Here is a 115,343-nt window from a genome sequence, read left to right as displayed (position 1 = left end):
GACGGTAACAAATGAAAAATTGACTGACTGAATGGAGAGTAAACCGGAACCCACGATGCCATAACGGTTTACCTGTAACCATGTTCCAATGCCGGAGGCGATCATTGCCATTGAAACCAGATAGGCGGTTGTTTCTGCGGAAAGTTGTAAGGCCGCACCCACAATTAATGCGGGAGTCACCATCGGAACGAAAATTGCTAACAGATGGGTAATTGCGCCAACAATAGCCTGATGAAAGGGAGGACGATCCTCCAGTTCAAATATAAGGTCGGAACCTGCATGGTTTATATCAGACATCCCTTCACTCCTTTTAAAGTAAATTTGATCATCTGAATCAGTAAAATAAATACCCACGAATTTGGGGCGCAGGACGCCTTGAGAACGGCTTATCTCATTTTCGCAGTTACTATTTAGTCATCGTTCAAACAGAGAAACAGGCCGCTGAAGCGGTAACAGATTGTTGATAAATCGCGCTTTGTTCATGCCGGATGCGGCGTGAACGCCTTATCCGCCTACCAAATCATGCTAACTCAATATATTGCAGTCGACATGTAGGTCTGATAAGCGCAGCGCATCAGGCCATTTCGCGTTTGTCAGCAATCCAGGCCGCCGAAGCGGCCATTTATTACTTATATTTTTTCCAGCGCGGTGAGTATTTTCTCCGGCGTGAAATGCCATTCGCGTAACCAGATGCCGCAGGCATCGTGAATTGCGGTAGCTATTGCTGGTGCTGCGCCATTTACGCCAATTTCCGAGATAGACTTCGCCCCGAACGGGCCGACTTTATCGTCGCTCGGTACTAGTACGGCACGGAAATCACGCGGGATGTCACCAATTTTCGGTGCGCCGTAACTGCGTAAATCGCGGGTTAACGGGTGACCTTCGGCGTCATAAATGATTTCTTCGCTCATACTGTGTCCGATAGCACGCAGGGTAGCGCCGTAGATTTGTCCCAACGCTAACTCCGGATTGACCGGCGTACCGCAATCCAGCAGGGCGTAGAATTTGTCCAGGCGGATTTCACCGGTACGCGTGTTAACGGCAACTTCGGCAAAGTTTGCGCCATACGGGAAGGCGAAATCAGGCGTGATGTAACTGGCTGTTCCCACCAGTGAACCAAAGCCAGTACCGGTTTCGCCTTTATGGGCAATATCCCCGAAACTCACTTCGCCTTTCTTACCGCGCACGACGCCCGGCGTTGCCAGTTGAACATCTTCCAGTGGCTCACCCAACATTTGTGCACCGTGGAACAGGATTTTCTCCCGCAGATTTTCCGCTGCCATACGCGCCGCGTTGCCTGAGAAGCAAGTACCGGATGAGGCATACGCGCCTTTATCAAACAGCGCATGGTCGGTGTCACCGGAGATAACATGCACGTCCTGCGGCGGGCAATGCAGCACTTCTGCCGCCAGTTTGGTCACCACAGTATCCAGGCCGGTTCCGATATCTGCACCACCGGAGTGAACGATAAAGGTGCCGTCTGATTCCAGTTTGATCATGCAGTTAGCCTGATCGATATCCGGGATCCCTGATTTCTGCATGATAATGGCAACGCCACGACCGATGCGCCAGTCACCATTTTGCGGTTTCGGTGAAGACCATTGAATCATCTCGCGACCCTGACGCAGGATCTCTTCCAGCGCGCAGCTGGCGGCGGATGGAACGGATGTCGGTGCTTTACCTTCACCGATTGCACCGAGGATTTTCAGCTCTTGTCCTTCGTGTACCCGGTTTCGTTCGATAATTTCCAGTTGGTCGATCTGTAACTGTTCAGCCAGCTCCGCTAATGCCATGGTGATCGCGAAGTTACCTTTCGGTGCGCCATAACCTTGATAAGCACCATTTGGGCAAATGTTGCTGTAGTAGGTGGTGACCTGGAAATCGACGTTATCGCACGGATATAACGGCAGCGACAGCGCCGGTCCGTTACAGGGTACAGTGAGTGAATGGTTGCCGTAAGGACCCGTGTTAGCACGGAAATCCATCTTCACTGCCGTCAGGCGACCATCTTTTTTCGCTCCCAGTTTGACAGTGACTTTCGCGACGTGACGAGAAGTGTTGGCAATAAACTCTTCTTCACGGGTGTAGCGAAACAGCACCGGGCGCCCGGTTACGCAGGTTGCCCATGCGCACACTTCTTCCAACAGAATGTCTTGTTTAGAGCCGAAACCGCCGCCAACGCGCTCTTTAATGACATGAACTTTATGTTGTTTCATACCTACAAGGCGCGCAACCTGGCGGCGTAAGTGCCACGGTACTTGAGTGGAGGCGTGAATAACCAGCCGATCGCCATCCATACGGGTAAAGCAGATATGTGTTTCAGTCGGGCATTGCTGCGCCTGAGTTGAGTTATAGGTTCGCTCAATGATCACATCGGCATCGGCGAAGCCTTTATCCATATCGCCAATATGTCCATGAATACTGGCGGCGATATTTTTGCGTGGGCGAGAACCGATAGGGAAGTTAATGATCATATGCTCGCCGCGCTGGGCTGCATGGCTGTTATCATCTTCCAGAGTATCTGGCGCACCAGCCACATACACCACCGGTTCATCGTGTACGACAGGCGCATCTTCCGCCATTGCCTCGTCAATCGACATTACCGGTTTAAGCACTTCATATTCAACGTCAATGAGCTTCAGTGCTTCGAGCGCAATTTCTTCACTTTCAGCAACGACCGCAGCAACGCGATCGCCGACGTGACGCATTTTCTTGCCGAACATGCGGCGGTCAAGTGGTGACGGTTCCGGCGCGCTCTGACCACCAGGGGTGTAATAGATGTCCGGGCAATTCAGGTGAGTAATAACGTGAACGACGCCCGGTAAAGCTTCGGCTTTGCTGACATCCAGATGGGTAATCAGTGCGTGAGCGTGTGGGCTACGTAACATTTTAATGACGCAGGCGTCAGCCGTTACGCGGTCTTCAACATAGCAGGGTTTCGCCTGCACCATTTTCGCGGCATCAGTTTTAGGATAGTGCTTACCAATGACTTCAAGGTCGTCGCGGAAAGTCGGGGCGATATCAATCGTGGCTTGTGGGTTATTTTTACGCGCAACCGCCAGTTCGACGACCTGGTAGTATTGTTGCCAGCCTGCATCGCGGCTGAACAGACCAGAAAGCGCGTCGTCGATCTCTTCACGGGTAGGTGCGGCGATGCGATCAAGAAGATCGGTAATAATCAGAGCCGCAGCCGGATCGTTATAACCGGACTGCACCACGCCGACATCAACCATTGCCTGCTGAACCAGACTTAACTCGTTCCATTTGCCCAGCGATTCTGCGGTACGAATGTCTGCTTTTTCTAACTGTGCGGCAATAAGCAGGGATGCGTTGACGATATTACCGTTAAAGATAATTGCGTCAGAACCGGCAAAACCGAAACCATCATCACTGTTACGTACAGAGTGCATTCCCATGTTAAACAACAGCTTTTGCACGTTTTCGCCAGGATTAACGGTTAGCGCCTGGGGCGCGCCATTTAAAGTAAAGTGGATAATCATACGGCTTCCTCCCCAGCCTGTTGGCAGTCGGCATACAGGTCGGCTACCAGAACTCCCGTGATATAGCGTTTATAGGCCACGCTGCCCCGCAAATCTTCCTGCGGGAAAATGGCGTTGGCGACGGCCTGCTCCAGTACATTACCTTCCAGATTTTGTTTTTCGACATCGTGCAAACGCAGTGCTTTACTGGCGACGCCATCCAGCGCAATTCGCATACCGTCGTGGTCGGTTAACGCAACGGCCGCAGTCACCACCGTTAACCCAGCCTGGGAACGGCTAATTTTGCGAGTCGCGCAGGTGCGATACGGATCTTTAATGATGATTTCCGTCAGCAGACGATCGCATGGGCAGGACAGGTAGTCCTCAATTGACAGCGTTTCACCATTGCCAAAAACCAGTTCAGCATCCAGTGCCAGCAAGACGGGAAGCAACACCGACTCTTCCTGCCGGGCGGCGATTTCGCCACCAATGGTCGACTGATTACGAACATGGCGAGAGTAGACAAAGCCGAGGGCCTCGCGCAAAGCTGCAGGAATAAATCGCGCATCACGCAGTGGCTGCAAGCGAGACATTGCGCCAATACGCAGTGCGCCGTTATCCCAGTCAACCCAGTCCAGCTCCAGATCCTGCAAGGAAATGGCAATCTTTTTATCGGTACGGGTTGGTGTGGCGTTGAGTTTGCTGCCCCCGGCAAACCAGACTGCTTCATCCTGGTAGCGGCGCTTCAGTTCCAGCGCCTGTTCGACAGAGTCGGGTCTGAAAAATTGTTCAATCATCTTCTTTCCTTATTTAACCCTCTTCCCTGAAGGAAGAGGGTATCTGTCATTTATGCCAGCGCATCCATCCGACGCCACATACCGGCGGCGGCTTTTCTGGCTTGCGCATAAATGGAATCGCAATCGAAGTTAAACTGACGGTCTTCATAGACCATCACACCGTTGACCATCACGCTGTGAACGCTGCCTGAACCCATGCCGAAAGCGATATGACCGGCGATATTGTCCGCCAGCAACGGCGTTGGCGAGTTGTAATCGCAAATGGTTAAATCGGCTTTATAACCGGCTTCCAGCAGGCCGAATTTCGCACCAAAGTTGCGACTCATTAGTTCGTTGCCGTTAGTCAGGGCTTTGGCAAAACTGTCAGGCCACAGCGGACCACCAGCGTCACGATGTTTAAAGAAGGCGAATTTCATCTCTTCAAACATGTCTGAACCGATGCCGTCGGTTCCCAGCGCCAGATTGCGGATATCGCTAAGATGATGGTTGTAACCAACATGGTTATTCATGTTGGAGCGGGCGTTATGTACCAGGAACGCGTCACGCTGATTAAGCAGGGCGATATCCTCTTTCGACAGATACAGGCCGTGGGCGACCAGCGTTTTGCTATCGATAAGATCGAATTGCGCCAGCCGTGCCAGCAGATCTTTGCCGTACCAGTGGTGACTGTGAGAAACGTCGTAAAGATCTTCAGCAGCGTGAATGTGTAAACCACGCCCGGTGGCTTTTACGGCTTCGCGCAGCATTTCCAGACCTGCATCCGGCACAGTAAACGGCGCGTGAGCACCAATATGCGCTTCGACCAGATATGGCTCGGTAGCCGCTTTCTTCGCGTCGTCAATCTGACGGGCGAAACGGATGTTTTCTTCTACACCTTCCTGTAACTCTGTGATGCCGTTGTTACGGTCAGTGGTTTCAAAACAGGTCATCGCACGCAGGCCAACTTTTAAAAATGCGTTGCGCAGCGTCGAGAGCGACCCGCCGATATAAGCCGGGGAAGCATGGTGATCGATAACCGACGTGCATCCGCTCTTGATTGCTTCGAGTGAACAAATCAGCCCGCTGTAATAGAGCGACTCTTCATCAAGGGCACGATCGAGCCGCCACCAGAGATTTTTCAGCGTTGAGATGAAATCCGGGCAGGGGGCGATGTTCGCCATAATTCCGCGCGAAAGTCCCGAGTAAAAATGGTTGTGCGAGCAGACAATCCCAGGCATCACAATCCGGCCATGCATCTCTTTGTAGCTGGCGTCAGGATAACGCTGCGTCAGAGTATCGCCGATCGCGACAATCACATCATTTTCGATGGCGATATCGACGCCTTCCTGCACTTTTGCCGGGTGTAACTGCACTGCGGTGACATTCTTCAGAATCAACATGATTACACCTCCACGCGGCCCAGCAGATAATGATGATGCTGGTGGACATGGCTGATAATGCGGCACATATCGTTCAGCTCTGGCGGTACGTTGTCGAACTGACCTTCGCTATTGATGTTCAACACCCAACTCTGGTTATTCAGACGGACACGTACACGCTCATCTTCCACCAGGAAGCCTGGATTGCTGCTGTTATCAAAGTCTTGCGACAGACTAAAGATGGTGATTTTGTCTTTGTACGGTTTACCGTTCCACGGGCAGAACTGGGCGCAGTTGCCGCATTCGTTGCAGTAAGCGTCAAGGTGCAGCGTCTGGAAACGGTTCTGGAAGCCAGGGACGGCAATTGAGACGTTGGCGCGGTTCGGGCAGACATCTACACACTTGCTGCAAACGTAGTTACATTCAAGGCAGCGAGCGGCTTCCTGGGCGACAAACGCGTCGCGATCGTCGCTGTTCACCAGGGTGACTGAGATATCACCTTTACGTTGGTAGATTTCCGCCGGGTTGACGTTGTTCCAGTGTTTATCGTTCTGGTGGGAGCGAATATTTTCCCGACTAAGGATGGCATCGGTAGCCCGACGAGCGGTGCCAACTGCGGCAACGATAGAGGACGGTCCGCGCTGTACGTCACCGATCATAAAGACGTCAGTCAGGCGGGTCTCACCGTTATGGTCGACATCAGGCCAGCCGTTTTTGTCCAGCGGCACGCCCATCGCATTCAGGGCTTCAGTATCCTGCTGTTCGCCAATGGCGGTGATCAGGCTGTCTACGTGCAGCGTTACCGTTTCGCTGGTTTCAACCGGACGGCGGCGACCTTTCTCATCAGGTTCGCCAAGCGACATGACGCGCAACGTTAAGGTGCCATCCGCATCAAAACGTTCTGGGTTATTGAGGAAACGGAACTCTACGCCATCGTGTAGTGCTTCTTCATACTCTTCGCGCCATGCTGGCATCTCTTGCAGTGAACGACGGTAAACGATAGTCGCTTTTTCTACGCCCGGCACGCGTAATGCCGCGCGGGCGCAGTCCATTGCGGTGTTACCCGCACCGACAATCACCACATGTTTGCCCAGCTTGAGCGCCGTTCCTTTGTTGTACTCACGCAGGAAGGGGAGGGATTTCCAGACATTCTGGTTGTCGCCAGCCAGTTTCACACCGCTGTTTTTATCGGTGCCGGTGGCAATCAGAACATAGTGGAAACCCTGATTTTTTAACTGTTCGACGGTCAGATCCGGTGAGCAGTCATACTCAAATTTCACGCCGTGATCGGCAACAAAATTGATATCGTGCTGAATCAACTCAGCAGGAATACGGAATTGGGGAATGATATTTTTCACCACGCCGCCGGCGTTAGCTTCGCGTTCAAACAGTGTGACCGGATGCCCCGCTCTGGCAAGGAAGTAACCTGCAGCCAGACCCGCAGGACCCGCGCCAATGACGGCAACCGGATGGCGAGAACCAGAACCCGCTGGTTTGTGCCAGCGTTGTTTGTATTCATCCCAGCCTTTTTCCAGGGCGACTTTTTTCAGTTCGCGGATATTCAGCGCACTGTCGTAATCCAGGCGGGTACAGTTGTACTGGCACTGGTGATCGCAAATGTGACCAGTAATGGCGGGCAGGGCATTACGTTGGTAGATGAGTTCCAGCGCGTCGGCATAACGATGTTCGCCCAACAGTCGAATGTATTCCGGAATATCCTGTTTGATGGCGCAGGCAGTGACACAGGGGGCAACGTAGCAGTCGGTCAGCGGCAGGTCTTCTGCCACTTCTATCCGCTCTTCTGGCTTCCAGTGTTTCTGGGTGTATTCCATGGTCAGCGCATCTGCGGCCAGCTTGCTCAGTCGTTCCACGTCAACGTGGTCAAGTCCCCAGGCGTCGGAGCCTTCCAGCTCGCGCATACAGGCACTTAAACGCAGATAGCCGCCTGGTTTCAGCAAGTCGGTTGCCATGGTGATTGGGCGAATGCCAGTATCGAAAATATCGCGGATAGTCAGCTGGCTGGCACCACCGGAATAAGAAATTGGCAGTTTGCCGTCAAAGGCGCGGGACAGAACTGCTGCGACATTGATAGAGAGCGGGAACAGCGCACGACCGGACATATACATCTCTTCACCGGGCAGTGCGCCTTTGTTATTGATGGTGCCGAGAGTGTTAGTCAGTTTGACGCCAAAGCCGAGTGATTTTTCTTTTGCCAGCGCCATCAGGCGTTCCAGCATTTCCAGCGCCTGCGTCAGCTTGAGGTCGTGATCAAATGACTCTTCTTTTAAGCCGATGTAATCGAATCCACATCCATCAAGAATCTCACGAACACGCGCGTACCCCAGTAAGGTCGGGTTGAGTTTCACAAAGGTGTTCAGCTCTTTTTCTTCCAGCATGTAGCGGCAAATGGCTTCGATTTCATGCGGAGGGCAGCCGTGCATGGTGGAGAGGGTAACGCCTTGTACCATGCTGGTGGGGATACGGGCTGGCAAGGCCTGCAAGCTTTCACGTTTTTCTTGTAATCCGTGACGGGCTAAAAATGCGTCATCGAGGAGGAGTTTATTCAGCGTATCGCGGTATTGAGCGAATTTCGGATGGTCAGATGCGTCCATCATATTGTCGATGAACTGCTGCATCGGCGGCTGCTTAATGCCTTCGAGGTTGTAACCGACGCTCATATTAAAGATGAACGATTTACCGGAGTCAGAAGGCTGGAACATCGCTTCGAGAAGATGCAGGGCAAACCAGGCTTTGAGGTATTCATCCCAGGCTTTAAGCAGGGTAAATTCGGTGGACCATTCGGTGTTAAAGCACTCATCTTCGGCGTCGATACAAGGCTTTTCCAGCTCCAGACGATCAAGAATCTGGACGGTTTTTAGTTCGATGAAGCGTCCGCCAGTCAGCCAGGAGGTGACGATGTTTTGCGCGAGTTGCGTGTGCGGACCAGCGGCAGGGCCGACGGGGGTGGCACAGGTTTCACCGAAGACGCCGACAGATTTACCTTTTACGGGTGAGTAAAACTGTTGCTCAGGAATACCAAAGATTGAGCGTTGTTGTTGGTATTCATCAAATATGCGCGTCAAAAGTTCCTCAAACGGAATGGGACGCATAATATCCCCCATAACCCTCTCCTTAGCTTATACAGATATCATTGAGTAACCGGTATTGATAAATCCGGTGGTTTAAGGAGACAGAGCAACAATCGCACCACTATTGCCAGGTTGGTCCTGAAATATAAAAAAATGTGAGGCGCCTCGAAACTTAATGGTTTTTTGTGAATGATCTCACAGGTGCTAAATGAGAATTAAAATCACTACTGAGAGTTATTATTGTCAGGGCTTTTATCATTTTTTCTCATTTCTCAAAATCAGTGACTCCTTATCATTATGATAAAAACGCGCTGAGTGGAATGAATATTTGAACGCAATCGTTTAACCTGATTTTCTAAAATTTAGTATGCCGCTTTTGCGCATAAATAAAGTCCTCGGGGGTATCAATATCTAAAATTATTTCTTCATCTTCTATTTCGACGGAATAATGCTCACCCATTTGCAATGCCTGACGCATATTGGTCACGTTGGGGCGTTGGATAGCCTGCATCAGACTCGACTTTGAGATTAAAATGGGATGACCAGGAATGCCATTGTGGAGTGGAAGTATTGCGCCGTCATTGCGTAATTGCCAGATTTTATTGAAAATATTTGCATTAATGCTCGGCATGTCGCCATGAGTAATAAAGCAATGTTCGGTTTGCACTTCGGGAGCAGCAGCCTTCACCGAGGTCAGTAAGCCCTGCTCATAATCTGGATTATAAATAAGAGTAATATTGTCAGTGTTCTCGTAGCGATGATGCAGTTCATTAGCGCGAAAACCCGTAACTAAAATAATTCGACTACAAAACTGCAACGCGTTTTTGATACTTGCATCAAGAATTGTTTCCTGTTGCCAGGGTAACATCATTTTCCATTGTCCCATTCTTGATGATAATCCAGCAGCGGTAATTATACAGTCGATGGCTGACATAGTGATTCCATTATTTATATCGGTTAATAACGCCTGAAAATTGCGTTACTTTCTGGTTAATGAATTTGTGGGTTAATTTATCCCAGAGAGGTCTATGAAGACTCGTGAAAAGTATAATTGACCCATCAGCATTATTCATTGATTTAGGCGTGCAGAACGCTCCGGCAGTCATTTCTGTTGTTGGTGCAGGGGGGAAAACCAGTCTGCTTTTTTGGCTGGCAGAGTTACTTCAGTCTAGTGGCAGGCGCGTGTTAATCACGACGACGACACATATGTTTATACCAACGTCTCACTGGCCCGTGGTTTTCTGTCGCGATCCCGCCATGCTTCCTCATGCGTCTCTCACATCCCCCATTGCATTTTGTTTTCACCGCTTCAAAGCGAAACAGGGAAAAGCGCAGGGATTTACGCCAGATACCATTGATGTACTGGCGCAACGACCAGAATGTGACGTAATTCTCATTGAGGCAGATGGCTCGCGTGGAATGCCATTAAAAGCGCCGGATGAGCACGAACCTTGCATACCAAAAAGCAGTTGCTGCGTGATTGCTGTGATGGGAGGGCATATTTTGGGCGCTAAAGTTGGCACCGAAAATATCCATCGCTGGTCGCAGTTTGCTGATATTACTGGGTTAACACCAGATGCAACCTTGCAACTTAGCGATCTCGTTGCGCTGGTTCGCCATCCGCAGGGCGCGTTTAAAAACGTACCGCAAGGCTGTCGGCGAGTCTGGTTCATTAACCGTTTTTCTCAATGTGAGAATGCGATTGCGCAAAGCGAGCTACTCAAACCGCTGCAACAACATGACGTAGAGGCAATCTGGCTGGGCGATATACAAGAACATCCTGCAATCGCGCGCAGATTTGTGAATTAGCAACTCGGGCATTCCGGGTTACTGAAAGGATATCCATTGAGGTTGGTATGAATATTTTCACAGAGGCTGCAAAACTCGAAGAGCAAAATTGTCCGTTTGCGATGGCGCAAATTGTTGATAGCCGAGGTTCTACACCCCGTCATTCTGCACAAATGTTAGTGCGTGCCGATGGTTCTATCGTCGGCACAATTGGCGGCGGAATGGTTGAGCGGAAGGTGATTGAAGAGTCGCTTCAGGCATTGCAGGAACGTAAGCCGCGATTATTCCACGGGCGCATGGCTCGTAACGGCGCGGATGCCGTCGGGTCAGATTGCGGAGGCGCAATGTCAGTGTTTATCAGCGTACATGGTATGCGACCACGTCTGGTGTTGATCGGCGCGGGGCATGTCAACCGGGCGATAGCCCAGAGTGCCGCGTTATTAGGGTTTGATATCGCCGTTGCCGATATTTATCGCGAAAGCCTCAATCCTGAACTTTTTCCGCCGTCAACTACGCTTCTCCATGCTGAGTCGTTTGGCGCGGCAGTAGAAGCACTGGAGATTCGCCCTGATAATTTTGTCCTGATTGCCACGAATAATCAGGATCGTGAAGCCCTCGATAAACTCATTGAGCAGCCTATTGCATGGCTGGGTTTGCTGGCAAGTCGCCGCAAGGTGCAGCTTTTCCTGCGTCAGTTGCGCGAGAAAGGCGTGGCTGAAGAACATATTGCCCGTTTACATGCGCCGGTTGGTTACAACATTGGTGCGGAAACGCCGCAGGAGATCGCCATCAGCGTGCTGGCAGAAATATTACAGGTGAAAAATAACGCGCCGGGTGGGCTGATGATGAAACCTACGCATCCTTCCGGACACCAACTGGTGGTGATTCGCGGTGCGGGGGATATCGCCAGTGGTGTGGCGCTGCGTCTGTATCATGCGGGGTTCAAAGTGATCATGCTGGAAGTGGAAAAGCCAACGGTGATTCGTTGTACCGTGGCGTTTGCCCAGGCCGTGTTCGACGGCGAAATGACGGTCGAAGGCGTCACTGCCCGCCTGGCAACCAGCTCTGCGGAGGCGATGAAACTTACCGAACGTGGATTCATCCCGGTGATGGTAGATCCTGCCTGTTCACTGCTTGATGAACTGAAACCGCTTTGCGTTGTGGACGCTATTCTTGCGAAACAGAATTTGGGTACGCGTGCAGATATGGCGCCAGTGACGATCGCGCTTGGGCCGGGCTTTACCGCAGGTAAAGATTGTCATGCGGTGATTGAAACGAATCGTGGGCACTGGCTCGGTCAGGTGATTTACTCCGGCTGCGCACAGGAAAATACAGGTGTTCCCGGTAATATCATGGGGCACACCACCCGACGAGTTATTCGTGCTCCGGCGGTGGGCATCATGCGATCCAAGGTGAAATTAGGCGATCTGGTGGAAGAAGGTGATGTGATTGCCTGGATTGGCGAGCATGAAATTAAAGCGCCGTTGACGGGGATGGTGCGTGGTTTACTTAACGACGGACTGGCGGTGGTCGGTGGTTTTAAAATTGGTGATATTGACCCTCGTGGTGAAACGGCTGATTTTACCAGTGTTTCAGATAAAGCCAGGGCGATTGGCGGCGGCGTACTTGAGGCGTTAATGATGTTGATGCATCAGGGCGTTAAAGCGACAGAAGAAGTGCTGGAAGTGGCTTAAATGAAAACGGCCGGATGGTATTACCCATCCGGCCTTTAACTTACTGACAAATCACCGTTCCGGTTTTGCCTTCAATCCCTTCTTTCGCTTTGCTCAACACGGTAATCAGTGCTTCGCGACCTGCGCGAGAGCGAGCAAACGAGGCGGCAGCTTCCACTTTCGGCAGCATAGAACCTTTCGCAAAATGGCCTTCTTCGATAAAGCGTTCTGCATCGGCCAATGACAGGCGGTCGAGCCATTGCTCATTCTCTTTACCGAAGTTAATGGCCACTTTTTCTACCGCAGTAAGAATGATCAGCATATCAGCATCGATCATTTCTGCCAGACGGGCGCTGGCCCAGTCTTTATCGATAACCGCGCTGGCACCGCGCAGATGATTGCCTTCACGAATCACAGGGATACCGCCACCGCCAACGGTAATCACAACCTGACCTGCATCTACCAGAGCTTTAACCGTTTCTTTTTCAATAATATCAACAGGCTTTGGTGAGGCTACTACACGACGATAGCCACGACCCGCATCTTCTTTCAGAGTGTAACCCTGTTTTGTCAGTTGCTCGGCTTCCTGCTCGGTAAAGAACGATCCGATCGGTTTGGTCGGATTGAGGAATGCCGGATCGTTAGCGTCGACTTCGACCTGAGTAACCAGCGTTGCTACAGGTTTATTAATACCACGAGAAAGCAGCTCTTCCCTTAAGGCATTTTGCAGATCGTAACCAATATATCCCTGACTTAACGCAACACAGACAGACATCGGCAGCATCGGCGAGTGCGCTTCAGTTTTTGCGGCAGCTTCGAATGCCTGGTTAATCATGCCTACCTGCGGTCCATTACCATGAGTGACGATAACTTCATGTCCCTGGGCAATTAAATCAACAATTGCCTGAGACGTAATTTTTACCGCTTTCATTTGTCCGGCCAGATCGTCGCCCAGCGCATTCCCGCCGAGGGCGAGAACAATTTTCTTACTCATTTTTCCTCACTCATCATTCTTGATTGTGTATAGATCCCTGGCAGTGGTTAGAGCACGGGAGGGACAAACGGTTTGCGTCGCAGGAAACGACCACGTCCGGCTTTGCCTGTAAAGGCTCCGTCGCAGAAAATCGTTTCACCACGGGATAAGGTTCTGACAATCGCGCCCTGACAGGTAAAGCCCTCCCAGGGAGAATAGTCGGCATTGTCGTGGAGATGGCGATGTTGAATGTGTTGGCTCTGGCGTGGATCGATAATCACCACGTCGCCATCGGAACCGGGCGCTAACAATCCTTTTTGTGGCCACAGGCCAAACAGCCTGGCGGGCATCGCACTGGTTAACTCAACAAAACGTTCCGGGGTGATACGTCCGGTCATTACGCCGCTGGAAAACAGCAATTGCATACGATTTTCCACACCGGGTAAGCCATTTGGGCAGCGACTGAAATCGCCTTTAGAAATTTGCTGGCGTTGAGCCATCGAGAAGGTGCAATGATCGGTCGCTACCACGTCAATCGCACCATCGCTGATGCCGCACCACAGCTTGTCCTGCTCACGAACGTTGCGCAGCGGCGGGCTAAGGATAAATTTCATTCCGTCTTCTGTATCGTAACTGCGTTCGTCCAGCAGAAGATATTGTGGGCAGGTTTCAACCCAGACTGGCTGGTGATTCGCACGGGCAAGACGCAGATAATCCAGACCTAAGCCGTTAGACAGATGGACGATATAGAGTGGGGCGTTGCCGGCAAGTTGCGCCAGGTTAATCATGCGGGCGATAGCTTCTGCTTCGCATTCCAGAGGTCGACTCAATGCGTGATAGCGCGGAGCGGTTAGCCCGGCGGCGATGAACTCCGCCCGCTTACTGGCGATAGCTGCGTCATTTTCCGGGTGCACAGTGGTCAGGGCGCCGGACTCATGCAAGCGGCGTAATGCTTGCAACACTTCGTCATCGTTGAGTTTATATTGATAGGTTAAATAGAGTTTAAAACTGCTCAGCCCTTCTTCGACCATCATCGGAATTTCGTCGAGGATGGCGTGATTAATATGCTGAATTACACCGTGAAAGCTGTAGTCGATGACCGCTTTATGGGCGGCATAGCCACGATAAACTTCCAGTTGATGGCGTAACCGGCAGCCGTTTGGGCCAAATCCCATATGGTCAATAATGGTTGTTGTACCGCCACACGCGGCTGCGCGAGTACCGGTAAAAAAATCATCACAACTGCGCGCAATGCCGACATCAATATTGAAATGTGTATGGACATCGACGCCGCCAGGGAAAACGTAACAGCCAGTGGCATCAATTTCTTCATAAGGGAGCTGCGGCGAAATATCGGTGCCCAACTGGCGAACAATCCCGCTTTCAATCAACAAATCCTGTTTGGCTTGTCCATCTGCGTTAACGACAGTGCCGTTTTTGATCAATACGCGCATAGCAAACTCCAAAAACCCTCCGGCGAACCGGAGGGGAATAAGTTAAGAATAATTATTCGGTTGCCAGCCAGCTTAACGGGATTGCAGCGTACATAGCGGCACAGGTCACCAGATGAGATTTCCAGGTTTTTTCGTTTGGCGCGTGCGCTTCAGGTTCTTTACCTGGGCCAAAGCCGATCACCGGAATGCCGTGACGACCCATGATGGATACGCCGTTAGTTGAGAAGGTCCACTTATCAACGACCGGCGCTTTGCCAAACAGACCTTCGTAGGCATTCACCAGGGCTTTAACAGTGAAGTGATCTTCTTCCACTTTCCAGGTCGGGAAGTAGCATTCGGTTGGGTAAACCAGGCCAGTCCAGGAAGGACGGTCGTAGTTGTACATAGAAACAACCGCGTTGGCTTTCTGTACCGCAGGCAGGGCGCGGATTTCGTCCAACGCGCCTTCCCAGGTTTCACCCCAGGTCAGACGACGGTCAATAGAAACTGCGCAGCTGTCTGCTACAGCGCAACGGCTTGGGGAGGTAAAGAAAATTTCAGAAACGGTGAGGGTGCCTTTGCCGAGGAATTCGTCATAGCCCAGACGCTGGGAGAGTTCTTGTAATTCGCCAAGAATCGGTCCCATTTTGAAAATGGCGTTATCACCGCGTTCTGGCGCAGAACCGTGGCAGCTAACTCCCTGAACATCTATACGAATTTCCATACGTCCGCGCTGACCACGGTATACCTGGCAATCAGTTGGTTCAGTACTGACCACAAATTCCGGGCGAATGCCGGATTGTTCAATAATGTACTGCCAGCACAGACCGTCGCAGTCTTCTTCCTGCACCGTACCGGTGACCAGCAGGGTGTATTCATCTTCCAGACCAAGGTCTTTAATGATTTTACCGGCATAAACCATAGATGCCATGCCGCCTTCCTGGTCGGAAGTGCCGCGACCACCAATCAGCTCATCAGTTTCCATGCCTTCGTACGGATCGAAGTCCCAGTTTTTGATGTTGCCAATGCCGACGGTATCGATATGAGCGTCCATTGCCACCAGACGCGGGCCGTGGCCGATATAACCGAGAACGTTACCCATCGGGTCGATTTCAACTTTATCGAAGCCGACTTTTTCCATCTCTTCTTTAATACGATGCACTACGCGTTTTTCGTCGCAGCTTTCGCTGGGAATCGCAACCATGTCGCGCAGGAAGCGAGTCATGTCTGCCTGGTAATCCTTTGCTTTTTCAAGAATCAGTTTGAATGGAATATTCTTAGCCATTATTTTTCTCCAGTTTTTTTACTCCCCGTTTTGCAGGGAGCAGTTCCAATAGGGTGATTAAGGTGCTACAGAGTGTTTGCCTTCCCAGACAACTTCGCGGTAGTGCTTCACGTCGGTGTCGCCTTCAGTGCTGATAACCAGCACCACGGCATCTTTGTTCAGCGCCAGTTTTTCCATCAGGCTTTGACGTTGCGGGTGATAATGAACCGCCGCGAGAACGCCCAAACCGACAGCGCCAGATTCACCGGAGATGATGCGTGGATCGTTGCCATACGGATTACCCAGCACGCGCATACCTAATGCGGCAACGCTGTCCTGGCAGGAGATGAATTGGGTGGCGCAGTTACGTAGGATTTCCCAGCCCAGTGGGTTAGGTTCGCCGCAGGCCAGGCCCGCCATAATAGTGGCCATATCGCCGCCAACGTTGACGATGTCGCCTTTGACGCCAGAGCGATAAATACAGTCAGCTTTGTCAGGTTCAACAATAATGCTGTGCAGATTTTGCGGGCTATAGACATCGACCAGATAACCCAACACACCACCGGCCATAGCACCGACACCGGCTTGCAGCAGAACGTGCGTCGGGGTTACGCCCATTTCACGCATTTGCTCGACAGCTTCATCTGCCAGCGTGGCATAGCCCTGCATGATCCAGGTTGGGATTTTGGTGTAACCTTCCCAGGCGGTATCTTGCACCACTTCCCAGCCGTGCTGCTGCGCGTGTTGCATGGTCAGGCGAACGGTATCGTCATAGTTCATATCCGTGACGATGCACTCGGCACCGAGATTCAGAATGGCGTCAACGCGTTCCTGAGCGGAGCCTTTCGGCATGTAAATCACCGCATTCTGTCCGAGTTGCTGCGCTGCCCATGCCACACCGCGCCCGTGGTTGCCGTCGGTGGTGGTGGCGAAGGTCATTTTTTCGCCGATAGCCTTTTTCAGGTGTTCAAATGACAGTGTTTCGATATCAAGATGATATTTTTCGCACAGTAACTGAGCGATGGCATACGCACCGCCGAGCATCTTGAAGGCGTTCAGACCGAATCGTTTTGATTCGTCCTTAACGAGAATTTTCTTCACACCAAAAAGGTTCGCGAGGTCGTCCAGCGCACAAAGCGGTGTTGGGCGATAGCCAGCAATCTTCTGATGGAACTGGCGCGCCAGTTTTGCCTGGCTTTGCGAAAAGAGCGGTGATGTTTCGCCGTTGAAAAATTTGTTATCGGCGATATCAATCTTCAATGAGAAAACGGACATATCCTATCCTTTTGGCCTCTGTAAATAGAGAGCCGATCTGTCGATCGGCCCGAGGGGTTATTTCACGCGTTCTTGCGCTTCTTTCAGCAGTTGTTCGAGCAGTGCACCCGGTTTGGAGTATTTACGGGACAGGATCATCGCGGCGATGATATAAGGCTTCCAGCTGGCTTCTTTGTAGGTCGCGATACGGTATTTTTCGAATACGCCCTCAGTGACTTCACCTTCTTTGCAGGATACGCCGCTGATATCGGCTGGCAGGCAGTGCATATACAGGGCTTCGCCATCACGGGTCAGCTCCATCATCTCTTCAGTACAATGCCAGTCTTTGTGCTGTGCGTTCTGCGCCAGACACTGTTTTTCCAGTGCTTTTAAGCCTTCGTGATCGTTAGCGCGCAGCAGTTCAGTACGCTCTTCCATCACTTTGTAAGGTGCCCATGACTTCGGATAAACGATGTCTGCATCTTTGAACGCTTCTTCCATGCTGGTGACCTGACGGAAGCTGCCGCCGGACGCTTTAGCATTGTTTTTCGCCACTTCAACCACATCCGGGATCAGGTCATAACCTTCCGGGTGGGCCAGGGTGACATCCATACCGAAGCGGGTCATCAGGCCGATGATGCCTTGCGGAACAGAAAGCGGTTTGCCGTAGCTTGGTGAATAGGCCCAGGTCATGGCGATTTTTTTACCTTTCAGGTTTTCCAGCGAACCAAAGTGTTCACGCAACCATGCCAGGTCAGCCATCGACTGCGTCGGGTGGTCGATATCACATTGCAGGTTAACTAAAGCCGGGCGCTGCGGCAGCACGCCCTGTTTGTAGCCGTCGTCGAGTGCCGCGCCAACTTCACGCATATAGGCGTTACCCGCACCCAGATACATATCGTCACGAATACCGATAGCGTCGGCGCAGAAGGAGATCATATTAGCGGTTTCACGAACGGTTTCGCCGTGAGCGATTTGTGATTTACCTTCATCAAGATCTTGCTGTGCCAGACCGAGCAGGTTAAGCGCGGAAGCATAAGAAAAACGGGTACGGGTGGAGTTGTCGCGGAATACGGAAATACCTAATCCACTATTAAAGACTTTGGTCGAGATGTTTTCAGCACGCAGTGCTTTTAACGCTGCGGCAACGTCCAGTACTTGTTTCAGTTCATCTGGCGTCTGTTCCCACGTTAACAAAAAATCTTTCTCGTGAAGGTGAGAGGTCAGCGAATTGATATCCTTAATCAGCTCATTAACAGTTTTCATCATAAAGTCCCGATAGTGGAATGACAGGCAAAGTGGTTTATTTCACTGTGACTTGCCAAAGTGATTGGTGTTTTCACAGCTATACCAGGGACTAACAATAAGTGTGCCAGAATTATCTACGCGGCTGCGAAAGAGTAATTTGACAGGTAATGTGTGGGGTTGATCACAAATTAACATTGCACTATGGAGCATAAAAATATACGGAAACGATTGGCTTTTTTTCTGCCGTTATTTATTTGCTGCTAAGTATCGTAAATAAGATATAAGGGAGAGGAGAATCGTCGTCAGTTTGATAAATGCAGTCCCGTAATTCTCATATTGATATAGAAATGTGATATCACTTCCATAATTTCATTAGAAAGTGATAAAAATCCTATGTTTTTAGCAAAGCTATATTTGTCTGAGTTAATATCGTCATGACCTGTGAACCATCAACGTCTTCAATGATCGACTTTTAAGTGATTCTGGAAGGTAAAGCTATGGAGCTTGTTACTACGCAGTCAGTATTGATGCAAATTCAACCAACAATTCAGCGTTTTGCCAGAATGCTAGCCAGCGTTTTGCAGCTTGAGGTTGAGATCGTTGATGAAAACTTGTGTCGCGTCGCTGGAACTGGCGCATATGGGAAGTTTCTTGGGCGCCAGCTAAGTGGCAATTCACGTTTGCTCCGCTATGTCCTGGAAACCAAAACCGAAAAGGTTGTGACACAGTCTCGCTTCGATCCCCTTTGTGAAGGTTGTGACAGTAAAGAAAATTGTCGTGAAAAGGCATTCCTGGGCACGCCCGTTATTCTGCAGGATCGTTGTGTCGGAGTAATAAGTTTGATTGCTGTTACTCATGAGCAACAAGAACATATCAGTGATAATTTACGCGAATTTTCAGATTACGTTCGCCATATATCTACTATTTTTGTCTCGAAACTTCTGGAAGATCAGGGGCCAGGAGATAATATAAGTAAAATATTCGCTACCATGATCGATAATATGGATCAGGGAGTGTTAGTTATCGATGAAGACAATCGTATTCAGTTTGTTAACCAGACTGCATTAAAAACTCTTGGTGTTGCTCAAAATAATATGGTTGGGAAACCTATTCGTTTCAGACCATTAACATTTGAGAGTAATTTTACTCATGGACATATGCAACATATCGTTTCGTGGGATGATAAAAGTGAATTAATCATTGGTCAGTTGCATAACATCCAGGGGCGACAGTTATTTTTGATGGCGTTTCACCAGTCACATACCAGTTTTTCTGTGGCGAACGTTTCTGATGAACCGCATATTGAACAATTAGTGGGTGAATGCCGGGTTATGCGGCAATTAAAACGACTCATTAGCCGTATCGCGCCCAGCCCATCCAGCGTAATGGTGGTCGGGGAAAGTGGCACCGGTAAAGAAGTTGTCGCTCGTGCAATTCATAAGTTGAGTGGAAGACGGAATAAACCCTTTATTGCTATCAACTGTGCCGCGATCCCGGAGCAGCTTCTGGAAAGTGAGCTGTTCGGTTATGTCAAAGGCGCTTTTACGGGGGCTTCTGCCAACGGCAAAACAGGGCTGATTCAGGCGGCGAATACGGGCACGCTGTTTCTCGATGAAATTGGCGATATGCCATTAATGTTGCAGGCAAAATTGTTACGAGCTATTGAGGCACGTGAAATTCTGCCGATTGGTGCCAGCAGCCCAATACAGGTCGACATCCGCATCATTTCTGCAACTAACCAGAATTTGGCTCAGTTTATTGCTGAAGGTAAGTTTCGTGAGGATCTCTTCTATCGCCTGAATGTTATTCCGTTAACGTTGCCGCCTTTGCGTGAACGTCAGGAAGATATTGAACTGTTGGTGCATTACTTTTTACATCTGCATACCCGTCGTCTGGGGTCGGTTTATCCTGGCATTGCTCCTGATGTTGTTGAGTTGCTGCGTAAGCATTATTGGCCTGGAAACCTGCGAGAGCTAAGCAATTTGATGGAATATCTGGTCAACGTTGTTCCTTCAGGTGAAGTCATTGACAGCACACTCCTGCCGCCCAATCTGGTAAATAACGGCGTGACAGAGCAAAGTGAGAGCCCAGAAGCCAGCGAAGCACATTTGGCACTTGATGATGCTGGTGGTACGGCGCTGGAGGAGATGGAAAAACAGATGATCCGCGAGGCGCTTTCACGTCATAACAGCAAGAAGCAAGTTGCTGATGAACTGGGAATCGGCATTGCTACGCTCTATCGTAAGATTAAAAAATATGAATTGTTAAGTGCGTAACCGCAGTAAATCCGGCCTGCATTCAGGCCGGATTTCGTTTTACTTCGTTTCCTCGCAGTCCAGCACTGTATTCACAATCATCTGATAACCGGTGCAGCGACAAAGATTTCCCGCCAGGCCGCGACGAATTTCCGTAATAGTTAATGGTTTCTCGCGTGGTTTTGCCAGCATTGCCGTGGTGGCCATAATCAACCCGGGCGTACAAAAGCCACACTGTACCGCGCCTGATTTCGCATAAGCCTGTTGTACATGAGAAAGTTTGCCGCCTTTTGCTTCGCCTTCCAGCGTGCGTATCTCTTTTCCTTCAGCCCAGGAGGCAAGGTATAAGCAGCTATCTATCGCGGTGCCATCAACCAGCACAGTACACGCGCCGCATTCTCCAACGCAGCATCCTTGTTTGACGCTAAGTAATCCTTGTTCACGGAGTAGCTCTGAAAGCGGCATACCCGGCGCGGCGCGGAGCTGAAAAGGCATACCGTTAATGACGCATTCAATGGTAATTGTTTCGCTGTGGTTCATTGTAGTTTTCCCCCTGCCGCAGCGACGGCTTCGCTAATGACTTTTTGGGTCATCGTCTGGATAAGATGCAGACGAAACTCTTTACTCGCACGCCATGAGGAACGCGGGGCGACGTCTTGCAGGACAGACTCGCTGATGGCTTCCAGCGTTTGCAGGTTCAGTGGCGCGTTTTGTGCAGCCTGTTCGGCGTGTTGGCAGCGAATCGGCGTTGGAGCGGCAACACCAAATGCCAGACGTAATTCACTGAAACTTCCATTATCCAGCCGACAATACGCGGCGCAGCCAATCGTTGAAATATCCATCGCGTCGCGCATGGCATATTTAAAATGCGCGCTACCAGCATGTTCTTTCGGTTGTGGCGGAAAATGAAAGGCGACAAGAATTTCGTCATGCTCAAGAGAGACTTTGCCTGGCCCTGTGTGAAAGCCATTAATCGGGACGAAACGAACTCCACGCGGTGAGTGGATCTCCAGCTTCGCGTCATAAATCAGCGTTGGTGTGGCGGAGTCTGCGCTGGTGGCACCGTTGCAAATATTTCCACCGTAGGTAGCGACATTACGGATCTGCGGTCCGGCAATTGACGAAGCCGCAGCACATAACGCCGGAAGATGATGCTGGGTTAACGGATCTTCAATGAGCTGAGTAAATGTCGTCGCGGAGCCGATTCGTAGCGCGCCATTTTCCTCCTGCGTAATTCCCCGAAGCTCCGCCAGATTGTGGATATCAACAATATGGCGATAACGGTCATTGTGATGATGGAGCTGAATCAGTACGTCAGTGCCACCGGCGAGCAGTTTTGCCTGCGGATTGTGGGTCAGCAGGTTGATGGCATCGGCAATGGTGGTCGCGCGATGGTAAGAAGCAAAATCAAACATGATGTTATCCTCAAATCAATCCTGCCAGATGGAACTCTTCGTATAACCGTTTTGGCGTCAGTGGCAGTGTATTGATTGCAACACCGGTAGCCATCTTCACCGCGTTACGAATAGCAGCGGCAACAGGAATGATTGGTGGCTCACCCAGTGACTTATGTCCGTATGCGGATTGCGGTTCATTGATTTCGACAAACGCACTTTCCAGTTGTGGCAGATCCGGCATGGTCGGCATTTTGTAATCCAGCAGATTTGGGTTACGTACCACGCCGCTTTTCGCGTCGATGATCATCTCTTCAAATAGCGCCCAGCCAATGCCCATTCCCATCCCGCCGTGTACCTGGCCTTCTGCCAGTAGCGGATTAAGAATATGCCCCGAATCATGAACGTTGAGGATGCGGTTGATAGTGACTTTGCACAGCGCAATATCGACTGTAAGGTCAACAAAGGTGCAGCCAAACGCCGGTGGGTTAGTGGTAGTTTTGATAGAACTTTCTGCAGAAAGCTGTCCGCCACGCTCGGGATGATAAAACGCATCCATTGCCAGATCTTTTAATGACAACAACGACTCTTCCGGTCTTTCAACCAGCACGATTTGGCCTTTTATCAGGGTCAGATTCATCGCTGACTGATGTAGCATGACTGCGGCGTGAGCGATGATTTTCTCTTTCAGCAGCAGCGCCGCACTGCGCAACGCTGGCGCGGCAACGTAGCTCTGACGTGATGCAAACGCGCCGGGGTCGAATGGTGTAATATCGGTGTCTTGTGTCGAAATTACGCGGACATCGCTGACTGGGACACCCACGGTTTCTGCCACCATTTGTGAGAACACGGTGTCGGCACCCTGACCGATTTCTGTAGCGCCGCTTTGCACGTTGATGGTTCCATCCTGATTCATCAACAGGCGTGCGCCCGCGATTTCCACCCCGACAGGCCAGGTGTTAGAGGTGTAGCTAAAACAGGCAACGCCAACGCCTCGCCGCAAATTGCCTTGCTGGTTCCGGCACTCTGCACGGCGTTTTTCCCATTCAAAGATTTTCCGCCCTTTTTCAAGACACTCTGGTAATCCTGCGCTGTAAATACGTTTGCCCGTGAGCGGATTTGCATCGCCTTCTCGAGCAGCATTACGTAAACGAATTTCTACTGGGTCTAGTTCTAACGCGGTAGCGGCGTCATCCAGCATTGATTCGACAGCAAAAACGACTTGCGGTGCGCCATAACCACGCATCGCGCCTGCCGAGGGCAGATTGGTATAGCAGGTCTTTGAACTGTAGGCATAAGCACAACGAGGATAAAGGTAAGCGACTTTGTTACCGCCTGCGGAAGCGATGGAGTGACCGTGGGAGGCATAAGCGCCGGTGTTGGACAGAACATCCAGACTATAACCTTTCAACGTACCATCACGATTCACGCCCATTTTCCCATCAATGGTAAAGGCGTGGCGGGTTCGGGTTGCGAGAAAACACTCTTCACGGCTAAGGGAAACTTTCACCGGAATGCCCCCGAGCTTGCTGGTCAGGAAGGCCGCCATAGGCTCTTCCAGCACATCCTGTTTATTACCAAAACCGCCGCCGACAAACGGTTTAATGACTCGCACACATGACCAGGGAATATCCAGCGCCTGACCGACAACGCGGCGAACAATATGTGGGATCTGCGTACTGGAGACGATGGTAATTCGCGAGTCATCCTCCATCCATGCCAGTGAAGTCACACTTTCCATATGGCAATGCTGAATGACCGGTGTCTGATAATGCCCCTCGATCTGGTAATCTGCCGCATCGATTGTTTGCTGGACATTGCCCGTCGACATCGTGCTTTGTTTAAGTAAATTGCCGCCGTTATGGATTGGTGCTGCGTCTTCTGCCAGTGCCGCTTCTGGTGTGGTGATAACGGGTAATTCTTGCCACTCAATGCTGACTAGTTGCGCCGCTTTTTCTGCCGTGAGCTCATCGCGAGCCACGACAATGGCAACGGCATCACCATGATGACGAACATGGCGGGTTAACAGTGCGCGATCGGCGGTATCGCGTTTATTTTCGTCAAGTGTCCAGGCATGTCCTGCCGTAGCGAATGGGATATCCGGTACATCTTCCCAGGTAAAAATCGCCAGTACGCCCGGCAGGCTTCTGGCTTTTTCATCGTCAATATTTACGGCATAACCATGTGCGATAGGGCTACGTACATATTTTGCGTAACACATGCCCGCCATAACATAATCATCAGTATATCGTGCCCGCCCGGTAACCTTAGCAATGGCATCTACGCGCATACATGATTCACCTGTAGCGGTTGCTTCCCGCGCTTCCATAGAAATCCCCTTGATTTGAACATTTGGTTCTTATGGCAATGATTTAGTCTTTGCAGGCAAGAATTACGCCAGAAACGACTATAAGCATGGGGGGAGGAGGGAAGTGTGATGTTGTTAATAAAACGCCAGGGATGATGCGTTTTTATCAGCAAAGAAAGAGAGGGCTGTGTATCAATATGAGTGTGATAAAAATCATTGTGATAAATGAATATTAGGCGACAGTCAGGATGCCTTCTTTTGCGTTATGATGATGTGCAAATGGGGGATCGCTATCCTAATGGATTCATTCACAATTCTTGATTTGTACATCCATTTTCTGAGCAATGGATTGGGTATCTGACAGGTGGCTGCTATGATATAGCGTCTTGTTTTTTGAGCGAGGAAAGATTTTGAGCGCAGGACGCCCGAATAAAAAAACGCTGGGTATCGTGATGCTGTTATCGGCAGGGCTGCTTCTGGCGGGCTGTTCTGGTAGCAAATCATCAGACACAGGAACGTATTCCGGCTCCGTTTATACCGTGAAACGGGGGGATACGCTTTATCGTATTTCACGCACCACGGGAACAAGCGTAAAAGAACTTGCCCGACTCAACGGCATTTCTCCACCCTATACCATCGAAGTTGGTCAAAAGTTGAAGCTTGGTGGGGCAAAAAGTAACCGCAGCTCGAGAAAAAATACAGCCAAATCAACGACGAAAACAGCGTCAGTCACTCCACCGCCAGTGGTTCCGAAATCTTCATGGCCGCCCGTCGGACAACGTTGCTGGTTATGGCCAACGAGTGGAAAAGTTATCATGCCTTACTCAATGGCTGATGGTGGTAATAAAGGGATTGATATTGCTGCAGCGCGCGGGACGCCAATATATGCAGCCGGCGCCGGTAAGGTGGTGTATGTCGGTAACCAATTACGTGGCTACGGTAATCTCATCATGATTAAACACAGTGAAGATTACATCACTGCTTACGCTCATAACGACACGATGCTGGTAAACAATGGGCAAAATGTTAAGGCTGGGCAAAAGATAGCGACGATGGGCAGTACGGATGCTGAATCTGTGCGGTTACATTTCCAGATTCGTTACCGTGCTACGGCGATTGATCCTTTGCGCTACTTGCCGCCACAGGGCAGTAAACCAAAGTGCTGATGGTGAATTAATCAGCAGTCAGTAGCAAGGCACTTGCTAAGAAGAGCGTAAGGTTTATAATGCCTTACGCATCTCAAAGCGGGCGTAGTTCAATGGTAGAACGAGAGCTTCCCAAGCTCTATACGAGGGTTCGATTCCCTTCGCCCGCTCCAGTTTTTATATCCTCATTTATTTTTCTTTTTTTATCGAAACTTTCCATTCTTTTAATGTGCTTACATCAAGTATGGCTGAATCAAATAACAACAATCAAAAATAAGTAGAGCTTGTGTGCTCCTCGACATTAGCAGTCATAAACGAGTTTGCATTCGTTATACCAGTCGAGGATTATCACGACTCACGCTACTGCACATTGACTATTAAAATCGATATTATTATTAGTTTTTGATAATTGCTTTAATTTTTGGATGTTATTAATAATAACTAAATAGCATTCTTTCTCTGTTCCTTGATAAACGTGTGTGCATTTTTTATTCTGTGTTGCAGAAATATATGCATTAATGCATTTTTTTATTACCACAGCTTTATGCATATCAGGTTCAAGTAACAGTGCCTGGTCTATACAAGCAATTGCATCCTCAATTTTATCGTTATATATATTTACCAGTGCACGATAATAGTATAAGGCGGCGATATCTAATATTTGTGTCTGCGCATGTTCAAAAAAAATACGTGATGTCGTTGCTTGTCCGGAAAGACCAGTTATCAATCCCATGATTCCTGAAATCTTTCCATCACAAATAGTTTTATCTGACACCTTATCTATAAATGCGAATGCTTTTTGAGTTGCATCTTTGTGTTCATTCATACCATGAAGAGCCAGGGATATATAGCATTCAGCCAACAGGCAATGACACTCATTTATTAGAGACGGAATATTGTGTTTTTTTTCAGGTGTTCAAATATCGTTATTGCTTTGACAATACTTTCAGGCGTGAACTCATTTAGCGCGTTTTTTCCGTTAGACATTTCTTTTGATAAAATATGGTCATTAAAAGAATCGCGTTGACTAATCAAGCCCTGTACAGCTTTAGGCTTCTTCATAGCCAGATACAAATTACTTATTATAAATTGTGATACTTTTTGTATATCATCCGCTTGCAGATGTGTGCTGGCAACAAGATAAAAGCTTTTTGCATCGATCACCTCAACATATAAACTATTTGATGTTCCATGTTGGTTGATTCTTCCGGTTATAAAATAATCCGGTTTGAATCTGGCCAGAAAAGCTGTTTGAGATTTATTATCTATACAATATTGGGTTGCTGCCAGTGGGTATATATAAAGGTCATCATTTTTTTGGTTTGAGATAAGTTGTACAAGATCCTGATTTAGTGTTAATGGATCATGATGACTGTGAGACGTTGTAAATGGAAATAAAGCAACCGTACTTCCTTCTTCATTATTTTGGTTCCCTTTTATTTTGAAAACTTGCCCACTGAATCGATAGCCTTTCCTGTATATGGTTTCTATACAGCGGGTATAACCGATGCGTTCAAAAATACATCTTAATGAATATATACACCGTGTAAGGGACTCGTCACTTACAATCACATTTTTCCACACGGACTCAATGATCATATCTTTTGATACAACATTGCCAGATGATTCAAGCAATACAAATAATACGCCAAGCTCTTTCGGAGGTATGTAAGATTGCTCATTCCCTTTTGTAAGAATACCATCTTCTGTAAGAATTATTCCATCAGGAAAATGATATGAAAACTTAATTTCTAAATCCATTAGCTAACCCCTGTAAAGTTTATGGTTATTTACGTCCTGAATGAGTAATAGATATAACTGATATTCATATATGTTTTATTAAACTGTATATGATTTTGTATATATAAAATTCCATGACTGTTTGCATTAATTTATAGAGGATTTTTTCGAATGTAACCTGAAATGTCCTTAATTAATGCTTTTTAATCATGTTTCTACATAACTAATTGAAAAGCAATGATAAACTGACGCGACCATCATTCCTTAACTGAGTGCTGATTTTGATTTAAGATAAGAAAACATAGTCAGGTAACAGCTATATATCGAGTTCTAACCTTGTTTGTGAATGTTATAGTAACGATATCTTTCCCTGTCAGTTTATTATTGCTTTTGATATGCCAGACATAAAATATATTTGTTTGTTTTTTGCACCATCATGTATATAATTTATTACAATGGAGTATTCTCGCTGGGGATATTTCCTTCAAATTAATACCAGCAAGGCGTTAATTTGAAGAGTGAGTGTCATACTGAGAGAAGGGGAATATATTGCTGATGTTTTTAGGGAGTGGAAGGTTGCTATATAGATATGTATGGTTATAAAAAATTATAGAAATATTGCATGTGTTATTTTACTATTTTTATTTCGACCGTGTCAGGGGTTACCTTGCACAGTACATAATCGCCCTGTTACTAATGTTAAAAAGAAAACCGCGATTACCCTGTGTTTGTATATTATAGCTTATCATTTTTCCTGAAAAGACATAGAAGTCAGGAAGGAGTAGTGCGAGTTTATTATCTTCAACTTGATCGATAATATCGAATTTATTTATTTTGTTGGAGGTGAGATGCAAAGTATTATAATTTTCAGTCCATGTATATTCAATATCACGTCGAATTGCTTTATAAGCCTTTGTGTTTTGTTTCCATGTGCCGCTCAGTGCAACTATGCCTGTCTTTTTGTTTTTATTATACATAAAGTCAAGGGTAAGATTGGCTTGTCCCTGGTCATTAAAAATAACCCAGTTAGCCGTACATTTTTCATTGTATGCGATTTGCTGTTTAGAATAATGATAGGTAATAAAAAGAACAAATCCGCTAATAAAACATAAAATAAGTATCAGGGCTTTTTTATAACGAGTCACGATTAATCCCACGATAAGACAAAGTTAAACAACCTGCAACTTCGTTATTTCTATAGCTTTTTTTGCAGGCCATAACAATCAAGCCCGGAAACGATCTGGCAAGAGGGAAATATAGCCATGGATATTTTTTGCAGTCAATTCCTGACGCTAATATATGCTTTTTATATTTATCAAAATCTTTCAGGCCATTAATGCTATCTTCTGTTACATTAAAATGACAACCATTTATTTCTGCAACAGTCCTGTAATCTCTAAAGAATGGTTTGGGTTGATTATTATTCCATAGTAAAAATGCGGTAAGCAAACCCACACCAAATGCACTTAACATGAGTAAATAAAATTTAGAGTGCCGGAGTATGTTCCTGACATGATTATCTGGAGCAGAATTTATCTCTTTAACCCCATCTGTAACGTTCAAACTGAGGGGAGAGTTGTGCTTTTGAACATCTATTGCAGAGAGGGGGGTATGATTTTCTATGTTGATATCGTTATTGAGCTTGAACCCTTTTCTCGGCACGGTTGCAATAAGCGAATGGGTCGTATCACCAACCGCGCGAAACCCACGCCTGATAATCGATATGTTTTGGTATAACGTGTTGACCGGTACACGCATACCTTCTTCTTCCCAGACTCTGGAGAAAAAGTCCTGCTGGGCGACCACATCTGGAAAAGCTTCGAGTAGCAACGATAAACACCTGCTTGCGGGCGTTGTCAGAACAACGTTCAACTCGGCGTCATGTACCGAAATTAATTTCTTGTGTTCCGGCCAGAACTCAATATTATTGTTAATAATCCAGTACATAGGTCAATAAAACACAGCATCAAGAAAATTCAAATGAGATAGTTTGGTAAGTATATTAGTATTCATCTAATAAATATATATTAATTTTATATTCATTATGACAATTATAATTGCAATATATTAATGCAACTTAAATAACCATGTGTGTTAACAAATTTAACGGTTATAACGTCTACTTTTATGGTTTTTTCTCTCATGAATTTTTGAATAGCACACAAAATTCACATGATTAAACTAAAAATTAACAAGCGGACTTGAAGCTCATCGTATAAAATACGGGCATTATTATAAATGCCCGTATATACAATAATTATTATTGTGGATAGTTACGTTTCAATGCTGAACTGAGTTTGAACGTATAAATAATTCGTTTATTTTACCACCCATCCTTTTTTCAATTCTTTGCTTGTAGGCGTAGATGCTACGGATATCCATGTCGAGAGTGTCTGCAATCTGATATGGATTATAGCCAGAGACCATATGCCCCATTATGGTGAACTCCATTTGAGTCAACGTATTGCCTCTGGTAAATGACAGGTAACGACCAATAAACAACTGCCTGATCTTCTCGTTAGCAACATCCAGTCCATCATCATTATATATAATGGCTGATATTGCGGGGTTGTGTTTTCTCCAGTAATTAGCAAGAGATTGCATATTCCTGTCGCTTATCAACACAATTCCCATTTCCGTACTTGCAAGATACTCAATCCAGTCTTTATCCAGGAAAAGACGTAAAAAACTTACTGAAAAATCCACAAAAATGTATCCGCTTAATCGAGCATTGTGATTTTTACTTAATATGCCTTCAACCACGCCACGATTAAAATACGAACTATCTTCGGGCCACATACAAAAACAGGCGTTTGCACAATACTGCAAGCGCGGTGACTTTTCTGGCATTATTTGGCAATGCATTGAGCAACTATTGCATGTAAGACTTTTATATCTACTACAAAGTCTCATGTTAATAACCTCCCTATTCATAGATAATCGCATAATTTCATTGGTTATTGATGATGTCAATACACCCTGATTTAATAAGCTTTTAATTGGAATTTGCGTTTAATCTGTATTTGATATTATTCTCAATAAGATATTTAAGAATGCATCATTAAGTTTTAAATATGGCTTGATTTCACTCATTTAACCATGTTTGGCTTATCGCAAATCAGATAAATGCTTAATGCATTAGGAATATCTATACTGCAAATTGTTTTCGAATAACCAGACGATATCGTGTAAATCTAAGTGACGCATCTTAAATAGTCTTATTTAAGATGTTCAGATTTTTACTGAGGATAACAGCTTGATATTGTTTGTTTATGCTATAGATAGTCAGGAGGGTGATTAATGGTGGAGAGGCATTGTAAGAACTGGAATGGTTCAAAATAATGACTATTTTGAACCATTCTCATCAGCGATTAACTAAAGAACATTACCGATACGCACAGGATACCCACGATCAACGTAATTAGATTTCCGATGGAGCGCCAGGGTTTAAGGGCTGGAATGAGATACGTAGACAGTGTTGGCATGATAAAAAGAATCATGGCAATGAGCGGACCACTGATCGCGTAAATCATCGAAATTGCGTTAGGGTTGATGCAGCAAACGATGAAAGTAATCAGTGATACCAACATAATTGACAGCGCGCGGTTAAATGCACGGCTTTTTTTAACGCCCGCCTGCTGTAACGTGGTTTTGACTAATTCCGTCGCACCTTCAATAACGCCAAAGTAGGTGCCTAAAAATGATTTAGACATTGCAACTACCGCGACAATAATCCCGGAAATTGACAACCATGCAGGGGAATTTGGCAGCATAGACAGTGCCGATAAAATGGTGACGCCTTCCTCTTTGGCTGCCTCAATATATGAAGGTGGAATTGATAACAGGCAGCTAAACACGAAGAACAGCACGCTCACACAGATGATGAGATAAGCGACCTTCATAATTTTTTTGCATTTATCCATAGCGTGTTCGCCGTATTTTTCTCGTCTGTCGATGGCAAACGTAGAAATAATCGGAGTATGGCTAAAGGCGAAAACCATCACGGGAATCGATATCCATATCTGGTGAAGGGTATTCTGATTGAACTCTACCTGGGTTGTTAATAAAGAAGGCTGCCAGCTACCGACCAGGTAGATGGAAAGAAATAAGAAGTAAGCAATCAGCGGGAAAACCAAAAATCCCATTACCCGAATTGTGGCATGACGCCCCATCAGAAAAATAAGATTCAGGATTAACACAACGCCAAGACTCACCAGCATACGGATGCGTAGATCAATGACCATATGCTTCGCCAGCTGTTCAGTGAGTGAGTTGGTGATTGCCACTGCGTATATCAGTACAACGACAAAAAAGGCAATGAAGTACAGAGTGGTAATCAGATTACCGATCTTCTTGCCATAGTAGTGAGTTACCGCGCCAGTGATCCCTTCGCCTGCCGATGTTTTTGAAGAAAGGATGAACTGGCACAAGGCCTTATGTGGCCAATATGTTAAAGGCCAGGCGACCAGTGCAGTAATAAACAGGACCACCGCTCCTGCTGAACCTAATTGAATAGGAAGGAAGAGCGTGCCTGCGCCAACGGCTGTGCCGTAGAGTGCGAAGCTCCAGAGAGTTTCTTCTTTTGACCAAATTTTAGACATTATTTGAACGTATCATCTACAAATTAAACAAAATGGAGGGCAATTTACCATAAACCAGGCCGGACATGGGAGATTAACGCTATATCAACCTCTGGATTGGTGTGTTAGTAGATGCAAACCTTGCGTGCCAGTCAGATATCATCCTCCCTTCTTACGGTAAATTTCCTTTGTGATAAAAATCACTTTTTTTAAACATTTTGGATAATTGAAATTAACAATCATTTACTATTGCGCTGTTAATTGGTGCGAGGTTGTGATGAAAGATGTTGTGATTGTCGGTGCGTTACGAACACCTATCGGCTGCTTTCGTGGCGCGTTGGCTGGTCATTCTGCGGTAGAATTAGGCAGTCTGGTCGTGAAAGCATTATTAGAGCGCACCGGCGTTGCTGCACATGCGGTGGATGAAGTGATTCTTGGACAGGTTCTGACTGCCGGGGCAGGGCAGAATCCAGCACGGCAATCTGCCATTAAAGGTGGTCTTCCCAACAGCGTTTCGGCAATTACCATTAATGATGTTTGTGGTTCCGGGCTAAAAGCTTTGCATCTTGCTACTCAGGCGATCCAGTGTGGCGAGGCTGATATTGTTATTGCCGGTGGTCAGGAAAATATGAGTCGTGCGCCACATGTTTTGACTGATAGCCGCACCGGAGCACAGCTTGGCGATAGCCAATTGGTTGATAGCCTGGTGCATGATGGCTTGTGGGATGCATTCAATGATTACCATATTGGTGTCACTGCCGAAAATCTGGCGCGCGAATATGGTATCAGTCGTCAGTTACAAGATGCCTACGCACTTAGCTCACAACAGAAAGCGCGGGCGGCCATTGATGCCGGACGATTCAAAGATGAGATCGTCCCGGTCAGAACGCAAAGTAACGGGCAGTTACTGATTGTTGATACCGATGAGCAGCCGCGTACTGATGCCAGTGCCGAAGGGCTGGCTAGTTTAAATCCGTCATTTGATAGTCACGGTTCTGTTACCGCAGGAAATGCCTCATCCATCAATGATGGCGCGGCTGCGGTAATGATGATGAGCGAAGCTAAAGCACATGCGTTGAATTTACCCGTGCTGGCACGTATTCGCGCCTTTGCCAGCGTTGGTGTTGATCCTGCACTGATGGGTATTGCTCCTGTGTATGCGACTCGCCGTTGCCTGGAGCGTGTAGGCTGGCAGCTGGCTGATGTTGATCTTATTGAGGCTAATGAAGCATTTGCCGCGCAGGCGCTTTCTGTTGGCAAGATGCTTGAATGGGATGAACGCCGGGTCAATGTTAATGGCGGCGCGATTGCATTGGGTCATCCGATTGGCGCCTCTGGTTGCCGCATTTTGGTTTCTTTGGTTCATGAAATGGTGAAACGCAACGCTCGTAAAGGATTGGCTACACTCTGTATTGGTGGTGGTCAGGGGGTGGCGTTAACTATTGAGCGTGACGATTAGATCTGTATTTCTTCCTTATCCGTTAAACCTCTACCGCCATCAAGCTGCTTTATAATGATGGCTGGCACGTCTATGCATATCCCATATAGAACCTGACTTTTTCCTTTCCCCGGCTTATTCGTGATCGACACTACACTTTTCACAATCGCCTTCTTAAAAATGAAACAATGTTTTATTTTTAATTGAAAAGAGCACATCACGGGCTTATCATCCTTCAATAGAAAAACGAAACGATGTTTCACAATCGTTCTAATTTCACACTTCAATGATTATCGGAGGTTGATGTGGACGTAAGACAGAGCATCCACAGTGCGCACGCGAAAACGCTGGATACCCAAGGGCTGCGCAATGAATTTTTGGTTGAAAAGGTATTCGTCGCGGATGAGTACACCATGGTTTACAGCCACATTGACCGTATTATTGTTGGCGGCATTATGCCGGTAGCAAAAACGGTTTCCGTTGGCGGGGAAGTAGGAAAACAACTGGGCGTGAGCTACTTTCTTGAGCGTCGTGAGCTGGGCGTTATCAATATTGGCGGAACCGGTACGATTACCGTCGATGGCCAATGTTATGAAATCGGTCACCGCGACGCCCTCTATGTTGGTAAAGGTGCAAAAGAAGTTGTTTTTGCCAGCATTGATAGCGCCACTCCGGCGAAGTTTTATTACAACTGCGCACCTGCTCACACGACGTATCCCACCAAAAAAGTCACGCCGTCTGAAGTGTCTCCGGTTACGCTGGGCGATAATCTCACCAGTAACCGCCGCACGATTAACAAATACTTTGTGCCGGATGTGCTGGAAACCTGCCAGTTGAGTATGGGGCTAACGGAACTGGCACCGGGAAACCTGTGGAATACCATGCCGTGCCACACCCACGAGCGCCGGATGGAAGTTTACTTCTATTTCAACATGGACGATGACGCCTGCGTTTTCCACATGATGGGGCAACCGCAAGAAACGCGTCACATTGTGATGCATAACGAACAGGCGGTGATTTCCCCAAGCTGGTCTATCCATTCAGGTGTAGGAACCAGGGCTTATACCTTTATCTGGGGCATGGTCGGTGAAAACCAGGTCTTTGATGATATGGACCACGTTGCCATTAAAGATCTGCGCTAGTCGCGGATATATATGAATAAGGTATTCTCATGATTTTAAATGCATTTTCTCTTGAAGGTAAAGTTGCAGTTGTCACCGGTTGTGACACTGGGCTGGGGCAGGGAATGGCGTTGGGTCTGGCGCAAGCGGGCTGTGACATTGTTGGCATCAACATTGTTGAGCCAACAGAGACCATTGAACAGGTCACTGCGCTGGGGCGCCGTTTTTTAAACCTGACCGCCGATCTGCGTAAGATTGATGGTATTCCAGCACTGCTGGATCGTGCAGTGGCAGAATTTGGTCATATTGATATCCTGGTGAATAACGCCGGATTAATTCGCCGCGAAGATGCTCTCGATTTCAGCGAAAAAGACTGGGACGATGTGATGAATCTGAACATCAAGAGCGTGTTTTTCATGTCCCAGGCGGCGGCGAAGCACTTTATCGCGCAGGGCAATGGCGGCAAGATTATTAATATCGCGTCAATGCTTTCATTCCAGGGCGGGATCCGCGTGCCCTCATATACCGCATCAAAAAGCGGCGTAATGGGTGTGACGCGCCTGATGGCGAACGAATGGGCAAAACACAACATCAACGTTAACGCGATTGCTCCGGGTTACATGGCGACCAACAATACTCAGCAACTGCGGGCTGATGAACAGCGTAGTGCGGAAATTCTGGATCGTATTCCAGCGGGGCGTTGGGGGTTGCCGAGCGATCTGATGGGGCCGGTGGTGTTTCTGGCGTCCAGTGCTTCTGACTATGTTAATGGCTACACCATTGCCGTGGATGGCGGCTGGTTAGCACGTTAATTCATTTTGCTTACATTTATGACCCTGTCACATTGGCAGGGTTTTTTATTTCTGATAATCAACATAATCCATATCATGGCTATTAAATAATCCATATTAATTATCAATTGATAAGTTTTGTTGGTTTTATCTGCTTTAAAATTAGTTGCTTAATAATAATGTCATTAATTTCACTTAATTTTAAAAGTGTAATGTCCATCACATAACTGCATGTGGCAGCAATTTAATCCATATTTATGCTATTTCCGACCTGACACCTGAGTTAATTGTTCACGTATTTTTTCACTATGTCTTACTCTGTGCTGGCAGGAAAAAATGGTTACTATCAATACGGAATCTGCTTTAACGCCGCGCCCTCTGCGTGATACGCGGCGTATGAATATGTTTGTTTCGGTAGCTGCTGCGGTCGCGGGATTGTTATTCGGTCTTGATATCGGGGTTATCGCAGGTGCATTACCGTTTATCACCGATCACTTTGTGCTGACCAGTCGTTTGCAGGAATGGGTCGTCAGTAGCATGATGCTTGGCGCAGCAATCGGTGCGCTATTTAACGGCTGGCTGTCATTCCGTCTGGGACGTAAATACAGCCTGATGGCTGGTGCTGTGCTGTTCGTATTGGGCTCAATAGGATCAGCGTTTGCCACCAGTGTCGAAATGTTAATCGCGGCCCGTGTGGTTCTGGGGATTGCGGTGGGGATTGCCTCTTACACTGCGCCACTGTATCTCTCTGAAATGGCGAGTGAAAAAGTACGTGGCAAGATGATCAGTATGTACCAGTTAATGGTCACGCTTGGCATCGTTCTGGCGTTTTTATCCGACACAGCATTCAGCTATAGCGGTAACTGGCGCGCAATGTTAGGTGTTCTTGCCTTACCGGCAGTTGTGTTGATTATTCTGGTGGTCTTCCTGCCGAATAGCCCGCGCTGGCTGGCGGAGAAAGGGCGTCATATTGAGGCGGAAGAAGTGCTGCGTATGCTGCGCGATACGTCGGAAAAAGCGCGAGACGAACTCAACGAAATTCGTGAAAGCCTGAAATTAAAACAGGGCGGTTGGGCGCTGTTTAAGATCAACCGTAATGTCCGTCGAGCAGTGTTTCTCGGTATGTTGTTGCAGGCGATGCAGCAATTTACCGGTATGAACATCATCATGTACTACGCGCCTCGCATCTTCAAAATGGCGGGCTTTACGACCACAGAACAACAGATGATTGCGACTTTGGTCGTGGGGCTGACATTTATGTTCGCCACCTTTATTGCTGTCTTTACAGTAGATAAAGCGGGGCGTAAACCGGCACTGAAAATTGGTTTTAGCGTGATGGCATTGGGAACTTTAGTGTTGGGCTATTGCCTGATGCAGTTTGATAACGGTACGGCTTCCAGTGGTTTGTCCTGGCTCTCTGTTGGCATGACAATGATGTGCATTGCCGGTTATGCGATGAGCGCCGCGCCAGTGGTGTGGATCCTGTGCTCCGAAATTCAGCCACTGAAATGCCGCGATTTTGGTATTACCTGCTCGACCACCACAAACTGGGTGTCGAACATGATTATTGGCGCGACCTTCCTGACTCTGCTCGATAGCATTGGTGCGGCAGGTACGTTCTGGCTCTACACTGCGCTGAACATTGCGTTTGTTGGCATCACCTTCTGGCTTATTCCGGAAACCAAGAATGTCACGCTGGAACATATCGAACGTAGACTGATGGCTGGTGAGAAATTGAGAAATATCGGTGTCTGATTTCACAGGCCGGATGTGCTGTACATCCGGCCTTTTTTTCGCTAATAGAGATCTGGCACCAGGCCGTTGAGGCGTTTGTCTCGTTCCTTAATCAGCCCTGTTGCGGTAACTCACACCAGGAGAGAGGAATGAAAACAATTGGTTTGCTGGGAGGAATGAGCTGGGAATCCACCATTCCTTACTATCGCCTGATAAATGAAGGCATTAAACAGCGACTTGGCGGGCTTCACTCTGCGCAAGTGCTGCTACATAGCGTCGATTTTCATGAAATAGAAGAGTGCCAACGTCGCGGTGAGTGGGACAAAACAGGAGAGATTCTTGCCAGTGCGGCGCTTGGATTACAACGGGCAGGAGCAGAAGGTATTGTGTTATGTACCAATACGATGCACAAAGTAGCAGATGCCATCGAGTCTCGTTGCTCACTGCCTTTCTTACATATTGCGGATGCCACCGGGCGTGCCATCACCCGTGCTGGAATGAAGCGCGTGGCGCTGCTGGGAACGCGCTACACCATGGAACAGGATTTTTATCGTGGACGGCTGGCAGAGCAATTTTCTATCGATTGTCTGGTGCCTGAAGCGGATGAGCGGGCGAAAATTAATCAGATTATTTTTGAAGAGCTGTGTCTGGGGCAATTTACCGAAACGTCACGCGCTTATTATGCACAAGTCATTACTCGTCTCGCAGAACAGGGGGCGCAGGGCGTGATTTTCGGTTGTACTGAAATTGGTTTACTGGTGCCAGAGGAGCGCAGTGTCCTGCCCGTGTTCGATACCACCGCTCTTCATGCCGAGGATGCCGTCGCCTTTATGCTGTCGTAACTCGCTACAAAATAGCGTTAAGTGAGGCAACCAGATTCGGTAAACCTGCCTGTAAGTGCTCACTAAATGCCTGCACCAGTGCTGATGACGGGCGGTGAAGGGGGCGAATCAGGCTAACGGTAAACGGAACTGCAATGCTAAATCGCCGTACCACTAAACCGCTTGCCGCATAATCCAGTGCGGTGAGCGGGTTAACCACGGAAACTCCCGCCCCCGCCCGTACCATCGCGCAGACTGACGCGGCGCTGTGGGTCTCCACAATCATGCGGCGTTTAACCTGATGTTCATTAAATAGTTGATCCAATAACTGGCGATAGCTGTCAGTACGGGAAAGGCTGATGTAATTCTCACCCTGAAAATCTTCCGGCGTTAATACCTCTTTTGCTGCCAGCGGATGCCCCTGCGGTAAAACACATACTTCATCTAAAGACAGTAATTCAGTACGTTCCGTACCCGCAGGTGTATGCAGCGTCTCGGTGAGGCCTAAATCATGGCGCTGGGCCGAGAGCCACTCTTCAAGTAGCGGCGATTCCTGCGGCACTATGTTTAAGCTGACTTCAGGATAGCGAGCCAGAAACGGTTGCATCAGTGGCGGCAAAAAAGACTGCGAAAAGACCGGCAGGCAGGCAATAGACAGTTCGCCCTGGCGAAACTCGCGCAAACTTTCTGCGGCACTGACAATGCGATCCAGGCCGTACCAGGATCGCTGCACCTCTTCGAACAGCCGCAGTCCTTGCACGGTAGGATGTAATCGTCCACGTACGCGCTCAAACAATTTCAGCCCAATCACTTTTTCAAAGCGCGCCAGTTCGCGGCTGACAGTGGGTTGTGAAGTATGTAGCAGTTGTGCCGCTTCAGTCAGGCTGCCGGCGGTCATCACCGCATGAAAAATTTCAATATGACGTAAGTTAACGGCGGCCATCTGCTTAATCTCATTCTTCGGTAATCCATATCATTTTTGCATAGACCTGGCATAAATCGATATTTTTTATTCTTTTTATGATGTGGCGTAATCATAAAAAAGCACTTATTCAGATTGTTGACAATGTGCGCTTTGTTGATGCGCCTACAAGATCTTGCAAATTCAATATATTGCAGGAGCCATGTAGGCCTGATAAACGAAGTGCATCAGGCAATGTTTTATTCGCCGTCAGCCTCACTTATTCGGAGTTTGTTATGCCACATTCACTGTTCAGCACCGATACCGATCTCACCGCCGAAAATCTGCTGCGCTTGCCTGCAGAATTCGGTTGCCCGGTTTGGATCTACGATGCACAAATCATTCGTCGGCAGATTGCGGCTCTGAAGCAGTTTGATGTGGTGCGCTTTGCGCAGAAAGCCTGCTCCAATATCCATATTTTGCGCTTAATGCGAGAGCAGGGCGTGAAAGTAGATTCCGTCTCGTTGGGCGAAATCGAGCGCGCGCTGGCGGCGGGATACAATCCACAAACGCATCCCGATGATATTGTTTTTACCGCTGATGTTATCGACCAGGCTACGCTCGAGCGTGTCAGTGAATTGCAAATTCCGGTGAATGCGGGTTCTGTCGATATGCTCGACCAACTAGGCCAGGTTTCGCCAGGGCATCGGGTATGGCTGCGCGTTAATCCGGGATTTGGTCATGGACATAGCCAAAAAACCAATACCGGCGGCGAAAACAGCAAGCACGGTATCTGGTATACCGATCTTCCCGCCGCACTGGAAGTAATACAGCGGCATCAATTGCAGCTGGTCGGCATTCACATGCACATTGGTTCCGGTGTTGACTATGCGCATCTGGAACAGGTGTGTGGTGCGATGGTGCGGCAGGTTATCGACTTTGATCAGGATTTACAGGCGATTTCTGCTGGCGGTGGGCTTTCAGTTCCTTATCAACAGGGAGAAGAAGCGGTTGATACCGAGCATTATTATGGCCTGTGGAATGCGGCACGTGAGCAGATCGCTCATCATTTGGGTCACCCTGTGAAACTGGAAATTGAACCGGGTCGCTTCCTGGTGGCGCAGTCTGGTGTGTTGATTACCCAGGTGCGAAGCGTCAAACAGATGGGGAGCCGCCACTTTGTGCTGGTTGACGCCGGGTTTAACGATCTGATGCGCCCGGCAATGTACGGCAGTTACCATCACATTAGCGCACTGGCGGCTGATGGTCATTCCCTTGAGCACGCACCAACGGTGGAAACCGTCGTCGCCGGGCCGTTATGTGAATCGGGCGATGTCTTTACCCAGCAGGAAGGGGGAAATGTTGAAACCCGCGCCTTGCCGGAAGTGAAGGCAGGTGATTATCTGGTACTGCATGATACAGGGGCATATGGCGCATCAATGTCATCCAACTACAATAGCCGTCCGCTGTTACCAGAAGTTCTGTTTGATAATGGTCAGGCGCGGTTGATTCGCCGTCGCCAGACCATCGAAGAATTACTGGCGCTGGAATTGCTTTAACTGCGGTTAGTCGCTGGTTGCATGATGACTTGCCTCCAGCGACGGAGTTGACACTGAATGGCGACGTACCAGCGTCGGACTAAAGACATTAGTGATTTCCGGGAGAGGGCGATTATCCGCCAGCGCCAAAGCCAGTTCGGCAGCCTGGGTCGCCATCGTCACGATTGGGTAACGCACGGTGGTCAGACGCGGGCGCACATAGCGCGATACCAGCACATCATCAAAGCCAATCAATGAAATCTCACCCGGTACATCAATACCATTATCATTGAGTACACCCATCGCGCCTGCCGCCATTGAATCGTTATAACAGGCCACGGCAGTGAAATTTCGCCCCCTTCCCAGCAGTTCAGTCATTGCCTGTTCGCCGCCGCTTTCATCCGGTTCGCCAAAAGTTACCAGCCGATCATTGGCCGGAATACCGCTTTCGGCAAGGGCATCGTAATAACCCTGCAGACGATCTTCGGCGTCAGAAATAGAGTGGTTAGAGCAGAGATAACCAATGCGAGTATGGCCTTGTTGAATCAAATGACGCGTCGCCAGCCAGGCGCCATAACGATCGTCCAGTGCGATGCAACGATTCTCAAACCCCGGAAGGATCCGGTTGATCAGCACCATACCGGGCATTTGTTTCATCAATGCTGTCAAATCGGCATCGGGAATCATTTTGGCATGAACGACCAGTGCGGCGCAGCGATGGCGGATCAACTGCTCAATGGCCTGACGTTCTTTTTGCTCGTTGTGGTAACCATTACCAATCAATAAAAAATTACCCGTGTGATAAGCCACCTGTTCAACCGCTTTCACCATTGCGCCGAAAAAAGGATCAGAGACATCGCCAACAATCAAACCAACGGTTTCGGTGGCCTGTTGTGCCAGCGCCCGGGCGTTGGCGTTCGGGTGATAGCTAAGAGACTCCATTGCACTATGTACAGCCAGCCGGGAAGCTTCGCTGGCTTTGGGAGAATTATTAATGACGCGGGAAACTGTGGCGACTGAAACGCCTGCCAGTCGGGCTACATCCTTTATGGTCGCCATGAAAATACCTTTGTGGGTAAACGCTTACATTCTGTCAGTGTTACGGAAAACGTCCGTTGGTTCAAGGGGCGTGGTACTTTCAGCGCGGGGAATGTGAGCGAAACGCAAATAAGTAAGACAAAAAAAGAGATTGCAAACCTTTGGTTACACTTTGCGAAACGCTGTTGCGATTGACCGCTGGTGGCGTTTGGCTTCAGATTGATAAAGTGGTGATCCCAGAGGTATTGATAGGTGAAGTCAACTTCGGGTTGATCACATGAATTACACCAACCTGCGCGGATGCGCAGGTTTTTTTTCGCACCCATTTTACTGTCGCTCGCGTTCTCCTTCTGGTGTAATCTCGCACCATTCGCTTTTACTGAAGAATGAGCAAAGGGAGTTGGAATGCTTTTTAGCTTTTTTCGTAATTTGTGCCGTGTCCTGTACCGTGTTCGCGTGACAGGCGACACCCAGGCACTGAAGGGCGAGCGCGTTCTTATCACGCCCAATCACGTCTCATTTATTGATGGCATATTACTGGCGCTGTTTTTACCCGTTCGCCCTGTTTTTGCCGTTTACACCTCCATCAGCCAGCAGTGGTATATGCGTTGGCTGAAATCATTTATCGACTTCGTTCCCCTCGACCCGACGCAACCTATGGCAATTAAACATCTGGTACGTCTGGTGGAACAGGGGCGACCGGTGGTGATTTTCCCTGAAGGACGAATCACGACAACCGGTTCGCTGATGAAAATCTACGATGGCGCGGGTTTTGTCGCTGCGAAGTCAGGTGCGACAGTCATTCCAGTGCGTATTGAAGGGGCGGAACTTACGCACTTCAGCCGCCTGAAAGGTCTGGTTAAACGTCGCTTGTTCCCGCAAATTCATCTGCATATTTTGCCACCAACGCAGGTACAGATGCCGGATGCGCCGCGTGCCCGTGACCGTCGCAAAATCGCTGGCGAAATGCTGCATCAAATTATGATGGAAGCGCGTATGGCAGTGCGCCCGCGTGAAACGTTGTACGAATCCTTTTTGAGTGCGATGTACCGCTTCGGTGCGGGTAAAAAGTGTGTCGAAGATGTCAATTTTACCCCTGACACCTATCGTAAATTACTTACCAAAACGCTGTTTGTCGGGCGCATTCTTGAAAAATACAGTGTTGAAGGGGAACGCATCGGCTTAATGCTGCCCAATGCGGGCATCAGTGCGGCAGTGATTTTCGGAGCCATCGCACGTCGTCGCATTCCCGCAATGATGAACTACACCGCTGGGGTAAAAGGGCTGACCAGTGCCATTACGGCGGCTGAAATCAAAACCATCTTCACTTCCCGCCAGTTTCTCGATAAAGGCAAACTCTGGCATCTGCCGGAACAGTTAACTCAGGTACGTTGGGTCTATCTGGAAGATTTAAAAGCGGACGTCACCACTGCCGACAAAGTGTGGATCTTCGCGCATCTGCTGGTGCCGCGCCTCGCACAGGTAAAACAGCAGCCAGAAGAAGAGGCGCTGATCCTCTTTACCTCCGGTTCTGAAGGTCATCCGAAGGGTGTTGTCCATAGCCATAAAAGCATTCTGGCGAACGTCGAGCAGATTAAAACCATTGCCGACTTCACCACCAACGATCGCTTTATGTCGGCATTGCCACTGTTCCACTCTTTTGGTCTGACTGTTGGCCTGTTTACGCCCCTGCTGACGGGCGCAGAAGTATTCCTTTATCCAAGCCCGCTGCATTACCGCATTGTGCCGGAACTGGTGTACGACCGCAGTTGTACCGTGCTCTTTGGCACCTCGACCTTCCTCGGTCACTACGCGCGCTTTGCCAACCCGTATGATTTCTATCGTCTACGCTATGTGGTGGCAGGCGCAGAGAAACTGCAAGAAAGCACCAAACAGCTTTGGCAGGATAAATTTGGCCTGCGCATTCTTGAAGGTTACGGTGTGACGGAATGCGCGCCGGTGGTGTCCATCAACGTACCGATGGCGGCGAAACCAGGTACGGTAGGGCGTATTTTGCCTGGTATGGATGCTCGGCTGCTGGCGGTTCCGGGTATCGAAGACGGTGGCCGCCTGCAACTGAAAGGGCCGAACATTATGAACGGCTACCTGCGGGTAGAGAAGCCGGGCGTGCTGGAAGTGCCCACCGCCGAGAATGTTCGCGGCGAAATGGAGCGCGGCTGGTATGACACGGGCGATATCGTGCGTTTCGACGAGCAGGGCTTTGTGCAGATTCAGGGGCGCGCGAAACGCTTTGCCAAAATTGCAGGCGAAATGGTGTCGCTGGAAATGGTGGAACAACTGGCCATTGGTGTTTCACCAGACAAGATGCATGCCACTGCGATTAAGAGCGATGCCAGCAAAGGTGAGGCGCTGGTGCTTTTCACCACGGACAGTGAACTGGCGCGCGATAAACTGCAACAGTATGCCCGCGAGCACGGCGTGCCGGAACTTGCCGTACCGCGCGACATTCGCTATCTGAAACAGATGCCATTACTGGGCAGCGGTAAACCTGACTTTGTCACGTTGAAAAGCTGGGTAGACGAAGCGGAACAACACGATGAGTGAGTCAGTGCACACTAACACTTCGCTGTGGTCGAAGGGGATGAAAGCGGTTATCGTCGCGCAGTTTCTCTCTGCGTTTGGCGATAACGCGCTGCTGTTTGCCACTCTGGCGTTACTGAAAGCACAGTTCTATCCGGAGTGGAGTCAGCCCGTCCTGCAAATGGTGTTTGTAGGTGCTTACATTCTTTTTGCGCCGTTTGTCGGGCAGGTGGCCGATAGCTTTGCCAAAGGTCGGGTGATGATGTTTGCCAACGGTCTTAAGCTGCTGGGTGCTGCCAGTATCTGCTTTGGCATCAATCCCTTTCTCGGCTATACGCTGGTCGGCGTGGGAGCAGCGGCGTATTCACCGGCGAAATACGGCATTCTTGGTGAATTGACCACTGGCAGCAAGTTAGTGAAAGCTAACGGTTTAATGGAAGCCTCCACCATTGCAGCGATTTTGCTCGGTTCCGTAGCCGGTGGTGTACTGGCTGACTGGCATGTCCTGGTCGCTCTGGCAGCATGTGCGCTGGCCTACGGTGGTGCGGTCGTCGCCAATATCTACATTCCAAAACTGGCGGCGGCGCGTCCGGGGCAGTCGTGGAATCTCATCAACATGACCCGCAGTTTCCTGAATGCCTGCACCTCGTTATGGCGCAATGGAGAAACGCGTTTTTCGCTGGTAGGCACCAGTTTGTTCTGGGGAGCAGGCGTCACGCTGCGTTTCCTGTTAGTGCTTTGGGTGCCGGTGGCGCTGGGCATTACCGATAACGCAACGCCGACCTATCTCAACGCCATGGTGGCGATTGGCATCGTGGTTGGTGCCGGCGCGGCAGCGAAGCTGGTCACGCTGGAAACCGTTTCACGCTGTATGCCCGCCGGGATTTTAATTGGCGTGGTGGTACTGATTTTCTCCCTGCAACATGAGCTGCTGCCAGCCTATGCCTTGCTGATGTTGATTGGCGTGCTGGGCGGCTTTTTTGTCGTTCCATTGAATGCGTTACTCCAGGAGCGGGGTAAAAAAAGCGTCGGGGCGGGGAATGCGATTGCAGTACAGAACCTGGGCGAAAACAGTGCCATGTTGCTGATGTTGGGCATTTACTCGCTGGCGGTCATGGTGGGTATTCCTGTCGTGCCCATTGGCATTGGCTTCGGTGCGCTGTTTGCGCTGGCAATAACGGCGCTGTGGGTCTGGCAACGCCGTCATTAATATTTAACGCCGGGTAAGCCCGGCGTTAATGCTTAAGGTGCCGGATAAGTATAAACCTGATGCACCGCTTCAATTTCAGTTAATACGTCTTCGCTCAACTCCAGATGTAAACTTTCGATGTTAGTTTTCAACTGTTCCATCGTCGTTGCGCCCAGCAGCGTGCTGGCAACAAACGGTTGGCGGCGTACAAAAGCGAGCGCCATCTGAGCAGGATCGAGACCATGACGTCTGGCAATATCAACATATGCCGCGACAGCTTTTTGCGTTTGCTCACCACTATAACGGGTGAAGCGACTAAAGAGCGTATTACGCGCACCAGCCGGTTTTGCACCATTGAGATATTTACCGGTCAGCGTGCCGAAACCCAGGCACGAATAGGCCAGCAACTCGACGCCTTCATACTGGCTGACTTCCGCCAGACCCACTTCAAAGCTGCGGTTTAACAGACTATAGGGGTTCTGAATAGTGACGATGCGCGGCAGATCGTGTTTGTCCGCCAGATGTAGATAACGCATTACGCCAAATGCGGTTTCATTCGACACGCCGATATAACGAATTTTCCCTGCGCGTTGGTATTCTGCCAGTGCATCCAGCGTATCCAGCAGCGAAACCGCAGGCGCGGAATCCGTCCAGCTATAACCGAGTTTGCCGAAGCAGTTGGTCGGGCGCTGCGGCCAGTGTACCTGATAAAGATCGAGGTAATCAGTCTGTAGGCGCTTGAGGCTGTCATGCAGAGCTTCGCGGATATTCTTCCTGTCCAGCGCCTGATCCGGGCGAATACCCTTGTCATTGTTGCGCGACGGTCCGCTCACTTTAGAGGCGATAATTAATTTTTCGCGGTTACCATGTTTTGCCAGCCAGTTACCGACATAGGTTTCGGTCAGACCCTGAGTTTCGGGGCGCAGCGGTACAGGGTACATCTCGGCAACGTCGATAAGATTAATGCCCTGAGCAACGGCATAGTCGAGTTGTGCATGGGCGTCGGCTTCGCTGTTCTGTTCACCAAACGTCATCGTGCCAAGCCCCAGCGTGCTGACTTCCAGCGAGCTGTGGGGTATACGGTGATATTGCATAGCCGTTTCCTTTTTATAATCACGACATAAGGAATATAAAAATGGCAGAGGGAAGGGAAAAGGGAAAGCGAAAAATCTTAAGGCCAGCCGGATGCTGACCTTATTTTTTAACGTTCAATAATTTGCGAGACATCATCGCGGTTAATTTGCATCGCGTTACCTTGTTGATCGTGATAACTCACAAGCCCGGTATCATCGTCAATTTCCGGTTTTCCATCAGTCAGGATCATTCGACCATCTTTAGTTGCCATCACATAATCGCTGCTACAACCGGAAACAGCAAATGCCAGTCCGACTGCGGAAATTAATACTGCCCATTTTTTCATCCGGTTATCCTCATTAAGCCCATCAATGATAATAGTCTGTTTATAATCTGACGTTATACATCTTGAAAGCAGGAAAGTCTTAAACTGTGAGAATAAAGGGAAGACGTTCGCTCTCCCACAGGAGAGCGAACGGAATATCAGAGCGGATTCTTTTTATTGCGAATCAGGTTGAGGCTTTCTACTGCAATGGAGAAGAACATCGCGAAGTAGATGTAACCTTTCGGTACGTGGATATCGAAACTTTCCAGGATCAGGGTAAAGCCCACCAGAATCAGGAAAGAGAGCGCCAACATTTTCACTGATGGATGGCGTTCAACAAAATCACCAATCGAACGTGCGGCGAACATCATCACGCCTACGGCAATGACTACGGCCGCCATCATAATAAACAGGTGATCCGACAGACCCACGGCGGTAATCACCGAATCGAGGCTGAAAATAATATCCAGCAGCATAATCTGCACGATAGCGCCGAGGAATGATGAAACACGTGTTTTCAGCCCTTCTTCTTCGCCTTCGATAGACTCGTGGATCTCCTTACTGGCTTTCCAGATAAGGAACAGACCACCCAGCAGCAGAATCAAATCACGAGCGGAAATTTCCTGATTGAAAATTGTAAAAAGCGGATTCGTCAGGCGCGTAACCCAGGCAATCGACGCCAGCAGCGCCAGACGCATAACCATGGCTCCTGCCAGTCCCAGACGCCGCGCGTGACCACGCTGTGCGGTGGGCAACTTTGCGACCACCAGAGAAAGGAAAATAATATTATCGATCCCAAGAACGATCTCCAGCAGCGTCAGCGTACCGAGCGCAAGCCAGGCGTTAGGATCGGTTATCCATGCAAATAACATCTAAAAAGCCCTGCCCAAAAAATGAAGCGGTAATTATATGCCCGGAATGCAGCAGGTCAAAGCGATGGCTACTGGATCAAAAAATGACGCGCCAGCAGTGCGCTGGTGAAATTCTTTTTCAGATAAAATCCGCGCGGCAATGTCAGAATTCGTTCACCCTCGGCGCCAATGGCTTCGGTGAGAGCTTTCGCATTCGCCGCTTTCGGTCGTATTTGCAAATATTCCCCGTGACGAGCGGTGATTCGCTCAACCTGACCGAGGACAATCATATCCATTAATTCTTCCCAGTCTTCGCGTAGCTGGCGGTCTTCCTCTTCGTTCGGACTCCACAGCAACGGTGCTCCTACGCGACGCTGCGCCAGTGGGATGCTGCGCTCGCCTTCAACCGGTATCCATAACACCCGTTTGAGTTTGTGGCGCACGTGGCTGGTTTCCCAGGTCACACCGCTATTGCCAGTTAACGGTGCAACACAAACGAATGTCGTTTCCAGCGGGCGACCAAGAGTATCTACAGGTATAGTTTTGAGTTCCACGCCTAAAGCGGCAAAATCTTGTTCAGGTTTACTTCCTGCGCTGGCGCCAAGCCAGATCTCCAGTAACACACCGATCCAACCTTTATCGCGTTTTAAATTCTCCGGCGTAACCAATCCGGCAAGTGCTGCCAGTTCACCAAGGGTGTAACCAGAAAGTTGCTGTGCTTGCGCTAATAACTGCGCTTCAGTTTCGGGGGGAGAGGGCAATGGGCGAGGTTGAGACATGGCATTACACCTTGATTAAAAAATAAGCAGCTATTTTGTACCGAATATTCAGAGTGTAACTTTTTCCACAAGCCTTATTCAATTCTATGATTTATCTTGTTTTTTAATTCACAGGTGACGGTGTTGCGCAACGTCCTGGTGGGTTTTCCAATTCTGGTCACTGAAAATAAACAGGATCTTACACCATGTTATCCACAGAAAGCTGGGATAACTGTGAAAAACCCTCACTACTGTTTCCATTTACAGCCTTGACGTGCGACGAAACTCTAATTTTTAGTGGTTCGGTGCTTAACTTAGTGGCACATTCTGTGGATAAATACGACGTTGGTTGATCTTTCGCCAACGCGTAAATGAGTGGTGTGACATGGGTCACGAATTTCTCTGTTTTATCAATATTTATGTATTTAATATATTGATTAATAACGAATATTTTAAAGTGTATTTTAGCGGCTGATTCAGAATGCTCTGGGTTTTCCCGTGGTAATTCCGTAGTTCTTCACAACTCTATCCACAGAAAAGGTGAATAAAAACGGCTATCCACCCCTTCCTCTGTTTATAACTCTGCACTTAACTGTGAGTTATTCAATTGTTATTAGTGTGTAATGCCCTGCAGAGAGTGGTTTACCGTCTTCCTGGAGTATGAAACAATCATTCGTATATAAAGCTTTATTTTGAGGTAGTCCGGTGATTGATGACGATGGCTACCGCCCAAACGTAGGTATCGTGATTTGTAATCGTCAGGGGCAAGTAATGTGGGCCCGGCGATTTGGTCAGCACTCCTGGCAATTTCCGCAAGGCGGAATTAATCCCGGAGAATCCGCAGAACAGGCGATGTACCGTGAATTGTTTGAAGAAGTAGGATTAAGCCGTAAAGACGTTCGAATCCTTGCTTCAACGCGTAACTGGTTGCGCTACAAATTACCGAAACGTTTGGTGCGTTGGGACACGAAGCCGGTGTGTATCGGCCAAAAACAAAAATGGTTTCTCTTGCAGCTGGTGAGTGGCGATGCGGAAATCAATATGCAAACCAGCAGTACACCAGAGTTTGACGGCTGGCGATGGGTAAGTTACTGGTATCCGGTCAGACAGGTGGTGTCATTTAAACGTGATGTCTACCGTAGGGTAATGAAAGAGTTCGCAAGTGTTGTGATGGCGCTGCAAGAAAATACGCCTAAACCACAAAACGTATCTGCTTATCGACGTAAAAGAGGTTAAGTCACGCCCATTATGCTCACTCGCCTGCGCGAAATAGTCGAAAAGGTAGCCAGCGCACCACGCCTGAATGAGGCGTTAAATATTCTGGTTACCGACATCTGTCTTGCGATGGATACCGAGGTCTGTTCGGTCTACCTGGCCGATCACGACCGACGTTGTTACTACCTGATGGCGACCCGGGGATTAAAAAAGCCACGTGGTCGCACCGTAACGCTCGCGTTTGATGAAGGGATCGTCGGCCTGGTTGGCAGGCTGGCGGAACCGATAAACCTTGCGGATGCGCAAAAACACCCCAGCTTCAAATATATCCCCTCCGTAAAAGAAGAACGTTTCCGCGCGTTTTTAGGCGTGCCAATTATTCAACGTCGCCAGTTACTTGGTGTACTGGTGGTACAGCAACGAGAGTTGCGGCAGTACAACGAAAGTGAAGAATCTTTCCTGGTGACGCTTGCCACCCAGATGGCAGCTATTCTTTCTCAGTCGCAGTTGACTGCCTTGTTTGGGCAATATCGCCAGACGCGAATCCGCGCATTACCGGCAGCGCCCGGCGTGGCGATTGCTGAAGGCTGGCAGGATGCCACGTTACCCTTAATGGAACAGGTGTATCAGGCATCAACGCTGGATCCGGCTCTGGAACGCGAGCGACTGACCGGGGCGCTGGAAGAAGCGGCTAACGAGTTTCGTCGCTACAGCAAACGCTTTGCTGCCGGTGCACAAAAAGAAACGGCGGCTATTTTCGATCTTTACTCACACCTGCTTTCTGACACGCGTCTGCGTCGCGAATTATTTGACGAGGTGGATAAAGGCTCAGTTGCAGAGTGGGCGGTGAAAACGGTCATTGAAAAATTCGCCGAACAGTTTGCTGCGCTAAGTGATAGCTATCTCAAAGAGCGAGCCGGTGATTTACGTGCGCTGGGCCAGCGATTGTTGTTTCACCTTGATGATGCCAACCAGGGGGCGAACGCCTGGCCGGAACGTTTCATTCTGGTGGCTGATGAACTGTCAGCGACAACTCTTGCAGAGCTGCCTCAGGATCGCTTAGTCGGCGTTGTCGTGCGCGATGGCGCAGCCAACTCCCATGCTGCGATTATGGTACGTGCGCTGGGGATCCCTACCGTGATGGGCGCGGACATTCAGCCTTCGGTGCTGCATCGTCGCACACTGATCGTTGACGGTTATCGTGGTGAATTGCTGGTCGACCCGGAGCCGGTGCTGCTGCAAGAATATCAGCGGCTGATTAGCGAAGAGATAGAGCTTAGTCGTCTGGCGGAAGATGACGTCAATTTACCCGCGCAGTTAAAAAGCGGCGAGCGCATAAAAGTCATGCTCAATGCGGGATTAAGCCCGGAACATGAAGAAAAACTGGGCAGTCGCATTGATGGTATCGGTCTTTATCGCACCGAAATCCCTTTCATGCTGCAAAGTGGTTTCCCGTCGGAAGAAGAACAGGTGGCGCAGTATCAGGGGATGCTGCAAATGTTCAATGATAAACCCGTCACTCTGCGTACGCTGGATGTGGGAGCCGACAAGCAACTGCCTTACATGCCGATCAGCGAAGAGAATCCATGCCTGGGATGGCGTGGGATTCGCATTACGCTCGATCAGCCGGAGATCTTTTTGATCCAGGTGCGGGCGATGTTGCGCGCCAATGCTGCAACGGGCAACCTGCACATTCTGTTGCCAATGGTCACAAGCCTCGATGAAGTTGACGAAGCGCGTCGCCTGATTGAACGTGCCGGACGTGAAGTTGAGGAGATGATCGGTTACGCAATTCCCAAACCACGCATCGGTATCATGCTGGAAGTACCTTCAATGGTATTTATGCTGCCGCATCTGGCAAATCGGGTTGATTTTATCTCTGTTGGCACCAACGATCTGACTCAATACATCCTGGCCGTTGATCGCAACAACACCCGGGTCGCGAACATTTATGACAGCCTTCATCCTGCAATGTTACGTGCTCTGGCGATGATCGCCCGTGAGGCGGAAACGCAGGGAATCGATCTGCGTTTATGCGGTGAAATGGCGGGCGATCCCATGTGCGTGGCAATCCTCATTGGGCTGGGGTATCGCCATCTGTCGATGAACGGACGTTCTGTCGCGCGCGTCAAATACCTGCTGCGGCGCATTGATTTTGCCGAAGCAGAAAATCTTGCGCAGCGCAGCCTGGAAGCGCAACTGGCGACCGAAGTTCGTCATCAGGTCGCGGCATTTATGGAGCGTCGCGGTATGGGCGGGCTGATTCGCGGGGGGTTATAGCGCGGATCATATACATATCTTTTAACGGTATCCGGCAACCAGCCAGGTTCCCTTGTGCTATTATTCGCACCTTTGGAGCGCCTGAAACCTGCGGCGCGCATTTCAATCGCTGTTCTCTTTCAGCGAAATAACAAGAACTTGTGGTGACAGATGACCAGTAGCTATCTGCATTTTCCGGAATTTGATCCGGTCATTTTCTCAATAGGACCCGTTGCGCTTCACTGGTACGGCCTGATGTATCTGGTGGGTTTCATTTTTGCGATGTGGCTGGCTGGGCGTCGGGCTAGCCGTCCGGGCAGTGGCTGGACCAAAAATGAAGTTGAAAACTTACTCTATGCAGGCTTCCTCGGCGTCTTCCTTGGCGGACGTATTGGTTATGTTCTGTTCTACAACTTCCCGCAGTTTATGGCCGATCCGCTGTATCTGTTCCGTGTCTGGGACGGCGGCATGTCTTTCCACGGCGGTCTGATTGGCGTGATTGTGGTGATGATTATCTTCGCCCGCCGCACCAAACGTTCCTTCTTCCAGGTGTCTGATTTTATAGCACCGCTCATTCCATTTGGCCTTGGAGCCGGGCGTCTGGGCAACTTTATTAACGGTGAATTGTGGGGGCGCGTTGATCCGAACTTCCCGTTTGCCATGCTGTTCCCAGGCTCCCGTACTGAAGACATTCTGCTGCTGCAAAACAACCCTCAGTGGCAATCTATTTTCGACACCTACGGCGTACTACCGCGTCACCCGTCGCAACTTTACGAGATGCTGCTGGAAGGTGTGGTGCTGTTTATTATCCTCAACCTGTATATCCGTAAACCGCGCCCGATGGGGGCTGTCTCGGGCTTGTTCCTGATTGGCTATGGCGCGTTTCGCATCATTGTTGAGTTTTTCCGCCAGCCCGATGCGCAGTTCACCGGCGCATGGGTGCAGTACATCAGCATGGGGCAAATTCTTTCCATCCCGATGATTGTCGCGGGTGTTTTCATGATGGTCTGGGCATATCGTCGCAGCCCACAGCAACACGTTTCCTGAGGAACCATGAAACAGTATTTAGAACTGATGCAAAAAGTGCTCGACGAAGGCACACAGAAAAACGACCGTACCGGAACCGGAACGCTTTCCATTTTTGGTCATCAGATGCGTTTTAACCTCCAGGATGGATTCCCGTTAGTGACAACCAAACGTTGCCACCTGCGTTCCATTATCCACGAGCTGCTGTGGTTCCTGAAGGGCGACACTAACATTGCTTATCTGCACGAAAACAATGTCACCATCTGGGACGAATGGGCCGATGAAAACGGCGATCTTGGTCCGGTTTATGGTAAACAGTGGCGCGCCTGGCCCACGCCGGATGGTCGTCATATTGACCAGATTACTACGGTACTGAACCAGCTGAAAAACGACCCGGATTCCCGCCGCATTATTGTTTCGGCATGGAACGTAGGCGAACTGGATAAAATGGCGCTGGCTCCATGCCATGCGTTCTTCCAGTTCTATGTGGCAGACGGCAAACTCTCTTGCCAGCTTTATCAGCGTTCCTGCGACGTCTTCCTCGGCCTGCCGTTTAACATTGCCAGCTACGCGTTACTGGTGCATATGATGGCGCAGCAGTGCGATCTGGAAGTGGGTGATTTTGTCTGGACCGGTGGCGATACGCACCTGTACAGCAATCATATGGATCAAACCCATCTGCAATTAAGTCGTGAACCGCGTCCGCTGCCGAAGCTGATTATCAAACGTAAACCTGAATCCATCTTCGACTACCGTTTCGAAGACTTTGAGATTGAAGGCTACGATCCGCATCCGGGAATTAAAGCGCCGGTTGCTATCTAAATTACGCAACATCCTGCCAGAGCCGACGCCAGTGTGCGTCGGTTTTTTTTATCCTTCGCTAAATTCTTCGAGACGCCTTCCCGAAATTTTGCAACGCCTTGCAACAGCGTAAATAGTCCGGAAGACGCGCCGAAGAATGAGAAACTGGCCCTCGTCTTTTTTTCTCCTCGCTCCATACTGCCGGCATGAAAACACAACGTGGTTATACGCTGATTGAAACGCTGGTTGCGATGCTGATTTTGGTCATGCTAAGCGCAAGTGGACTCTATGGCTGGCAATACTGGCAGCAGTCGCAACGGCTCTGGCAAACCGCCAGCCAGGCGCGGGACTATTTGCTCTATTTACGTGAGGATGCCAACTGGCATAACCGCGACCACAGTATCAGCGTCATCAGGGAGGGGAAGTTATGGTGTCTTGTGAGTTCTGCCGCAGGGGCGAATGCCTGTCATGGCAGTTCACCGTTGGTCTTTGTGCCACGCTGGCCCGACGTAGAAATGAACGACCTGACGCCTTCGCTCACTTTCTTTGGCCTGCGCAATACCGCATGGGCCGGGCATATTCGCTTCAAAAATTCAGCGGGAGAGTGGTGGCTGGTGGTTTCGCCGTGGGGAAGGCTCCGGCTTTGCCAGAAAGGAGAAACAGAAGGATGCCTGTAAAAGAGCAAGGATTTTCTCTGTTGGAAGTTTTGATTGCTATGGCGATCAGTAGCGTACTGTTGCTGGGGGCTGCACGATTTCTGCCTGCATTACAGCGTGAAAGTTTGACGAGCACCCGTAAGCTGGCGCTGGAAGATGAAATCTGGCTGCGGATATTTACAGTCGCGAAGCATCTCCAGAGAGCAGGTTATTGTCATGGGAGCTGCACTGGCGAGGGGCTGGTCATTGTCGGGCAGGGGGACTGTATCATTGTGCAGTGGGATGCGAACAGTAACGGTATCTGGGAGAGCGAACCGGTAAAAGAGTCCGACCAGATTGGATTTCGTCTGAAGGAGCATGTGCTGGAAACGCTACGCGGTGCGACATCTTGTGAAGGTAAGGGCTGGGATAAAGTCACTAATCCGGATGCCATCATTATCGACACTTTTCAGGTCGTGCGTCAGGATGTCAGCGGTTTCTCGCCGGTGTTGACGGTGAATATGCGGGGCGCCAGTAAGGCTGAACCACAAACCGTGGTGGATGCCAGCTATAGCGTAACAGGATTCAACCTGTGAATAGTGAACGGGGAGTTTCATCGCTGGCACTGGTTCTAATGTTGCTGGTTTTGGGCAGCTTGCTGCTACAGGGAATGAGCCAACAGGATCGCAGTTTTGCCTCTCGGGTGACTATGGAAAGCCAGTCATTGCGCCGCCAGACTATCGTACAGTCGGCGCTGGAATGGGGCAAAATGCACTCCTGGCAGACACAGCCCGCAGTTCAGTGCTCACAGTACGCTGCAACCGGTGCCCGGGTTTGTCTGCGTTTACTGGCAGATAATCAAACCTTGCTGATTGCCGGTTATGAAGGCGTTTCATTATGGCGAACAGGCGAAGTGAACGATGGAAACATTGTTTTTTCGTCACGCGGCTGGAGTGATTTTTGTCCGCAGAAAGAGGGGGCGTTATGTCAGCTTCCCTGAAGAATCAACAAGGCTTTAGCCTGCCGGAAGTGATGTTGGCGATGGTGCTGATGGTGATGATTGTCACTGCGTTATCGGGGTATCAGAGAACATTAATGAACAGTCTTGCCAGCAGAAACCAGTATCTGCAACTCTGGCGGCATGGCTGGCAGCAAACGCAACTGCGCGCGATTTCGCCACCTGCCAACTGGCAGGTTAACCGAATGCAGACATCGCAGGCGGGATGTGTCAGCATCAGCGTTACGTTAGTTTCACCCGGGGGCAGAGAAGGCGAGATGACCCGCCTGCATTGCCCGAATCGTCAGTAGTCAGGAGCCGCTATGCTAAGGGTCTACCATTCCAATCGTCTGGACGTGCTGGAAGCGTTGATGGAGTTTATCGTCGAACGCGAACGGCTGGACGATCCTTTCGAACCAGAAATGATTCTGGTGCAAAGTACCGGTATGGCGCAGTGGCTGCAAATGACGCTGTCGCAGAAGTTCGGCATTGCGGCAAACATTGATTTCCCGCTGCCGGCGAGCTTTATCTGGGATATGTTCGTCCGCGTATTGCCGGAGATCCCTAAAGAGAGCGCCTTCAACAAGCAAAGCATGAGCTGGAAACTGATGACTCTGCTGCCGCAACTGCTGGATCGCGAAGATTTTACCCTGTTGCGTCATTACCTGACTGACGATAGCGACAAGCGCAAGCTGTTTCAGCTTTCCTCAAAAGCGGCGGACCTGTTTGACCAGTATCTGGTCTATCGACCGGACTGGCTGACACAGTGGGAAGCGGGACACCTGGTTGAAGGGCTGGGAGAAGCGCAGGCCTGGCAAGCTCCCTTGTGGAAGGCGCTGGTGGAATATACCCATGAACTGGGGCAACCGCGCTGGCACCGTGCCAATCTCTATCAACGCTTTATCGAAACGCTGGAGTCCGCGACGACCTGCCCGCCGGGGTTACCTTCGCGCGTCTTTATATGCGGTATTTCCGCGTTACCGCCTGTTTATCTACAGGCGCTACAGGCGCTGGGTAAACATATTGAAATCCATCTTCTGTTTACCAATCCCTGCCGTTATTACTGGGGCGATATTAAAGATCCGGCTTATCTGGCGAAACTGCTGACTCGCCAGCGCCGACACAGTTTTGAAGATCGCGAATTGCCGCTATTCCGCGATAGCGAAAACGCCGGACAGTTGTTTAACAGCGACGGCGAACAGGATGTTGGTAACCCGCTACTGGCCTCATGGGGAAAGCTGGGGCGCGACTACATCTATCTGCTTGCCGATCTCCAGAGCAGTCAGGAGCTGGACGCATTCGTTGATGTCACGCCAGACAGCCTGTTGCATAACATCCAGTCCGACATTCTCGAACTGGAAAATCGTGCCGTTGCGGGCGTGAATCTGGCAGAGTTTTCCCGCAGCGATAACAAACGTCTGCTTGATCCACAAGATAACAGCGTCACCTTCCACGTATGCCACAGCCCGCAGCGCGAAGTGGAAGTTTTGCACGATCGCCTGCTGGCGATGCTGGAAGAAGATCCGACACTTACTCCACGCGACATCATCGTGATGGTGGCCGACATCGATAGCTACAGTCCGTTTATTCAGGCTGTATTTGGTAGCGCGCCTGCGGATCGTTACCTGCCTTATGCCATTTCCGACCGTCGGGCGCGGCAGTCGCATCCGGTGCTGGAAGCATTTATCAGCCTGTTATCACTGCCAGACAGCCGCTTTGTGTCGGAGGACGTGCTGGCGCTGCTGGACGTGCCGGTACTGGCGGCGCGGTTTGATATTACCGAAGAAGGGCTACGTTATTTACGTCTGTGGGTTAATGAATCCGGCATTCGCTGGGGGATTGATGACGACAACGTTCGCGAGCTGGAACTCCCCGCCACCGGGCAACACACCTGGCGATTTGGCCTGACGCGCATGTTGCTGGGCTATGCAATGGAGAGCGCCCAGGGCGAGTGGCAATCGGTTCTGCCTTATGATGAATCGAGCGGCTTAATTGCGGAACTGGTAGGGCATCTGGCGTCACTGCTAATGCAACTGAATATCTGGCGTCGCGGGTTAGCGCAGGAGCGCCCGCTTGAGGAGTGGCTGCCGGTTTGTCGCGATATGCTTAACGCCTTCTTCCTGCCGGATGCGGAAACTGAAGCGGCGATGACGCTTATCGAACAACAATGGCAAGCGATTATCGCCGAAGGTTTAGGTGCGCAGTATGGCGACGCGGTGCCGCTGTCGCTGTTACGTGATGAACTGGCACAACGCCTCGATCAAGAACGTATCAGCCAGCGTTTTCTTGCAGGTCCGGTTAACATTTGTACGCTGATGCCAATGCGTTCAATCCCGTTCAAAGTGGTTTGCCTGCTGGGAATGAACGATGGTGTTTATCCGCGCCAGCTTGCGCCATTGGGCTTTGATTTAATGAGTCAGAAACCGAAACGTGGCGATCGTAGCCGTCGCGATGATGACCGCTATCTGTTCCTGGAAGCGTTAATTTCCGCGCAGCAAAAACTCTATATCAGCTATATCGGGCGTTCCATTCAGGATAACAGTGAACGTTTCCCGTCGGTGCTGGTGCAAGAACTGATCGACTACATTGGACAAAGTCATTATCTGCCGGGTGATGAAGAGCTTAACTGTGATGAAAGCGAGGTACGGGTAAAAGAGCATCTTACTTGCCTCCATACCCGGATGCCGTTTGATCCGCAAAACTACCAGCCTGGCGAGTTACAAAGCTATGCACGTGAATGGCTACCGGCAGCCAGCCAGGCAGGCAAGGCGCATTCTGAATTTGTCCAGCCTTTACCGTTTACCTTGCCGGAAACCGTGCCGCTGGAAACACTACAACGATTCTGGGCGCATCCGGTGCGAGCGTTTTTCCAGATGCGTTTACAGGTGCACTTCCGTACCGAAGACAGCGAAATTCCCGATACCGAACCATTTATTCTTGAAGGGCTTAGCCGTTATCAAATTAATCAGCAGTTATTAAATGCGTTGGTGGATCAGGATGATGCAGAACGCTTGTTCCGCCGCTTCCGGGCGGCAGGGGATTTACCGTACGGCGCTTTTGGTGAAATTTTCTGGGAAACGCAGTGTCAGGAGATGCAGCAGCTTGCTGACAGAGTCATTGCCTGTCGCCAGCCGGGGCAAAGTATGGAAATCGATCTCGCCTGCAACGGTGTGCAGATAACTGGGTGGTTGCCGCAGGTTCAGCCGGATGGCCTGTTGCGCTGGCGTCCCTCTTTGCTCAGTGTGGCACAGGGAATGCAACTTTGGTTAGAACACCTTGTCTACTGTGCCAGTGGTGGTAACGGTGAAAGCCGCCTTTTTCTACGCAAAGACGGCGAGTGGCGTTTCCCGCCGCTTGCAGCCGAACAGGCTTTACATTACCTCTCCCAACTGATTGAAGGGTATCGTGAAGGGATGTCCACGCCGTTGCTGGTGTTACCTGAAAGTGGCGGCGCATGGCTAAAAACCTGTTATGACGCGGAAAACGATGCCATGCTGGATGACGATTCCACGTTGCAAAAAGCTCGTACGAAATTCCTTCAGGCTTACGAAGGCAACATGATGGTGCGTGGTGAAGGTGATGATATCTGGTATCAACGGCTCTGGCGGCAATTAACGCCAGAGACAATGAAAGCCATCGTTGATCAGTCGCAGCGTTTCCTGTTACCGCTGTTTCGTTTTAATCAGTCATGAGTTCTGTATAAAAATCGCGCAATCCATCTGCTTACTTTATGATGCGCACCAGTCACGGACTGATGGTTATATAGACACTGGCTGGCTCGTTCAGCACAAGATTATATTCTGCCGGATGATTTTCTTTAAGCTATTGAATCTGGTTGAAAAATAAAGTTGATAATGAGGTTCGTGAATGCCCCGCAGCACCTGGTTCAAAGCATTACTGTTGTTTGTTGCCCTTTGGGCACCCTTAAGTCAGGCAGAAACGGGATGGCAGCCGATTCAGGAAACCATCCGTAAAAGTGATAAAGATAACCGCCAGTATCAGGCTATACGTCTGGATAACGGTATGGTGGTCTTGCTGGTTTCTGATCCGCAGGCGGTTAAATCGCTTTCGGCGCTGGTAGTGCCCGTTGGGTCGCTGGAAGATCCTGAGGCGTATCAGGGGCTGGCGCATTACCTTGAACATATGAGTCTGATGGGGTCGAAAAAGTACCCTCAAGCAGATAGCCTCGCTGAATATCTCAAAATGCACGGCGGCAGTCACAATGCCAGTACGGCACCATATCGCACCGCTTTCTATCTGGAAGTGGAAAACGATGCCTTGCCTGGTGCAGTAGACCGCCTGGCCGATGCCATCGCTGAACCCTTGCTCGACAAGAAATATGCTGAACGTGAACGTAATGCAGTGAACGCAGAATTAACCATGGCGCGCACGCGTGACGGGATGCGCATGGCGCAGGTCAGCGCAGAAACCATTAACCCGGCGCACCCAGGTTCAAAGTTTTCTGGCGGTAACCTGGAAACCTTAAGCGACAAACCCGGTAATCCTGTGCAGCAGGCGCTGAAAGATTTCCATGAGAAATATTACTCTGCCAATCTGATGAAGGCGGTTATCTATAGCAATAAACCATTGCCGGAACTGGCAAAAATGGCGGCGGACACCTTCGGTCGCGTGCCTAACAAAGAGAGCCAGAAACCGGAAATTACCGTACCGGTAGTCACCGACGCGCAAAAGGGAATTATCATTCATTACGTCCCGGCACTGCCGCGTAAAGTTCTGCGCGTCGAGTTTCGCATCGATAACAACTCGGAGAAGTTCCGTAGTAAAACGGATGAGTTGATTACCTATCTGATTGGTAATCGCAGCCCAGGTACACTTTCTGACTGGCTGCAAAAGCAGGGATTAGTTGAGGGCATTAGCGCCAACTCCGATCCTATCGTCAACGGCAACAGCGGCGTATTAGCGATCTCTGCGTCCTTAACCGATAAAGGTCTGGCGAATCGCGATCAGGTTGTGGCGGCCATTTTCAGCTACCTCAATCTGTTACGCGAAAAAGGGATTGATAAACAGTATTTCGATGAGCTGGCGAATGTGCTGGATATCGACTTCCGTTATCCGTCAATCACCCGTGATATGGATTACGTCGAATGGCTGGCGGATACCATGATTCGCGTTCCTGTTGAGCATACGCTGGACGCGGTAAATATTGCCGATCGGTATGATGCTAAAGCAGTAAAAGAACGTCTGGCGATGATGACGCCGCAGAACGCGCGTATCTGGTATATCAGTCCGAAAGAGCCGCACAATAAAACGGCTTACTTTGTCGATGCGCCGTATCAGGTCGATAAAATCAGCGAACAAACCTTCGCTGACTGGCAGAAAAAAGCCGCCGACATTGCGCTCTCCTTGCCGGAGCTTAACCCCTATATTCCTGACGATTTCTCGCTGATTAAGTCAGAGAAGAAATACGACCATCCAGAGCTGATTGTTGATGAGTCGAATCTGCGTGTGGTGTATGCGCCAAGCCGTTATTTTGCCAGCGAGCCCAAAGCTGATGTCAGCCTGATTTTGCGTAATCCGAAAGCCATGGACAGCGCCCGCAATCAGGTGATGTTTGCGCTCAATGATTATCTCGCAGGGCTGGCGCTTGATCAGTTAAGCAACCAGGCGTCGGTTGGTGGCATAAGTTTTTCCACCAATGCTAACAACGGCCTTATGGTTAATGCCAATGGTTACACCCAGCGCCTGCCGCAGCTGTTCCAGGCTCTGCTGGAAGGCTACTTTAGCTATACCGCTACGGAAGATCAGCTTGAGCAGGCGAAGTCCTGGTATAACCAGATGATGGATTCCGCAGAAAAGGGCAAAGCGTTCGAGCAGGCGATTATGCCCGCGCAGATGCTCTCGCAGGTGCCGTACTTCTCGCGAGATGAGCGACGTAAAATTTTGCCCTCCATCACTCTGAAAGAGGTGCTGGCCTACCGCGACGCCTTAAAAACGGGGGCACGACCAGAGTTTATGGTTATCGGCAACATGACCGAATCACAGGCAACAACGCTGGCGCGCGATGTGCAAAAACAGTTGGGCGCTGATGGCACAGAGTGGTGTCGTAACAAAGATGTGCTGGTTGAGAAAAAACAGTCCGTCATCTTTGAAAAAGCCGGTAACAGTACCGACTCTGCCCTGGCAGCGGTTTTCGTACCGACTGGCTACGATGAATACACCAGTTCAGCCTACAGTTCTCTGCTGGCGCAGATTGTACAGCCGTGGTTCTACAATCAGTTGCGTACCGAAGAACAGTTGGGTTATGCCGTGTTCGCGTTTCCTATGAGTGTGGGTCGCCAGTGGGGCATGGGCTTCTTGCTGCAAAGCAATGATAAACAGCCTTCATACCTGTGGGAGCGATACAAAGCCTTTTTCCCAACCGCAGAGGCAAAATTGCGGGCGATGAAGCCAGAAGAGTTCGCGCAAATTCAGCAGGCGGTCATTACCCAGATGCTGCAGGCTCCGCAAACGCTCGGCGAAGAAGCATCGAAGTTAAGTAAAGATTTCGATCGTGGCAATATGCGCTTCGATTCGCGTGATAAAATTGTGGCACAGATAAAACTGCTGACGCCGCAAAAACTGGCCGATTTCTTCCATCAGGCGGTGGTTGAGCCGCAAGGCATGGCTATCCTGTCGCAGATTTCCGGCAGCCAGAACGGGAAAGCCGAATATGTACATCCTGAAGGCTGGAAAGTGTGGGAGAACGTCAGCGCGTTGCAGCAAACAATGCCCCTGATGAGTGAAAAGAATGAGTGATGTCGCCGAGACACTAGATCCTTTGCGCTTGCCCTTACAGGGCGAGCGCCTGATTGAAGCCTCTGCCGGCACAGGCAAAACCTTTACGATTGCGGCGCTCTATTTGCGCCTGTTACTTGGACTAGGCGGTTCCTCCGCCTTTCCCCGCCCATTGACCGTTGAAGAACTGCTGGTGGTCACCTTTACCGAGGCTGCCACTGCAGAATTGCGTGGCCGTATCCGTAGCAATATTCATGAATTACGCATCGCCTGTCTGCGTGAAACCACCGACAATCCGCTGTATGCACGCCTGCTGGAAGAGATCGACGATAAAGCGCAAGCCGCGCAGTGGTTGCTGTTAGCTGAGCGACAGATGGATGAAGCAGCAGTCTTTACCATCCACGGTTTTTGCCAGCGAATGCTCAACCTGAATGCCTTTGAATCCGGCATGTTGTTTGAGCAGCAGCTGATTGAAGACGAGTCTCTACTGCGCTACCAGGCCTGCGCCGATTTCTGGCGTCGCCACTGCTATCCGTTACCGCGTGAAATTGCCCAGGTAGTCTTTGAAACCTGGAAAGGGCCGCAGGCGTTGCTGCGCGATATTAATCGTTATCTGCAAGGCGAAGCGCCGGTTATCAAAGCACCGCCGCCCGATGATGAAACGCTGGCTTCCCGCCACGCGCAAATTGTGGCGCGTATTGATGTGGTAAAACAGCAGTGGCGTGACGCAGTAGGTGAACTGGATGCGCTGATCGAATCTTCCGGTATTGATCGCCGCAAGTTTAACCGTAGCAATCAGGCTAAATGGATAGACAAGATCAGTGCCTGGGCAGAAGAAGAGACCAACAGCTACCAGTTGCCTGAGTCGCTGGAAAAATTTTCTCAGCGTTTCTTAGAAGATCGCACAAAAGCAGGGGGCGAGACGCCGCGCCACCCGTTATTTGAAGCGATCGATCAATTGCTTGCCGAACCATTATCGATCCGCGATCTGGTGATCACCCGCGCATTGGCTGAGATCCGTGAAACAGTCGCACGTGAAAAACGTCGCCGTGGCGAACTGGGCTTTGACGACATGCTAAGTCGGCTGGATTCCGCGCTGCGTAGCGAAAGCGGAGAGGCGCTGGCAACGGCGATCCGTACGCGCTTTCCGGTAGCAATGATCGACGAATTTCAGGATACCGACCCCCAGCAGTACCGGATTTTCCGCCGTATCTGGCACCATCAGCCGGAAACGGCGTTATTGCTGATTGGTGACCCGAAACAGGCCATTTACGCATTCCGTGGTGCAGATATCTTCACCTACATGAAGGCGCGTAGCGAAGTTCACGCTCACTACACCTTAGATACCAACTGGCGTTCTGCGCCGGGAATGGTGAACAGTGTGAACAAACTTTTCAGCCAGGCTGATGACGCTTTCATGTTCCGCGAAATTCCGTTTATTCCAGTGAAATCAGCCGGAAAAAATCAGGCGCTGCGTTTTGTATTTAAAGGTGAAACGCAGCCTGCGATGAAAATGTGGCTGATGGAAGGCGAAAGCTGCGGTGTTGGCGATTATCAAAGTACCATGGCGCAGGTATGCGCTGCGCAAATCCGCGACTGGCTACAGGCCGGGCAGCGGGGCGAAGCATTGCTGATGAACGGCGACGACGGGCGTCCTGTTCGCGCCTCGGACATCAGTGTGCTGGTACGCAGCCGCCAGGAGGCCGCCCAGGTGCGCGATGCTTTAACGCTGCTGGAAATCCCTTCCGTTTACCTTTCGAACCGCGACAGTGTTTTTGAAACACTGGAAGCGCAGGAGATGCTTTGGCTGTTGCAGGCTGTAATGACGCCTGAACGTGAGAACACTCTGCGCAGTGCGTTAGCAACGTCGATGATGGGGTTGAACGCCCTGGATATCGAAACGTTGAATGATAACGAAAATGCGTGGGATGCAGTCGTCGAAGAGTTTGATAGGTATCGACAAATCTGGCGCAAACGCGGCGTTATGCCGATGCTGCGGGCGCTGATGTCGGCGCGCAACATTGCAGAAAACCTGCTGGCCACGGCAGGTGGCGAGCGTCGTCTTACCGATATCTTGCATATCAGCGAACTGCTACAAGAAGCCGGAACGCAGCTGGAAAGTGAACATGCGCTGGTACGCTGGTTATCGCAACATATCCTCGAACCCGACAGTAACGCTTCCAGCCAGCAAATGCGCCTCGAAAGTGACAAACATCTGGTGCAGATCGTCACGATCCATAAATCGAAAGGACTGGAATATCCGCTGGTCTGGTTGCCGTTTATCACCAATTTCCGTGTCCAGGATCAGGCGTTCTATCACGATCGTCATTCGTTTGAGGCTGTACTTGATCTTAACGCTGCGCCAGAAAGCGTCGATCTCGCCGAGGCCGAACGTCTGGCGGAAGATCTGCGTTTGCTTTACGTGGCGCTGACGCGTTCGGTCTGGCATTGCAGTCTCGGCGTTGCGCCGCTGGTGCGCCGTCGTGGCGATAAAAAAGGTGACACCGACGTCCATCAAAGTGCGCTCGGGCGCTTGCTGCAAAAAGGGGAACCACAAGATGCGGCAGGGCTTCGCGCCTGTATTGAGGCTCTGTGCGATGATGATATCGCCTGGCAAACGGCACAAACGGGTGATAACCAACCCTGGCAGGTTAATGATGTTTCTACAGCAGAACTGAATGCGAAGACGCTACAACGTTTGCCCGGCGATAACTGGCGCGTCACCAGTTATTCTGGTTTGCAGCAGCGTGGTCACGGTATCGCTCAGGATCTGATGCCACGGCTGGATGTTGACGCCGCAGGCGTGGTTAGTGTTGTTGAAGAACCTACGTTAACACCGCATCAGTTTCCGCGCGGCGCCTCACCGGGGACGTTCTTGCACAGTTTGTTTGAGGATCTGGATTTTACCCAGCCGGTTGACCCGAACTGGGTGCGAGAAAAACTGGAACTTGGCGGCTTTGAACCGCAGTGGGAACCTGTGTTGACCGAGTGGATCACCGCTATTCTTCAGGCGCCGCTCAATGAAACTGGCGTCACGCTGAGTCAGCTTTCCGCCCGCGATAAACAGGTGGAGATGGAGTTTTACCTGCCGATTAGCGAGCCGCTTATTGCCAGCCAGCTTGATGCGCTAATCCGCCAGTTTGACTCGCTATCCGCTGGCTGCCCGCCGCTGGAGTTCATGCAGGTGCGCGGCATGTTAAAAGGCTTTATCGACCTGGTGTTTCGCCATGAAGGGCGTTATTACCTGCTCGACTATAAATCCAACTGGCTGGGTGAAGACAGTTCGGCTTACACCCAACAGGCTATGGCAGCGGTGATGCAGGCACACCGCTATGATCTGCAATATCAGCTTTATACCCTGGCGCTGCATCGTTATCTGCGCCATCGAATTGCTGATTACGACTATGAGCGCCACTTTGGCGGCGTTATCTATCTGTTCCTGCGTGGTGTTGATAAAGAACATCCGCAACAAGGAATTTACGCAACCCGCCCCGATGCCGGGTTGATTGCGCTGATGGATGAGATGTTTGCCGGTATGAGCCTGGAGGAGGCGTAATGAAATTGCAAAAGCAATTACTGGAAGCTGTGGAGCACAAACAGCTACGCCCGCTGGATGTGCAGTTCGCCCTGACCGTGGCGGGTGATGAACATCCCGCCGTCACCCTTGCGGCGGCACTGTTAAGCCACGACGCTGGGGAAGGGCACGTCTGTTTGCCGCTTTCACGACTGGAAAATAACGAGGCGTCACATCCGCTGTTGGCGACCTGTGTCAGTGAAATCGGTGAGCTACAAAATTGGGAAGAGTGCTTGCTAGCTTCACAAGCGGTCAGCCGGGGAGATGAACCAACGCCAATGATCCTTTGTGGCGATCGCCTTTACCTGAATCGCATGTGGTGTAATGAGCGCACAGTGGCGCGATTTTTCAACGAAGTGAATCATGCCATTGAGGTGGATGAAACGTTGCTAAAGCAAACGCTGGATAAACTCTTCCCGCCAGGTGATGAGATCAACTGGCAAAAAGTCGCAGCGGCAGTGGCGCTGACGCGGCGGATCTCGGTGATTTCCGGCGGCCCTGGCACAGGTAAAACGACTACCGTGGCGAAGTTGTTGGCTGCGTTAATTCAGATGGCAGACGGCGAACGCTGCCGTATCCGACTGGCCGCGCCAACGGGGAAAGCTGCTGCGCGCTTAACCGAATCGCTTGGCAAGGCTTTGCGCCAGTTACCGCTGACCGATGAACAAAAGAAACGCATTCCGGAAGACGCCAGCACTTTGCACCGCTTGCTGGGCGCGCAGCCGGGCAGTCAGCGTTTACGTCATCATGTAGGTAACCCACTGCATCTTGATGTGCTGGTGGTCGATGAAGCATCAATGATCGATCTGCCTATGATGTCGAGACTGATCGACGCCTTGCCCGATCATGCCAGAGTGATCTTTCTTGGCGATCGCGATCAACTGGCTTCCGTTGAGGCTGGGGCTGTGCTGGGCGATATCTGCGCTTATGCCAACGCAGGGTTTACCGCAGAGCGTGCCGGGCAATTAAGTCGTCTGACAGGAAGTCACGTTCCAGCGGGAAGTGGCACAGAAGCGGCATCTTTGCGCGATAGCCTCTGCCTGCTGCAAAAAAGCTACCGTTTCGGCAGCGATTCTGGCATTGGTCAGTTAGCTGCGGCGATCAACCGTGGTGATAAAACGGCAGTAAAAACGGTTTTTCAGCAGGATTTTACTGACATCGAAAAACGGCTTTTGCAGAACGGCGAAGACTATATTGCGATGCTTGAAGAAGCTCTTGCGGGTTACGGACGTTATCTGGATCTGCTACAAGCACGTGCCGAGCCGGATTTAATCATTCAAGCGTTCAATGAATACCAGCTATTGTGCGCCCTGCGGGAAGGGCCATTTGGCGTCGCTGGACTGAATGAGCGAATTGAACAGTTTATGCAACAGAAGCGCAAAATTCATCGTCATCCGCACTCGCGCTGGTACGAAGGCAGGCCGGTAATGATTGCCCGCAATGACAGCGCGCTTGGGTTGTTCAATGGTGATATCGGGATTGCGCTGGATCGCGGGCAGGGAACGCGCGTCTGGTTTGCGATGCCAGATGGCAATATCAAGTCAGTGCAACCGAGCCGCCTGCCGGAGCACGAAACTACGTGGGCTATGACGGTACATAAATCGCAGGGATCGGAGTTCGACCATGCGGCGTTGATTTTACCGAGCCAGCGTACACCGGTGGTAACACGAGAGCTGGTTTACACTGCGGTAACCCGTGCGCGTCGCCGTTTGTCGCTATATGCCGATGAGCGCATATTGAGTGCGGCAATCGCCACGCGCACCGAGCGGCGTAGCGGGCTGGCAGCGTTGTTTAGTTCGCGGGAATAAACGTGATTGCCTGATGCGACGCATGGGCGTCTTATCATGCCTGGAGGTATTGCGTATGCCGCATCCGGCTATATCCATCGCTTACCCTAAATCCGCCATCAACACCTTTGATTTACGCTGGTAGTTGTACATCTGCTTTTTGCTCTCCGGCAGTGAGTCAATATCCACCGGGGTAAATCCGCGCTCCTGGAACCAGTGAATACTGCGCGTGGTCAGCACAAACAATTTGCTTAACCCGCTCTGCTTCGCCTGAGCGGCAATGCGTTCCAGTAAAACCTCGCCCCGTGATGAACTACGGTAATCCGGGTGTACCGCCACACAGGCCATTTCCCCAATTTTCTCTTCCGGGAACGGATAGAGCGCGGCGCAGGCAATAGTTGTGTTATCGCGCTGAATAATAGTGAATTTGTCGATTTCCATCTCCAGTTGTTCGCGAGAACGACGTACCAGAATGCCTTGCTGCTCCAGCGGGCGAATCAACTCCAGAATACCGCCAATATCGTTGATTGTTGCGCGACGGATCTGCTCCGCGCTTTCCATCACAATCTGCGTACCGATACCGTCACGTGAGAACAGCTCTTGCAATAGCGCGCCATCTTCCTGATAACTGATTAAATGACAGCGACGAACACCGCTGCGACAGGCTTTCACCGCGCCACGCAAAAAGCGCACCGTACCAGAGTTGTAATCGCCTTTCTCTTCCTGGGCTTCTACTCGCGCTTGCGCCTCGTTAGGGAAAAGTTCGGAGACAATATCGCCATCGTCATTGGTGACGCCCTGTGAAGAGCAAAAACCAATCATCTTCTCGGCTTTCAGTTTGATGGCCAGTTGTGTGGCAATCTCTTCCGAGGTCAGGTTAAAGCTCTCGCCAGTGACCGAAACCGCCACCGGCCCCATTAGCACAATCGCACCGCTGTCCAGTTGGCGATGAATCGCTTCTTCGTCAATCCGCCGGATACGCCCGCTATGGCAGTAATCCACGCCGTCATCGACGCCCAGCGGCTGGGCAATAATAAAATTGCCACTGACGACGTTGATATGAGCGCCCTGCAACGGTGTGTTGTTGAGGCTCATCGACAGGCGTGCTGTGATGTCTAGTTGCAATGTCCCCGCAGCCTGCTTCACCAGCTCCAGCGTTTTGCCGTCAGTCACGCGTATATTCTTGTGGTACAGCGGTTCGTGATGATGCGCCGCCAGATTCGCGTCGATCTGTGGACGCGCGCCATAGACGACGACCAGACGTATGCCGAGGCTGTGCAATAGCCCAATATCATTAACGATACTGGAGAAATTCTCATGCTCAATGGCTTCGCCGCCGAGCATGATGACAAACGTTTTTCCCCGATGAGTGTTGATATAGGGAACCGAATGGCGGAATCCCTCGACCAGCTCGGTTTTACGTTCCTTCACCACGGCACACCTCTTTGCATGATTATTCGAAATTAATGTATTTTTATTCTGTTTTTTTGTCGTGTGCAAGTGCAAATTTTACGCATGAGCAACTTTTTTATCAGTAATGCCGTGAATATAAAAAGAATGTTTACCGTTTTATAGATGACAGATTATGCGTCTTTCGCTAAAGTTTCCGGTCAAATTGGTCGTTTACTTGTTACACAGCTTAGATTTTTTGCTCGGGAGAGGCATGTCAGGATCCAATACTGCAATCAGCCGTCGTCGTTTACTGCAAGGCGCGGGTGCCATGTGGCTATTGAGCGTAAGTCAGGTCAGCCTGGCTGCGGTCAGCCAGGTCGTGGCGGTGCGCGTCTGGCCTGCGTCCAGCTATACCCGTGTGACGGTTGAATCAAATCGTCAGCTGAAATATAAGCAGTTCGCGTTGAGTAATCCTGAGCGCGTGGTGGTGGATATTGAAGATGTAAACCTGAACTCGGTGCTCAAGGGGATGGCGGCACAAATTCGTGCTGACGACCCGTTCATCAAGTCAGCTCGTGTCGGGCAATTTGATCCGCAAACCGTGCGGATGGTTTTTGAATTAAAGCAAAACGTAAAACCACAGATGTTTGCCCTCGCGCCGGTTGCCGGATTTAAAGAGCGTCTGGTGATGGATCTCTATCCGGTCAATGCGCAGGATATGCAAGACCCGCTGCTGGCTCTGCTGGAGGATTACAACAAAGGCGATCTCGAAAAACAGGTGCCGCCTGCGCAAAGTGGTCCGCAGCCAGGTAAGGCAGGGCGCGATCGCCCGATTGTCATCATGCTTGACCCTGGCCACGGTGGCGAAGACTCCGGCGCAGTGGGGAAATACAAAACGCGTGAAAAAGACGTGGTATTACAAATTGCCCGCCGTCTGCGCTCTCTGATCGAGAAAGAGGGCAATATGAAGGTGTACATGACGCGTAATGAAGACATCTTCATTCCATTGCAAGTGCGCGTAGCAAAAGCACAGAAACAACGTGCTGACCTGTTTGTCTCTATCCATGCAGATGCCTTTACCAGCCGCCAGCCGAGCGGTTCCTCGGTGTTTGCGCTTTCGACCAAAGGCGCAACCAGTACTGCGGCAAAATATCTGGCGCAAACCCAGAACGCCTCGGACTTAATTGGTGGTGTGAGCAAAAGCGGCGACCGCTATGTCGACCACACCATGTTTGATATGGTGCAGTCGCTGACCATTGCCGACAGCCTGAAGTTTGGTAGGGCAGTACTAAATAAACTTGGTAAAATCAACAAGCTGCATAAAAATCAGGTCGAGCAGGCCGGGTTTGCCGTGCTGAAAGCGCCTGATATTCCCTCCATTCTGGTCGAAACGGCGTTTATCAGTAACGTTGAGGAAGAGCGCAAACTGAAAACGGCGACTTTCCAGCAGGAAGTTGCAGAGTCCATTCTTGCGGGAATTAAAGCGTATTTTGCCGATGGAGCGACGCTGGCGAGAAGGGGATGATGTTTTAATTTATCCATTCAATTAATTTATATTTAATTGAATGGATATTATTTATATGAATGTTAAACGATGATTTTGTGACTGCTGTCGAATATTTGAAAGTTAGCTTGAAAAATAAGCCTGGCGTCTCTTTTATTAAAGGCAATCCCGTGTAAGGTATAGGCATTAGTTAATCATCTTGTAACTGTTAAATCAGGCAAGGCAATGTTTGAAGTAATTATTACTTCTGACGTGCCTTGCCTTTTTTTTTGGAGCCATGAAATGATCATCGAAAAAGTCATGAACAATAATTGTGTGCAGGCATCGATGAATGGACAGGAGGTTATCATTTCTGGACCTGGTGTCGGTTACAACAAAAAATATGGTATGCCTGTACCCGAACATCCGGCTAACCGAATTTTTTATGTCAGGAATGAGCAAAAAAATAAACTCTACAAACTGATTGAGCATGTGGATATTGAGTATGTATTTGTGGCTGAAAAGATAGTGCAATATGCGGAGATCAATCTTGAAAAAAAGCTAAATCCATCGCTACTGCTCATTCTTGCCGATCACATTTCGAATGCAATATCCCGAGTAGCCTCCGGAATACAAATTAATAATGTTTTCCTTGAGGAAATCAAAGCGTTGTATAAAGCAGAATATGCGATAAGTCGGGATGCATTAACAATCATCAATGATCAATTTAGCTTTCAGCTTCCGGATGACGAGATTGGTTTTATTGCATTACATATTTTAAATAACTATGAAAACTCAATTGATTATGAATCTGTACGAATTATTGAGTTGTCTCAAAAAATTACGGAGATTATTGAGGGGATTTATAACAGAAGGGTGGACAGGAGTTCATTTAACTATTCAAGATTTATGATGCATCTTAAGTATTTTTCTTGTCGAGTATTATGCAATGAAAAAATAAAACAGAAAGATATTGGCGATATCTATGAACAGTTTCTTGAAAAAGACATTCAATTGCAACGCGCTATTCATGAAATAGAAAGGTATCTGTACAGCACGTTTAAATATGAATTGATTTTAGAAGAAAAGCTATATCTCTCTATTCGCACCAAAGTATTAATGGACTAACTACATATAATATTTTTATGAGATAACCAGCATGAAACAAAAGAAAGCCTGGAGTTTTTTTCAGAGCCTGGGAAAAGCATTTATGTATCCCATCGCTCTGCTAAGTGTATGTGGCATGATGCTAGGACTAGGAAGTGGTTTAGCCAGTGATGATATGGCAAAGTTAATTCCATTTCTGGCTATTCCAATAATTAAAACCATACTTGATTTCATTGTTAGCCTTGGTTTGTTTGCTTTTGTTAATTTACCTGTACTATTTGCGATAGCGATTCCCTTAGGATTATTAAAAGAGAAAGATGATAAAGCCTATGGTGCATTTTCTGGCTTAATTGGTTTTATGGCGATGCATTTGGGAACAAATTTTTACCTTAAACAACACGATTTATTGGTCGCAGCTGACCAAATGTCGACACATGGACAAACTATCATTTTGGGGATCCAGTCCTATAATACCAGTGTGCTGGGAGGGATTGTTTCAGGTTTATTAGTCGCCAGCATGTATAAAAAGATCGTTAACTTACGCATTCCTGAGTCATTAGGTTTTTATAGTGGTCCGCGCCTGGTGCCTATCATTACACTAATTGTGATGAGTGGGTTTGGCCTGATTATTCCTTTTATCTGGCCGCCATTTTTCAATCTTTTCATGCTCATTGGTCACTGGATTTCAACTTCCGGTCCTGTCGGTTATTTCTTCTATGCAGTTGCTGAACGCGTGACGATACCTTTTGGCCTAAACCATCTGGTGACATCAGTTTTCCGATTTACCCCAATCGGCGGTTCGGCAGTAATTGGTGGTGAAGAATATTACGGCACTCTGAATATGTTTATGGCGTACGTCAAAGAGAATACTGTTATTCCGCTGGATTTGGCGGGGAAAATGGAACAGGGCAAACTGATGATCCAGTATGGTCTGGCTGGTGCCGCACTGGCGATGTATCGCACCGCTCATGCTCAGAACAGAAAGGCTATCAAAGCATTGCTTATTTCCGGTGTGCTGACGGTCATTATTGGTGGCGTTAGCGAACCGATTGAATTTCTCTTCTTGTTTGTCAGTCCGTTGCTGTTTGTCTTCCATGCTTTTATGAATGGATTCGCTAACATGGTTCTGCCATATATGGGCGTGAAGATGGGGTTTACTGGCGATCTGATTCAGTTTATTAGCTTTGGTGTCTTACGTGGCACAAGAACGGGCTGGCCGATAGCGGTTTGTGTAGAAGTGGCCTATTTCTTTATTTATTACTTTGTGTTCCGTTGGACCATTCTTAAATTTAACCTGATGACCGTAGGACGTGAAGAGTCCAGCCCCATCGCGATAAACGCCCACGAAGATACTGCTATAGCGGATATCCCAACTCATGATAAATCAGAGTTGCAGGCAGCGGCGCAGATGGTTCAGGCACTTGGCGGTAGAGAGAATATTAAATCTCTGGATAATTGTGTAACTCGTTTACGTTTAACTATCGCAGATATGGGATTAATTGATGAGGTTGCGATAAAAAGAGCCGGAGGGATTGCGGTTGTTAAACTTGATCAAAATACCCTACAAGTCATTATCGGCACTAAAGTCATCGCCCTGCGTCGGGATATGGATAATTACATGGGGATACGCTAATGGATATTTTTAATACCACAATTTCCCGTAAAGGAACATATTGTACCCAGTGGGACTTTTGTGAGGACAGATTTGGTGTAAAAGATGTATTGCCATTCTCTATTTCAGATATGGATCTTCCGATACCAGAAGCTATCACCAGAGCATTAAAAAAACGCCTGGAACACCCGATTTTAGGGTACAGCCGTTGGCAACATGATGAATATCTGAATGCGATAGTTAATTGGTATTATAAACAGTATAAAACAGATATTAAACCAGAATGGATAACCTATAGCCCAAGTGTGATGTATTCCATTGCTAAAGCAATAGAGTTACTGACATCGAGTGGCGATAACATTCTCATTTTTACACCTGTCTATAACGCATTTTTTGATGTTATTAAAAATAGTGGGCGAAATACGCTGGAAACTTCTTTGAGTAAAGATAACGAGGGAGATTACGTTATCGACTGGCAAGATTTTGATCTAAAAATTAAAAAAGCGAAGATGGTGTTATTATGCAATCCTCATAACCCGACAGGAACCGTCTGGCCTGAAGATTGTCTGCATAAAATCGCTGCAAGCTGTGCAAGACACGATGTTTGGTTGTGTTCAGATGAAATCCATAGTGATTTTGTATTTAATCGTTGCTTCACGTCTGCGCTTAAAATAATAAATGAAAAGGTGGTGGCGTTTAATTCAATATCGAAAACATTTAACGTTCCTGCGCTAACGGGTTCGTATATGATTTCACCTGATGAAAATTTCAATCACCAATTCAGAACGATATCGAGGTATCGCGATTTTGTAAACTCCCCATCAGTACTGAATGTAATTGCGACTATTGTTGCCTATAACGAATGTGAGGAATGGTTAACGTCATTAAAGGAGCATCTTGCTTCAAATATTCAATTTACCCAGTGGTATATAAACGAAAATATTCCGGGGTTAATCGTGAAGCCGGCTGATGGTTGCTATTTTTCGTGGATTAATTGCTCTGCCATTGGTTATCCCTTTGATAAATTTTACAGCCGATTAATTTATGAAGGTAAAGTAGGTATTATGGCGGGGCATGTCTATGGAACCGAAGGGGAGGGCTATCTTCGTTTGAATTTGGCTTGCAGTCGAGAAAAGTTATATATGGGGCTTACGCGCATTGCAGGTGTAATCAGAAATATTAATCAGGAAAAAGAACATGAACAACACTGATCTTATCTATCTTATTAAACATTTTATGCGCAACGAACATAAAGTAGTTGAAGAGATTATCGATTCTCCCCTTTCGGAAGTTGCTGCTTTAATTAAAATATTACAATCTTGTCAGGGTAAAGTTGTTTTTATTGGCGTAGGGAAGTCCGGCATTATTGCCAGAAAACTCGCAGCAACATTTGCCAGCACCGGAACTCCCTCGTTTTTTGTTCACGGTACGGAAGCGGTACACGGCGATCTTGGTATGGTGGCGAAAAACGATATTGTTATTCTTATTTCAAACAGCGGTGAGACGGCAGAAATTCTGGCAACGTTGCCCAGCCTAAAAAAAATGGGTAATTATTTGGTCTCCTTTACTCGCAGTCATCGTTCATCGCTTGCGATAAGTTGTGATTTATCCGTTGAAATTCCCGTCAAAAGCGAGGCGGATAATTTAGGTTTAGCGCCGTCATGTTCATCTACAGTCGTTCTGGTTGTGGGTGATGCGGTGGCGCTTGCTCTCTCCGAATTGAAAAAATTTACTCGTGCTGATTTCGGCTTATATCATCCAGGAGGTGCGCTCGGTATTAAAGCAAACTCATAGTTTCAGAATATAAAAACAGTAACCGGTCACGCCATCTTTTGGGGTGGCGTTCATTGAAGTGAGTGTCAGCTATGAAAAACGTTCTGGTCACCGTTCCCAGCTTTTCAGCGCGCTGTGTTTCCGCCAGCAAGTTGCTAAGAGAGAATAATTTTAACCTTATTATTAAGAATAATGTGGAGCATCTGCTTAAATCAGAATCCACTGCATTACGAGAATCTATTTGTGCGGCCATTGCCGGAAAAGATTGTTATCAGGCGGACACGCTATCACTACTGCCTGGTGTGAAAATAATATCGAGATTTGGGACAGGGATTGATAATGTTGATCTTCACGCGGCACGACAATCAGGGATTGTGGTCAATAATACGGTTGGGATTAATTCAAATGCGGTTGCGGAATTTATCATTGGTCTTATCTTCGCGAGCATGAGAAATATCCCAGGCAGCTATCATGCGATGCAAAATGGTTACTGGGGAGAGTCGCATGGCTGCGAGTTACAAGGTAAACGGATTGGCCTGCTTGGCTACGGCAATATAGGTAAAACCCTGGCGAAAAGGTTGTCTGGTTTTGATGTTGAGCTTTTAGCTTTTGACAAACAACCCGATTATCAGGTTGCAGGTAAAACCGGAGTTCAGTTCGTATCAATTGAAGATATCTTCATGCTGTCGCATGTCATCATTGTTCTTTTGCCTTTTTCTCCTGACCTGGAGAACTTCATCAGCCATAAATATTTGTCGATGATGCGCAATGGCGCTCTGATCATCAATGCCGCAAGAGGAAAGTTGCTGGATGAGGGGGCTTTACTTCAGGTGATTGAAGAACGAAATGTTTTTGCGGCGCTGGATGTTTTTAGCTCTGAACCGCTGGCGCAATTTAGCCCATTGCTGCATACCAAAAATATCATTACAACGCCGCATATTGCAGCCGCCACCGTTGAGTCATACCAGCAAACCGGGATACACGTTGCCCAGTCGATAATTGATTTCTTTGCGGGGAGGGAGATAAAAAACGTGCAGTGAGTTTAGCGAACGAAGATTTTAGATACAAAAAAACCGCAATCCGTGAAACACGTTGCGGTTTATCAGTATTCTAAGTATTGGTTGCGGGGGCCGGATTTGAACCGACGACCTTCGGGTTATGAGCCCGACGAGCTACCAGGCTGCTCCACCCCGCGTCCGTGGATGCGCACTATACTCCGCTCGCGTTTTCATGCAACCTTTTTTTTACCCGGATCACGGATTTGGCATGATTTTGAACAAAAACAAAACACTATAGCCTATTTTTTGTGCAAAATTTGCGTCAGGGAGAGTCTGCTCATTTCATTAAACGCGACGGTTTGTTATCTTCGTTGTGCCTTATTTTTTTAACCTGAAGAAGAGAACAATGAAAGGACGTTGGGTAAAGTACCTTCTTATGGGCGCTGTTGTGGCGATGCTTGCCGCCTGCTCCTCCAAACCAACCGATCGCGGACAGCAATATAAAGACGGGAAATTTACCCAGCCTTTCTCTCTGGTGAATCAGCCAGATGCCGTTGGCGCGCCAATTAACGCCGGTGATTTTGCCGAGCAAATTAACCATATTCGTAATTCGTCACCGCGTCTTTATGGTAACCAGAGTAATGTTTATAACGCGGTGCAAGAGTGGCTGCGTGCAGGCGGTGATACCCGCAATATGCGCCAGTTCGGTATTGATGCCTGGCAGATGGAAGGCGCGGACAACTATGGCAACGTGCAGTTTACGGGCTATTACACGCCGGTAATTCAGGCGCGCCATACCCGCCAGGGCGAGTTCCAGTATCCTATTTACCGTATGCCACCAAAACGCGGTCGTCTGCCGTCTCGTGCGGAGATCTATGCGGGGGCACTGAGCGATAAATATATCCTCGCTTACAGCAACTCCCTGATGGATAACTTCATTATGGATGTACAGGGTAGCGGGTATATCGACTTTGGCGACGGCAGTCCGCTTAACTTCTTCAGCTATGCCGGAAAGAACGGTCATGCCTATCGCAGTATTGGTAAGGTGCTGATCGATCGTGGCGAAGTGAAAAAAGAAGATATGTCGATGCAGGCGATTCGTCACTGGGGGGAAACGCACAGTGAAGCCGAAGTTCGCGAACTGCTGGAACAGAACCCGTCTTTCGTCTTCTTTAAGCCGCAATCTTTTGCGCCGGTGAAAGGTGCAAGTGCTGTGCCGCTGGTTGGTCGTGCTTCTGTTGCCTCCGATCGTTCGCTCATCCCGCCAGGTACTACCTTGCTGGCAGAAGTACCGCTGCTGGATAATAACGGTAAATTTAACGGTCAGTATGAACTGCGTCTGATGGTGGCGCTGGATGTCGGCGGCGCAATCAAAGGCCAACATTTCGATATCTATCAAGGGATCGGACCGGAAGCCGGACACCGCGCAGGTTGGTACAACCACTATGGGCGTGTCTGGGTGCTGAAAACGGCACCGGGCGCAGGTAACGTCTTTAGCGGCTGATGTGTTATTCTGTACACCGTTTTTACGGATAAGACAGGGTGAGGGATAACCTCACCCTTTTTAATTCTGAGGTGCTATGTCTGTGGTAATTAGTGATGCCTGGCGTCAGCGTTTTGGCGGCACTGCGCGTCTGTATGGTGAGAAAGCCTTGCAACTATTTGCCGATGCACATATCTGTGTGGTCGGCATCGGTGGTGTCGGTTCCTGGGCGGCGGAAGCTCTGGCGCGCACAGGGATTGGTGCAATAACGCTTATTGATATGGATGACGTGTGTGTCACCAATACCAATCGGCAAATTCACGCGCTGCGTGATAACGTCGGGCTGGCAAAAGCGGAAGTGATGGCGGAGCGTATTCGCCAGATTAACCCGGAGTGTCGGGTGACAGTGGTGGACGATTTCGTGACGCCGGATAACGTAGCGCAATATATGAATGCCGGTTATTCATACGTTATTGATGCCATTGACAGTGTGCGACCCAAAGCGGCACTAATCGCATATTGCCGTCGCAATAAAATCCCACTGGTAACGACTGGTGGTGCAGGCGGGCAGATTGATCCGACGCAGATTCAGGTTACCGATCTGGCGAAGACCATTCAGGATCCGCTGGCGGCGAAGCTGCGTGAGCGCCTGAAAAGCGATTTCGGTGTGGTGAAAAACAGTAAAGGTAAGCTCGGTGTGGATTGTGTGTTCTCTACCGAAGCACTGGTATACCCGCAGTCAGACGGTACGGTCTGTGCGATGAAAGCCACGGCGGAAGGGCCAAAGCGAATGGATTGCGCATCAGGATTTGGTGCGGCAACGATGGTGACCGCCACCTTTGGTTTTGTTGCGGTTTCTCATGCGCTGAAGAAGATGATGGCGAAAGCGGCGCGCCAGGGATAAACAATTATGTCGGATGCGACACGAGCGTCTTATCCGACCTGGATCTGTGCTTAAACCTGTTTCGCCGCTGCGATAATCGCCTCGCTTAATGCATTCAGCCCCTGACTGCGTGAGGCGCTAAGCTGCGCACGCAATCCCAGCTCATCAAACAATGCCAGCGGCGACAGCGTTTGTAACTCGGCGGCGGTTTTGCCCTCCACGGCGGTCAACAACACCGCCAGCAGACCGCGCACAATGCGTCCTTCGCTGTCGCCAAAGAAATGCATCTTGCCGTTTTCAGCCACGGTATACCCCAGCCAGACGCGGTTTTCGCATCCGGCAATCTCTTTGGCCTGTGCTTTTAATTCATCAGGTAAAGCAGGAAGCTGTTTCCCCAGCATGATCAACTGGCGATATTTATCTTCCCACTGCGTCAACGGTGCGAAAGTATCGCGTAACGTCTCTGCGGTAACGGTTGTGCCGAACGGATGTCCGGCGAATTGCGGGTTTGTCATTAATCCACCAATAATTCCAGCGCGCGGTCAACGGCGTTCACCAGCGCATCTACATCACTCTTTGTATTATATGGCGCAAAAGAGGCGCGCAGTGTGCCGGTTACGCCTAATTCTGCCAGTAGCGGCTGAGCGCAATGCTGCCCGGCGCGCAGGGCAATTCCGTACTCTGCCAGCAGCGTTACCATATCGCTGTGATGAACACCCGCGAAATCAAAGGCCAGCAGGCTGGAATCCTGGCAGCGGAATGAACGAAAGCCTGGACGTTTTGCCAGCGCATCTTCTGCAAGCGTCGCCAGGCTACGACTCCAGCTTTCTGCCTGGTTGATATCATAATCTGCCAGCCATTCCAGCGCCGCACTTAACCCTATGACGCCTGCGACGTTGGGCGTTCCGGCTTCCAGTTTCCACGGGGCAGATTGTGTGGTGAAGCCGTCAAAACTGACTTCGTGAATCATTTTGCCGCCGCCGAGCCAGGGCGACATTGCTTCCAGCAGCTCTGGTTTGCCATACAGCACGCCGATACCCGTCGGGCCGTAAAGTTTATGACCTGAAAAAGCGTAGAAATCGATATCCAGTTGCTGAACATCTGCAGGGAAATGCACCGCGCCCTGAGCACCATCAACCATCACCACCATCCCGGCTGAATGGGCAAAGGTAATCGCTCGCGCCAGATCCGGGCAACCGCCAGTGACGTTCGACATCTGGCCCAACGCCAGAATCCGGCTACGGGGAGTAATCAGCTCCGGTAACAAATCAATATCTGGCAGACGCTGCGCATTAAGCGGCAACTTCACCACTTTGGCTCCGGTTTGTTGGGCGACCATCAGCCAGGGGACGAGGTTGGCGTGGTGCTCTGCCACGCTGACAATAATTTCATCGCCCGGTTGCAGACGCGGACGCGCATAGCATTGCGCCACCATGTTGATGGATTCGGTGGTGCCGCGCGTCCAGACAATAGTTTTGTCATCTGGTGCATTGAGTAATTGCGCTACTTTCTCCCGCGCAGCCTCATAACGCGCGGTCAGACGTTGGGCTTCGGCAAACTGGCTGCGATGGACGTTTCCGGCGCTAAGGCTATAGAACTGTCGGGTAGCCTCAACCACGGCTTCGGGTTTGAGCGCGGTTGCGGCACTGTCGAGATAGACGCCCGCATCCTGTAATGCGGGAAACTGCGCGCGGAACTGCGCGGGATTAAAAACGTTCATGGTACTCCTCGGCTTGATTCACCGATCGTGACGCAAAATTCACTTTGATACAAGGAGAGTGCTAACCATCGGAATTATCTGGATATCCTGGCGAAGCCGCGTCAGTAACATATGCTGAATAGTGTTAGGCGTTAATTTTAGCCTGTTAATCAATACTATTAAGATTTATTAATCGCTTTAAGGAGAAGATGATGAAAAAGACTGCCGCAATTATTTCTGCCTGTATGCTGACTTTTGCCCTGAGCGCCTGTTCCGGTTCGAACTATGTGATGCACACCAATGACGGACGTACTATCGTCTCTGACGGTAAACCACAGACTGATAATGAAACCGGTATGATTTCGTATAAAGACGCTAATGGCAACAAACAGCAGATCAACCGTACCGACGTGAAAGAGATGGTCGAACTGGATCAGTAACTTGCGATCGCAAGGTAAAAAAAAGCACCGCAATTAGGCGGTGCTACATTAATCACTATGGACAGACAGGGTAAATGTACAGGAAGTGAAAAAAGGTAGCTTAGCTACCATGGTCTGAATCGCAGACCAATTGCAAACACAACAACACAACATCACAACCGTAAGCCAAAAGTTCACCAGAACACGCATTCCGATAAAACTTTTCGTTCCGGCTCAGGAAGTGCCGCCACTATAGGTATTTGCTGGTAGAAGCTCAACGGACAATTTATAATGGCTCAGATAAAAAAAACTAATAGGTTACATAGTGTGATCTAATTGTTAAATTCATTTAACATCAAAGTTTAAAAGCCATGTCAAAACGATTACCACCGCTAAATGCCTTACGAGTTTTTGATGCCGCCGCACGCCATTTAAGCTTCACGCGCGCAGCAGAAGAGCTTTTTGTGACCCAGGCCGCAGTAAGTCATCAAATCAAGTCACTTGAGGATTTTTTGGGGCTGAAACTGTTCCGTCGCCGTAATCGTTCACTCCTGCTGACCGAGGAAGGGCAAAGCTATTTCCTCGATATCAAAGAGATATTTTCGCAATTAACCGAAGCGACGCGTAAACTCCAGGCTCGTAGCGCCAAGGGGGCGTTGACGGTCAGTTTACTCCCCAGTTTTGCCATCCACTGGCTGGTGCCGCGACTTTCCAGCTTTAATTCAGCTTATCCGGGAATCGACGTTCGAATCCAGGCGGTCGATCGCCAGGAAGATAAACTGGCGGATGATGTTGATGTAGCGATATTTTATGGTCGTGGCAACTGGCCGGGACTGCGGGTGGAAAAACTTTATGCCGAATATCTGTTGCCGGTGTGTTCTCCGCTACTGCTAACCGGCGAAAAACCCTTGAAGACGCCAGAAGATCTGGCTAAACATACGTTATTACACGATGCGTCCCGGCGTGACTGGCAGACATATACCCGCCAGTTGGGGTTAAACCATATCAACGTTCAACAAGGGCCAATCTTCAGTCACAGCGCCATGGTGCTGCAAGCGGCTATCCACGGGCAGGGAGTCGCATTGGCAAATAATGTGATGGCGCAATCTGAAATCGAGGCCGGACGCCTTGTCTGCCCGTTTAATGATGTTCTGGTCAGTAAAAATGCTTTTTATCTGGTATGTCATGACAGCCAGGCAGAACTGGGTAAAATAGCCGCCTTTCGCCAATGGATCCTGGCGAAAGCCGCTGCTGAACAAGAAAAATTCCGCTTTCGTTATGAACAATAATTTACGTAGGGTACGACCATGACCAGCCGTTTTATGCTGATTTTCGCCGCCATTAGCGGCTTCATTTTTGTGGCTCTGGGCGCTTTTGGCGCGCATGTGTTAAGTAAAACCATGGGAGCCGTTGAGATGGGCTGGATCCAGACCGGCCTCGAATACCAGGCGTTCCATACGCTGGCGATTTTAGGTCTGGCAGTGGCAATGCAGCGTCGCATCAGTATCTGGTTTTACTGGAGTAGCGTTTTCCTCGCGTTAGGTACGGTGCTGTTCAGCGGTAGCCTTTATTGCCTGGCGCTGTCTCATCTGCGTTTATGGGCGTTTGTCACTCCGGTCGGCGGCGTGAGCTTCCTTGCAGGCTGGGCGTTAATGTTAGTCGGTGCTATCCGTTTGAAGCGCAAGGGCGTAAATCATGAATAAGGTTGTATTGTTGTGCCGTCCTGGCTTTGAAAAAGAGTGTGCTGCAGAAATTACCGATAAAGCCGGTCAGCGGGAAATCTTCGGTTTTGCCCGCGTTAAAGACAATGCGGGTTATGTCATTTATGAATGTTATCAACCGGATGATGGCGATAAGTTAATCCGCGAACTGCCGTTCAGTTCATTAATTTTTGCCCGCCAGTGGTTTGTGGTGGGGGAACTCCTCCAGCATTTGCCGCCAGAAGATCGTATTACGCCCATTGTTGGTATGTTGCAGGGCGTGGTAGAGAAGGGCGGAGAGTTGCGCGTTGAAGTTGCCGATACCAACGAAAGCAAAGAGCTGCTGAAATTCTGCCGTAAATTCACCGTGCCGCTACGGGCTGCCTTGCGCGAGGCGGGCGTGCTGGTGAACTATGAAACGCCGAAGCGTCCGGTTGTGCATGTATTCTTTATTGCACCAGGTTGCTGCTATACCGGCTACTCCTACAGCAATAATAATTCGCCGTTCTATATGGGGATTCCACGCCTGAAGTTTCCGGCAGATGCGCCAAGCCGTTCCACGCTCAAACTGGAAGAGGCATTTCATGTGTTTATTCCTGCGGATGAGTGGGATGAACGCCTGGCAAATGGAATGTGGGCGGTAGATTTGGGCGCTTGTCCAGGCGGCTGGACCTACCAACTGGTGAAGCGCAACATGTGGGTATACTCCGTCGATAACGGCCCGATGGCGCAAAGTCTGATGGATACCGGGCAGGTGACGTGGCTGCGGGAAGATGGTTTCAAATTCCGTCCAACACGTAGCAACATCTCATGGATGGTGTGTGACATGGTGGAGAAACCGGCGAAAGTCGCAGCACTGATGGCACAGTGGTTGGTTAATGGCTGGTGTCGTGAAACTATCTTCAACCTTAAGCTACCGATGAAAAAACGCTACGAAGAAGTGTCACACAATCTGGCGTACATTCAGGCACAGCTTGATGAACATGGCATAAATGCTCAGATTCAGGCGCGTCAGTTGTATCACGATCGTGAAGAAGTGACGGTGCATGTCCGTCGTATCTGGGCTGCGGTGGGTGGTCGTCGCGACGAACGGTAAGTGAGTTGGCAGGGGCATTGACTCCGGTCTGGCATCCGATGTTTGTACCAGTGGCAACCCGCGTGAAGCAACGCTTGAGGATATTGTAGAGCTTTACCATACAGCGTGGTAATTACGCAGATGTGTTGATGCCGGATGCGACGCTAGCCGCGTCTTATCCGGCCTACAGGTGCATTTAATTCAATGAGTTGTTAATCGGTAGTATTCGGCACGCTGTTACCGTACCAACCGCAATTGCTGTAAATTGCCGTCGATATGTAAATCGGTTTGTAAGCGGGCAATATCGCGGCACAGAAACGCCATCTCTTTATGGGTTTCCAGTTTCTTGCGCCACTTTTCGGCAACCGCGTCAATATTTTCATATATCCCTTCCAGACTCTGAAACTCGACGAGTAACTGCGTGGCGCTTTTTGGCCCGATCCCCGCAACACCCGGCACCTTTGAACTGCTGATCCCCGCCAGCCCCCAATAATCGGGTAACTGCTGCGGTTGAACGCCAAATTCTTTATCGATAAACGGCGCATCCAGCCAACGTTTCTGGAAGTAATCACGAATACGTAATGTAGGTGAAAGTAACTGACAGTAGCCTTTATCTGTCGAAACAATAGTTGCCTGATGCCCGGCTTGAGTCACTTTGACCGCCAGCGTGGCGGCTAAGTCATCGGCTTCGTTGCCGCTGGCTGACCAGCACGGGACGCCACGTTGTTCAAAGGCGGCGCGTAACGCAGGCATTTCGTTGTGCAACTCTTCGGGCATTGGCGGACGACCGGCTTTGTAATCAGGTAAGCGTTGATGACGCCAGCCGCTACTGCGGTTTTCATCATCAAAAACGGCGACGGCATGGGTTGGCTGGCTGTGCATAATGAGCTGATCGAGCGCGTGCTGGCAGGTTTCGACACAGGGCGACCCCTGAACAGCATGAATGCGACGAATAAGATTCAGTGCATCGACAATAAGCAAATGAACAGCCACGATAACCCCCTTAAAGATCAGGCGATAAGGGTAACATTCGATATCGGAAGAGGCTACGGCTGGATGAGAAAACAGGAAGAGGCCTCGCAAAACGAGGCCTCTGGAGAGCGATTAATCGCAGGCAACAATCTTCATCGCCAGGCCACCACGAGAGGTTTCGCGGTATTTGGCGTTCATATCTTTACCTGTTTCGTACATGGTTTCGATAACTTTGTCGAGGCAGACGCGCGGCTCGCTGGTACGGCGCAGCGCCATACGCGCGGCGTTCACCGCTTTCACTGCCGCAATGGCGTTACGCTCGATGCACGGCACCTGTACTTGTCCGGCTACTGGGTCACACGTCAGGCCGAGGTTATGTTCCATTGCGATTTCTGCCGCGATACATACCTGTGCCGGGCTTGCGCCTAACAGTTCTGCCAGACCCGCCGCTGCCATAGAGCACGCAACGCCAACTTCGCCCTGGCAGCCGACTTCGGCACCAGAAATCGAGGCGTTCATCTTATAAAGAGAACCAATGGCGCTTGCTACCAGCAGGTAACGAGCCAGTGAGTTAGCGTTCACTTCACGGATAAACTTGTCGTAGTACGCCAGCACTGCCGGGATAATCCCGCACGCGCCGTTAGTCGGTGCAGTCACCACGCGACCACCAGCAGCGTTCTCTTCGTTCACTGCCAGCGCGAACATGTTGATCCAGTCAACAACCGCCATCGGGTCAGTGGTGTTTTTGTCCTGGCTGACCAGCATCCGGCGCAGCGCCGCCGCACGGCGTGGAACGCGCAGTTTGCCTGGCAGCACGCCTTCGGTGGAAATACCGCGCTCAATACCGCCGCGCATCACGTCCCAGACGTTCGCCAGGTGCTGTTCCAGCTCTTCTTTGCTGTGCAGCGCCAGTTCGTTTTTCATCATCAGGCCAGAGAGTGACAGCCCGGTTTCCTGACAATGCTTTTGCAGATCGGCTGCTGAGCTGTACGGATAAGGAACTTCAACCGGTGCGCTATCCTGCTGACCAAAATGTTCTTCATCAACGATAAAGCCACCGCCGATGGAGTAGTAAGTCTGGCTGTAAACGACTTTATCGCCCGCCAGCGCGGTGATGCGCATACCGTTTTCATGCAGAGAAAGGTTGTCGGCATGGAAGTTCATGCATTCATCAACCGGGAACTCGACTTCGTGCTGACCGTTTGCCAGCATCAGGCGACCGTGAGTATTCACATCCTGAATAAAACCAGGGATGGAATCGATATCCACGGTATCGGGCAGGTTACCCGCCAGGCCCATAATAATGGCGATATCCGTGTGGTGGCCTTTACCGGTCAGAGAGAGCGAGCCGTAGACATCAACCACCACACGGGTCACGTCTTTTAGCAAGTTACGGGCAATCAGATCGTCGGTAAATTGTTTACCCGCTTTCATTGGTCCAACGGTATGGGAACTGGAAGGGCCAATGCCGATTTTGAAAATATCGAATACGCTAATCATAGGAAATTCATCGGGTTAAAACGGAGGAAGCGCCGCCCGAAAGCGGCGCGAAAGGATTTAGCTGAACAGAGAGTAGAAAATTGCGGAGATAGCAATCAGACCCATCACGACAACGAATACGTTGCTGATGTGACCGCTGTACTTACGCATTGCCGGTACTTTCTGGATTGCGTACATCGGCATCAGGAACAGGATCATCGCGATGATTGGGCCGCCCAGGGTTTCAATCATCCCCAGGATGCTCGGGTTCAGCGTAGCAACAATCCAGGTCGTTACCAGCATGAACAGCGCAGTGATACGGTTCAGCTTGTTGATTTCGATAGACTTACCTTTACCACGCAGAGATTTAATCACCATACCGTTGAAGCCTTCACGCGCACCCAGGTAGTGACCGAGGAAGGATTTGGTGATAGCGATAATCGCGATAATCGGAGCCATCCACGCGATGATCGGCGCGTTAAAGTGGTTAGCCAGGTAAGACAGAATCGAGATGTTCTGCTCTTTTGCTGCAGCCAGGTCTGCCGGAGTCAGGCTCAGTACGCAGCTGAAGACGAAGAACATTACGGTCAGCACCATCATGATGTGAGCGAATGCCAGGATCTTCGAGCATTTCTGTTCTGCCATATCGCCGTACTCTTCACGCTTCGCAACGGCGAAAGAAGAGATGATCGGAGAGTGGTTGAACGAGAACACCATTACCGGGATTGCCAGCCACAGGGTCATCCACAGACCGTTTCCGGTTGCTGATGCAGTATCCAGCGACAGCGTTTCCAGAGCTGCGCCATTCCACTGCGGGATCAGGTACAGAGCCAGCAGCATCAGTACGCCAACAAACGGGAATACCAGAATACTCATCGCCTTAACGATCATCTGCTCACCGAAGCGAACGATGGTCATCATACCTACGATCAGGATCAGCGACAGAATCGCACGCGGCGGCGGCGTCATACCCAGCTGGTGAGACATGAAGCTTTCAACCGTGTTGGTGATTGCCACGCTATAAACCAGCAGGATCGGGTAGATAGCGAAGAAGTACAGCAGAGTAATCAGTTTACCTGCGCCAATACCAAAGTGTTCTTCTACTACCTCGGTGATATCTTCGCCTGGGTTTTTACCAGACAGTACGAAGCGAGTCAGACCACGGTGAGCAAAAAACGTCATCGGGAACGCAAGGATGGCCATGATGATCAGCGGGATCATACCGCCAACACCGGCGTTGATTGGCAGGAACAGTACACCCGCGCCGATTGCCGTGCCGTACAGGCCCAGCATCCACATGGTGTCTGTCTTGCGCCAGGCACTGCGAGAGTCTTTCGACGCAATCGTGCTGGTTTGAGTCGTTTCCATCTATTTCTCCTGGAGGAATGCAAATAATTCAGCTTTTAGCCAGTTCAGCCCGGGAAGGTGCCTGGCCGTAAAAATGAAATCTGTCTATCGGCGATGGCTTAATCATTTTCCGCCGTAATAATTTGAGGGCGGAAAGATACACACAAGTTATGCATCTATCAGTGATCTTGATCTCAAATACAATAATCTACTTAGAAGATAGATAATCCCAACTCTTTACTCTGTAAATCAAAAGTAAAAGAGAATTTAAGGGCAATATTTTCCCACTAAACGATATCTGGTTTCTTCCGGGGCGCGCAATATATGTAGGTTGAACTGAAAAAATCAATACTTTTAGTTAATCATGATAAGAATTTCTTTTTCACAGTAATAAAATGCGGTTTATGAAAGCAGGTAAACGTTTGCGTTGCAATATAAATTGTATGACATATTAATATTGGTGATATTAATTGCCCTCTGATGCGTTGAAACATTCAGATAACAAATGAAATGGATTGGTGAGTGAGTGACCAAAAAAGAGAAAACCCGGCAACAAACGTTACCGGGGGAAGGGCGATTATGTGCAGATTTCGTAGCAAGGGATGTAGGCGGAGCCAGGCAACTTCATACGGTGCTGGGCGACAAAACCCTGGAGCAGGTCGTCCATACGACGCATTATCTCTTTATCGCCGTTGATTTTGTAAGGACCAAACTCTTCAATGGCACGAATACCGACCTCTTTCACGTTGCCCGCCACAATACCGGAGAACGCACGACGCAGGTCAGCGGCCAAAACTTCTACAGGCTGATCCGGGTACAGTTTCAGATTAGCCATGTTCTCGTGAGACGGCTCAAACGGCATTTGCAGATCTGGCGCAATGCGCATTGACCAGTTAAAGCTGTAAGCGTCACCGGTGTCGCGGCGATTTTCTTTCACCAGCGGCATCGATTTTTTCATCTGACGAGCGACTTCAGCAGCGTCATCAATAATGATGCGGTAATGGCGGCGGGCGTTTTCTCCCAGCGTATGCACGACAAACTCGTCCAGTACGCGGAAGTAATCGGCGCTCTCTTTCGGACCGGTGAGGATCAGCGGTAAAACCTGATCTTTATTTGCCGGATTCATCAAAATTCCCAGCAAATAGAGCAACTCTTCTGCCGTACCCACACCGCCTGGGAAGATAATGATGCCGTGAGCGATACGCACAAACGCTTCCAGACGTTTTTCGATATCCGGCATGATTATCAATTCGTTGACCAGCGGGTTAGGCGGTTCAGCGGCGATAATTGACGGCTCTGTCATACCAATAAAACGGCTGTCTTTGTAACGCTGCTGAGCGTGACCCACTGCCGCGCCTTTCATCGGTGCTTCCATCGCACCCGGGCCGCAACCGGTGCAGATATTTAACTCACGCAGACCCAGCTGATTTCCGACGCGACGGGCATACAAATACTCGTTTTCGTTGATTGAGTGACCGCCCCAGCACACAACCATATTTGGCGCTTCGCCGACATGCAGTGCGCGAGCATTACGCAATATAGAAAAGACCAGATTAGTAATGTGGACGGAATTGTCGAGATTCAGGTTTGGAAAACGAACGGTGTTATGGATTTGCCCATAGACGAAGAGAATGTCGCGCAGAACAGCGAACAAGTTGGCCTGCAAGGCGCGAATAATGCGCCCATCGACAAAAGCTTCTTCCGGGGGGTTGATCAGTTCTAACTTAACGCCACGTTCACGGCGCAGCACGTTAATGTCAAAATTTTCAAAACGAGACAGCAATTCTTTGCTGTTATCGGTCAAACTACCGGAGTTCAGAACAGCAAGTGAACAGTTGCGAAACAGTTGATAGAGGTCGCTGCTGGCGGTGCGTTTAAGCATATCCACTTCCAGCTGCGACAACATATCCATGGAGCCAAGCGGGCTAATATGTGTAATCAAGAAAAACTCCTTATGGGACGAATATCGTCATTCCCTTTGATTACAATAGCCCTGCCTGATGGCCTTTCACAACTCTATGCGTGAATCCAGTACGCAAAAATGAGAAAAAATTTATTGTCGTACCAGTCGGGTCGTCGATGGGACAAAGTCGCTATTGCTACGCCACGGGTTAATGTCCAGGCCGCCACGACGGGTATAACGCGCATAGACGCTTAATTTCTCTGGCAGGCAGAAGCGCAGCAGGTCATTGAAAATACGCTCTACGCATTGCTCATGGAACTCGTTGTGATGACGGAAAGAAACCAGATAACGCAGCAGTTTTTCCCGATCAATTTTGCGTCCACGGTACTGAATTTGGATCGAACCCCAATCTGGCTGATGGGTGATCAGGCAGTTTGACTTCAGCAGGTGGCTAACCAGCGTCTCTTCCACCACTTTTTCACCGCTGGCGGCATTCTCAAGATAGTCAGTGGTAAATTCATAGTTATCGATAGCGATATCCTGGTCATCAATGCAGGTGCCATTGAAATGACCCATCGGCTGGCCTTCCAGTTCATCAAGACGATATAACGCCACGCTAACTTTACCCTGGGCGCAGGTGCTTAAGTCTCGTTCCAGCGTCTGACGCACCTCGTCCCAGTGATTAAAACGCGTCTGGTTAAAGCTGTTGAGATAGAGCTTAAAACTCTTCGACTCAATCAGATTTACGCTGGTGTAATCAAGTTCAACATGACCGACAGCGACCTGCGGCAAACCTTTTGCATTCAGCCAGGAGAGTTCATACAGCGTCCAGATATCAGCACCGTGAAAAGGCAGCTTATCCGCTTTCAGACCCAATGGATCGCGATTCAAACTACGCGGAACGCCTTGCAGCAGACTGGCGTCATAGGTATCCCGGTAATCGGTTGATTTCCCGAGAGTCAGGCCCGCAAGTGCCTGATGGTTTGCATAAGAAGACATGTTTCACCGTCATAAACCAGATAAACTAAACAACAAGTGTATCTGGTTTAAGTGAAGAGAGAAATTAGTGGACGATTTGACCGCACAAGCCTTAAGAGATTTTACTGCGCGCTACTGCGATGCGTGGCATGAGCAGCATAAAAGCTGGCCGTTAAGTGAGGAGCTGTATGGTGTGCCTTCACCATGCATTATTTCAACCACCGATGACGCCGTATACTGGCAACCCCAGCCGTTTACCGGTGAACAAAATGTAAACGCGGTTGAACGGGCTTTTGATATTGTGATACAACCCACGATTCATACCTTTTATACGACTCAGTTTGCCGGGGACATGTATGCCCGGTTTGGTGATATCTCACTGACATTACTGCAAACCTGGAGCGAAGACGACTTCCGTCGGGTGCAGGAAAATCTGATTGGTCATCTGGTGACTCAGAAACGGCTAAAACTGCCGCCCACGCTATTTATCGCGACGCTGGAAGAAGAGTTAGAGGTTATCTCGGTGTGTAATCTCTCTGGTGAAGTGTGCAAAGAGACGCTGGGAACGCGTAAACGGACGCATTTAGCCTCAAATCTTGCGGAATTCCTTAACCAACTTAAGCCCCTTCTGTAATCCAAATACCCCGTCTGGTTGTGAGAGATCTCTTACAGACCCTGTAGGAGATCGCCAGGAAATAAGCGAATACTTAAAAAGATAAGAATCGATATTTCCATTTAAAATCAATCTATTACTTGTTAATTCTTAACTTTCATATGAAATTATCCTTAAGGCATTGTCTGTAAGCTCCTTGTAAGACTCAGCGAAAAAGACGATTCTATCTTCGTCGACAGGGAGTCAGACAATGAAGTGAACATTAGGATGATGACACTTCTGAAGGACACGCCAGGACGGTGTTTCAGGGAAAGGCTTCTGGATGAAGCGAAGAGGATAACGCAGGACGCGTTAAAGGACACCTCCAGGATGGAGAATGAGAACCGGTCAGGATGATTCGGTGGGTCAGGAAGGCCAGGGACACTTCAGGATGAAGTATCACATCGGGGTGGTGTGAGCAGGAAGCGATAGTTCAGGATGAACGATTGGTCGCAAGACCAGAGGAAAAGTTGTCAAGGATGAGCAGGGAGCAACAAAAGTAGCTGGATTGCTGCGAAACGAACCGGGAGCACTGTGAATACAGTGCTCCCTTTTTTTATTCCTGCTATCCTTCGCGGCAGTTTTTTCTTATTGAGGTTGCTTTATGACCACTCATGACCGCGTTCGTCTCCAGTTGCAGGTGCTTGAAGCGTTACTGCGTGAACATCAGCACTGGCGAAACGATGAGCCCCAGCCGCATCAATTCAACAGTACCCAACCGTTCTTTATGGACACCATGGAGCCACTGGAGTGGTTGCAGTGGGTACTTATCCCACGGATGCACGATTTATTAGATAACAACCAGCCATTACCGGGGGCATTTGCCGTGGCGCCGTACTATGAAATGGCGCTGGCGACTGACCACCCGCAACGCACGCTTATTCTGGCGGAACTGGAAAAGCTGGATGCTCTTTTTGCGGATGATGCAAACTGATGCTGGAAATACTCTACCAGGATGAATGGCTGGTTGCGGTAAATAAACCGTCCGGCTGGCTGGTCCACCGTAGCTGGCTGGATCGCGACGAGAAAGTGGTGGTCATGCAAACCGTGCGTGACCAGATTGGTCAGCACGTATTTACCGCGCATCGCCTGGACAGACCAACTTCCGGCGTATTGCTGATGGGACTGTCCAGCGAAGCAGGACGGCTGCTGGCACAACAGTTTGAACAGCATCAAATCCAGAAACGTTACCATGCGATAGTTCGTGGCTGGCTAATGGAAGAAGCGGAGCTGGATTATCCACTGGTGGAAGAACTGGACAAAATCGCCGATAAATTTGCCCGAGAAGATAAAGGCCCGCAGCCAGCGGTAACGCATTATCGCGGTCTGGCGACGGTGGAAATGCCAGTCGCAACCGGACGTTACCCGACCACGCGCTACGGCCTGGTGGAACTGGAGCCGAAAACCGGACGCAAACACCAGCTCCGCCGCCATCTTGCCCATTTGCGTCATCCAATTATTGGCGACAGCAAACATGGCGATTTACGCCAGAATCGCAGCGGTGCTGAACATTTTGGCCTCCAACGGTTAATGCTACATGCCAGTCAGTTGTCATTGACGCATCCGTTCACTGGCGAACCGCTGACTATTCACGCGGGGCTGGACGACACCTGGATGCAGGCGTTATCACAATTTGGCTGGCGTGGTCTGCTTCCTGAAAATGAAAGGGTTGAGTTCAGTGCGCCATCAGGTCAGGATGGTGAGATAAGTTCCTAATCCAGGGAGAAAACGGTATGGCGGAAATTGGTATTTTTGTGGGCACCATGTACGGAAACTCGCTGTTAGTGGCGGAAGAGGCGGAAGCAATTTTGACCGCGCAGGGTCACAAAGCAACGGTGTTTGAAGATCCAGAATTAAGCGACTGGCTGCCTTATCAGGACAAGTTCGTGCTGGTGGTTACGTCCACGACCGGGCAAGGCGACCTTCCTGACAGCATTGTGCCGCTCTTTCAGGGAATCAAAGATAGTCTCGGTTTTCAGCCGAATCTGCGTTATGGCGTGATTGCGCTCGGCGACAGTAGTTATGTGAATTTCTGCAATGGCGGCAAACAGTTCGATGCGTTGTTGCAGGAACAGAGTGCGCAGCGGATAGGGGAAATGCTGCTGATTGACGCCAGTGAGCACCCGGAACCTGAAACGGAATCAAACCCGTGGGTCGAACAGTGGGGCACGCTGTTGTCCTGACAAATTGCCGTTTTAAGCAAACTGAATCGAATCCTTTCAGGCAAATGCCAGTAAAAACTCGCAAATGTGACGGTTTTTTACTGGCGTTTGCCTGGAGTCAAGCGATCCATTTCATACTCTTCTTTATTTCTCCGTTATAACCCTTCCTTTCTTGTTCTTGTTTTCATTTCCGTGAAGTTGATTCCACCGTCCAGGGCTAATGCCAAAATCGAGCCTCATTGAACGCATTAATGTTGTGTTGTTGCACGGTGAGCCGCTATGGCGCGCTTTTTATACTGCTGATGCCAGATATAAACACGCGCCGCATTCGGCGAACGACCTATAAAAACGGCAAAAAACACCCTACGTCACCTCTGATTTCCTGGCGGTATTGCAGTCCAGAGTGAGCGTGGCTAACGCGAATTTTCAGGAGTGCAACAATGAGTTCTTTAAGTCAGGCTGCGAGTAGTGTGGAAAAACGCACTAATGCTCGTTACTGGATAGTGGTGATGTTGTTTATCGTCACATCCTTCAACTACGGCGACCGCGCTACGCTCTCTATCGCCGGTTCGGAAATGGCCAAAGATATCGGCCTTGATCCAGTGGGAATGGGCTATGTGTTCTCTGCTTTCTCATGGGCTTATGTAATAGGGCAGATCCCTGGCGGCTGGTTGCTGGATCGCTTTGGTTCAAAACGCGTCTACTTCTGGTCGATCTTTATCTGGTCGATGTTTACCTTGCTGCAAGGCTTTGTCGATATCTTTAGTGGATTTGGCATTATCGTTGCCCTGTTTACGCTGCGCTTCCTGGTCGGGCTTGCTGAAGCGCCATCTTTCCCCGGTAACAGTCGTATTGTAGCGGCCTGGTTTCCGGCGCAGGAAAGAGGAACGGCAGTGTCGATTTTTAACTCCGCACAATACTTTGCGACGGTTATATTCGCGCCGATTATGGGCTGGCTGACTCATGAAGTGGGCTGGTCACACGTTTTCTTCTTCATGGGCGGTCTGGGCATTGTCATCAGTTTTATCTGGTTGAAAGTCATCCACGAGCCAAATCAACATCCGGGCGTAAATCAGAAAGAGCTGGACTACATTGCTGCGGGCGGTGCGCTTATCAATATGGATCAGCAAAACACCAAAATTAAAGTGCCGTTCAGCGTGAAGTGGGGGCAAATCAAACAGTTGCTAGGTTCGCGGATGATGATCGGCGTTTATATTGGTCAGTATTGTATCAACGCTATGACTTACTTCTTTATCACCTGGTTTCCGGTTTATCTGGTGCAGGCGCGCGGGATGTCGATTCTGAAAGCGGGGTTTGTTGCGTCTGTTCCGGCGGTTTGCGGTTTTATCGGCGGTGTGCTGGGTGGGATTATTTCCGACTGGCTGATGCGTCGCACGGGGTCGCTGAACATTGCGCGTAAAACGCCGATCGTGATGGGCATGTTGCTGTCGATGGTGATGGTGTTCTGTAACTACGTCAACGTTGAGTGGATGATCATCGGCTTTATGGCGCTGGCCTTCTTCGGTAAGGGCATCGGGGCGCTGGGTTGGGCTGTAATGGCAGATACCGCGCCAAAAGAGATCAGCGGTCTTTCCGGTGGCCTGTTCAACATGTTCGGTAACATTTCTGGCATCGTCACACCTATCGCAATTGGTTATATCGTTGGCACGACGGGCTCCTTTAATGGGGCGCTGATTTACGTTGGGATTCATGCCTTAATCGCGGTACTGAGTTATCTGGTGCTGGTGGGTGATATCAAGCGTATTGAGCTGAAACCTGTCGCGGGAAAATAAGATGATAACCCCGATTTCAAACATCCCGGCTCCTGAATTTCTGACCGTAAACGTCCCGTTTTCGGCCGTCATTGATTCTGAATAAGGACATAAACATGAGTTCTCAATTTACGACGCCCGTTGTTACTGAAATGCAGGTAATTCCGGTTGCGGGTCACGACAGTATGCTGATGAACCTGAGTGGCGCACACGCGCCGTTCTTCACGCGTAATATTGTGATCATCAAAGATAACTCCGGTCACACCGGCGTAGGGGAAATTCCCGGCGGTGAGAAAATCCGTAAAACACTGGAAGATGCGATTCCGCTGGTGGTGAGTAAAACCCTCGGCGAGTACAAAAACGTTCTGACGCTGGTGCGTAACACGTTTGCCGATCGTGATGCTGGCGGGCGGGGCTTACAGACATTTGATTTGCGTACCACGATTCATGTGGTGACTGGAATTGAAGCGGCAATGCTGGATCTGCTGGGGCAGCATCTGGGGGTTAATGTGGCGTCGCTGCTGGGCGATGGTCAACAGCGTAGCGAAGTCGAAATGCTGGGCTATCTGTTCTTTGTGGGTAATCGCAACGCTACACCGCTGCCGTATCAAAGCCAGCCGGATGACTCATGCGACTGGTATCGCCTGCGTCACGAAGAAGCGATGACGCCGGATGCGATAGTGCGCCTGGCGGAGGCAGCATATGAAAAATATGGCTTTAATGATTTCAAACTGAAGGGCGGTGTACTGGCCGGGGAAGAAGAAGCCGAATCTATCGTGGCACTGGCGAAACGCTTCCCGCAGGCGCGCATTACCCTCGATCCTAACGGTGCCTGGTCGCTGAACGAAGCGATTAAAATTGGTAAATACCTGAAAGGTTCGCTGGCTTATGCAGAAGATCCGTGCGGTGCGGAGCAAGGTTTCTCCGGGCGTGAAGTGATGGCGGAGTTCCGTCGCGCAACTGGCCTGCCAACCGCAACCAACATGATCGCCACCGACTGGCGGCAGATGGGCCATACGCTCTCCCTGCAATCAGTCGATATCCCGCTGGCAGACCCGCATTTCTGGACGATGCAAGGTTCAGTGCGAGTGGCGCAGATGTGCCATGAATTTGGCCTGACCTGGGGTTCACACTCCAACAACCACTTCGATATTTCCCTTGCGATGTTTACCCATGTTGCAGCCGCCGCACCGGGTAAAATCACTGCGATTGATACACACTGGATCTGGCAGGAAGGTAATCAGCGCCTGACCAAAGAACCGTTTGAGATCAAAGGTGGTTTGGTTCAAGTGCCGGAAAAACCGGGGTTGGGTGTAGAAATCGATATGGATCAGGTGATGAAAGCCCACGAGTTGTATCAGAAACATGGGCTTGGCGCGCGTGACGATGCGATGGGAATGCAGTACCTGATCCCAGGCTGGACGTTCGATAACAAGCGTCCTTGCATGGTGCGTTAAGACAGAAAACCAAAACCGGCTCTATCTGGAGCCGGTTTGAGACTGATGTCAAACGCAAAAATTGCCTGATGCACTGCGCTTATCAGGCCTACATTATTTTTTAATTCATTGAATTTGAATGGTTTTGTAGGCCGGGTAAGGCATTCATGCCGCATCCGGCATAAACACAGGCACTTTGCCATCAATCAAAAACCGGCTTCATAAGAAGCCGGTTTTTACTCGATAAAATATTAATTATCCGAGAATTTTGCTGGCTTCGCGCGCCACATTATCCATCTCGTCTAACAGTTCCAGTAGCTCCGGCTCCAGATCTTCTTCTTTAGTACCGCTGCGTAGCTGTTGTTCGATGAGCTGGCAGAGATTTTTCATACGTGGTACGCCACTATAGCCACAACTGCCATGTAGTTTATGAATCAAATCAACCAGACCTTCCGGGTTTTCTCCAACCAGTTGTTCCTCAACTTTGTTGCGAACTTCTGGCAGGAAATCGAGCAACATTTGCAGCATATCGCGCGCCAGATCGGTTTTTCCTGCGGCCTGGCGCAGTGCCAGTTGCCAGTCGAGAGTCGCATTCTGGTTCACCACAATTTCGTTCACTTCTGGCGTTACGACGCGAGAGGAAATACCGCTGCCAGGCTTGTAGCGCAACAGCAAATTATGCAATCGCTCTTCCTCAATCGGTTTCGCCAGATAATCGCTCATTCCCGCGCCAAGCAGTTTCTCTTTTTGCCCGGCCATCGCATGTGCCGTTACCGCGATAACCGGCGTTTGCTGCTGATGTGGGAGCTGGTGGATGAGTTCGCACGCCCGAATGCCGTCCATGTCCGGCATTTGAATATCCATTAAGATCAAATCGAACGGCATCTGTTTCGCGCGTTCAACCGCCTGATGCCCGCTATCGCAAAGCTCCACATGTTGCACCATATCTTCCAGTAACGCGCCGATAAGTTTCAGGTTCGCGGGGTTATCATCAACCGCCATGACTGTCATTGCCAGCTTACTTTCATCGGTAACAGGCAAAAGTGTATTTTGTTTTTGATGACAAAATTCCGTCAGGGCAGGCAACAGGCGCGTAGGTGTTAAGGGTTTCAGCAGACACGCGCCGATACCATCTTGCTTGAGTTTTTCGGCATTGACCTGTGCATGACAAGGAAGCGCCAGCATCAGGAAATCGGTCATCAACACCGCTTGCGCCAACCGCTCATGTTGCATCGTCAGCGGCTCGCGGAAGGTCACCGCAATCCCTAACAACATCATGTCGTAATGCGCGGGAGGCAGCGCGGAGAAGGTTGGGCTATAAACCACTTCCAGCGGCGTTTCACTTAAAATATCCAGCGTGCATTGCGCTGCTGCGGAGTTTGGTTCGACATAGGCCAGGCGCTTACCGGCGAGGCACTGTGTGGATGGCCCTTCGATAATAATGTTCGGGTTCAGATCGAGATTAATGTGGAACCAGAAAGTTGAACCGCGATTTGGCTGGCTATGGAACGAAATATCGCCGCCCATTTCATTAACCAGTTTTTGTGTAATCACCAGCCCCAACCCGGTGCCACCATGACGGCGGGAAATACTGGCATCAGCCTGTCTGAAGGCCTGGAATAAGCGCGATTGATCGCGTTCAGGAATACCAATGCCGGTATCCCGAATCTGCACTTCAATCTGCACTTTGGTATTACTCAGCGCACGTTTTTCTACCAGAATATCAATGTTGCCATTCTCGGTGAATTTAATTGCATTCCCCACCAGGTTAGTGATGATTTGCTGTAATCGCAGTGGGTCGCCGATCACGTTATCAGGCACGTCGCTTTTAATATTGAGCGTCAGTTCCAACCCTTTATCGTGAGAAGAATGTGCCAGCAGAGTAACGACTTCATCCAGCGTGCTGCGTAGTGGGAATGGAATACTTTCCAGAATCAGCTTACCTGCTTCCAGTTTCGAGAAGTCGAGAACATCATTAATAATTGCCAGCAAATTATTTGCCGAACGTTCAATGGTATTCAGGTGATCGCGTTGCGTTGGCGTTAATTCTGTTTTCAGCGTCAGGCGGGTAAAGCCAATAACGCCATTCAGCGGTGTACGCAGCTCGTGTGACATATTTGCCAGAAACTCGGACTTAATACGCGCCGCTTCCTGGGCGCGCTTTTTCGCCAGATCCAACTCAACGTTCTGAATTTCCATCTGCTCCAGCGTTTCCCGCAGATCGGAGGTCGCCTGGTCGATATTGTGCTGCATCTCTTCGTGATAAGCTGCCAGCGACATTGCCATCGAGTTGATACCGTTTTTCAGCATATCCAGTTCGCCGAGCATAAATCCTTCCACCCGGCTGTCGAGTTGCCCACGACGGATGCGGTCGACGGTATTCACCATGTTACGAATCGGGCCGGTTACATCGCGCATTAAGCGCCAGCCAAAAATAAGCGCAATACCGATACAAAACAGCATCATCACACTGGAAATAAAGATCTCTTTATATTGCTGCAAGCGAACCGATTTAAGATCCAGCTCAAGCGCAATATATCCCAGCATATTCTGGCTATTTTTGGCATCGCTACTGGGCGATTCGTCGGGAGAATAACTCTCGGAAATAATCGGTGTGCGCAGGATCATAATATCGCCGTCACGTGTAACAGTGAGCTGGCGAGGAAACGGCACGTTGCTGCCGAGCTGCATTGATGAAGGATCAAGATGAAAATTGGAGGTGACAAAAAGTCGGTTATTTTCATCATAAACCGAAATCGCGCGCACAATATCGGAATGGCGACGATGCAGTACGCTTATTAACTGACCGATAGATTCGCGATTTTGCAGGCTCATGCCATATTCAGTAGAAACGGCAAGTGGCTCAATAATGCTGGCACCGGCATCTTCCAGTTGACGCTGCAAGTCGTTATAGCGGTGTACGACGAAAAAGATACTCAGCAATAAACCAATAAGGACGGTCGGTGCCAGGATCAGAATCATCATGCGTGCGCGCAGGCTGTAGTTGGTCATGGAGTTCCGTTATGGGACAATTAAGGTCACACTGTTAAATTGAGAAAGTCTCGCCAATGGCGCAATTCTACTCTGCAAAACGACGCACGACGACGCGTCAGATCATAACCGTTTCAGTCAACGACCTCGACTCTTTTGGTCAGGGCGTGGCGCGACATAATGGCAAAACGTTATTTATCCCCGGGCTATTGCCGCAGGAAAACGCGGAAGTGACTGTTACTGAAGATAAAAAACAGTATGCCCGCGCTAAAGTCGTAAGGCGGTTAAGCGACAGCCCGGAACGCGAAACGCCACGCTGCCCTCATTTTGGCGTATGCGGTGGCTGTCAGCAACAACACGCCAGCGTGGATTTACAGCAGCGCAGCAAAAGTGCGGCGCTCGCCCGGTTAATGAAACACGACGTCTCTGAAGTGATCGCCGACGTCCCTTGGGGCTATCGGCGCCGTGCGCGTTTAAGTCTGAACTTTCAGCCGAAAACACAACAACTCCAGATGGGATTTCGCAAAGCGGGTTCCAGTGACATTGTTGATGTTAAACAATGCCCTGTTTTAGTGCCCCAACTTGAAGCATTGCTGCCCAAAGTCAGAGCATGTCTGACGAGCTTACAGGGAATGCGCCACCTTGGGCATGTTGAACTGGTGCAGGCAACCAGCGGCACGCTGATGATTTTGCGCCATACCGCACCGCTAAGTTCGGCAGATCGCGAAAAACTGGAATGCTTTTCGCATTCTGAAGGCCTGGATCTGTATCTCGCCCCCGATAGTGAGATACTCGAAACGGTCTCTGGTGAGATGCCCTGGTATGACTCAAACGGGTTGCGCTTAACTTTTAGCCCGCGTGATTTTATTCAGGTCAACGCGGGCGTGAACCAGAAAATGGTGGCGCGCGCGCTGGAGTGGCTGGATGTGCAACCTGACGAGCGCGTGCTGGATCTGTTCTGCGGCATGGGCAATTTTACGCTGCCGTTAGCCACTCGTGCGGCAAACGTAGTGGGTGTAGAAGGTGTTCCGGCACTGGTGGAAAAAGGCCAGCAGAATGCGCGTCTTAATGGCTTACAAAATGTGACGTTTTATCACGAAAATCTTGAAGAAGATGTCACAAAGCAGCCGTGGGCGAAAAGCGGCTTCGATAAAGTGTTGCTGGACCCAGCGCGAGCAGGTGCCGCAGGTGTTATGCAACAAATTATAAAACTGGAACCCATTCGTATAGTTTATGTATCCTGTAACCCTGCAACGCTGGCTCGGGATAGCGAAGCGTTATTAAAAGCAGGATATACCATTGCGCGACTGGCGATGCTGGATATGTTCCCACACACGGGGCATCTGGAATCGATGGTACTTTTCTCGCGCGTAAAATAGTTACGATTTGCTGATTTCGGCAGGTCTGGTCCCTAAAGGAGAGGACGATGGTTGCGGTAAGAAGTGCACATATCAATAAGGCTGGTGAATTTGATCCGCAAAAATGGATCGCAAGTCTGGGTATTACCAGCCAGAAGTCGTGTGAGTGCTTAGCCGAAACCTGGGCGTATTGTCTGCAGCAGACGCAGGGGCATCCGGATGCCAGTCTGCTATTGTGGCGTGGTGTTGAGATGGTGGAGATCCTCTCGACATTAAGTATGGACATTGACACGCTGCGGGCGGCGCTGCTGTTCCCTCTGGCGGATGCCAACGTAGTCAGCGAAGATGTGCTGCGTGAGAGCGTCGGTAAGTCGGTCGTCAACCTTATTCACGGCGTGCGAGATATGGCGGCGATCCGCCAGCTGAAAGCGACGCACACCGATTCTGTTTCCTCTGAACAGGTCGATAACGTTCGCCGGATGTTATTGGCGATGGTCGATGATTTCCGCTGTGTGGTCATCAAACTGGCTGAGCGTATTGCTCATCTGCGCGAAGTGAAAGACGCGCCGGAAGATGAACGCGTACTGGCAGCAAAAGAGTGCACCAATATCTATGCGCCGCTGGCGAACCGTCTCGGGATCGGGCAACTGAAATGGGAACTGGAAGATTACTGCTTCCGTTATCTCCACCCGACCGAATACAAACGCATTGCAAAACTGCTGCATGAGCGCCGTCTCGACCGCGAACACTACATTGAAGAGTTTGTCGGGCATCTGCGCGCTGAGATGAAAGCTGAAGGCGTTAAAGCTGAAGTCTATGGTCGCCCGAAACACATCTACAGCATCTGGCGCAAAATGCAGAAAAAGAACCTTGCCTTTGACGAGCTGTTTGATGTCCGTGCAGTACGTATCGTCGCCGAGCGTTTACAGGACTGCTATGCTGCACTGGGGATAGTGCACACTCACTATCGCCACCTGCCGGATGAGTTCGACGATTACGTCGCTAACCCGAAACCAAACGGCTACCAGTCTATTCATACCGTGGTGCTGGGGCCGGGCGGTAAAACCGTTGAGATCCAAATCCGCACCAAACAGATGCATGAAGATGCAGAACTGGGTGTTGCTGCGCACTGGAAATATAAAGAGGGCGCGGCTGCTGGCGGCGCGCGTTCGGGACATGAAGACCGGATTGCCTGGCTGCGTAAACTGATTGCGTGGCAGGAAGAGATGGCTGATTCCGGCGAAATGCTCGATGAAGTACGCAGCCAGGTCTTTGACGACCGGGTGTACGTCTTTACGCCGAAAGGTGATGTGGTTGATTTACCTGCGGGATCAACGCCGCTGGACTTCGCGTACCACATCCACAGTGATGTCGGGCACCGCTGCATCGGGGCAAAAATTGGCGGGCGCATCGTACCGTTCACCTACCAGTTGCAGATGGGCGACCAGATCGAAATTATCACCCAGAAACAGCCGAACCCCAGCCGTGACTGGTTAAACCCAAACCTCGGTTACGTCACAACCAGCCGTGGGCGTTCGAAAATTCACGCCTGGTTCCGTAAACAGGATCGTGACAAAAACATTCTGGCAGGACGGCAAATCCTTGACGACGAGCTGGAACATCTGGGGATCAGCCTGAAAGAAGCAGAAAAACATCTGCTGCCGCGTTACAACTTCAATGATGTCGACGAGTTGTTGGCGGCGATTGGTGGCGGGGATATCCGTCTCAATCAGATGGTCAACTTCCTGCAATCGCAATTTAATAAGCCGAGTGCCGAAGAGCAGGACGCCGCCGCGCTGAAGCAGCTTCAGCAAAAAAGCTACACACCGCAAAACCGCAGTAAAGATAACGGTCGCGTGGTAGTCGAAGGTGTCGGCAACCTGATGCACCATATCGCGCGCTGCTGCCAGCCGATTCCTGGTGATGAGATTGTCGGCTTCATTACCCAGGGACGTGGTATTTCAGTACACCGCGCCGATTGTGAACAACTGGCGGAACTGCGCTCCCATGCGCCGGAACGCATTGTTGACGCTGTATGGGGCGAGAGCTACTCCGCCGGGTATTCGCTGGTGGTTCGCGTTCTGGCGAATGATCGTAGCGGGTTGTTACGTGATATCACGACCATTCTCGCCAACGAGAAGGTGAACGTGCTTGGCGTTGCCAGCCGTAGCGATACCAAACAGCAACTGGCGACCATCGACATGACCATTGAAATTTACAACTTGCAGGTGCTGGGGCGCGTGCTGGGTAAACTCAATCAGGTGCCGGATGTTATCGATGCGCGTCGGTTGCACGGGAATTAATCTTACATAGCTGGATATGGCGTCAGCCGTATCCAACGATATCTTTTACTCGAAGGTATTACACCTGACAGACCCGCAATTTTCAGGACATTCCAATGAATCAAATCGACCGTTTGCTCACTATTATGCAGCGTCTTCGCGACCCGGAAAACGGCTGCCCGTGGGATAAAGAGCAGACTTTCGCCTCTATTGCACCTTATACCCTTGAAGAAACCTACGAAGTGCTGGATGCCATTGCCCGCGAAGACTTTGACGATCTGCGCGGTGAACTTGGCGATCTATTGTTCCAGGTGGTGTTTTACGCGCAAATGGCTCAGGAAGAAGGGCGCTTTGACTTTAATGATATTTGCGCTGCAATCAGCGATAAATTAGAGCGTCGACATCCACATGTTTTTGCTGACAGTTCTGCCGAAAACAGCAGTGAAGTGCTCGTCCGTTGGGAACAAATCAAAACCGAAGAACGCGCGCAGAAAGCGCAGCATTCGGCGCTAGACGATATTCCTCGTAGTTTACCGGCCTTAATGCGTGCGCAAAAAATTCAGAAACGGTGCGCCAACGTTGGCTTTGACTGGACGACGCTTGGCCCGGTAGTCGATAAAGTCTATGAAGAGATCGACGAGGTGATGTACGAGGCGCGGCAGGCTGTTGTCGACCAGGCTAAACTGGAGGAGGAAATGGGTGACCTGTTGTTTGCCACGGTCAATCTGGCTCGCCATTTAGGGACAAAAGCGGAAATTGCATTGCAAAAAGCCAACGAAAAATTCGAGCGTCGTTTTCGCGAAGTGGAGCGTATTGTTGCCGCGCGTGGACTGGAAATGACAGGTGTTGACCTCGAAACAATGGAAGAAGTCTGGCAACAAGTAAAACGGCAGGAAATTGATCTCTAAGGGAATTACGCGGTCAAGCGCGATTTGTGTCATTTTTTAAATGACAAGCGATTGATTTGCGTCAAAAACATTTACCCCAAAGGGGCTATTTTCTCACTCCTGATTTCAATAGTGCGCTGGCGAAGAGGAGGGATAATGAAAGTTTGTGGCACAGGTCATGTTCGGGTATACTGCTTTCCCGTCCTGGTTATTCCATCGTCTTTTCAACCTAACTTCTCAGGTTCAGCATGACAACGAACTATATTTTTGTGACCGGCGGGGTCGTATCCTCTCTGGGTAAAGGCATTGCCGCAGCCTCCCTCGCAGCCATTCTTGAAGCCCGTGGCCTCAATGTGACCATCATGAAACTGGATCCGTACATCAACGTCGATCCAGGTACTATGAGCCCAATCCAACACGGGGAAGTGTTCGTTACTGAAGACGGCGCTGAAACCGACCTGGACTTGGGGCACTACGAGCGTTTCATTCGTACCAAAATGAGCCGCCGTAACAACTTTACCACGGGTCGTATCTACTCTGACGTTCTGCGTAAAGAACGCCGTGGCGACTATCTGGGCGCAACCGTACAGGTTATCCCGCACATTACTAACGCTATCAAAGAACGCGTTCTTGCTGGTGGCGAAGGCCACGACGTGGTTCTGGTAGAAATCGGCGGTACTGTAGGTGATATTGAATCCCTGCCGTTCCTCGAAGCGATTCGCCAGTTGGCTGTTGAAATTGGCCGCGAACATACTCTGTTTATGCACCTGACACTGGTGCCGTACATGGCAGCGTCTGGTGAAGTCAAAACCAAACCGACTCAGCACTCTGTAAAAGAGCTGCTCTCTATCGGTATCCAGCCTGACATCCTGATTTGTCGTTCAGATCGCGCCGTACCGGCAAACGAACGTGCGAAGATTGCATTGTTCTGTAATGTTCCGGAAAAAGCGGTTATTTCTCTGAAAGACGTCGATTCCATCTATAAAATTCCGGGCCTGTTGAAATCTCAGGGGCTGGACGATTATATTTGTAAACGATTCAGCTTGAACTGCCCGGAAGCGGATCTGTCCGAATGGGAACAGGTTATCTTTGAAGAAGCGAATCCGGTGAGTGAAGTCACCATCGGTATGGTCGGTAAGTACATCGAACTGCCGGACGCTTATAAATCCGTGATTGAAGCACTGAAACACGGCGGGCTGAAAAATCGTGTCAGCGTCAACATCAAACTGATCGATTCACAAGATGTTGAAACGCGCGGTGTTGAAATCCTTAAAGGTCTGGACGCGATCCTCGTACCTGGCGGTTTCGGCTATCGTGGCGTAGAAGGCATGATTACTACCGCGCGCTTTGCGCGTGAGAACAATATTCCTTATCTGGGCATTTGCCTGGGTATGCAGGTGGCGTTAATTGATTACGCTCGCCATGTTGCCAACATGGAGAACGCCAACTCTACGGAATTTGTGCCAGACTGTAAGTACCCGGTTGTGGCGCTGATTACCGAGTGGCGCGATGAAAACGGCAACGTTGAAGTTCGTAGCGAGAAGAGCGATCTCGGTGGCACCATGCGTCTCGGCGCACAGCAGTGCCAGTTGGTTGACGATAGTCTGGTTCGCCAGCTGTACAATGCTCCGACAATTGTTGAGCGTCATCGTCACCGTTACGAAGTCAACAACATGCTGTTGAAACAGATTGAAGATGCAGGTCTGCGCGTTGCGGGCCGTTCCGGGGATGATCAGTTGGTCGAGATCATCGAAGTTCCGAATCACCCGTGGTTCGTGGCTTGTCAGTTCCATCCGGAGTTTACTTCTACTCCACGTGATGGTCACCCGCTGTTTGCCGGCTTTGTGAAAGCCGCCAGCGAGTTCCAGAAACGTCAGGCGAAGTAAGTAAAAAAGTTAGAACGGCAACGCGTACCCAGGGTACGCGTTGTTTGTCTGGAGTTTTAGTTTAACTAGTGACTTGAGGAAACCCTAATGTCCAAAATCGTAAAAATCATCGGTCGTGAAATCATCGACTCCCGTGGTAACCCGACTGTTGAAGCCGAAGTACACCTGGAGGGTGGTTTCGTCGGTATGGCAGCTGCTCCGTCAGGTGCTTCTACTGGTTCCCGTGAAGCACTGGAACTGCGCGATGGCGACAAATCCCGTTTCCTGGGCAAAGGCGTAACCAAAGCTGTTGCTGCGGTTAACGGCCCGATCGCTCAGGCGCTGATTGGCAAAGATGCCAAAGATCAGGCTGGCATTGACAAGATCATGATCGACCTGGACGGCACCGAAAACAAATCCAAATTCGGCGCGAACGCAATCCTGGCTGTATCTCTGGCTAACGCCAAAGCTGCTGCAGCTGCTAAAGGTATGCCGCTGTACGAGCACATTGCTGAACTGAACGGTACTCCGGGCAAATACTCCATGCCGGTTCCGATGATGAACATCATCAACGGTGGTGAGCACGCTGACAACAACGTCGATATCCAGGAATTCATGATTCAGCCGGTTGGCGCGAAAACTGTGAAAGAAGCCATCCGCATGGGTTCTGAAGTTTTCCATCACCTGGCAAAAGTTCTGAAAGCGAAAGGCATGAACACTGCTGTTGGTGACGAAGGTGGCTATGCGCCGAACCTGGGTTCCAACGCTGAAGCTCTGGCTGTAATCGCTGAAGCTGTTAAAGCTGCTGGTTATGAACTGGGCAAAGACATCACTCTGGCGATGGACTGCGCAGCTTCTGAATTCTACAAAGACGGTAAATACGTTCTGGCTGGCGAAGGCAACAAAGCGTTCACCTCTGAAGAATTTACTCACTTCCTGGAAGAACTGACCAAACAGTACCCGATCGTTTCTATCGAAGACGGTCTGGACGAATCTGACTGGGACGGTTTCGCATACCAGACCAAAGTTCTGGGCGACAAAATCCAGCTGGTTGGTGACGACCTGTTCGTAACCAACACCAAGATCCTGAAAGAAGGTATCGAAAAAGGTATCGCTAACTCCATCCTGATCAAATTCAACCAGATCGGTTCTCTGACCGAAACTCTGGCTGCAATCAAGATGGCGAAAGACGCTGGCTACACTGCAGTAATCTCTCACCGTTCTGGCGAAACTGAAGACGCTACCATCGCTGACCTGGCTGTTGGTACTGCTGCAGGCCAGATCAAAACCGGTTCTATGAGCCGTTCTGACCGTGTTGCTAAATACAACCAGCTGATTCGTATTGAAGAAGCTCTGGGCGAAAAAGCACCGTACAACGGTCGTAAAGAGATCAAAGGCCAGGCATAAGTCTGACTTTATCTGATTTAAAAATGCCAGCCTCCGGGCTGGCATTTTTTATTGTTGAGTTACCAGCGGCCGGACGCGCCGCCACCGCCAGAAGAACCGCCACCTCCGCTAAATCCGCCGCCACTTGAACCTCCACCGGAAGAGGATGAAGAAGAACCTTTTCTTGAAGCTCTTTCTTTACCGAGCTTCTTGTATTTGGCGCGTAACTTTTTATTCACCAGAAGCCAGAAGATAAGCAGCGGTACGATCGCAAAAGGCGTTAACATACCGCAGGCAACGATTAAATTCGTCCATGGTCCTGGCTCGGCAACATAGAGGAATACCATCCCGTAAATTGCGGCAGTGAGGGCAATCCACGGTAGATTTGATGGATCGGTAAAAATAATAAAATACGAAAGTACAGCCAGTAAAATAATGACAGCAATCGATAATGGAATTGGAGTTTTGATACTGTAATGATTTCCGCTGCCTTCTGGCAATTCACCATTCAACAGAAGCGCGCCGATATTTTCGCTGGCCAGTGTTAACCCTCCCATAAGATCATCGTTTTTGAACGCGGGGATCAATATATCACTGATAATCTTTGCCGCTTGCAGGTCGGTAACAACGCCCTCCAGTCCATAGCCAACTTCAATACGGACGGTATGATCTTCCCAGGCGACCAGGAGTAAAATACCATCGTTACGCTGGGCATCGCCCAATTTCCAGCTATCAAAAACGCGTGTTGCATATTGTTCAATGGAATCTTCCCCAGTGGATGGCACCACTAATATAGCAACCTGCGCCCGCGTATTCTGTGCAATCTTCTGTAACTGCAGTGTCAGAGATTGTTGCTCAGGTGAACTTAATGTATCAGTAAGATCGGTCACCTGTTGGTGTAGTTCCGGTACAGCAATTTGCTGGGCAAACACAGGAACGCACCACAATATGAGTAGAAAAAAGATTAAGCGCATATTGATCACCTGCGTCCGAATGAATCGCCGCCTCCTGAAGATCCGCCCCCGCCACGAAAAGAATTTCTCGACGAAGAGCGAGAATGAGCAGCACGACTCTCCGTTTTTTTGTTATTTTTTGCACTGGAACCCAGTTTAAGATTGCCGGTAAATATAGCCACAATGATCAGCAGAACGATGCCAGCAATGGTTATTGGCCCGATAAAATAATCAGTCAGCCAGATAATTGTTGATATCAATGCCATATCTTTATTACTGGCGAAAACCAGGCACCATCCCACAACAATTATCAGCAGCACGACAAACAATGAATTTCGTCCTGACTTAGGATGTTGCAGAGGCGTATTTTGTTTTATTGCTTTGGTGTTTTTATTCTTTGGTGCCAGTATCATGGAGAATGCGCGGTTCATATGAAAAAACACCATCAGGCGCCGCCAGCATTTGGCAGTAAACAATAAACTTATGCATACGAAAGATATTCGCCGAATGATGACATCATCACGAAAGAAGCAAAACCAAACGACGGGGGTTGCCAGTGAAATAAGCCATATTACAGGTCCGGGATTATCGATGAAGCGCCAGACGGCGGCAATAATGGCGATCATCAGCAATGTCCAGGCAAGACATGGCAGTGAGCGTTGCGGATTAGCAAACAGATGATTGGCTAAAGCATCCAGTGGACTAAGGTTCGCTTTGGTATGGGTAAACAGAGCTATGCCTTCAACTCCCTGCGTTAACCCGGCGAAGAGATTGTTTTTTTCAAACTCTGATTGCATACGGTAACGAACAATTTGCGAAGCTTGTTCTGGTGGCAACATTTCTTCCAGTCCATGTCCAATCTTCATTGACGCCCGCCCTTCCGGCCAAACGACGAGAATTAAGATACCTTCGCCGTACCGCTTCTCTCCAACGGGTTTCCAGTGATATACCCCGTAGCTCTGCGAGGCTGCAAGTTTAATGTTTTTGCCCCCTGTGGTCGGCACAACCAACACTGCCACCTGGAAGTGGTTTTGCTGCTCGAGAGTCTGTAATTGTTGAGTTAAAGATGTTTGTTCTTCTGGCGTTAACGTCCTGGTCAAGTCCGTTACATATGGCACTTGTTCAGCGAATACAGGAAAAACGAATAGCGCCAGAATCAGGATAAAAATACGCATAGCAATTCCTTTCGTTACCAGCGCCCGGAAGCGCCACCGCCACCAGATGAACCGCCGCCACCGCTGAAATTGTCATTGTCGAAAGAAGAGGATGATGACGACGAATCTCTGTAGTTAGAATTGCTTCTGGTATGACGTGATGGCTGGTTGGCATTACGCATTGAATCACGCACTTTTCTGCCGAAAGGGGTAAAGGCGATGGCGACAGCCAGAAATGGTGTGGCGAAGCAGAGTAATGTTGCGAGCACTCCCCAGCTTCCGCTGAAACCGGCAATAGGTAAAACAAAGGCTAGTACAACAGCTGCGAAGCAAATCAATCCCAGCGTTTTGATATATCCTCTGGCGGAAATAAAGGTCAGTACTATCGCCCAGGCCAACAAAGCCCACCAACCGCTAAAGGGTAAAGGGTGATCGGTCGGTGTTATCGTTGCTAAATTATCCTCTGTCAGACGACTTTCAATATCGCTGATTCCCTCTTGCAAACCGCCAGCCAGGTCGCCATTTTTAAATGCTGGAATAATACTGTTGCGAATAATTTGTCCGGACTGTGCATCCGTAATAACGCCTTCCAGCCCGTAACCGATTTCAATACGCACGGTATGATCCTGCCAGGCGACTAACAGCAGAATGCCATCATCGCGGTCTTTATCACCTGGCTTCCAGCTATCGAATACCCGCGTTGCGTACTGTTCGATGGTTTCATTGCCTGTTGTTTCAACCACTAACACGACCAGCTGCGCCTGATTTTTTTGCGTCAGGGCTTTAATCTGGTTGGTCAGGGTGTTTACTTCGTTGTTCGTCAATGTGTCAGTTAAATCATTTACATACTTGGGTATTTCAGGTACTGGAATTTGCGTGGCAAACGCAGATGAACAGAAGAAAGCCATAAGAAAGATAAAATTTCGCATAGGGCTTCTCCGCTTAATGAGCATTAGTATTCTGGCTAAAATCTATTGTTGGGGCTTTACTTACTGCGGCGACATCATCTGGCAAATAATTTTTCTTCGGTGTGTAATCCATTACCTTTGCGGTTAATACAGCGGGAAATTTGCGGATGGTAACATTATATTGTTCAATGGCTTTAATATATCTTCCTCGCGCAACGGCAATTCGGTTTTCACTTCCTTCAAGTTGTACCATCAAATTTTGATAGAGTTCCTGAGCCTTTAATTCAGGATAACGCTCACTAATAATCGTTAGCTGACCGAGTGTACGTGTCAGCTGCGACTGAGCTTGCTGCCAGGTTTGTAATTTTTGCGCATCTCCCGGAGCTTGCTGAAGATCGCTGCTGGCGCGATTAGCCTGGCTACGCGCCAATGTTACGGCTTCCAACACTTCTTTTTCATGGCTGGAATAACCTTTAATACTGGCGACGAGATTAGGAATAAGGTCGGCGCGACGTTGATACTGATTCAGAACTTCTGACCAGGATGAATTAACCTGCTCGTCATAAGTTTGAATATCGTTATATCCACAACCTGATAAATTGAAAATAAATATAATTACGATGAATGTTCTGAACATGTTTAAATCCCTTTAGTTTAATTCCTCAGGACATAATACGTCGTTTCATTATTTCCTTAATGATCTGATTCACCTTTTTATCTTAAACCCGCATGTAACAGAATGTTAATAAAGCATGAATATTGCGGTAGGATCTGCAATAATTAACAATTATCCACTTTACAGAGAATGCTATGCAGTACCCGATTAACGAGATGTTCCAGACCCTGCAAGGTGAGGGTTACTTTACCGGCGTCCCCGCCATTTTTATTCGTTTACAGGGATGCCCGGTCGGCTGTGCCTGGTGTGATACCAAACACACGTGGGAAAAACTTGAGGATCGGGAAGTTTCTCTTTTCAGCATTTTGGCGAAAACCAAAGAGAGTGATAAGTGGGGGGCAGCGAGCAGTGAAGACTTACTCGCAGTCATCGGTCGTCAGGGATACACCGCGCGTCACGTGGTGATTACTGGTGGTGAGCCTTGTATTCATGATTTGCTGCCATTGACCGACCTGCTCGAAAAGAATGGTTTTAGCTGCCAGATCGAAACCAGCGGCACTCATGAAGTGCGTTGCACACCGAATACCTGGGTTACCGTGTCGCCAAAAATAAATATGCGTGGCGGCTATGAAGTGTTGTCTCAGGCACTGGAACGAGCCAATGAAATTAAACATCCTGTTGGACGCGTACGGGATATTGAAGCCCTGGATGAATTGTTGGCGACGCTGACCGATGATAAACCGCGAGTAATTGCCCTTCAGCCGATTAGCCAGAAGGATGATGCCACGCGTTTGTGTATTGAAACCTGCATTGCGCGGAACTGGCGTTTGTCGATGCAAACGCATAAATATTTGAATATTGCCTGATTAAACATTTATAAGCGTTGAAAATGAGTGGAACCTGTAAATAACTCCACTCATTTATATTCTTTGTCGCCTCTGAAACTCCTCCATTTTGCCCATCCTGGACTAATCATTGCCATTCTCTACAAATGCTGTGGCGTTAATTTTTCGCTGGGGTGAAAATTATTGCGGTGAAGTTTGGTAGATTTTAGTTTTTATAGATTTATTTTAAATATTTACCTTTTCAGCCAATGGATTAAGTGTTCTTTAACATAGTAGATGTGTTGTTTGTGTGATCCTGTAAAGTTGGTAGATTGTGACTGGCTTAAAAAATGATTAATTAATAATAGGTTATGTTTAGAGAGTTCCCCGCGCCAGCGGGGATAAACCGGCGAGGTTTTCGTATAGCCTGGATTTAATACTGAGTTCCCCGCGCCAGCGGGGATAAACCGTCGGTGGGTATCAGCAAATTCGAGTGGATTCAGAGTTCCCCGCGCCAGCGGGGATAAACCGGACCAGACGGCCTCGTTCTCGCTGCCGGATGTGAGTTCCCCGCGCCAGCGGGGATAAACCAATAACCACGTTGTTGCAGGCAATAACACCGGCGAGTTCCCCGCGCCAGCGGGGATAAACCGTTCATCTCGGTGGGGACATTATCGAAACCATTGAGTTCCCCGCGCCAGCGGGGATAAACCGGGTCTGCCGAACGATGATATTGAGTTCAAGCTGAGTTCCCCGCGCCAGCGGGGATAAACCGCAAAGGTGCCAAAACGATCGTTGTTAGCGGATGAGTTCCCCGCGCCAGCGGGGATAAACCGTAGGTGAACGCGAGAGGTCTGGGTTGATGCGTGAGTTCCCCGCGTCAGCGGGGATAAACCTTTCAGTAGGGTTCAGCCCGGGCAGTTTCCCGCCCGGTCTTCCTTACTTACGCATTCGACCAGCTCTGGATCGAATCCGCACTCCCCAGCTCACCATGCATCACTTCATACGATTTTTTCAAAATCACATCGGTGTGTTTGGTTAGGTCTTTGAAAATACCTTTATTCATCGCGTCGTAGCGTTTGGCATTGCACTCAACAGGCATAAAGATATCTTTCACGCGAACCATTTTGTCGATCGCCGTTGCGTAATCCGGATACAGACCCAGACCTACCGCTGTATTAATCGCCGCCCCCAAACTTGCACAGCCGTTAATGGCGTTACGCCGTGCCCCACATATCCAGAGCGCAACACCCTAACATAGCGTTACTTAAGGGAAATTAACCGCCGACACACTCTTATCATTCGCCGCGATAGATGCAACCTGCGGTGCAGGTTTCTTTCACCATAACCGCACTTAACAGCGGAACAACAGGTTTAACCTGATCCCAAATCCATTTTGCTAAAACTTCGCTGGTCGGGTTTTCCAGACCTGGAATATCATTGAGATAATAGTGATCGAGGCGATCATAGGTTGGTTTAAATGCCGCTTTCAGTTCAGCGAAATCGATAATCCAGCCCGTATGCGGATCGACTTCCCCGGTAATTTCCAGGCGCACCATAAAAGAGTGCCCGTGAAGGCGACCACATTTATGCCCTTGTGGGACGTGTGGTAAGCGGTGAGCGGCTTCGAAGGTGAAATCTTTAAATAACGTGGTGGACATCATAATTTCTCTACAGGACGACAAAACGGGCGTAGAGTACCGGAAAGCCTGTTTTTTCGCATTATCTAAAATGGGTTTGTTGCGCAAAATAGCCTAATTATCTTAATGATGTTCAATATTTATTTATTTTTCATTGGGTTAATAAATCTATTTTGTTGTTAAAGACTATTGCTAAAACAGGTTAGTCGATTTGGTTATTAGTTATCGCTATCCCGTCTTTAATCCACACCGTTCGCCCCGTTAACCTTACCTTCTCTTTTGTTTTATGGGCGCAGACAGGGCGCAGAAACAGCTTTGCTTACTGGAACATAACGACGAATGACGACACAGGCCCCACCTTCCGCTTTGCTTCCGCTGAACCCGGAGCAACTGGCTCGCCTCCAGGCAGCCACTACTGATTTGACTCCTACCCAGCTTGCGTGGGTATCCGGCTATTTCTGGGGAATACTTAACCAGCAGCCAGGTACACTTGCAGCTACACCTGCGCCTGGCGCAGAAATGCCGGGTATCACCATCATCTCCGCTTCGCAAACGGGTAATGCTCGCCGGGTAGCTGAAGCGTTACGTGACGACTTATTAACGGCAAAACTGAACGTTAAGCTGGTGAACGCAGGCGACTATAAATTCAAACAAATCGCCAGTGAAAAACTGCTTATCGTGGTGACTTCAACACAAGGGGAAGGGGAACCGCCGGAAGAAGCCGTCGCGCTGCATAAGTTCCTGTTCTCCAAAAAAGCGCCGAAGCTGGAAAATACCGCTTTTGCCGTGTTTAGCCTTGGTGACACCTCTTATGAGTTTTTCTGCCAGTCCGGTAAAGATTTTGACAGCAAGCTGGCGGAACTGGGCGGTGAACGCCTGCTCGACCGTGTTGATGCTGACGTTGAATATCAGGCAGCCGCCAGCGAATGGCGCGCCCGCGTGGTTGATGTTCTGAAGTCCCGCGCACCTGTTGCGGCACCTTCGCAATCCGTCGCTACTGGCGCGGTAAATGAAATTCACACCAGCCCGTATAGCAAAGAGGCGCCGCTGGTGGCGAGCCTTTCGGTTAACCAGAAAATTACCGGACGCAATTCTGAAAAAGACGTTCGCCATATCGAAATCGATTTAGGTGATTCAGGCCTGCGCTATCAGCCGGGCGACGCGCTGGGCGTCTGGTATCAGAACGATCCAGCACTGGTAAAAGAGATTGTTGAACTGCTGTGGTTGAAAGGCGATGAACCCGTCACCGTTGACGGCAAAACGCTACCGCTGGCAGAAGCCTTACAGTGGCACTGCGAACTGACCGTCAACACCGCGAATATTGTTGAGAACTACGCCACTTTAACGCGCAGTGAAACGCTGCTGCCGCTGGTGGGCGATAAAGCGAAGTTGCAGCATTACGCGGCAACCACGCCAATTGTCGATATGTTGCGTTTCTCTCCGGCACAACTGGACGCTGATGCATTCATCGGTATTTTGCGCCCACTGACGCCGCGCCTGTATTCCATCGCCTCATCGCAGGCGGAAGTCGAGAGCGAAGTGCACGTCACCGTCGGCGTTGTGCGTTATGACGTGGAAGGCCGCGCCCGTGCGGGTGGTGCCTCCAGCTTCCTCGCCGATCGCGTGGAAGAAGAGGGCGAAGTTCGGGTGTTTATCGAACATAACGACAACTTCCGTTTGCCTGCTAACCCCGAAACTCCGGTGATTATGATTGGCCCCGGTACGGGCATCGCGCCGTTCCGCGCCTTTATGCAGCAGCGTGCCGCCGACGAAGCGCCGGGTAAAAACTGGCTGTTCTTTGGTAATCCGCATTTTACGGAAGATTTCCTCTATCAGGTGGAATGGCAGCGTTACGTCAAAGAAGGCGTGCTAACGCGTATTGATCTCGCCTGGTCGCGCGATCAAAAAGAAAAAATTTACGTACAAGACAAACTGCGCGAACAGGGTGCAGAGCTGTGGCGCTGGATCAATGACGGTGCCCACATTTATGTCTGCGGCGACGCCAATCGCATGGCGAAAGACGTTGAACAGGCACTTCTGGAAGTGATTGCCGAATTTGGTGGCATGGACACCGAAGCGGCGGATGAATTTTTAAGTGAGCTGCGCGTTGAGCGCCGTTATCAGCGAGATGTCTACTAATGAGCGAAAAACATCCAGGGCCTTTAGTGGTCGAAGGTAAACTGGCAGACGCGGAGCGCATGAAGCTTGAGAGCAACTACCTGCGCGGCACGATTGCTGAAGATTTAAACGACGGCCTGACCGGCGGCTTTAAAGGCGACAACTTTCTGCTGATCCGTTTCCACGGTATGTATCAGCAGGATGACCGCGATATCCGCGCTGAGCGTGCCGAGCAGAAGCTGGAACCGCGTCACGCGATGATGCTGCGTTGCCGTCTGCCTGGTGGGGTGATCACCACCAGACAATGGCAGGCGATTGATAAATTTGCTGAAGACAACACGATTTACGGCAGTATTCGTCTGACCAACCGCCAGACGTTCCAGTTTCACGGCATTCTGAAAAAGAACGTCAAGCCGGCACACCAGATGCTGCACTCGGTCGGGCTTGATGCGCTGGCAACCGCCAACGACATGAACCGTAACGTGCTTTGCACCTCGAACCCGTTTGAATCGCAGCTGCACGCGGAAGCGTATGAATGGGCGAAGAAAATTTCTGAGCACCTGCTGCCACGTACTCGTGCATATGCGGAGATTTGGCTCGATCAGGAGAAAGTCGCCACCACTGATGAAGAACCGATCCTCGGTCAGACCTATTTACCGCGTAAGTTTAAAACGACGGTAGTGATCCCGCCGCAGAACGACATCGATCTGCACGCCAATGACATGAACTTTGTGGCAATAGCGGAGAACGGCAAGCTCGTAGGCTTCAATTTGCTGGTGGGCGGTGGGCTGTCTATCGAACACGGTAACAAAAAAACCTACGCCCGCACCGCGAGCGAGTTTGGCTATCTGCCGCTGGAGCATACGCTGGCGGTGGCGGAAGCCGTCGTGACGACTCAGCGTGACTGGGGTAATCGAACCGATCGTAAAAATGCCAAAACCAAATACACGCTGGAGCGCGTGGGGGTCGAGACGTTTAAAGCGGAAGTGGAACGTCGTGCGGGGATCAAGTTTGAACCGATCCGCCCGTATGAGTTCACCGGACGCGGCGATCGCATCGGCTGGATTAAAGGTATTGACGACAAATGGCACCTGACGCTGTTTATCGAA

88 protein-coding genes, 2 tRNA genes, 4 pseudogenes and 1 CRISPR repeat array (2 of these 95 only partly in view) are annotated in these 115,343 nt (G+C 49.7%); of the genes and pseudogenes, 53 read left to right on the top strand and 41 right to left on the bottom strand.

Translation table 11 applies throughout. The annotated features are described in order from the left end of the window. The 6 genes from xanQ to mocA all read right to left on the bottom strand — a co-directional run. A protein-coding gene (gene xanQ, locus WES_RS04470; protein WP_001280174.1) for a xanthine/proton symporter XanQ crosses the window boundary here: on the bottom strand, window positions 1-297 show its beginning. It extends 1,104 nt beyond the left edge of the window; the window shows 297 of its 1,401 coding nt (coding positions 1-297); its start codon is at window positions 295-297; the stop codon falls past the left edge of the window. Window positions 298-629: 332 nt separating this feature from the next. Then, window positions 630-3,500 carry a molybdopterin-dependent oxidoreductase Mo/Fe-S-binding subunit gene (locus WES_RS04475; protein ID WP_016159659.1) on the bottom strand — a complete coding sequence of 957 codons (2,871 nt, stop codon included), beginning with the start codon at window positions 3,498-3,500 and terminating at the stop codon, window positions 630-632. Beyond that, window positions 3,497-4,276 carry a molybdopterin-dependent oxidoreductase FAD-binding subunit gene (gene ygfM / locus WES_RS04480; protein WP_016159658.1) on the bottom strand — a complete coding sequence of 260 codons (780 nt, stop codon included), beginning with the start codon at window positions 4,274-4,276 and terminating at the stop codon, window positions 3,497-3,499. Before ygfM ends, WES_RS04475 begins: the two co-directional genes overlap by 4 nt. Window positions 4,277-4,326: 50 nt before the next feature. Further along, window positions 4,327-5,655 (bottom strand): putative aminohydrolase SsnA, encoded by a 1,329-nt coding sequence (ssnA, locus tag WES_RS04485; protein ID WP_016159657.1) that lies wholly within the window; start codon window positions 5,653-5,655, stop codon window positions 4,327-4,329. A gap of 2 nt (window positions 5,656-5,657) precedes the next feature. Continuing rightward, the gene (gene ygfK, locus WES_RS04490) at window positions 5,658-8,756 is read right to left on the bottom strand and encodes a putative selenate reductase subunit YgfK (RefSeq protein ID WP_016159656.1); all 3,099 of its coding nucleotides are present in this window, start codon (window positions 8,754-8,756) and stop codon (window positions 5,658-5,660) included. A 322-nt stretch (window positions 8,757-9,078) separates the two neighbouring features. Then, the gene (gene mocA, locus WES_RS04495) at window positions 9,079-9,657 is read right to left on the bottom strand and encodes a molybdenum cofactor cytidylyltransferase (protein ID WP_001272831.1); all 579 of its coding nucleotides are present in this window, start codon (window positions 9,655-9,657) and stop codon (window positions 9,079-9,081) included. A 104-nt stretch (window positions 9,658-9,761) separates the two neighbouring features. Here mocA and yqeC point away from each other — a divergent pair, with 104 nt between their 5' ends. Beyond that, window positions 9,762-10,532 carry a selenium cofactor biosynthesis protein YqeC gene (gene yqeC / locus WES_RS04500; protein WP_000835700.1) on the top strand — a complete coding sequence of 257 codons (771 nt, stop codon included), beginning with the start codon at window positions 9,762-9,764 and terminating at the stop codon, window positions 10,530-10,532. A gap of 47 nt (window positions 10,533-10,579) precedes the next feature. Continuing rightward, window positions 10,580-12,205 carry a selenium-dependent molybdenum cofactor biosynthesis protein YqeB gene (yqeB, locus tag WES_RS04505; RefSeq protein ID WP_016159654.1) on the top strand — a complete coding sequence of 542 codons (1,626 nt, stop codon included), beginning with the start codon at window positions 10,580-10,582 and terminating at the stop codon, window positions 12,203-12,205. A 40-nt stretch (window positions 12,206-12,245) separates the two neighbouring features. Here the strand turns inward: yqeB and arcC are convergent, their stop codons facing one another. Genes arcC through ygeW form a run of 5 tightly spaced genes read right to left on the bottom strand, consistent with a single transcriptional unit; the run spans window position 12,246 to window position 18,374 of the window. After that, a complete protein-coding gene (arcC, locus tag WES_RS04510) occupies window positions 12,246-13,178 on the bottom strand; it encodes a carbamate kinase (protein WP_000037990.1) in 933 nt (310 codons plus the stop codon). A gap of 47 nt (window positions 13,179-13,225) precedes the next feature. Continuing rightward, window positions 13,226-14,611: a D-phenylhydantoinase gene (gene hyuA, locus WES_RS04515; RefSeq protein WP_010349350.1), complete on the bottom strand. Its 1,386-nt coding sequence runs from the start codon at window positions 14,609-14,611 to the stop codon at window positions 13,226-13,228. A gap of 52 nt (window positions 14,612-14,663) precedes the next feature. Beyond that, window positions 14,664-15,875, bottom strand: a complete 1,212-nt coding sequence (locus tag WES_RS04520; RefSeq protein ID WP_001107125.1) for a YgeY family selenium metabolism-linked hydrolase — start codon at window positions 15,873-15,875, stop codon at window positions 14,664-14,666. 57 nt (window positions 15,876-15,932) lie between these two features. After that, window positions 15,933-17,129 carry a diaminopropionate ammonia-lyase gene (gene dpaL / locus WES_RS04525; protein WP_000110483.1) on the bottom strand — a complete coding sequence of 399 codons (1,197 nt, stop codon included), beginning with the start codon at window positions 17,127-17,129 and terminating at the stop codon, window positions 15,933-15,935. Window positions 17,130-17,186: 57 nt separating this feature from the next. Further along, entirely contained in the window at window positions 17,187-18,374 is a 1,188-nt protein-coding gene (gene ygeW, locus WES_RS04530; protein WP_001360948.1) for a knotted carbamoyltransferase YgeW, read from the bottom strand. A gap of 479 nt (window positions 18,375-18,853) precedes the next feature. Here ygeW and WES_RS04535 point away from each other — a divergent pair, with 479 nt between their 5' ends. Continuing rightward, entirely contained in the window at window positions 18,854-20,632 is a 1,779-nt protein-coding gene (locus WES_RS04535; protein ID WP_000424616.1) for a sigma-54 interaction domain-containing protein, read from the top strand. A gap of 39 nt (window positions 20,633-20,671) precedes the next feature. Here WES_RS04535 and xdhC read toward each other — a convergent pair whose 3' ends face one another. The 3 genes from xdhC to xdhA are packed head-to-tail and all read right to left on the bottom strand — an operon-like array spanning window position 20,672 to window position 24,334. Further along, window positions 20,672-21,151 carry a xanthine dehydrogenase iron sulfur-binding subunit XdhC gene (gene xdhC, locus WES_RS04540; protein ID WP_001016616.1) on the bottom strand — a complete coding sequence of 160 codons (480 nt, stop codon included), beginning with the start codon at window positions 21,149-21,151 and terminating at the stop codon, window positions 20,672-20,674. Continuing rightward, window positions 21,148-22,026 carry a xanthine dehydrogenase FAD-binding subunit XdhB gene (gene xdhB / locus WES_RS04545; RefSeq protein ID WP_000459214.1) on the bottom strand — a complete coding sequence of 293 codons (879 nt, stop codon included), beginning with the start codon at window positions 22,024-22,026 and terminating at the stop codon, window positions 21,148-21,150. The genes xdhC and xdhB overlap by 4 nt, the downstream gene beginning before the upstream one ends. Before the next feature lie 10 nt (window positions 22,027-22,036). Continuing rightward, window positions 22,037-24,334, bottom strand: coding sequence for a xanthine dehydrogenase molybdenum-binding subunit XdhA (gene xdhA / locus WES_RS04550; RefSeq protein WP_016159653.1), 2,298 nt, complete (start codon window positions 24,332-24,334; stop codon window positions 22,037-22,039). A 389-nt stretch (window positions 24,335-24,723) separates the two neighbouring features. On the opposite strand from xdhA, the gene actS reads away from it, so the two are divergent. Then, the gene (actS, locus tag WES_RS04555; protein ID WP_016159652.1) at window positions 24,724-25,479 is read left to right on the top strand and encodes an amidase activator ActS; all 756 of its coding nucleotides are present in this window, start codon (window positions 24,724-24,726) and stop codon (window positions 25,477-25,479) included. A gap of 78 nt (window positions 25,480-25,557) precedes the next feature. After that, window positions 25,558-25,631 (top strand) — tRNA-Gly (locus WES_RS04560). Between the two features lie 182 nt (window positions 25,632-25,813). Here the strand turns inward: WES_RS04560 and WES_RS0121720 are convergent. From WES_RS0121720 to WES_RS04580, 5 genes and pseudogenes are all read right to left on the bottom strand, one after another. Continuing rightward, window positions 25,814-27,219 (bottom strand): annotated as a pseudogene (locus WES_RS0121720) (winged helix-turn-helix domain-containing protein). 641 nt (window positions 27,220-27,860) lie between these two features. After that, window positions 27,861-28,343, bottom strand: a complete 483-nt coding sequence (locus WES_RS04565; protein WP_000199214.1) for a hypothetical protein — start codon at window positions 28,341-28,343, stop codon at window positions 27,861-27,863. Beyond that, complete coding sequence (locus tag WES_RS04570; RefSeq protein ID WP_016159650.1) at window positions 28,330-29,145, bottom strand: winged helix-turn-helix domain-containing protein; 816 nt, start codon at window positions 29,143-29,145, stop codon at window positions 28,330-28,332. Before WES_RS04570 ends, WES_RS04565 begins: the two co-directional genes overlap by 14 nt. 333 nt (window positions 29,146-29,478) lie before the next feature. Further along, window positions 29,479-30,111 (bottom strand): helix-turn-helix transcriptional regulator, encoded by a 633-nt coding sequence (locus WES_RS04575; RefSeq protein ID WP_010354900.1) that lies wholly within the window; start codon window positions 30,109-30,111, stop codon window positions 29,479-29,481. Window positions 30,112-30,569: 458 nt separating this feature from the next. After that, window positions 30,570-31,799, bottom strand: a complete 1,230-nt coding sequence (locus WES_RS04580; RefSeq protein WP_000036850.1) for an amino acid permease — start codon at window positions 31,797-31,799, stop codon at window positions 30,570-30,572. A 256-nt stretch (window positions 31,800-32,055) separates the two neighbouring features. On the opposite strand from WES_RS04580, the gene WES_RS04585 reads away from it, so the two are divergent. The 5 genes from WES_RS04585 to ygeA all read left to right on the top strand — a co-directional run bounded on the left by WES_RS04585 (window position 32,056) and on the right by ygeA (window position 37,704). Beyond that, the gene (locus WES_RS04585) at window positions 32,056-33,237 is read left to right on the top strand and encodes an acetyl-CoA C-acetyltransferase (protein ID WP_000656049.1); all 1,182 of its coding nucleotides are present in this window, start codon (window positions 32,056-32,058) and stop codon (window positions 33,235-33,237) included. 284 nt (window positions 33,238-33,521) lie between these two features. Continuing rightward, window positions 33,522-34,358 (top strand): 5-dehydro-4-deoxy-D-glucuronate isomerase, encoded by an 837-nt coding sequence (kduI, locus tag WES_RS04590; protein ID WP_000383242.1) that lies wholly within the window; start codon window positions 33,522-33,524, stop codon window positions 34,356-34,358. 29 nt (window positions 34,359-34,387) lie between these two features. Then, on the top strand, window positions 34,388-35,149 hold the full coding sequence (gene kduD, locus WES_RS04595) for a 2-dehydro-3-deoxy-D-gluconate 5-dehydrogenase KduD (protein WP_016159649.1): 762 nt from the start codon (window positions 34,388-34,390) through the stop codon (window positions 35,147-35,149). Between the two features lie 315 nt (window positions 35,150-35,464). Next, window positions 35,465-36,883 (top strand): arabinose-proton symporter AraE, encoded by a 1,419-nt coding sequence (araE, locus tag WES_RS04600; protein ID WP_000256428.1) that lies wholly within the window; start codon window positions 35,465-35,467, stop codon window positions 36,881-36,883. A 128-nt stretch (window positions 36,884-37,011) separates the two neighbouring features. After that, window positions 37,012-37,704 (top strand): amino acid racemase, encoded by a 693-nt coding sequence (ygeA, locus tag WES_RS04605; protein WP_016159648.1) that lies wholly within the window; start codon window positions 37,012-37,014, stop codon window positions 37,702-37,704. 4 nt (window positions 37,705-37,708) lie between these two features. On the opposite strand, the gene lysR is transcribed toward ygeA, so the two are convergent. Continuing rightward, on the bottom strand, window positions 37,709-38,626 hold the full coding sequence (lysR, locus tag WES_RS04610) for a DNA-binding transcriptional regulator LysR (RefSeq protein ID WP_000741843.1): 918 nt from the start codon (window positions 38,624-38,626) through the stop codon (window positions 37,709-37,711). A gap of 254 nt (window positions 38,627-38,880) precedes the next feature. Between lysR and lysA the strand changes: the two genes are divergently transcribed. Continuing rightward, window positions 38,881-40,143 (top strand): diaminopimelate decarboxylase, encoded by a 1,263-nt coding sequence (lysA, locus tag WES_RS04615; RefSeq protein ID WP_016159647.1) that lies wholly within the window; start codon window positions 38,881-38,883, stop codon window positions 40,141-40,143. Between the two features lie 6 nt (window positions 40,144-40,149). Here the strand turns inward: lysA and galR are convergent, their stop codons facing one another. After that, the gene (gene galR, locus WES_RS04620; protein ID WP_016159646.1) at window positions 40,150-41,181 is read right to left on the bottom strand and encodes an HTH-type transcriptional regulator GalR; all 1,032 of its coding nucleotides are present in this window, start codon (window positions 41,179-41,181) and stop codon (window positions 40,150-40,152) included. Between the two features lie 384 nt (window positions 41,182-41,565). Between galR and aas the strand changes: the two genes are divergently transcribed. Further along, on the top strand, window positions 41,566-43,725 hold the full coding sequence (aas, locus tag WES_RS04625; protein ID WP_016159645.1) for a bifunctional acyl-ACP--phospholipid O-acyltransferase/long-chain-fatty-acid--ACP ligase: 2,160 nt from the start codon (window positions 41,566-41,568) through the stop codon (window positions 43,723-43,725). After that, window positions 43,718-44,911 (top strand): lysophospholipid transporter LplT, encoded by a 1,194-nt coding sequence (lplT, locus tag WES_RS04630; RefSeq protein WP_000004643.1) that lies wholly within the window; start codon window positions 43,718-43,720, stop codon window positions 44,909-44,911. The genes aas and lplT overlap by 8 nt, the downstream gene beginning before the upstream one ends. Before the next feature lie 32 nt (window positions 44,912-44,943). Here lplT and WES_RS04635 read toward each other — a convergent pair whose 3' ends face one another. From WES_RS04635 to mutH, 4 genes are all read right to left on the bottom strand, one after another. Then, complete coding sequence (locus WES_RS04635; protein ID WP_016159644.1) at window positions 44,944-45,984, bottom strand: NADP(H)-dependent aldo-keto reductase; 1,041 nt, start codon at window positions 45,982-45,984, stop codon at window positions 44,944-44,946. A 107-nt stretch (window positions 45,985-46,091) separates the two neighbouring features. Further along, on the bottom strand, window positions 46,092-46,310 hold the full coding sequence (gene ygdR, locus WES_RS04640) for a lipoprotein YgdR (RefSeq protein ID WP_000758660.1): 219 nt from the start codon (window positions 46,308-46,310) through the stop codon (window positions 46,092-46,094). 137 nt (window positions 46,311-46,447) lie between these two features. After that, complete coding sequence (locus WES_RS04645; RefSeq protein ID WP_000895630.1) at window positions 46,448-47,161, bottom strand: TerC family protein; 714 nt, start codon at window positions 47,159-47,161, stop codon at window positions 46,448-46,450. A gap of 68 nt (window positions 47,162-47,229) precedes the next feature. Continuing rightward, window positions 47,230-47,919 (bottom strand): DNA mismatch repair endonuclease MutH, encoded by a 690-nt coding sequence (gene mutH, locus WES_RS04650; protein WP_000082202.1) that lies wholly within the window; start codon window positions 47,917-47,919, stop codon window positions 47,230-47,232. Between the two features lie 185 nt (window positions 47,920-48,104). Between mutH and WES_RS24685 the strand changes: the two genes are divergently transcribed. The 13 genes from WES_RS24685 to recD all read left to right on the top strand — a co-directional run bounded on the left by WES_RS24685 (window position 48,105) and on the right by recD (window position 66,948). Continuing rightward, window positions 48,105-48,251 (top strand): hypothetical protein, encoded by a 147-nt coding sequence (locus WES_RS24685; RefSeq protein WP_016159643.1) that lies wholly within the window; start codon window positions 48,105-48,107, stop codon window positions 48,249-48,251. Window positions 48,252-48,603: 352 nt separating this feature from the next. Next, window positions 48,604-49,134 (top strand): RNA pyrophosphohydrolase, encoded by a 531-nt coding sequence (rppH, locus tag WES_RS04655; RefSeq protein ID WP_000564488.1) that lies wholly within the window; start codon window positions 48,604-48,606, stop codon window positions 49,132-49,134. Between the two features lie 12 nt (window positions 49,135-49,146). Beyond that, window positions 49,147-51,393, top strand: a complete 2,247-nt coding sequence (gene ptsP, locus WES_RS04660) for a phosphoenolpyruvate--protein phosphotransferase (RefSeq protein WP_000957933.1) — start codon at window positions 49,147-49,149, stop codon at window positions 51,391-51,393. A 150-nt stretch (window positions 51,394-51,543) separates the two neighbouring features. Beyond that, window positions 51,544-52,419 carry a prolipoprotein diacylglyceryl transferase gene (lgt, locus tag WES_RS04665; RefSeq protein ID WP_000204651.1) on the top strand — a complete coding sequence of 292 codons (876 nt, stop codon included), beginning with the start codon at window positions 51,544-51,546 and terminating at the stop codon, window positions 52,417-52,419. Window positions 52,420-52,425: 6 nt separating this feature from the next. Beyond that, window positions 52,426-53,220, top strand: coding sequence for a thymidylate synthase (gene thyA / locus WES_RS04670; protein ID WP_000816226.1), 795 nt, complete (start codon window positions 52,426-52,428; stop codon window positions 53,218-53,220). A gap of 185 nt (window positions 53,221-53,405) precedes the next feature. Further along, window positions 53,406-53,876, top strand: coding sequence for a prepilin peptidase-dependent protein (locus WES_RS04675; RefSeq protein WP_000857048.1), 471 nt, complete (start codon window positions 53,406-53,408; stop codon window positions 53,874-53,876). Then, a complete protein-coding gene (locus WES_RS04680; RefSeq protein ID WP_001144305.1) occupies window positions 53,867-54,430 on the top strand; it encodes a prepilin peptidase-dependent protein in 564 nt (187 codons plus the stop codon). The genes WES_RS04675 and WES_RS04680 overlap by 10 nt, the downstream gene beginning before the upstream one ends. Further along, window positions 54,427-54,834: a DUF2509 family protein gene (locus WES_RS04685; protein ID WP_016159641.1), complete on the top strand. Its 408-nt coding sequence runs from the start codon at window positions 54,427-54,429 to the stop codon at window positions 54,832-54,834. Before WES_RS04680 ends, WES_RS04685 begins: the two co-directional genes overlap by 4 nt. Further along, window positions 54,819-55,142: a prepilin-type N-terminal cleavage/methylation domain-containing protein gene (locus WES_RS04690; protein ID WP_001276468.1), complete on the top strand. Its 324-nt coding sequence runs from the start codon at window positions 54,819-54,821 to the stop codon at window positions 55,140-55,142. The genes WES_RS04685 and WES_RS04690 overlap by 16 nt, the downstream gene beginning before the upstream one ends. 12 nt (window positions 55,143-55,154) lie before the next feature. After that, window positions 55,155-58,523, top strand: a complete 3,369-nt coding sequence (gene recC / locus WES_RS04695) for an exodeoxyribonuclease V subunit gamma (RefSeq protein WP_000946863.1) — start codon at window positions 55,155-55,157, stop codon at window positions 58,521-58,523. Window positions 58,524-58,698: 175 nt separating this feature from the next. After that, complete coding sequence (gene ptrA, locus WES_RS04700) at window positions 58,699-61,587, top strand: pitrilysin (RefSeq protein WP_016159640.1); 2,889 nt, start codon at window positions 58,699-58,701, stop codon at window positions 61,585-61,587. Further along, window positions 61,580-65,122: an exodeoxyribonuclease V subunit beta gene (recB, locus tag WES_RS04705; RefSeq protein WP_016159639.1), complete on the top strand. Its 3,543-nt coding sequence runs from the start codon at window positions 61,580-61,582 to the stop codon at window positions 65,120-65,122. The genes ptrA and recB overlap by 8 nt, the downstream gene beginning before the upstream one ends. Beyond that, a complete protein-coding gene (gene recD, locus WES_RS04710; protein WP_016159638.1) occupies window positions 65,122-66,948 on the top strand; it encodes an exodeoxyribonuclease V subunit alpha in 1,827 nt (608 codons plus the stop codon). Before recB ends, recD begins: the two co-directional genes overlap by 1 nt. A gap of 81 nt (window positions 66,949-67,029) precedes the next feature. On the opposite strand, the gene argA is transcribed toward recD, so the two are convergent. Continuing rightward, a complete protein-coding gene (gene argA / locus WES_RS04715; RefSeq protein ID WP_000237966.1) occupies window positions 67,030-68,361 on the bottom strand; it encodes an amino-acid N-acetyltransferase in 1,332 nt (443 codons plus the stop codon). 229 nt (window positions 68,362-68,590) lie between these two features. Here argA and amiC point away from each other — a divergent pair, with 229 nt between their 5' ends. The 6 genes from amiC to WES_RS04745 all read left to right on the top strand — a co-directional run bounded on the left by amiC (window position 68,591) and on the right by WES_RS04745 (window position 75,334). Then, complete coding sequence (amiC, locus tag WES_RS04720) at window positions 68,591-69,844, top strand: N-acetylmuramoyl-L-alanine amidase AmiC (RefSeq protein ID WP_000016908.1); 1,254 nt, start codon at window positions 68,591-68,593, stop codon at window positions 69,842-69,844. A gap of 261 nt (window positions 69,845-70,105) precedes the next feature. Continuing rightward, window positions 70,106-70,930 (top strand): PRD domain-containing protein, encoded by an 825-nt coding sequence (locus tag WES_RS04725; protein WP_016159637.1) that lies wholly within the window; start codon window positions 70,106-70,108, stop codon window positions 70,928-70,930. Window positions 70,931-70,961: 31 nt separating this feature from the next. After that, a complete protein-coding gene (locus WES_RS04730; RefSeq protein WP_000810564.1) occupies window positions 70,962-72,542 on the top strand; it encodes a PTS transporter subunit EIIC in 1,581 nt (526 codons plus the stop codon). Continuing rightward, a complete protein-coding gene (locus WES_RS04735; RefSeq protein ID WP_016159636.1) occupies window positions 72,542-73,732 on the top strand; it encodes a MalY/PatB family protein in 1,191 nt (396 codons plus the stop codon). The genes WES_RS04730 and WES_RS04735 overlap by 1 nt, the downstream gene beginning before the upstream one ends. Next, a complete protein-coding gene (locus tag WES_RS04740) occupies window positions 73,719-74,315 on the top strand; it encodes a KpsF/GutQ family sugar-phosphate isomerase (RefSeq protein WP_016159635.1) in 597 nt (198 codons plus the stop codon). The genes WES_RS04735 and WES_RS04740 overlap by 14 nt, the downstream gene beginning before the upstream one ends. Before the next feature lie 71 nt (window positions 74,316-74,386). Further along, window positions 74,387-75,334: a phosphoglycerate dehydrogenase gene (locus WES_RS04745; protein ID WP_016159634.1), complete on the top strand. Its 948-nt coding sequence runs from the start codon at window positions 74,387-74,389 to the stop codon at window positions 75,332-75,334. A 78-nt stretch (window positions 75,335-75,412) separates the two neighbouring features. Here the strand turns inward: WES_RS04745 and WES_RS04750 are convergent. Further along, window positions 75,413-75,489 (bottom strand) — tRNA-Met (locus tag WES_RS04750). A gap of 209 nt (window positions 75,490-75,698) precedes the next feature. On the opposite strand from WES_RS04750, the gene mltA reads away from it, so the two are divergent. Both mltA and tcdA read left to right on the top strand, forming a co-directional pair. Then, complete coding sequence (gene mltA, locus WES_RS04755) at window positions 75,699-76,796, top strand: murein transglycosylase A (RefSeq protein WP_000678631.1); 1,098 nt, start codon at window positions 75,699-75,701, stop codon at window positions 76,794-76,796. A 76-nt stretch (window positions 76,797-76,872) separates the two neighbouring features. Then, complete coding sequence (tcdA, locus tag WES_RS04760) at window positions 76,873-77,679, top strand: tRNA cyclic N6-threonylcarbamoyladenosine(37) synthase TcdA (RefSeq protein ID WP_000117716.1); 807 nt, start codon at window positions 76,873-76,875, stop codon at window positions 77,677-77,679. A 50-nt stretch (window positions 77,680-77,729) separates the two neighbouring features. On the opposite strand, the gene csdE is transcribed toward tcdA, so the two are convergent. Next, the gene (csdE, locus tag WES_RS04765) at window positions 77,730-78,173 is read right to left on the bottom strand and encodes a cysteine desulfurase sulfur acceptor subunit CsdE (protein WP_016159633.1); all 444 of its coding nucleotides are present in this window, start codon (window positions 78,171-78,173) and stop codon (window positions 77,730-77,732) included. Then, complete coding sequence (csdA, locus tag WES_RS04770; protein ID WP_016159632.1) at window positions 78,173-79,378, bottom strand: cysteine desulfurase CsdA; 1,206 nt, start codon at window positions 79,376-79,378, stop codon at window positions 78,173-78,175. The genes csdE and csdA overlap by 1 nt, the downstream gene beginning before the upstream one ends. Before the next feature lie 191 nt (window positions 79,379-79,569). On the opposite strand from csdA, the gene WES_RS04775 reads away from it, so the two are divergent. From WES_RS04775 to WES_RS24580, 5 genes and pseudogenes are all read left to right on the top strand, one after another. Beyond that, on the top strand, window positions 79,570-79,797 hold the full coding sequence (locus WES_RS04775) for a YgdI/YgdR family lipoprotein (protein ID WP_000750399.1): 228 nt from the start codon (window positions 79,570-79,572) through the stop codon (window positions 79,795-79,797). 350 nt (window positions 79,798-80,147) lie between these two features. Next, window positions 80,148-81,065 carry a glycine cleavage system transcriptional regulator GcvA gene (gene gcvA, locus WES_RS04780; protein ID WP_000044401.1) on the top strand — a complete coding sequence of 306 codons (918 nt, stop codon included), beginning with the start codon at window positions 80,148-80,150 and terminating at the stop codon, window positions 81,063-81,065. An 18-nt stretch (window positions 81,066-81,083) separates the two neighbouring features. Further along, entirely contained in the window at window positions 81,084-81,479 is a 396-nt protein-coding gene (locus WES_RS04785) for a DUF423 domain-containing protein (protein WP_000203904.1), read from the top strand. Next, complete coding sequence (gene rlmM / locus WES_RS04790) at window positions 81,472-82,572, top strand: 23S rRNA (cytidine(2498)-2'-O)-methyltransferase RlmM (RefSeq protein WP_016159631.1); 1,101 nt, start codon at window positions 81,472-81,474, stop codon at window positions 82,570-82,572. Before WES_RS04785 ends, rlmM begins: the two co-directional genes overlap by 8 nt. A gap of 37 nt (window positions 82,573-82,609) precedes the next feature. Further along, window positions 82,610-82,684: pseudogene (locus tag WES_RS24580) on the top strand (hypothetical protein); the annotation flags it as partial. A gap of 104 nt (window positions 82,685-82,788) precedes the next feature. On the opposite strand, the gene xni reads toward WES_RS24580, so the two are convergent. The 5 genes from xni to queF form a co-directional block, all read right to left on the bottom strand. After that, window positions 82,789-83,544, bottom strand: coding sequence for a flap endonuclease Xni (gene xni / locus WES_RS04795; protein ID WP_024191161.1), 756 nt, complete (start codon window positions 83,542-83,544; stop codon window positions 82,789-82,791). A gap of 111 nt (window positions 83,545-83,655) precedes the next feature. Further along, on the bottom strand, window positions 83,656-85,023 hold the full coding sequence (sdaB, locus tag WES_RS04800; protein WP_000626394.1) for an L-serine ammonia-lyase II: 1,368 nt from the start codon (window positions 85,021-85,023) through the stop codon (window positions 83,656-83,658). Between the two features lie 57 nt (window positions 85,024-85,080). Further along, window positions 85,081-86,370, bottom strand: coding sequence for an HAAAP family serine/threonine permease SdaC (sdaC, locus tag WES_RS04805; protein WP_000450473.1), 1,290 nt, complete (start codon window positions 86,368-86,370; stop codon window positions 85,081-85,083). Between the two features lie 556 nt (window positions 86,371-86,926). Further along, a complete protein-coding gene (gene ppnN, locus WES_RS04810) occupies window positions 86,927-88,291 on the bottom strand; it encodes a nucleotide 5'-monophosphate nucleosidase PpnN (protein ID WP_000627995.1) in 1,365 nt (454 codons plus the stop codon). Between the two features lie 111 nt (window positions 88,292-88,402). Continuing rightward, window positions 88,403-89,251 carry an NADPH-dependent 7-cyano-7-deazaguanine reductase QueF gene (gene queF / locus WES_RS04815; RefSeq protein WP_016159629.1) on the bottom strand — a complete coding sequence of 283 codons (849 nt, stop codon included), beginning with the start codon at window positions 89,249-89,251 and terminating at the stop codon, window positions 88,403-88,405. Window positions 89,252-89,318: 67 nt separating this feature from the next. Here queF and syd point away from each other — a divergent pair, with 67 nt between their 5' ends. The 6 genes from syd to gudD all read left to right on the top strand — a co-directional run bounded on the left by syd (window position 89,319) and on the right by gudD (window position 95,273). Beyond that, window positions 89,319-89,864, top strand: a complete 546-nt coding sequence (syd, locus tag WES_RS04820; RefSeq protein WP_000342444.1) for a SecY-interacting protein — start codon at window positions 89,319-89,321, stop codon at window positions 89,862-89,864. Between the two features lie 622 nt (window positions 89,865-90,486). Then, a complete protein-coding gene (locus tag WES_RS04825) occupies window positions 90,487-90,816 on the top strand; it encodes a YqcC family protein (RefSeq protein ID WP_000207006.1) in 330 nt (109 codons plus the stop codon). Then, window positions 90,816-91,598, top strand: coding sequence for a tRNA pseudouridine(65) synthase TruC (gene truC, locus WES_RS04830; RefSeq protein ID WP_016159628.1), 783 nt, complete (start codon window positions 90,816-90,818; stop codon window positions 91,596-91,598). The genes WES_RS04825 and truC overlap by 1 nt, the downstream gene beginning before the upstream one ends. Before the next feature lie 17 nt (window positions 91,599-91,615). Continuing rightward, window positions 91,616-92,065: a flavodoxin gene (locus WES_RS04835; RefSeq protein WP_000807745.1), complete on the top strand. Its 450-nt coding sequence runs from the start codon at window positions 91,616-91,618 to the stop codon at window positions 92,063-92,065. Window positions 92,066-92,484: 419 nt separating this feature from the next. Then, window positions 92,485-93,837 (top strand): galactarate/glucarate/glycerate transporter GudP, encoded by a 1,353-nt coding sequence (gene gudP, locus WES_RS04840; protein WP_016159627.1) that lies wholly within the window; start codon window positions 92,485-92,487, stop codon window positions 93,835-93,837. A 95-nt stretch (window positions 93,838-93,932) separates the two neighbouring features. Beyond that, window positions 93,933-95,273: a glucarate dehydratase gene (gene gudD, locus WES_RS04845; RefSeq protein WP_016159626.1), complete on the top strand. Its 1,341-nt coding sequence runs from the start codon at window positions 93,933-93,935 to the stop codon at window positions 95,271-95,273. Between the two features lie 234 nt (window positions 95,274-95,507). On the opposite strand, the gene barA is transcribed toward gudD, so the two are convergent. After that, window positions 95,508-98,264 (bottom strand): two-component sensor histidine kinase BarA, encoded by a 2,757-nt coding sequence (gene barA / locus WES_RS04850; protein ID WP_016159625.1) that lies wholly within the window; start codon window positions 98,262-98,264, stop codon window positions 95,508-95,510. Window positions 98,265-98,320: 56 nt separating this feature from the next. Here barA and rlmD point away from each other — a divergent pair, with 56 nt between their 5' ends. The 5 genes from rlmD (at window position 98,321) to eno (ending at window position 106,042) form a co-directional block, all read left to right on the top strand. After that, on the top strand, window positions 98,321-99,622 hold the full coding sequence (gene rlmD / locus WES_RS04855; protein ID WP_016159624.1) for a 23S rRNA (uracil(1939)-C(5))-methyltransferase RlmD: 1,302 nt from the start codon (window positions 98,321-98,323) through the stop codon (window positions 99,620-99,622). A gap of 47 nt (window positions 99,623-99,669) precedes the next feature. Further along, a complete protein-coding gene (relA, locus tag WES_RS04860; protein WP_000226848.1) occupies window positions 99,670-101,904 on the top strand; it encodes a GTP diphosphokinase in 2,235 nt (744 codons plus the stop codon). Between the two features lie 95 nt (window positions 101,905-101,999). Continuing rightward, window positions 102,000-102,791, top strand: a complete 792-nt coding sequence (mazG, locus tag WES_RS04865; RefSeq protein ID WP_001071627.1) for a nucleoside triphosphate pyrophosphohydrolase — start codon at window positions 102,000-102,002, stop codon at window positions 102,789-102,791. Between the two features lie 227 nt (window positions 102,792-103,018). Beyond that, entirely contained in the window at window positions 103,019-104,656 is a 1,638-nt protein-coding gene (gene pyrG, locus WES_RS04870) for a glutamine hydrolyzing CTP synthase (RefSeq protein WP_000210857.1), read from the top strand. Between the two features lie 87 nt (window positions 104,657-104,743). After that, window positions 104,744-106,042 (top strand): phosphopyruvate hydratase, encoded by a 1,299-nt coding sequence (gene eno / locus WES_RS04875; RefSeq protein ID WP_000036723.1) that lies wholly within the window; start codon window positions 104,744-104,746, stop codon window positions 106,040-106,042. Window positions 106,043-106,101: 59 nt separating this feature from the next. On the opposite strand, the gene WES_RS04880 is transcribed toward eno, so the two are convergent. From WES_RS04880 to WES_RS04895, 4 genes and pseudogenes are all read right to left on the bottom strand, one after another. Next, complete coding sequence (locus WES_RS04880; RefSeq protein ID WP_147598601.1) at window positions 106,102-107,004, bottom strand: TPM domain-containing protein; 903 nt, start codon at window positions 107,002-107,004, stop codon at window positions 106,102-106,104. Beyond that, entirely contained in the window at window positions 107,001-108,149 is a 1,149-nt protein-coding gene (locus WES_RS04885; protein ID WP_016159622.1) for a TPM domain-containing protein, read from the bottom strand. The genes WES_RS04880 and WES_RS04885 overlap by 4 nt, the downstream gene beginning before the upstream one ends. A 236-nt stretch (window positions 108,150-108,385) precedes the next feature. Next, window positions 108,386-109,057, bottom strand: a pseudogene (locus WES_RS04890) (TPM domain-containing protein); the annotation flags it as partial. Window positions 109,058-109,070: 13 nt separating this feature from the next. Then, window positions 109,071-109,673, bottom strand: a complete 603-nt coding sequence (locus tag WES_RS04895) for a LemA family protein (RefSeq protein ID WP_016159620.1) — start codon at window positions 109,671-109,673, stop codon at window positions 109,071-109,073. 173 nt (window positions 109,674-109,846) lie between these two features. Between WES_RS04895 and queE the strand changes: the two genes are divergently transcribed. Then, on the top strand, window positions 109,847-110,518 hold the full coding sequence (queE, locus tag WES_RS04900) for a 7-carboxy-7-deazaguanine synthase QueE (protein WP_001199968.1): 672 nt from the start codon (window positions 109,847-109,849) through the stop codon (window positions 110,516-110,518). A 338-nt stretch (window positions 110,519-110,856) separates the two neighbouring features. Then, window positions 110,857-111,373: a CRISPR direct-repeat array (repeat unit 29 nt; unit sequence GAGTTCCCCGCGCCAGCGGGGATAAACCG). 46 nt (window positions 111,374-111,419) lie between these two features. On the opposite strand, the pseudogene WES_RS04905 reads toward queE, so the two are convergent. Together WES_RS04905 and queD are read right to left on the bottom strand one after the other, a co-directional pair. Then, a pseudogene (locus tag WES_RS04905) lies at window positions 111,420-111,704 on the bottom strand (sugar kinase); the annotation flags it as partial. A gap of 70 nt (window positions 111,705-111,774) precedes the next feature. After that, window positions 111,775-112,140 (bottom strand): 6-carboxytetrahydropterin synthase QueD, encoded by a 366-nt coding sequence (queD, locus tag WES_RS04910; protein WP_016159619.1) that lies wholly within the window; start codon window positions 112,138-112,140, stop codon window positions 111,775-111,777. A gap of 315 nt (window positions 112,141-112,455) precedes the next feature. On the opposite strand from queD, the gene cysJ reads away from it, so the two are divergent. After that, complete coding sequence (cysJ, locus tag WES_RS04915) at window positions 112,456-114,255, top strand: NADPH-dependent assimilatory sulfite reductase flavoprotein subunit (protein WP_016159618.1); 1,800 nt, start codon at window positions 112,456-112,458, stop codon at window positions 114,253-114,255. After that, window positions 114,255-115,343 carry the 5' portion of an assimilatory sulfite reductase (NADPH) hemoprotein subunit gene (gene cysI, locus WES_RS04920; protein WP_001290644.1) on the top strand. It continues 624 nt past the right edge of the window, so 1,089 of the gene's 1,713 nt are visible here — the first part of the coding sequence; the start codon lies at window positions 114,255-114,257; its stop codon lies beyond the right edge, outside the window. Before cysJ ends, cysI begins: the two co-directional genes overlap by 1 nt.

Source organism: Escherichia sp. KTE31, assembly GCF_000407925.1.
Taxonomy (GTDB): Bacteria; Pseudomonadota; Gammaproteobacteria; order Enterobacterales; family Enterobacteriaceae; genus Escherichia; species Escherichia ruysiae.
Note: the sequence above shows the minus strand (reverse complement) of the source record. Positions and strands in the feature narration are given on the sequence as shown.

Excerpts from the sequence above, each read along its gene's own strand:
- WES_RS04475 (WP_016159659.1), bottom strand. The coding sequence starts at position 3,500 with ATGATTATCCACTTTACTTTAAATGGCGCGCCCCAGGCGCTAACCGTT.
- ygfM (WP_016159658.1), bottom strand. The coding sequence starts at position 4,276 with ATGATTGAACAATTTTTCAGACCCGACTCTGTCGAACAGGCGCTGGAA.
- ssnA (WP_016159657.1), bottom strand. The coding sequence starts at position 5,655 with ATGTTGATTCTGAAGAATGTCACCGCAGTGCAGTTACACCCGGCAAAA.
- ygfK (WP_016159656.1), bottom strand. The coding sequence starts at position 8,756 with ATGGGGGATATTATGCGTCCCATTCCGTTTGAGGAACTTTTGACGCGC.
- mocA (WP_001272831.1), bottom strand. The coding sequence starts at position 9,657 with ATGTCAGCCATCGACTGTATAATTACCGCTGCTGGATTATCATCAAGA.
- yqeB (WP_016159654.1), top strand. The coding sequence starts at position 10,580 with ATGAATATTTTCACAGAGGCTGCAAAACTCGAAGAGCAAAATTGTCCG.
- arcC (WP_000037990.1), bottom strand. The coding sequence starts at position 13,178 with ATGAGTAAGAAAATTGTTCTCGCCCTCGGCGGGAATGCGCTGGGCGAC.
- hyuA (WP_010349350.1), bottom strand. The coding sequence starts at position 14,611 with ATGCGCGTATTGATCAAAAACGGCACTGTCGTTAACGCAGATGGACAA.
- WES_RS04520 (WP_001107125.1), bottom strand. The coding sequence starts at position 15,875 with ATGGCTAAGAATATTCCATTCAAACTGATTCTTGAAAAAGCAAAGGAT.
- dpaL (WP_000110483.1), bottom strand. The coding sequence starts at position 17,129 with ATGTCCGTTTTCTCATTGAAGATTGATATCGCCGATAACAAATTTTTC.
- ygeW (WP_001360948.1), bottom strand. The coding sequence starts at position 18,374 with ATGAAAACTGTTAATGAGCTGATTAAGGATATCAATTCGCTGACCTCT.
- WES_RS04535 (WP_000424616.1), top strand. The coding sequence starts at position 18,854 with ATGGAGCTTGTTACTACGCAGTCAGTATTGATGCAAATTCAACCAACA.
- xdhC (WP_001016616.1), bottom strand. The coding sequence starts at position 21,151 with ATGAACCACAGCGAAACAATTACCATTGAATGCGTCATTAACGGTATG.
- xdhB (WP_000459214.1), bottom strand. The coding sequence starts at position 22,026 with ATGTTTGATTTTGCTTCTTACCATCGCGCGACCACCATTGCCGATGCC.
- xdhA (WP_016159653.1), bottom strand. The coding sequence starts at position 24,334 with ATGGAAGCGCGGGAAGCAACCGCTACAGGTGAATCATGTATGCGCGTA.
- WES_RS04570 (WP_016159650.1), bottom strand. The coding sequence starts at position 29,145 with ATGTACTGGATTATTAACAATAATATTGAGTTCTGGCCGGAACACAAG.
- WES_RS04575 (WP_010354900.1), bottom strand. The coding sequence starts at position 30,111 with ATGAGACTTTGTAGTAGATATAAAAGTCTTACATGCAATAGTTGCTCA.
- WES_RS04580 (WP_000036850.1), bottom strand. The coding sequence starts at position 31,799 with ATGTCTAAAATTTGGTCAAAAGAAGAAACTCTCTGGAGCTTCGCACTC.
- WES_RS04585 (WP_000656049.1), top strand. The coding sequence starts at position 32,056 with ATGAAAGATGTTGTGATTGTCGGTGCGTTACGAACACCTATCGGCTGC.
- kduD (WP_016159649.1), top strand. The coding sequence starts at position 34,388 with ATGATTTTAAATGCATTTTCTCTTGAAGGTAAAGTTGCAGTTGTCACC.
- araE (WP_000256428.1), top strand. The coding sequence starts at position 35,465 with ATGGTTACTATCAATACGGAATCTGCTTTAACGCCGCGCCCTCTGCGT.
- ygeA (WP_016159648.1), top strand. The coding sequence starts at position 37,012 with ATGAAAACAATTGGTTTGCTGGGAGGAATGAGCTGGGAATCCACCATT.
- lysR (WP_000741843.1), bottom strand. The coding sequence starts at position 38,626 with ATGGCCGCCGTTAACTTACGTCATATTGAAATTTTTCATGCGGTGATG.
- lysA (WP_016159647.1), top strand. The coding sequence starts at position 38,881 with ATGCCACATTCACTGTTCAGCACCGATACCGATCTCACCGCCGAAAAT.
- galR (WP_016159646.1), bottom strand. The coding sequence starts at position 41,181 with ATGGCGACCATAAAGGATGTAGCCCGACTGGCAGGCGTTTCAGTCGCC.
- aas (WP_016159645.1), top strand. The coding sequence starts at position 41,566 with ATGCTTTTTAGCTTTTTTCGTAATTTGTGCCGTGTCCTGTACCGTGTT.
- lplT (WP_000004643.1), top strand. The coding sequence starts at position 43,718 with ATGAGTGAGTCAGTGCACACTAACACTTCGCTGTGGTCGAAGGGGATG.
- WES_RS04635 (WP_016159644.1), bottom strand. The coding sequence starts at position 45,984 with ATGCAATATCACCGTATACCCCACAGCTCGCTGGAAGTCAGCACGCTG.
- ygdR (WP_000758660.1), bottom strand. The coding sequence starts at position 46,310 with ATGAAAAAATGGGCAGTATTAATTTCCGCAGTCGGACTGGCATTTGCT.
- WES_RS04645 (WP_000895630.1), bottom strand. The coding sequence starts at position 47,161 with ATGTTATTTGCATGGATAACCGATCCTAACGCCTGGCTTGCGCTCGGT.
- mutH (WP_000082202.1), bottom strand. The coding sequence starts at position 47,919 with ATGTCTCAACCTCGCCCATTGCCCTCTCCCCCCGAAACTGAAGCGCAG.
- WES_RS24685 (WP_016159643.1), top strand. The coding sequence starts at position 48,105 with ATGTTATCCACAGAAAGCTGGGATAACTGTGAAAAACCCTCACTACTG.
- ptsP (WP_000957933.1), top strand. The coding sequence starts at position 49,147 with ATGCTCACTCGCCTGCGCGAAATAGTCGAAAAGGTAGCCAGCGCACCA.
- lgt (WP_000204651.1), top strand. The coding sequence starts at position 51,544 with ATGACCAGTAGCTATCTGCATTTTCCGGAATTTGATCCGGTCATTTTC.
- thyA (WP_000816226.1), top strand. The coding sequence starts at position 52,426 with ATGAAACAGTATTTAGAACTGATGCAAAAAGTGCTCGACGAAGGCACA.
- WES_RS04675 (WP_000857048.1), top strand. The coding sequence starts at position 53,406 with ATGAAAACACAACGTGGTTATACGCTGATTGAAACGCTGGTTGCGATG.
- WES_RS04680 (WP_001144305.1), top strand. The coding sequence starts at position 53,867 with ATGCCTGTAAAAGAGCAAGGATTTTCTCTGTTGGAAGTTTTGATTGCT.
- WES_RS04690 (WP_001276468.1), top strand. The coding sequence starts at position 54,819 with ATGTCAGCTTCCCTGAAGAATCAACAAGGCTTTAGCCTGCCGGAAGTG.
- recC (WP_000946863.1), top strand. The coding sequence starts at position 55,155 with ATGCTAAGGGTCTACCATTCCAATCGTCTGGACGTGCTGGAAGCGTTG.
- ptrA (WP_016159640.1), top strand. The coding sequence starts at position 58,699 with ATGCCCCGCAGCACCTGGTTCAAAGCATTACTGTTGTTTGTTGCCCTT.
- recB (WP_016159639.1), top strand. The coding sequence starts at position 61,580 with ATGAGTGATGTCGCCGAGACACTAGATCCTTTGCGCTTGCCCTTACAG.
- recD (WP_016159638.1), top strand. The coding sequence starts at position 65,122 with ATGAAATTGCAAAAGCAATTACTGGAAGCTGTGGAGCACAAACAGCTA.
- amiC (WP_000016908.1), top strand. The coding sequence starts at position 68,591 with ATGTCAGGATCCAATACTGCAATCAGCCGTCGTCGTTTACTGCAAGGC.
- WES_RS04725 (WP_016159637.1), top strand. The coding sequence starts at position 70,106 with ATGATCATCGAAAAAGTCATGAACAATAATTGTGTGCAGGCATCGATG.
- WES_RS04730 (WP_000810564.1), top strand. The coding sequence starts at position 70,962 with ATGAAACAAAAGAAAGCCTGGAGTTTTTTTCAGAGCCTGGGAAAAGCA.
- WES_RS04735 (WP_016159636.1), top strand. The coding sequence starts at position 72,542 with ATGGATATTTTTAATACCACAATTTCCCGTAAAGGAACATATTGTACC.
- WES_RS04740 (WP_016159635.1), top strand. The coding sequence starts at position 73,719 with ATGAACAACACTGATCTTATCTATCTTATTAAACATTTTATGCGCAAC.
- WES_RS04745 (WP_016159634.1), top strand. The coding sequence starts at position 74,387 with ATGAAAAACGTTCTGGTCACCGTTCCCAGCTTTTCAGCGCGCTGTGTT.
- mltA (WP_000678631.1), top strand. The coding sequence starts at position 75,699 with ATGAAAGGACGTTGGGTAAAGTACCTTCTTATGGGCGCTGTTGTGGCG.
- tcdA (WP_000117716.1), top strand. The coding sequence starts at position 76,873 with ATGTCTGTGGTAATTAGTGATGCCTGGCGTCAGCGTTTTGGCGGCACT.
- csdE (WP_016159633.1), bottom strand. The coding sequence starts at position 78,173 with ATGACAAACCCGCAATTCGCCGGACATCCGTTCGGCACAACCGTTACC.
- csdA (WP_016159632.1), bottom strand. The coding sequence starts at position 79,378 with ATGAACGTTTTTAATCCCGCGCAGTTCCGCGCGCAGTTTCCCGCATTA.
- WES_RS04775 (WP_000750399.1), top strand. The coding sequence starts at position 79,570 with ATGAAAAAGACTGCCGCAATTATTTCTGCCTGTATGCTGACTTTTGCC.
- gcvA (WP_000044401.1), top strand. The coding sequence starts at position 80,148 with ATGTCAAAACGATTACCACCGCTAAATGCCTTACGAGTTTTTGATGCC.
- WES_RS04785 (WP_000203904.1), top strand. The coding sequence starts at position 81,084 with ATGACCAGCCGTTTTATGCTGATTTTCGCCGCCATTAGCGGCTTCATT.
- rlmM (WP_016159631.1), top strand. The coding sequence starts at position 81,472 with ATGAATAAGGTTGTATTGTTGTGCCGTCCTGGCTTTGAAAAAGAGTGT.
- sdaB (WP_000626394.1), bottom strand. The coding sequence starts at position 85,023 with ATGATTAGCGTATTCGATATTTTCAAAATCGGCATTGGCCCTTCCAGT.
- sdaC (WP_000450473.1), bottom strand. The coding sequence starts at position 86,370 with ATGGAAACGACTCAAACCAGCACGATTGCGTCGAAAGACTCTCGCAGT.
- queF (WP_016159629.1), bottom strand. The coding sequence starts at position 89,251 with ATGTCTTCTTATGCAAACCATCAGGCACTTGCGGGCCTGACTCTCGGG.
- WES_RS04825 (WP_000207006.1), top strand. The coding sequence starts at position 90,487 with ATGACCACTCATGACCGCGTTCGTCTCCAGTTGCAGGTGCTTGAAGCG.
- truC (WP_016159628.1), top strand. The coding sequence starts at position 90,816 with ATGCTGGAAATACTCTACCAGGATGAATGGCTGGTTGCGGTAAATAAA.
- WES_RS04835 (WP_000807745.1), top strand. The coding sequence starts at position 91,616 with ATGGCGGAAATTGGTATTTTTGTGGGCACCATGTACGGAAACTCGCTG.
- gudP (WP_016159627.1), top strand. The coding sequence starts at position 92,485 with ATGAGTTCTTTAAGTCAGGCTGCGAGTAGTGTGGAAAAACGCACTAAT.
- gudD (WP_016159626.1), top strand. The coding sequence starts at position 93,933 with ATGAGTTCTCAATTTACGACGCCCGTTGTTACTGAAATGCAGGTAATT.
- barA (WP_016159625.1), bottom strand. The coding sequence starts at position 98,264 with ATGACCAACTACAGCCTGCGCGCACGCATGATGATTCTGATCCTGGCA.
- rlmD (WP_016159624.1), top strand. The coding sequence starts at position 98,321 with ATGGCGCAATTCTACTCTGCAAAACGACGCACGACGACGCGTCAGATC.
- relA (WP_000226848.1), top strand. The coding sequence starts at position 99,670 with ATGGTTGCGGTAAGAAGTGCACATATCAATAAGGCTGGTGAATTTGAT.
- mazG (WP_001071627.1), top strand. The coding sequence starts at position 102,000 with ATGAATCAAATCGACCGTTTGCTCACTATTATGCAGCGTCTTCGCGAC.
- pyrG (WP_000210857.1), top strand. The coding sequence starts at position 103,019 with ATGACAACGAACTATATTTTTGTGACCGGCGGGGTCGTATCCTCTCTG.
- eno (WP_000036723.1), top strand. The coding sequence starts at position 104,744 with ATGTCCAAAATCGTAAAAATCATCGGTCGTGAAATCATCGACTCCCGT.
- WES_RS04885 (WP_016159622.1), bottom strand. The coding sequence starts at position 108,149 with ATGCGTATTTTTATCCTGATTCTGGCGCTATTCGTTTTTCCTGTATTC.
- WES_RS04895 (WP_016159620.1), bottom strand. The coding sequence starts at position 109,673 with ATGTTCAGAACATTCATCGTAATTATATTTATTTTCAATTTATCAGGT.
- queE (WP_001199968.1), top strand. The coding sequence starts at position 109,847 with ATGCAGTACCCGATTAACGAGATGTTCCAGACCCTGCAAGGTGAGGGT.
- queD (WP_016159619.1), bottom strand. The coding sequence starts at position 112,140 with ATGATGTCCACCACGTTATTTAAAGATTTCACCTTCGAAGCCGCTCAC.
- cysJ (WP_016159618.1), top strand. The coding sequence starts at position 112,456 with ATGACGACACAGGCCCCACCTTCCGCTTTGCTTCCGCTGAACCCGGAG.